General features: G+C 41.1%; 101 protein-coding genes, 1 other RNA gene and 2 pseudogenes (2 of these 104 running past the window's edge). 60 read left to right on the top strand and 44 right to left on the bottom strand.

Annotation, left to right across the window (positions count from 1 at the left end; all coding sequences use genetic code 11):
- Nucleotides 1–9: the 3' portion of a tetratricopeptide repeat protein gene (locus tag RMY00_RS06385; protein ID WP_322646805.1), read on the top strand. It extends 1,035 nt beyond the left edge of the window; only the last 9 of its 1,044 coding nucleotides appear in the window; its start codon lies beyond the left edge, outside the window; it ends in the stop codon at nt 7–9.
- Between the two features lie 16 nt (nt 10–25).
- A pseudogene (locus RMY00_RS06380) lies at nt 26–289 on the top strand (IS701 family transposase); the annotation flags it as partial.
- Between the two features lie 122 nt (nt 290–411).
- On the opposite strand, the gene grpE reads toward RMY00_RS06380, so the two are convergent.
- The 3 genes from grpE to RMY00_RS06365 form a co-directional block, all read right to left on the bottom strand.
- Nucleotides 412–1,086: a nucleotide exchange factor GrpE gene (gene grpE, locus RMY00_RS06375; protein WP_322646737.1), complete on the bottom strand. Its 675-nt coding sequence runs from the start codon at nt 1,084–1,086 to the stop codon at nt 412–414.
- Between the two features lie 92 nt (nt 1,087–1,178).
- Nucleotides 1,179–1,670 (bottom strand): Dps family protein, encoded by a 492-nt coding sequence (locus tag RMY00_RS06370; RefSeq protein WP_322646736.1) that lies wholly within the window; start codon nt 1,668–1,670, stop codon nt 1,179–1,181.
- 256 nt (nt 1,671–1,926) lie between these two features.
- Entirely contained in the window at nt 1,927–2,190 is a 264-nt protein-coding gene (locus tag RMY00_RS06365; RefSeq protein WP_012410090.1) for a ParB N-terminal domain-containing protein, read from the bottom strand.
- 112 nt (nt 2,191–2,302) lie between these two features.
- Between RMY00_RS06365 and RMY00_RS06360 the strand changes: the two genes are divergently transcribed.
- Nucleotides 2,303–4,042, top strand: a complete 1,740-nt coding sequence (locus RMY00_RS06360) for a SpoIID/LytB domain-containing protein (protein WP_416212039.1) — start codon at nt 2,303–2,305, stop codon at nt 4,040–4,042.
- Between the two features lie 199 nt (nt 4,043–4,241).
- On the opposite strand, the gene RMY00_RS06355 is transcribed toward RMY00_RS06360, so the two are convergent.
- The gene (locus RMY00_RS06355; RefSeq protein ID WP_322646735.1) at nt 4,242–4,541 is read right to left on the bottom strand and encodes a ferredoxin; all 300 of its coding nucleotides are present in this window, start codon (nt 4,539–4,541) and stop codon (nt 4,242–4,244) included.
- A gap of 585 nt (nt 4,542–5,126) precedes the next feature.
- On the opposite strand from RMY00_RS06355, the gene RMY00_RS06350 reads away from it, so the two are divergent.
- The 3 genes from RMY00_RS06350 (at nt 5,127) to RMY00_RS06335 (ending at nt 7,727) form a co-directional block, all read left to right on the top strand.
- Nucleotides 5,127–6,137, top strand: a complete 1,011-nt coding sequence (locus RMY00_RS06350; protein ID WP_322646734.1) for a Gfo/Idh/MocA family oxidoreductase — start codon at nt 5,127–5,129, stop codon at nt 6,135–6,137.
- Between the two features lie 10 nt (nt 6,138–6,147).
- The gene (gene map, locus RMY00_RS06345; protein ID WP_322646733.1) at nt 6,148–6,924 is read left to right on the top strand and encodes a type I methionyl aminopeptidase; all 777 of its coding nucleotides are present in this window, start codon (nt 6,148–6,150) and stop codon (nt 6,922–6,924) included.
- Nucleotides 6,925–7,112: 188 nt separating this feature from the next.
- Complete coding sequence (locus tag RMY00_RS06335; protein WP_322646732.1) at nt 7,113–7,727, top strand: Uma2 family endonuclease; 615 nt, start codon at nt 7,113–7,115, stop codon at nt 7,725–7,727.
- 291 nt (nt 7,728–8,018) lie between these two features.
- Here the strand turns inward: RMY00_RS06335 and RMY00_RS06330 are convergent, their stop codons facing one another.
- The 4 genes from RMY00_RS06330 to RMY00_RS06315 all read right to left on the bottom strand — a co-directional run bounded on the left by RMY00_RS06330 (nt 8,019) and on the right by RMY00_RS06315 (nt 17,855).
- On the bottom strand, nt 8,019–12,701 hold the full coding sequence (locus RMY00_RS06330) for an eIF2A-related protein (RefSeq protein ID WP_322646731.1): 4,683 nt from the start codon (nt 12,699–12,701) through the stop codon (nt 8,019–8,021).
- 817 nt (nt 12,702–13,518) lie between these two features.
- The gene (locus tag RMY00_RS06325; protein WP_322646730.1) at nt 13,519–14,835 is read right to left on the bottom strand and encodes a P-loop NTPase fold protein; all 1,317 of its coding nucleotides are present in this window, start codon (nt 14,833–14,835) and stop codon (nt 13,519–13,521) included.
- 293 nt (nt 14,836–15,128) lie between these two features.
- Entirely contained in the window at nt 15,129–16,484 is a 1,356-nt protein-coding gene (locus RMY00_RS06320; RefSeq protein WP_322646729.1) for a (Fe-S)-binding protein, read from the bottom strand.
- Nucleotides 16,485–16,541: 57 nt separating this feature from the next.
- Nucleotides 16,542–17,855, bottom strand: coding sequence for an FAD-binding oxidoreductase (locus RMY00_RS06315; RefSeq protein ID WP_322646728.1), 1,314 nt, complete (start codon nt 17,853–17,855; stop codon nt 16,542–16,544).
- Between the two features lie 222 nt (nt 17,856–18,077).
- Between RMY00_RS06315 and msrB the strand changes: the two genes are divergently transcribed.
- Nucleotides 18,078–18,572, top strand: coding sequence for a peptide-methionine (R)-S-oxide reductase MsrB (gene msrB, locus RMY00_RS06310; RefSeq protein WP_322646727.1), 495 nt, complete (start codon nt 18,078–18,080; stop codon nt 18,570–18,572).
- Between the two features lie 484 nt (nt 18,573–19,056).
- On the opposite strand, the gene mreD is transcribed toward msrB, so the two are convergent.
- From mreD to RMY00_RS06295, 3 genes are all read right to left on the bottom strand, one after another.
- Entirely contained in the window at nt 19,057–19,674 is a 618-nt protein-coding gene (mreD, locus tag RMY00_RS06305) for a rod shape-determining protein MreD (protein WP_322646726.1), read from the bottom strand.
- Between the two features lie 25 nt (nt 19,675–19,699).
- Complete coding sequence (mreC, locus tag RMY00_RS06300; RefSeq protein ID WP_322646725.1) at nt 19,700–20,506, bottom strand: rod shape-determining protein MreC; 807 nt, start codon at nt 20,504–20,506, stop codon at nt 19,700–19,702.
- A 100-nt stretch (nt 20,507–20,606) separates the two neighbouring features.
- On the bottom strand, nt 20,607–21,614 hold the full coding sequence (locus tag RMY00_RS06295) for a rod shape-determining protein (RefSeq protein ID WP_322646724.1): 1,008 nt from the start codon (nt 21,612–21,614) through the stop codon (nt 20,607–20,609).
- Nucleotides 21,615–21,975: 361 nt separating this feature from the next.
- Between RMY00_RS06295 and RMY00_RS06290 the strand changes: the two genes are divergently transcribed.
- Nucleotides 21,976–22,335 (top strand): single-stranded DNA-binding protein, encoded by a 360-nt coding sequence (locus tag RMY00_RS06290; protein ID WP_322646723.1) that lies wholly within the window; start codon nt 21,976–21,978, stop codon nt 22,333–22,335.
- A gap of 80 nt (nt 22,336–22,415) precedes the next feature.
- Here the strand turns inward: RMY00_RS06290 and RMY00_RS06285 are convergent, their stop codons facing one another.
- Nucleotides 22,416–23,159 carry an SIMPL domain-containing protein gene (locus RMY00_RS06285; RefSeq protein ID WP_322646722.1) on the bottom strand — a complete coding sequence of 248 codons (744 nt, stop codon included), beginning with the start codon at nt 23,157–23,159 and terminating at the stop codon, nt 22,416–22,418.
- Between the two features lie 503 nt (nt 23,160–23,662).
- Between RMY00_RS06285 and RMY00_RS06280 the strand changes: the two genes are divergently transcribed.
- The 5 genes from RMY00_RS06280 to murI all read left to right on the top strand — a co-directional run bounded on the left by RMY00_RS06280 (nt 23,663) and on the right by murI (nt 31,390).
- A complete protein-coding gene (locus RMY00_RS06280) occupies nt 23,663–25,141 on the top strand; it encodes a cation:proton antiporter (protein WP_322646721.1) in 1,479 nt (492 codons plus the stop codon).
- 481 nt (nt 25,142–25,622) lie between these two features.
- The gene (locus RMY00_RS06275) at nt 25,623–25,745 is read left to right on the top strand and encodes a hypothetical protein (protein ID WP_322646720.1); all 123 of its coding nucleotides are present in this window, start codon (nt 25,623–25,625) and stop codon (nt 25,743–25,745) included.
- Between the two features lie 335 nt (nt 25,746–26,080).
- Nucleotides 26,081–27,976, top strand: a complete 1,896-nt coding sequence (locus RMY00_RS06270) for an N-acetylmuramoyl-L-alanine amidase (RefSeq protein WP_322646719.1) — start codon at nt 26,081–26,083, stop codon at nt 27,974–27,976.
- Nucleotides 27,977–28,503: 527 nt separating this feature from the next.
- Nucleotides 28,504–30,399, top strand: a complete 1,896-nt coding sequence (locus tag RMY00_RS06265; RefSeq protein ID WP_322646718.1) for an N-acetylmuramoyl-L-alanine amidase — start codon at nt 28,504–28,506, stop codon at nt 30,397–30,399.
- A gap of 127 nt (nt 30,400–30,526) precedes the next feature.
- Nucleotides 30,527–31,390, top strand: a complete 864-nt coding sequence (gene murI, locus RMY00_RS06260) for a glutamate racemase (protein ID WP_322646717.1) — start codon at nt 30,527–30,529, stop codon at nt 31,388–31,390.
- A gap of 55 nt (nt 31,391–31,445) precedes the next feature.
- Here murI and RMY00_RS06255 read toward each other — a convergent pair whose 3' ends face one another.
- Nucleotides 31,446–31,643, bottom strand: coding sequence for a hypothetical protein (locus RMY00_RS06255; protein ID WP_322646716.1), 198 nt, complete (start codon nt 31,641–31,643; stop codon nt 31,446–31,448).
- Between the two features lie 948 nt (nt 31,644–32,591).
- Here RMY00_RS06255 and sds point away from each other — a divergent pair.
- Nucleotides 32,592–33,563 (top strand): solanesyl diphosphate synthase, encoded by a 972-nt coding sequence (sds, locus tag RMY00_RS06250; RefSeq protein WP_322646715.1) that lies wholly within the window; start codon nt 32,592–32,594, stop codon nt 33,561–33,563.
- A 303-nt stretch (nt 33,564–33,866) separates the two neighbouring features.
- On the opposite strand, the gene RMY00_RS06245 is transcribed toward sds, so the two are convergent.
- Complete coding sequence (locus tag RMY00_RS06245; protein WP_322646803.1) at nt 33,867–34,340, bottom strand: hypothetical protein; 474 nt, start codon at nt 34,338–34,340, stop codon at nt 33,867–33,869.
- Nucleotides 34,341–34,544: 204 nt separating this feature from the next.
- Here RMY00_RS06245 and hetZ point away from each other — a divergent pair, with 204 nt between their 5' ends.
- From hetZ to RMY00_RS06225, 4 genes are all read left to right on the top strand, one after another.
- Nucleotides 34,545–35,750: a heterocyst differentiation protein HetZ gene (gene hetZ / locus RMY00_RS06240; RefSeq protein WP_322646714.1), complete on the top strand. Its 1,206-nt coding sequence runs from the start codon at nt 34,545–34,547 to the stop codon at nt 35,748–35,750.
- Nucleotides 35,743–36,714 (top strand): PatU, encoded by a 972-nt coding sequence (locus RMY00_RS06235; RefSeq protein ID WP_322646713.1) that lies wholly within the window; start codon nt 35,743–35,745, stop codon nt 36,712–36,714. Before hetZ ends, RMY00_RS06235 begins: the two co-directional genes overlap by 8 nt.
- Before the next feature lie 817 nt (nt 36,715–37,531).
- Entirely contained in the window at nt 37,532–39,844 is a 2,313-nt protein-coding gene (locus RMY00_RS06230) for a transglutaminase TgpA family protein (protein ID WP_416212038.1), read from the top strand.
- Between the two features lie 92 nt (nt 39,845–39,936).
- On the top strand, nt 39,937–40,356 hold the full coding sequence (locus RMY00_RS06225) for a hypothetical protein (RefSeq protein ID WP_322646712.1): 420 nt from the start codon (nt 39,937–39,939) through the stop codon (nt 40,354–40,356).
- On the opposite strand, the gene RMY00_RS06220 is transcribed toward RMY00_RS06225, so the two are convergent.
- Nucleotides 40,349–43,495 carry an N-6 DNA methylase gene (locus RMY00_RS06220; protein WP_322646711.1) on the bottom strand — a complete coding sequence of 1,049 codons (3,147 nt, stop codon included), beginning with the start codon at nt 43,493–43,495 and terminating at the stop codon, nt 40,349–40,351. The genes RMY00_RS06225 and RMY00_RS06220 overlap by 8 nt on opposite strands.
- Before the next feature lie 231 nt (nt 43,496–43,726).
- Here RMY00_RS06220 and RMY00_RS06215 point away from each other — a divergent pair, with 231 nt between their 5' ends.
- Nucleotides 43,727–43,975, top strand: coding sequence for a helix-turn-helix transcriptional regulator (locus tag RMY00_RS06215; protein ID WP_322646710.1), 249 nt, complete (start codon nt 43,727–43,729; stop codon nt 43,973–43,975).
- A gap of 159 nt (nt 43,976–44,134) precedes the next feature.
- On the opposite strand, the gene RMY00_RS06210 is transcribed toward RMY00_RS06215, so the two are convergent.
- The gene (locus RMY00_RS06210; protein ID WP_322646709.1) at nt 44,135–44,815 is read right to left on the bottom strand and encodes a uracil-DNA glycosylase; all 681 of its coding nucleotides are present in this window, start codon (nt 44,813–44,815) and stop codon (nt 44,135–44,137) included.
- A 192-nt stretch (nt 44,816–45,007) separates the two neighbouring features.
- Here RMY00_RS06210 and RMY00_RS06205 point away from each other — a divergent pair, with 192 nt between their 5' ends.
- Complete coding sequence (locus RMY00_RS06205; RefSeq protein WP_322646708.1) at nt 45,008–45,706, top strand: phosphoribosyltransferase; 699 nt, start codon at nt 45,008–45,010, stop codon at nt 45,704–45,706.
- Nucleotides 45,707–46,442: 736 nt separating this feature from the next.
- A complete protein-coding gene (locus tag RMY00_RS06200) occupies nt 46,443–46,769 on the top strand; it encodes an STAS domain-containing protein (protein ID WP_322646707.1) in 327 nt (108 codons plus the stop codon).
- Here RMY00_RS06200 and RMY00_RS06195 read toward each other — a convergent pair whose 3' ends face one another.
- The 4 genes from RMY00_RS06195 to RMY00_RS06180 form a co-directional block, all read right to left on the bottom strand.
- Nucleotides 46,770–47,906, bottom strand: a complete 1,137-nt coding sequence (locus RMY00_RS06195) for a PP2C family protein-serine/threonine phosphatase (RefSeq protein WP_322646706.1) — start codon at nt 47,904–47,906, stop codon at nt 46,770–46,772.
- A 165-nt stretch (nt 47,907–48,071) separates the two neighbouring features.
- Nucleotides 48,072–48,839, bottom strand: a complete 768-nt coding sequence (locus RMY00_RS06190) for a DUF1350 family protein (RefSeq protein WP_322646705.1) — start codon at nt 48,837–48,839, stop codon at nt 48,072–48,074.
- A gap of 396 nt (nt 48,840–49,235) precedes the next feature.
- Entirely contained in the window at nt 49,236–49,955 is a 720-nt protein-coding gene (locus tag RMY00_RS06185) for a hypothetical protein (protein ID WP_322646704.1), read from the bottom strand.
- 586 nt (nt 49,956–50,541) lie between these two features.
- The gene (locus RMY00_RS06180; RefSeq protein ID WP_322646703.1) at nt 50,542–51,564 is read right to left on the bottom strand and encodes a hypothetical protein; all 1,023 of its coding nucleotides are present in this window, start codon (nt 51,562–51,564) and stop codon (nt 50,542–50,544) included.
- A gap of 124 nt (nt 51,565–51,688) precedes the next feature.
- On the opposite strand from RMY00_RS06180, the gene RMY00_RS06175 reads away from it, so the two are divergent.
- The 3 genes from RMY00_RS06175 to RMY00_RS06165 all read left to right on the top strand — a co-directional run bounded on the left by RMY00_RS06175 (nt 51,689) and on the right by RMY00_RS06165 (nt 54,994).
- Nucleotides 51,689–52,264 (top strand): Yip1 family protein, encoded by a 576-nt coding sequence (locus tag RMY00_RS06175; RefSeq protein WP_322646702.1) that lies wholly within the window; start codon nt 51,689–51,691, stop codon nt 52,262–52,264.
- Between the two features lie 810 nt (nt 52,265–53,074).
- Nucleotides 53,075–53,638 (top strand): pentapeptide repeat-containing protein, encoded by a 564-nt coding sequence (locus RMY00_RS06170; RefSeq protein WP_322646701.1) that lies wholly within the window; start codon nt 53,075–53,077, stop codon nt 53,636–53,638.
- A 171-nt stretch (nt 53,639–53,809) separates the two neighbouring features.
- Nucleotides 53,810–54,994, top strand: a complete 1,185-nt coding sequence (locus tag RMY00_RS06165) for a M20 family metallopeptidase (protein ID WP_322646700.1) — start codon at nt 53,810–53,812, stop codon at nt 54,992–54,994.
- Nucleotides 54,995–55,075: 81 nt separating this feature from the next.
- Here the strand turns inward: RMY00_RS06165 and RMY00_RS06160 are convergent, their stop codons facing one another.
- Nucleotides 55,076–56,128 carry a hemerythrin domain-containing protein gene (locus RMY00_RS06160; protein ID WP_322646699.1) on the bottom strand — a complete coding sequence of 351 codons (1,053 nt, stop codon included), beginning with the start codon at nt 56,126–56,128 and terminating at the stop codon, nt 55,076–55,078.
- Between the two features lie 460 nt (nt 56,129–56,588).
- Complete coding sequence (locus tag RMY00_RS06155) at nt 56,589–57,896, bottom strand: serine/threonine-protein kinase (RefSeq protein WP_322646698.1); 1,308 nt, start codon at nt 57,894–57,896, stop codon at nt 56,589–56,591.
- A gap of 346 nt (nt 57,897–58,242) precedes the next feature.
- Here RMY00_RS06155 and typA point away from each other — a divergent pair, with 346 nt between their 5' ends.
- The 8 genes from typA to RMY00_RS06115 all read left to right on the top strand — a co-directional run bounded on the left by typA (nt 58,243) and on the right by RMY00_RS06115 (nt 65,713).
- Complete coding sequence (gene typA / locus RMY00_RS06150) at nt 58,243–60,033, top strand: translational GTPase TypA (protein ID WP_322646697.1); 1,791 nt, start codon at nt 58,243–58,245, stop codon at nt 60,031–60,033.
- A gap of 186 nt (nt 60,034–60,219) precedes the next feature.
- Nucleotides 60,220–62,037, top strand: a complete 1,818-nt coding sequence (locus tag RMY00_RS06145; RefSeq protein ID WP_322646696.1) for an ATP-binding protein — start codon at nt 60,220–60,222, stop codon at nt 62,035–62,037.
- An 11-nt stretch (nt 62,038–62,048) separates the two neighbouring features.
- A complete protein-coding gene (locus RMY00_RS06140) occupies nt 62,049–62,858 on the top strand; it encodes a response regulator (RefSeq protein WP_322646695.1) in 810 nt (269 codons plus the stop codon).
- A 112-nt stretch (nt 62,859–62,970) separates the two neighbouring features.
- Complete coding sequence (locus tag RMY00_RS06135; RefSeq protein WP_322646694.1) at nt 62,971–63,279, top strand: retroviral-like aspartic protease family protein; 309 nt, start codon at nt 62,971–62,973, stop codon at nt 63,277–63,279.
- Nucleotides 63,257–63,592, top strand: coding sequence for a hypothetical protein (locus tag RMY00_RS06130; protein ID WP_322646693.1), 336 nt, complete (start codon nt 63,257–63,259; stop codon nt 63,590–63,592). Before RMY00_RS06135 ends, RMY00_RS06130 begins: the two co-directional genes overlap by 23 nt.
- 269 nt (nt 63,593–63,861) lie before the next feature.
- Nucleotides 63,862–64,158, top strand: coding sequence for a BrnT family toxin (locus tag RMY00_RS06125; protein ID WP_322646692.1), 297 nt, complete (start codon nt 63,862–63,864; stop codon nt 64,156–64,158).
- Nucleotides 64,148–64,432: a hypothetical protein gene (locus RMY00_RS06120; RefSeq protein WP_322646691.1), complete on the top strand. Its 285-nt coding sequence runs from the start codon at nt 64,148–64,150 to the stop codon at nt 64,430–64,432. Before RMY00_RS06125 ends, RMY00_RS06120 begins: the two co-directional genes overlap by 11 nt.
- Nucleotides 64,433–64,549: 117 nt before the next feature.
- Nucleotides 64,550–65,713 (top strand): DUF58 domain-containing protein, encoded by a 1,164-nt coding sequence (locus tag RMY00_RS06115; RefSeq protein WP_322646690.1) that lies wholly within the window; start codon nt 64,550–64,552, stop codon nt 65,711–65,713.
- Nucleotides 65,714–65,858: 145 nt separating this feature from the next.
- Here the strand turns inward: RMY00_RS06115 and RMY00_RS06110 are convergent, their stop codons facing one another.
- On the bottom strand, nt 65,859–66,509 hold the full coding sequence (locus tag RMY00_RS06110) for a PEP-CTERM sorting domain-containing protein (protein ID WP_322646689.1): 651 nt from the start codon (nt 66,507–66,509) through the stop codon (nt 65,859–65,861).
- 469 nt (nt 66,510–66,978) lie between these two features.
- Here RMY00_RS06110 and RMY00_RS06105 point away from each other — a divergent pair, with 469 nt between their 5' ends.
- The 5 genes from RMY00_RS06105 (at nt 66,979) to RMY00_RS06085 (ending at nt 70,686) form a co-directional block, all read left to right on the top strand.
- Nucleotides 66,979–67,344 carry a ferredoxin thioredoxin reductase catalytic beta subunit gene (locus tag RMY00_RS06105; RefSeq protein WP_109012622.1) on the top strand — a complete coding sequence of 122 codons (366 nt, stop codon included), beginning with the start codon at nt 66,979–66,981 and terminating at the stop codon, nt 67,342–67,344.
- Nucleotides 67,341–67,733 (top strand): DUF309 domain-containing protein, encoded by a 393-nt coding sequence (locus RMY00_RS06100; protein WP_322646688.1) that lies wholly within the window; start codon nt 67,341–67,343, stop codon nt 67,731–67,733. Before RMY00_RS06105 ends, RMY00_RS06100 begins: the two co-directional genes overlap by 4 nt.
- 363 nt (nt 67,734–68,096) lie before the next feature.
- Nucleotides 68,097–68,594 (top strand): LptA/OstA family protein, encoded by a 498-nt coding sequence (locus tag RMY00_RS06095; RefSeq protein ID WP_322646687.1) that lies wholly within the window; start codon nt 68,097–68,099, stop codon nt 68,592–68,594.
- A gap of 30 nt (nt 68,595–68,624) precedes the next feature.
- Nucleotides 68,625–69,353, top strand: coding sequence for an LPS export ABC transporter ATP-binding protein (lptB, locus tag RMY00_RS06090; protein WP_109009670.1), 729 nt, complete (start codon nt 68,625–68,627; stop codon nt 69,351–69,353).
- Between the two features lie 217 nt (nt 69,354–69,570).
- A complete protein-coding gene (locus RMY00_RS06085; protein ID WP_322646686.1) occupies nt 69,571–70,686 on the top strand; it encodes an LptF/LptG family permease in 1,116 nt (371 codons plus the stop codon).
- A gap of 90 nt (nt 70,687–70,776) precedes the next feature.
- Here the strand turns inward: RMY00_RS06085 and RMY00_RS06080 are convergent, their stop codons facing one another.
- Entirely contained in the window at nt 70,777–71,397 is a 621-nt protein-coding gene (locus RMY00_RS06080) for a CP12 domain-containing protein (RefSeq protein WP_322646685.1), read from the bottom strand.
- Between the two features lie 428 nt (nt 71,398–71,825).
- On the opposite strand from RMY00_RS06080, the gene RMY00_RS06075 reads away from it, so the two are divergent.
- On the top strand, nt 71,826–73,133 hold the full coding sequence (locus tag RMY00_RS06075; protein ID WP_322646684.1) for a hypothetical protein: 1,308 nt from the start codon (nt 71,826–71,828) through the stop codon (nt 73,131–73,133).
- A 30-nt stretch (nt 73,134–73,163) separates the two neighbouring features.
- Here the strand turns inward: RMY00_RS06075 and RMY00_RS06070 are convergent, their stop codons facing one another.
- Nucleotides 73,164–73,844 carry an S-layer homology domain-containing protein gene (locus RMY00_RS06070; protein WP_322646683.1) on the bottom strand — a complete coding sequence of 227 codons (681 nt, stop codon included), beginning with the start codon at nt 73,842–73,844 and terminating at the stop codon, nt 73,164–73,166.
- A 152-nt stretch (nt 73,845–73,996) separates the two neighbouring features.
- On the bottom strand, nt 73,997–74,476 hold the full coding sequence (locus RMY00_RS06065; protein ID WP_322646682.1) for a hypothetical protein: 480 nt from the start codon (nt 74,474–74,476) through the stop codon (nt 73,997–73,999).
- Between the two features lie 191 nt (nt 74,477–74,667).
- Here RMY00_RS06065 and rpiA point away from each other — a divergent pair, with 191 nt between their 5' ends.
- A complete protein-coding gene (gene rpiA / locus RMY00_RS06060; RefSeq protein WP_322646681.1) occupies nt 74,668–75,378 on the top strand; it encodes a ribose-5-phosphate isomerase RpiA in 711 nt (236 codons plus the stop codon).
- A 191-nt stretch (nt 75,379–75,569) separates the two neighbouring features.
- On the opposite strand, the gene RMY00_RS06055 is transcribed toward rpiA, so the two are convergent.
- The 9 genes and pseudogenes from RMY00_RS06055 to RMY00_RS06015 all read right to left on the bottom strand — a co-directional run bounded on the left by RMY00_RS06055 (nt 75,570) and on the right by RMY00_RS06015 (nt 90,729).
- A complete protein-coding gene (locus tag RMY00_RS06055) occupies nt 75,570–79,865 on the bottom strand; it encodes a DUF4347 domain-containing protein (RefSeq protein WP_322646680.1) in 4,296 nt (1,431 codons plus the stop codon).
- 451 nt (nt 79,866–80,316) lie between these two features.
- Nucleotides 80,317–81,162: pseudogene (locus RMY00_RS06050) on the bottom strand (class I SAM-dependent methyltransferase).
- Between the two features lie 36 nt (nt 81,163–81,198).
- A complete protein-coding gene (locus tag RMY00_RS06045; RefSeq protein WP_322646679.1) occupies nt 81,199–82,401 on the bottom strand; it encodes an FtsW/RodA/SpoVE family cell cycle protein in 1,203 nt (400 codons plus the stop codon).
- 522 nt (nt 82,402–82,923) lie between these two features.
- Nucleotides 82,924–84,369, bottom strand: coding sequence for a sensor histidine kinase (locus RMY00_RS06040; protein WP_322646678.1), 1,446 nt, complete (start codon nt 84,367–84,369; stop codon nt 82,924–82,926).
- Nucleotides 84,370–84,379: 10 nt separating this feature from the next.
- Nucleotides 84,380–84,931: a heme NO-binding domain-containing protein gene (locus tag RMY00_RS06035; protein ID WP_322646677.1), complete on the bottom strand. Its 552-nt coding sequence runs from the start codon at nt 84,929–84,931 to the stop codon at nt 84,380–84,382.
- A gap of 675 nt (nt 84,932–85,606) precedes the next feature.
- The gene (locus tag RMY00_RS06030; RefSeq protein WP_109007263.1) at nt 85,607–85,813 is read right to left on the bottom strand and encodes a phycobilisome linker polypeptide; all 207 of its coding nucleotides are present in this window, start codon (nt 85,811–85,813) and stop codon (nt 85,607–85,609) included.
- 222 nt (nt 85,814–86,035) lie between these two features.
- Nucleotides 86,036–86,524 carry an allophycocyanin subunit beta gene (gene apcB / locus RMY00_RS06025; RefSeq protein ID WP_229487373.1) on the bottom strand — a complete coding sequence of 163 codons (489 nt, stop codon included), beginning with the start codon at nt 86,522–86,524 and terminating at the stop codon, nt 86,036–86,038.
- Nucleotides 86,525–86,589: 65 nt separating this feature from the next.
- On the bottom strand, nt 86,590–87,075 hold the full coding sequence (gene apcA / locus RMY00_RS06020; protein ID WP_322646676.1) for an allophycocyanin subunit alpha: 486 nt from the start codon (nt 87,073–87,075) through the stop codon (nt 86,590–86,592).
- Between the two features lie 378 nt (nt 87,076–87,453).
- Complete coding sequence (locus tag RMY00_RS06015; RefSeq protein ID WP_322646675.1) at nt 87,454–90,729, bottom strand: phycobilisome rod-core linker polypeptide; 3,276 nt, start codon at nt 90,727–90,729, stop codon at nt 87,454–87,456.
- Between the two features lie 532 nt (nt 90,730–91,261).
- Between RMY00_RS06015 and RMY00_RS06010 the strand changes: the two genes are divergently transcribed.
- Nucleotides 91,262–91,792, top strand: a complete 531-nt coding sequence (locus RMY00_RS06010; protein WP_322646674.1) for a hypothetical protein — start codon at nt 91,262–91,264, stop codon at nt 91,790–91,792.
- 52 nt (nt 91,793–91,844) lie between these two features.
- Here the strand turns inward: RMY00_RS06010 and RMY00_RS06005 are convergent, their stop codons facing one another.
- Entirely contained in the window at nt 91,845–92,615 is a 771-nt protein-coding gene (locus RMY00_RS06005) for a 2-phosphosulfolactate phosphatase (protein ID WP_322646673.1), read from the bottom strand.
- A gap of 196 nt (nt 92,616–92,811) precedes the next feature.
- On the opposite strand from RMY00_RS06005, the gene RMY00_RS06000 reads away from it, so the two are divergent.
- From RMY00_RS06000 to RMY00_RS05990, 3 genes are read left to right on the top strand one after another with little or no spacing between them, the layout of a single operon-like run.
- Entirely contained in the window at nt 92,812–93,021 is a 210-nt protein-coding gene (locus RMY00_RS06000) for a hypothetical protein (protein ID WP_322646672.1), read from the top strand.
- Nucleotides 93,018–93,269, top strand: coding sequence for a hypothetical protein (locus RMY00_RS05995; RefSeq protein WP_322646671.1), 252 nt, complete (start codon nt 93,018–93,020; stop codon nt 93,267–93,269). The genes RMY00_RS06000 and RMY00_RS05995 overlap by 4 nt, the downstream gene beginning before the upstream one ends.
- A 45-nt stretch (nt 93,270–93,314) precedes the next feature.
- Nucleotides 93,315–93,452, top strand: a complete 138-nt coding sequence (locus RMY00_RS05990; protein WP_322646670.1) for a hypothetical protein — start codon at nt 93,315–93,317, stop codon at nt 93,450–93,452.
- A gap of 115 nt (nt 93,453–93,567) precedes the next feature.
- On the opposite strand, the gene RMY00_RS05985 is transcribed toward RMY00_RS05990, so the two are convergent.
- From RMY00_RS05985 to RMY00_RS05975, 3 genes are all read right to left on the bottom strand, one after another.
- On the bottom strand, nt 93,568–93,987 hold the full coding sequence (locus RMY00_RS05985; protein ID WP_322646669.1) for an Imm30 family immunity protein: 420 nt from the start codon (nt 93,985–93,987) through the stop codon (nt 93,568–93,570).
- A gap of 98 nt (nt 93,988–94,085) precedes the next feature.
- Nucleotides 94,086–94,274 (bottom strand): hypothetical protein, encoded by a 189-nt coding sequence (locus tag RMY00_RS05980; RefSeq protein WP_322646668.1) that lies wholly within the window; start codon nt 94,272–94,274, stop codon nt 94,086–94,088.
- 229 nt (nt 94,275–94,503) lie between these two features.
- The gene (locus RMY00_RS05975; RefSeq protein WP_322646801.1) at nt 94,504–94,833 is read right to left on the bottom strand and encodes a hypothetical protein; all 330 of its coding nucleotides are present in this window, start codon (nt 94,831–94,833) and stop codon (nt 94,504–94,506) included.
- A gap of 139 nt (nt 94,834–94,972) precedes the next feature.
- Here RMY00_RS05975 and RMY00_RS05970 point away from each other — a divergent pair, with 139 nt between their 5' ends.
- From RMY00_RS05970 to RMY00_RS05900, 15 genes are all read left to right on the top strand, one after another.
- Nucleotides 94,973–96,154: a class I SAM-dependent methyltransferase gene (locus RMY00_RS05970; protein WP_322646667.1), complete on the top strand. Its 1,182-nt coding sequence runs from the start codon at nt 94,973–94,975 to the stop codon at nt 96,152–96,154.
- Between the two features lie 527 nt (nt 96,155–96,681).
- Entirely contained in the window at nt 96,682–97,122 is a 441-nt protein-coding gene (locus tag RMY00_RS05965) for an ATP synthase subunit I (protein ID WP_190729970.1), read from the top strand.
- A gap of 60 nt (nt 97,123–97,182) precedes the next feature.
- A complete protein-coding gene (gene atpB, locus RMY00_RS05960; protein ID WP_181984851.1) occupies nt 97,183–97,944 on the top strand; it encodes a F0F1 ATP synthase subunit A in 762 nt (253 codons plus the stop codon).
- 148 nt (nt 97,945–98,092) lie between these two features.
- On the top strand, nt 98,093–98,338 hold the full coding sequence (gene atpE / locus RMY00_RS05955; protein WP_012411162.1) for an ATP synthase F0 subunit C: 246 nt from the start codon (nt 98,093–98,095) through the stop codon (nt 98,336–98,338).
- 448 nt (nt 98,339–98,786) lie between these two features.
- The gene (locus RMY00_RS05950; RefSeq protein WP_322646666.1) at nt 98,787–99,218 is read left to right on the top strand and encodes a F0F1 ATP synthase subunit B'; all 432 of its coding nucleotides are present in this window, start codon (nt 98,787–98,789) and stop codon (nt 99,216–99,218) included.
- A 186-nt stretch (nt 99,219–99,404) separates the two neighbouring features.
- Nucleotides 99,405–99,977: a F0F1 ATP synthase subunit B gene (locus tag RMY00_RS05945; protein ID WP_109008920.1), complete on the top strand. Its 573-nt coding sequence runs from the start codon at nt 99,405–99,407 to the stop codon at nt 99,975–99,977.
- Nucleotides 99,974–100,528, top strand: a complete 555-nt coding sequence (gene atpH, locus RMY00_RS05940; protein ID WP_322646665.1) for an ATP synthase F1 subunit delta — start codon at nt 99,974–99,976, stop codon at nt 100,526–100,528. Before RMY00_RS05945 ends, atpH begins: the two co-directional genes overlap by 4 nt.
- Before the next feature lie 147 nt (nt 100,529–100,675).
- On the top strand, nt 100,676–102,190 hold the full coding sequence (gene atpA / locus RMY00_RS05935) for a F0F1 ATP synthase subunit alpha (protein WP_322646664.1): 1,515 nt from the start codon (nt 100,676–100,678) through the stop codon (nt 102,188–102,190).
- A 141-nt stretch (nt 102,191–102,331) separates the two neighbouring features.
- On the top strand, nt 102,332–103,279 hold the full coding sequence (locus tag RMY00_RS05930; RefSeq protein ID WP_322646663.1) for a F0F1 ATP synthase subunit gamma: 948 nt from the start codon (nt 102,332–102,334) through the stop codon (nt 103,277–103,279).
- A 103-nt stretch (nt 103,280–103,382) separates the two neighbouring features.
- Nucleotides 103,383–104,147, top strand: a complete 765-nt coding sequence (locus RMY00_RS05925) for a class I SAM-dependent methyltransferase (protein WP_322646662.1) — start codon at nt 103,383–103,385, stop codon at nt 104,145–104,147.
- A gap of 66 nt (nt 104,148–104,213) precedes the next feature.
- Nucleotides 104,214–104,603, top strand: a transfer-messenger RNA (tmRNA) gene (ssrA, locus tag RMY00_RS05920).
- Nucleotides 104,604–105,609: 1,006 nt separating this feature from the next.
- Entirely contained in the window at nt 105,610–106,791 is a 1,182-nt protein-coding gene (locus tag RMY00_RS05915; RefSeq protein WP_322646661.1) for an RtcB family protein, read from the top strand.
- Between the two features lie 220 nt (nt 106,792–107,011).
- Nucleotides 107,012–107,437, top strand: coding sequence for a hypothetical protein (locus RMY00_RS05910; protein WP_322646660.1), 426 nt, complete (start codon nt 107,012–107,014; stop codon nt 107,435–107,437).
- A gap of 7 nt (nt 107,438–107,444) precedes the next feature.
- Entirely contained in the window at nt 107,445–107,633 is a 189-nt protein-coding gene (locus RMY00_RS05905; protein ID WP_322646659.1) for a helix-turn-helix transcriptional regulator, read from the top strand.
- A 106-nt stretch (nt 107,634–107,739) separates the two neighbouring features.
- Nucleotides 107,740–108,552 carry a class I SAM-dependent methyltransferase gene (locus RMY00_RS05900; RefSeq protein ID WP_322646658.1) on the top strand — a complete coding sequence of 271 codons (813 nt, stop codon included), beginning with the start codon at nt 107,740–107,742 and terminating at the stop codon, nt 108,550–108,552.
- 8 nt (nt 108,553–108,560) lie between these two features.
- Here RMY00_RS05900 and RMY00_RS05895 read toward each other — a convergent pair whose 3' ends face one another.
- Both RMY00_RS05895 and RMY00_RS05890 read right to left on the bottom strand, forming a co-directional pair.
- Nucleotides 108,561–109,451 carry an Rpn family recombination-promoting nuclease/putative transposase gene (locus RMY00_RS05895; RefSeq protein ID WP_322646657.1) on the bottom strand — a complete coding sequence of 297 codons (891 nt, stop codon included), beginning with the start codon at nt 109,449–109,451 and terminating at the stop codon, nt 108,561–108,563.
- Between the two features lie 157 nt (nt 109,452–109,608).
- Nucleotides 109,609–110,910: a dihydrolipoamide acetyltransferase family protein gene (locus tag RMY00_RS05890; protein WP_322646656.1), complete on the bottom strand. Its 1,302-nt coding sequence runs from the start codon at nt 110,908–110,910 to the stop codon at nt 109,609–109,611.
- Between the two features lie 432 nt (nt 110,911–111,342).
- Between RMY00_RS05890 and RMY00_RS05885 the strand changes: the two genes are divergently transcribed.
- Nucleotides 111,343–111,861 carry a hypothetical protein gene (locus tag RMY00_RS05885; RefSeq protein ID WP_322646655.1) on the top strand — a complete coding sequence of 173 codons (519 nt, stop codon included), beginning with the start codon at nt 111,343–111,345 and terminating at the stop codon, nt 111,859–111,861.
- A gap of 205 nt (nt 111,862–112,066) precedes the next feature.
- On the opposite strand, the gene RMY00_RS05880 is transcribed toward RMY00_RS05885, so the two are convergent.
- Both RMY00_RS05880 and RMY00_RS05875 read right to left on the bottom strand, forming a co-directional pair.
- Nucleotides 112,067–112,516, bottom strand: a complete 450-nt coding sequence (locus tag RMY00_RS05880) for a YlqD family protein (RefSeq protein ID WP_012412623.1) — start codon at nt 112,514–112,516, stop codon at nt 112,067–112,069.
- Nucleotides 112,517–112,558: 42 nt separating this feature from the next.
- Nucleotides 112,559–114,535, bottom strand: a complete 1,977-nt coding sequence (locus RMY00_RS05875; RefSeq protein ID WP_322646654.1) for a long-chain fatty acid--CoA ligase — start codon at nt 114,533–114,535, stop codon at nt 112,559–112,561.
- A gap of 244 nt (nt 114,536–114,779) precedes the next feature.
- On the opposite strand from RMY00_RS05875, the gene RMY00_RS05870 reads away from it, so the two are divergent.
- Entirely contained in the window at nt 114,780–115,025 is a 246-nt protein-coding gene (locus RMY00_RS05870; protein WP_322646653.1) for a hypothetical protein, read from the top strand.
- Between the two features lie 104 nt (nt 115,026–115,129).
- Here the strand turns inward: RMY00_RS05870 and RMY00_RS05865 are convergent, their stop codons facing one another.
- On the bottom strand, nt 115,130–115,343 hold the 3' portion of the coding sequence (locus RMY00_RS05865; RefSeq protein WP_322646652.1) for a CVNH domain-containing protein. It continues 209 nt past the right edge of the window; 214 of the gene's 423 nt are visible here — the last part of the coding sequence; its start codon lies off the right edge, out of view; it ends in the stop codon at nt 115,130–115,132.

Below are 115,343 nucleotides of genomic sequence, written 5' to 3'. Positions count from 1 at the left end.
AATTTGTAATACTTGCCTCCGGTAAGCAACCATAGATGAATATTGTACAGACTATAAAGACCTGTTTAAAGAAGTAAGAAATTATGAGTGCTTCAAATATTTACATCCAAGAATAATGTCCAAAATTTAAATAAAACCATTACTAGAGATAGCGAAAGTTGTAAATAAAAACTCCGCTCAGTCATTAGATCGTTTTCTAGCCAATTCAGATTAGTCAGTAAATAAGTTGAAACAACGAAGATTAAATAAATTGAAGAAAGAATTAGATGGTCAGAGTAGCAATACGGTTCAAATAAGCGGTTTTGTAGTTGAGGCAGGGAGGCCGCTAGCTGATTTTAAGCAGGGGGGAATTACGCCAATAAATATAAGCCTTTAAAGCTTTAAGGGGATTAGAGGAAGGCGAAAAGCCTTCTAACTTTCTCTAAAAGGACTTACTTTAGCTCGATAAAGCAACTTCTCACCTTGAAGGTAGCCAGTGTAGCGCACCTTGACTAATTCTCCAGGTTGTGCAGTTCCCTCCATCAATTGGTGCAGTTGGGGATCATAAGGTAATTCTGCCCCTACGGGTGCGATCGCTTCTACCCCCCACGCTTCTAAAAGCTTTTCTAGAGGTTTTTGCACCAACGGGACTATCTTGACTGCTGCTAACTGGGGATTCTCCTGCGCTTTCTGTGCTGCGGTTGGCCATTGCAATAATAAAGACTCCAGCAGTTGCAAACTCGACTGCTGGAGTTCTTGTAGTAATATTTCTCGCTGTTGTTCTAATTGAAGTTGCGATCGCTGGTACTCTTTTCTTAAATCTGCAATTTCTTCTAATAATTCCTGAGTAGGCGCTGCTTTTTCTTGTAACAACTCTACGGTTGAAAAATTTGCGATTAATTCATTCAATGAAATTTGTAGCACTGCCGAAAGCTTAAGCAATACATCTACCCGCATCTGCTCTAGCTTTCCTTGGCGTAATCGCAAAAGTTGACGCTCTGAGACACCAGCAGCGCGACTCAGCGCTTTAAAACTAGGAATCCCTGCCTGTTGCATTAAATTTTGCAACTTTTGGGAATTGGGCATTGGTAATTGGGAATTAGGCATCGGGAATTGGGTATTGGGAATTGGGTATTGGGGACTGGGTATTAGGGATTGGCAAAAAAATTAAGTCTTTATTAGTCCCCAGTCCCTAGTCCCTATTCTTCCAGTAAACTTCTCAACATCCAAGCTGTCTTTTCGTGTACTTGCATCCGTTGAGTTAATAAATCAGCTGTAGGTTCGTCATTAACTTCCTCTACCACAGGGAAGATAGACCGTGCAGTTCGGACTACGGCTTCTTGTCCTTCCACTAATAAACGGATCATTTCCACAGCTTTTGGAACGCCAGGAGTTTCTGGAATCGAACTCAGTTTGGCATATTCGCTGTAGGTTCCTGGCGCAGGATAGCCAAGCGCTCTAATCCTCTCGGCAATTAAATCAACTGCTAAAGCTAATTCTGTATACTGGGTCTCAAACATCAAATGCAATGTCTGGAACATCGGCCCCGTTACATTCCAATGGAAGTTATGAGTTTTCAGATAAAGTGTATAAGTGTCAGCCAACAGGCGAGATAAACCTTCGGCGATTTTAGCCCTACTCGCCTCGTCAATGCCTATATTTACATTTTTGACTGTTACTTTCGATGACATAATTTTCTCCTAATTAGGTTATATGTAATAGAGTTGTCGGGAAATAGTGACTAAAATCGCTGAAAAGCTTAGGGAGTCTGGGTTTCAATCATTTTAGTCATAAATCAATAAAAAGCTTGCCACAAGCAGGTTTCAAGGATTTTTGAGCTTATTACCCAACAAGTCTAATTGGGGATTGGGAATTGAAAAGAGGCAGAGGGGCAGGGGGCAAAGAGAAAATTCTTCCCCTCTGCTTCCCACTCTCTACTCCCATTCTCTATGCCAAGTGCATCTTTAATACGCTGCGGGGTGCTTTACGAACTCTGGCTAAAACGGTTTCTTTGCCTAAACGCTGGCAAGCCTCATACCGATGGCAACCAGAAAAGCCATAATATTGTCCATCTACTTCTAGGACATCTATAGGTTCTTGCTGCCCAATCTCCGCAATCGATTCCATTAAAGCTTGCACTTTGTTTGGATCGTTTGCACGAGGCAATGGCCGTTTTATCTGATTTAATGGAATTTCTTGGACTCTAACCATAAGGAGTTTATCCAACTAGTTCTGTTTTGTGCCTCTAAATAAATCATAGTCATTATGACTACGTTTTGCAACTATTTTGGGCAAAACTGCTAATGGTATCATTGGAGCACTCATGCGACAAAAAAACCGCACTACAAAGCAATCGGAAAATCAGCTCCAACACCGCATTAAGGGGCAGAAAACGATCGATTATTTGCGATCGCAACTCTTGGAGACTCTGCGCGTAGCTTGCTTCCCCGTAGGTGTACCCTATCAGGTAGCCATGAAATTTTCGCTTTGGCGTTTTTCCCAGGCTGTGCTGACCACATTTTGTCTATTGGGACTAACTGCTGCATCAGCGCCTGAGAGTAACATTCAGGGTATGGAACTGAAAATTGGGATTGTGCAGCGATTTGGCTCACAACCTACAGCCAAGCTGCAACTAGAACCGACAAAAGGCGATCGCTTAAAGCTAAAATTTCTTGCGGGCAACAAGCAGCAAACCCTAGTTACCAAGAATCCTGTAAAGCTGGAAACAGTTATGCAAGCTTTACCCCAGCCAATAGTTGAGGAAGTGGTAGTTTTAGGCACATACCGTACCTTTGAAACTGCGGAAGACAGTGCTAATAAATGGCGTTCTCAAGGAATAGAAGTGGAAATAGCCCAGCCAGAACGCTGGCAGGTTTGGGCGAAACGCGATGTTTATAGCACTCCTTTACTACGACGGTTGCTATTGCAGAACATCCAAGCTTCTACCCAAGAAAAAGTATATCTTGATACTAAAGTTTTAAAACAAGTACCCCGAGTTAGTTGGGTAGTGGATGGTAAGCGCTATAGCCCAAATAATTTGGAAATCAGTACTGATAAAAACTTGATTCGGGTGAATAAAAGCGAAAAACCCGAAAATGCTCGTCTTTATGCCGGGCGAATGAATTTGCAGCCAAATGCTTATGGCACATACACTTTAGTTAACCAAGTTGCTTTAGAAACTTATTTGCGTGGGGTTGTACCTTACGAAATAGGCATAGATGCACCAACAGCTGCGCTAGAAGCCCAAGCAATTCTGGCTCGAACTTATGTTTTAAGAAATTTGCGTAGGTTCGCAGCAGATAACTATCAGTTGTGTGCTGATACTCACTGCCAAGTTTATTATGGGCTAAATGGAGCGGCCGCCAAAACAGACAAAGCGATCGCCTCAACCAGGGGTAAGGTAGTAACCTATAAAAACGAACTAGTAGATGCCCTTTATTCTTCCACTACTGGTGGCGTTACCGCCTCCTTCAGCGATGTCTGGAATGGTGACGATCGTCCTTATCTGCGCCCCGTACTGGATGCTGCAACTAATTTTTGGGACTTGTCTAAGCAGAGTTTAGCAGATGAAAACAACTTCCAAAAATTTATTAATATCCAACAAGGATTTAATGAAAGCAAATGGGATATGTTTCGTTGGCATAAGGAAACCCCTTTAAAGGATATTACCAAAGACTTGCAGAAATTTTTGCAGGTGAAAAACAGTCCTTATGCCAAATTTAAGACAATTCAGGCTATGGCAGTAGTGAAGCGAAGCCAGAGTGGACGTATCCTTGAACTTGCCGTAAAAACTGATAACAGCACCTTTGTTCTCCACAAAGACGAAGTTCGTAGTGCCTTTGCTGCTCCTAGAAGTACACTATTTTACATAGAACCCCTGAATAAAGGAAAAGCCGAACTGTGGGGATACGCCTTTATTGGGGGTGGATTAGGACATGGAGTCGGCTTGAGTCAAACTGGCGCTCAAAATTTAGCTAAATTAGGTTGGTCAAGTCCAAAAATTCTCCAATTTTACTATCCTGGTACTCAGATTCAGATTTTCAGCAAAGAGACTAAACTTTAAGCTAATCGAAAAACTCCATACTGAAAAATTAAGCAGGAACACAATAAATTTTGTGTTCCTGCTCAAGACGAAATTAGACTTTTTGTGAAAGTCGCTTTATAGACACGGCATTGAAAAGGCTTTAACACTAGATGTGATGCTTTTATTTTTTCAACATCACTAACTCTTGCAAGAGGTTTATTGTTGAGGGGCCTAACTCTTAGTAGAGTTCTTCTTCTTTGTGAGTTTCGATTGTCACGTCAGAGGTTGGGTAAGCGACACAGGTCAGTACATATCCAGCTTGTATTTGATCGTCATCTAAGAATGACTGGTCACCTTGATCGACGGTACCTGATACGAGTTTACCTGCACAGGTTGAGCAAGCACCAGCGCGGCAAGAGTAGGGCAGGTCAAGACCGGCTTCTTCAGCAGCGTCTAAAATATAAGTATCATCATCAACATCAAGTGTTTGGTTAAGTCCTTCAGCTTCATTGACTAGTGTCACTTTATAGCTTGGCATTGAGTAATCCTCTCTTTTGCAAACGGTAGTATAAGTTATCTTTAGGCAAAGGTCACGGCTTTTCTGTGGGATTAGCCGCTGGTTCAAATTTGCTTCAATTCTGATACTACGAGAAAAATTAAACGATGTGACTAGAAATTGAACGCGATTAGTAATGAAATTTAGTTGCTTAATCCTTATAAGTTTTATTTATATTATTTTCGTCCCTATTCAGGCTGTAATTAGAAAAAGTTATATTAAAAGATAAAAATATGAATAGGATTAATGTTAACTATATTTTATAGGACTTACGCAAACGAGATCCCTAACTTTCTTCAAAAAGTAGGGCTGTTTTATTTGATCGGGTAGAGATTTTCTCAATATCAGCCTTGCCGTATCCCTATTCAAAAGCTAGCTAGGCATTACGGATGTAACAGAAGACATTAACTGCGCCATCGTCTTGATTATTTTGTGGTTATAGTTTTGAAAACATGCCCTAGTACGAATGTTGTAAAGTCTAAACTGGTGAAGTCATTTGATTCGAGATGTTGAGAGAATCTCAACACTAGAAGGGTGAAAGAATCAAAAACATAACTAGTGAGGATCATGTATAATTCAGAAGCAGCTTTGGAAAAAGCAAAAGTGCGTGTAGGTTTGGTGGGTACTGGGTATGCGGCAAAGTTTCGATCTGAGGCATTGCTCCATAATGAGGGAATGCGATCGCAGTTAATCGCAGCTGTTGGTCATACCGCAGAAACAACAGAAACCTTTGCTAAAGAGTACCAAATTGAAGCGTTGAGTTCTTGGCAAGAGCTAGTAAAGCGTGAAGATATAGACCTAGTGGTGATCTCTACTATTAATCGAGATCATGGGGCGATCGCTCGTGCAGCCCTGACTAACGGCAAACATGTGGTTGTAGAATATCCTCTATCGTTGGATGTAGTCGAAGCAGAAGAACTAATTGCCTTAGCCAAAGCACAAAAAAAACTCCTGCACGTTGAACACCTAGAACTTTTGGGTGGTTTGCATCAAGCCTTGAAGCAAAACTTAGCCAAAATTGGTGAAGTTTTTTATGTTCGCTACAGCACTATCAATCCCCAGAATCCTGCACCCCGTAAATGGACTTATAACCACGAGTTGTTCGGTTTTCCCTTAATGGGCGCTTTGTCTCGTCTAAATCGTCTTACAGATTTATTTGGTAAAGTATTTACAGTTAACTGTCACCAACGATATTGGGAAATAGAACCGGAATATTACCAAACCTGTTTCTGCACTAGTGAACTATCCTTTAACAGTGGACTTTTAGCTCAAGTAGTCTATGGCAAAGGCGAAAGTATTTGGCAATCAGAACGCAAGTTTGAAGTTCACGGTGAAAAAGGTGGTTTAATTTTTGATGGCGATACCGGAATATTTATCCAGTCAGGGGAAACAACACCTATAGAGGTTGGCCCTCGGCGGGGTTTATTTGCCAAAGACACAAGTATGGTTTTAGACCATCTTTTTGATGGCACTCCTTTGTACGTTACCCCAGAGGAGAGCTTGTATACCTTAAAAGTTGCTGATGCAGCCCAAAGAGCTGCACAGACAGGATTAACTATGTTTATGAAAGATATCTAGATAAAAGTTAATGAAAACCGAACTAATTGTTATTTTATCCCAACGAGAAATAGAGAAAATGCGTCAAGCGGGGCGTCTAGCAGCTAAACTTCTCCAGCATCTCGAACCGTTTGTGAAGCCAGGGGTTAGCACTCTTGAACTAAATGATGAAGCCGAACGGTGGACGCAAGCGCATGGAGCAAAAAGCGCACCTCTTGGCTATAAGGGCTATCCTAAATCAATTTGCACCAGTGTAAATGAGGTAATTTGTCACGGCATTCCCAATGCCAAGCAAATCCTTAAGGATGGTGACATTATTAATATTGATGTAACGCCAATTGTTGAAGGTTATCACGGCGATACATCTAAGACATTCTTTGTCGGCACTCCTTCTCCAAAAACGAGAAAGCTGGTAGAGGTGACAGAAGAGTGTTTGCGCTTGGGTATTGCTGAGGTTAAACCTGGGGCCCGCATTGGTGATATTGGTGCAGCTATTCAAGAGTATGCTGAAGGACAAGGCTTTTCTGTAGTGCGAGATTTCGTTGGACACGGCATCAGTAACATTTTCCACACTGCACCGGATGTTCCCCACTATGGCACACGCGGTAAGGGTAAGCGCCTCAGACCAGGGATGGTTTTTACTATTGAGCCAATGATTAACGAAGGTACTTACGAAGTCGAGGTTCTGGGCGATAAATGGACTGCGGTAACGCGCGATCGCAAGCTTTCTGCTCAATGTGAGCATACCTTAGCTGTAACTGAAGATGGCGTTGAAATCCTCACCCTACCTGAAGGCGAGAATTACTAAACGTCGTTGATTAAATTCGGGCAGTCATTGATTGAATTCGAGCCGCGATCGCAAATTTTCTGCTCAATGTGAGCATACACTAGCTGTAACTGAAGATGGCGTTGAAATCCTCACCTTACCTGAAGGCGAGAATTACTAAACGTCGTTGATTGAATTCGGGCAGCCGTTGATTGAATTTAGGTAAGATTATGACCCAAGCGTTGCCAAAATTACTAACCTTCAATGAATTTATCGAATGGTATCCCAACGATGAAAAACGCTATGAGTTGCACAAAGGAGTAATTGTTGAAATACCGCCTCCAACAGGTTCGCACGAAAAAGTTGTAGGATTTATAGCCCGTAAGCTAACTGTCGAGTTTGATCGCCTGAATCTTCCCTACACTATACCTAAAACTGCATTGATCCAAACTCCTTCTGCCGAATCAGCTTATTCCCCTGATGTGTTGCTGCTAAATCTTGATAATCTCAACAATGAACCGCTTTTTCAAAAACAGTCAACAGTAAGCCAAGTAGCATCGGTTCCAATAGTCATCGAAGTTGTTTCAACCAACTGGCGAGATGATTACTACAATAAATTTGGAGATTATGAAGAAATGGGAATTCCTGAATATTGGATTGTTGATTATGCTGCATTGGGTGCAAGAAAGTTTATCGGCAATCCCAAACAACCTACTATTTTTGTGTGCGAATTAGTTGATGGTGAATATCAAATGACAACGTTTCAAGGTAACACCGCGATTTCATCACCTACCTTTCCCCAATTAAATTTAACTGCACAGCAGATTTTTAATGCAGCTAACTAATTTTTTATCTAGTCTTATAATTATCTTCCCAACTTATTAGAAATACCTTTACAACCACCAGGAATAGTACCTCTAGTTTGTTTACCACCCCAAGCGCAACAATAGTTGCGTGCAGACAGTGATAGCGATCGCTATTAAAGTAATTAGCAATGCCCTCGGCTTAACTAGAAATTGCTTGGTAGTAGGTTGGTTTATTAAGTAATATTTGAGACAGTGTGTATAGTTGTGTTGAAGATAATTCTACAAAGTTCAAACATGCGAAGCGGCTTGTCGCAAGACATCACTTGGCTTTTATTTAATATCCTCACAGAGATGGCGATCGCTATCCGTAACATTGGGGTTGGTTTGTAGATAATCATGCAGCCAAGCACAACCTCGCGCCAGCAGTTTATCTAGGTTAAAATCTAAATTTCTTAAAATTACTGTGTTGTCGACACTAGCTGAGGCGATCGTTTTGCCGTCTGGGCTAAAACTTACATCCAAGATACCATTTTTATGTCCAGTGAAAATATATAGTAAACTGCCATCAATTCCCCAGAGCCTTACGGTTTTATCCCAACTCCCCGAAACTAGCATTTTACTGTCGGGACTGAAACTAACGCTATTGACAGTATCATTATGTCCTATAAGGGTTTTGAGCAATATGCCATCATGAGTCCAAAGCTGCACCGTGTTCTCTAAATTTGCACTAGCAAAAACTTGACCATTAGGGCTAAAACTTACAGATATCACTTTACTATGTGCTTGCAGGGTTTTTAGTAAAGTGCCGTCATTCTTCCAGAGTTTAATTGTCTTGTCGTCACTAGCAGAAGCAATTATTTTCCCATCAGGGCTAAAACTAACGCTATTGACGATATCACTATGTCCTGCCAGGGTTTTAAGTATTGTACCGTTACGACGCCAAAGCTTAATTGTCTTGTCGTTACTGGCAGAAGCAATAGTCTGGCCGTCAGCACTAAACCTAACCATGTTAACCCAACTACTGTGACCGTTGAGGGTTTTCAGCAGTGTACCTTCATGATTCCACAGTTTAACTGTTTTGTCTTTACTAGCAGTGGCAATAGTATAACCATCAGGACTGAAAATGACCGAACTAACACTACCACTGTGACCGTTGAGGGTTTTCAGCAGTGTGCCGTTACGATTCCACAGCTTAACTGTCTGATCATTACTAGCTGTTGCAAGGGTTTTGCTATCAGGATTGAAACTCACGCTATTTATGCGCTTACTATGCCCTCTAAGGGTTTTGAGGCTATTATCAACACTCCAAACTTTCACAGTTTTGTCAAAACTAGCAGAAGCTAGCATCTGACCGTCAGGACTAAACCTTACTGTTGTGACATCATCGTTATGTTTTAAACTGATAAGCTCATTGCCGTCTCGGCTCCAGAGTTTAACTAATCCGTCCCCTCCAGAGGAAGCAATAATCTGACTGTTGGGACTGAAATTTACATCCCAAACTATGTTAGTATGCCCTTGAAGGGTTTGCAAGAATTTACCGTAACGGTTCCAAAGTTTTACAGTTTTGTCCCTACTAGCAGAAGCAATTGTTTTCCCATCAGGGCTAAAACTAACATCCATAACTGCTTCGCTATGGCCCCTTAAGGTTTTAAGCAAAGTGCCATCAGTGCTCCAAAGTTTAACTGTCTTGTCGTCGCTAGCAGAAGCAATTGTTTTCCCATCAGGACTGAAACTCACGCTATTGACGATACTACTATGCCCTCTCAAAGTTTTAAGTACTGAACCATTACGACTCCAAATTTTTAAAGTCTTGTCTCTACTAGCAGAAACAAGAGTCTTGCCATCAGGGCTAAAGCCCACATCATATACCGAATTGCTATGTCCTCGTAGGGTTTGAAGCAAAACGCCGTTACTGCTCCAGAGTTTCACTATCCCGTCTAAACTAGCAGTAGCAATCATCTGACCATCAGGGCTGAAATTTAGGTTAGTAATAGCGCTATGGACTTTTATATTTTTAAGCAGCCTGCCGTTACTACTCCAGAGTTTCAAAATGCTGTCCCGACCGCCTGAAGCAATTACCTGACCATTAGGACTGAAACTCAAACCCCAAACAATATCAGTATGACCAACTAAACGATTTCGCTCTCTTATTTGATCAACTGCTTGCTGTAAAGCAGTAAGAACTAAAATTTTGGCATTATCATCTACCCAAGTTGACTGTTTTAGTCGTCTGCCTACCCTTAAACCTTCTGTTAGTGCTTCAATTTCTTGGTTCGAGGTGAAAAGAGCTTTTGAGGATGCACTAAGCGCGAGAATTTGACTTATTTCTAGCTGTCTTTTTTGATCTTCTGCTCTTATCCCAAATGCCATAGCCAAAACTGCGAATAATGCCACTGCAACTCCTGCTATATAAGAATCTCTCAGTCGGCGTTTTAGAGAACGATTTAGCTCCTCTTCAGTCAGCTTTTGTTGTTGACGTATCTGTGCAAGTTCTGCTAACAAGTCACTTCCCTGCTGTTGGCGACGAATAAACGACACAAGATAATCATGCACCAATTGATAACGGTCAGCCGGAGATTCTGGTAACAGTAATACTAACCTCGATGCTACAAAAATCTCTAACACCAAATCTAGTTTATCGGCTTCTGCTGCTAAATCTGTTGCTAACTCAGCACGAGTCTTCAAGGGACGAGTACCACTTTCATCTGTCAGTAAATATAAGATCAGCCGTGCAACCTGTTTATTCTCCGCGCCACAATCATGGATAACTTCTTCTAAAAATCGCTCAACCAGTTTTTCTTTCGTACCAAACTGACGATACTTATCTAAAGTTGTAATTTTCTCAGTTTGCAATTGCGTCCCCACAATTTGTAACTCAATTGGGCGAACCTCTGCCAATTCGCCTGCTAAATCTTGCACTAATTCATCAATTAATGCAGGCTCTAAGTAAAATTGAGAGCGTTTTGTTAAGCTCTGCACAACTGCTTTAGCATCGTTTGGCGAAAAATTACCTAAGTAATAACGAATACTTTTATCAAGAATATTATTATTAATTGCAGTCAAATTAAACAGACGCTCTAACTCTAATAAATAATGTAAATAATCTTCCCGTAAAGACAAAATTACTTTAACAAAAGGAATATCTAAACAAACTCGCAAAAACTCATAAAATGCTCGTCGTTGACTTTGGTTTGGATAAACAAAGAAAAACTCCTCAAACTGGTCAAACATTAAAATCGTCAACAAATTCCGGTCAGCATTTTTTCGTAATTGTTCTAAAATAGCGGCTGAAGAATCAAGGTTAACAAATAATTGATTTCCTCTGACTTCTTCAAAAGCCTTAACCAAACTCTGCCCCAACATCCCTACCCAATCAGTATAAACTCGCAACAAAATAGGTAAAGCATCTCGCTCACCAATTGCTTCTTGTTGCAACGCCGGGATTAATCCACCCTGCAAAATCGAGCTTTTACCCACTCCTGACTGGCCATGAATTACAGTCAATTTATGCTCAGTCCCGCCAATTCTTTCTCGCAAACGTTTAACATCTTGTCCTCGACCAGAAGCAGCAATTTCTTGAGCAATTGTTTCAGGATTTTCTACCTGCAACTGTGCAGAATTAATTGCCTGTCGCTGTGGGTTAAGATAAGATGCACCAACAAAGGCGCGAAAACCATACTGTTGTTCAATTTGTAATCGTTCTTGCTTAATATTAAAAGCTTTAAGATATTCACATTGTTCAAAATAAACTAAGCGTAACCTTTCTAATATAGATATATATAATTGTGGGTTATAGTGATGATTACTTTCATTTTTTGCAGCTTCTAAATTAGTAATTGCTGCTTGAACTTGACCTAAACCCTGTTGTGATTTTGCTAAAATAAACCGATATAAAGCAAATTGATCTGGTTGTAAATTAGGTATCGCAGCTAATATTTGCAATGCTTGTTGTGCGTGTTTATGAGCTTCATCCCACTGTGACTGCTCTAAGGCTACCTCTGCTAAAAATCCATAATCTTGAGCCAACTGCAACGATGTGCCATAATTTTGATGTAGCGGCAGAGATTTTTCCACAAGACTTTGCAACTCTGGCCATGCTTGTAAACGTCGCAGTACTTCACCCAGTTTAGTAATATGTTTTGCAACTAAATCTGAACGTTGTGCTTGTTCAAAAATTTCAATAGCGTGCTGAAAGTAATTTTTAGACTCTTGCCAATAGCGTTGATTTTCGGTCTGGTTTTTTTCAGATTGGCGATTATAAGCTGAAGCAATATTAACGAGTAATATACCTTGTCGTTCTAAATCATTACTTTGTCGCCAGAACTCCAAGCTTTGTTGATAATGTGCTAAAGCAGAATCTATGTGGTCATGTAAATAATCATTTAAACCAAGCAAATACTCTAAACTTGCTTGAAGTGCTGCTTCTAATACTTCTCCTCGATTTTGCAAATCTTGACGGGCGGTTTCTAGTTCCCGACACATTTGGGGATTGAGTGTAATATCATCTGCAAAGATTTCATCACTTTTTTGCTGAAGGAAATTGACTAACTCATCAGTAGGTTTTTCAAACTCAATGATAGTTGCCCAATTCTCTAAATCAGTTGCTAATCGAATAAATTTTTGCAGAACTGAATCATTAACCCACAACAATATCGGAAATGGGAAGTTCTTTCTAAACTCCTCCCGTACTTGGTTAGCTGAAGTCAGAACTGTATCAATATCTTTAACCGACTCCAAACCAAAAATCATTAATGCAGGTGGCTGTTCATCTCCTAGTTGTTCGCGTATATTTGTGTAAAGCGTTTTGACTGATGCAGGTAAAGTAATTTCGCCAATGTGTACAGTAGATAATTGATGCAGACGTTCTACTATACGCTGACGTAAATCAGCATAGTTACAGCGCAGCAAAATCAGCGAGAATGTTCCCTGAGAAAGGGTAATTGTTCGTACCAGAGTTTGCAATGAACGTTCATTGTCAAAGGCTAAATTTTCTGGCTCTTGCTGATTACTCATAACATAGATAATTTACCTTATATTAGCTGTTTGTATAATTACATCATGCAAGTAGGGGGCAGTGGGCAGAAGGATGATTTCTGCTAGTTGTAACCTGTAGTTGTGAAAATTACAACTGATACCGCTCCCATGAACCTAGATACCGTTCTCAGGTACACAAACACCGTTCCCAGGTACACAAATACCGCTCCCATGAACCCAGATACTGTTTCCATGAACCCAGATACCGCTCCCATGAACCCAGATACCGTTCCCATGAACCCAGATACCGCTCCCAGGTACACAAACACCGTTCCCATGAACCCAAATACCGCTCCCATGAACCTAGATACCGTTCCCAGGTACACAAACACCGCTCCCAGGTACACGGATACTGCTCCCGTTATACCATTTCAAAAAATACCTGATAAGTAACGCCATGTGTGACTTTCTCTCAAACCTAACCAGAATCAAAGCCTCTCCCCGAAACGGCTACAGTGTACACACAAGTCGAATTACCCCCCTTAATCCCCCGTTTATTGGGGGGAAAAAAATCTATCTAGTTCCCTCCCCTTTATAAGGGGAGGGTTAGGGTGGGGTAATTCGAGGACTGGTAGTGATGTCGCACATTGTGTTAAGTAAGTCGGCGCTAATAGTCAAGAATTCAAGATGCGTTAATCTACGACATAACACAGCCTACTATTTATATTTCTTCATATACGCCGATTCATAAGGGACTTCCAAGAAATAAATCATCCAAATAAACAAACCACAGAGACACAGAGAACACAGAGAAATAAGGAGGAGAGAGTTTTTCGCTAGTTTTTTGAGTATTTTTTTATTTGGAAGTCCCTAACCTAAATTCCTTCGCTTCTGCCAAAATTGGATTGATATCAAACCAAGAACCATCCTCATCCCGGTATTCAAATACAAACATACTACGGAGCAAAAGTTCATATCTTTCATGACCTCTCAAGTTTTTCTCTTGCGCTACCTCACGCAGTAATTCCCATTCATCGGGTGTAATTGCCAAAGTTAGCTCATTACGGCGTTGTTTAATCACTCTATTCACGCACTCTTGCGACAAAGGTGGGTCTTCTTGCTGAAGACAGCGAAACAATAACATCAACAAGTTACGCAAATGACCGCCGCTAACTAAGCACAGCCTCTCCAAACTATCAGCACTATCAAAAACTTCAGTAATCAAATGCTGGCTTTGTTCCCAACTGACACCAGGAAAAGCCCTCGCCATAACCATCTGTTGCAGCAGCGTGATTCCTTGTGAAAATTGCGAACCATCTTGTAATTGCACAGGAACCATTGGTAAAACCTTGGGGTCTGCGCCAAAGCGATTTGTTAACCTGCCTAAAGCGTTAGAAAAAATCAACACTAACGGAATAGTATAAACAACATGACAATTTAGCTGGTTTAACTGTTCACCACGTTCAACAAAGAGATATTCTGGCTGGTAATGACCGGAAGGCTTTAAAGAATTATCCACTCGGTCGAGATTATCTATAATTACCACCAGTCCTTTTTTACCTTGCTGCTTGAGTTTGTCTCTAGCAGGCTTGAGCAATTCTTTGTTGATTGATTCTAAAATGCCATTGGTACGCGGTTCTAAATATTGCCGTAACTGTCCGCGAAGTTTGGGACTATCTTTAGTTTTGGCGGTAATCTTGGCAATACCTACAGATAACTCAGCCTCAACTCCAATATCTAACGGCGTTTGCAAGAACTCAGAGATTTCCGTAAATAGATTTTTAAAGTATCCAGGTTTGAGATTAATTTTTATTGCTTCCAGACTTTGACTCACTTCACGAGCGATCGCCAGTAAAATATCTGTAACATCAATATCAGCCATATCTAGGCTTTGGCTAGACTCAAAATAAACCACATGAAATCCCTGCTGTTCTAACTCTGTTTTGAGTCGCAGTAATTCAGTAGACTTGCCACAGCCGATATGTCCTGTAAACAATTGACAGGTAGGTTCTTCAGGTGAAAGGCGGGTGATAGTTCGCCCAAGTTCCTCAATAATTTTGGCACCACGCACTTTAGAGAAATCAATATAATATTGTCTATCCTCCGGTTTGCTCACAACCAGAGTCTTACTGGGGTTGCAAGCTTGAAAAAACCTGACCAAATCTAGTTTCATCACAAATCACCTGAAAGTAACCTGACACTCTTGCCCATTTCAGTGATTATACAGACGATAAAGTGGCTATTTCGGAAATAACTTCTTCAGATTGAGTGATTTTTTGTCTGTTTAATTAAACAGAATTCAGATGAACCGCACCCCTAACTCCTCCTACCCTTCTAGCTACGATGTATACACAAGTCAAATTACCCCCCTTAATCCCCCCTTATAAAGGGGGGAAATAAGAAATCTTGTTCCCTCCCCTTTATAAGGGGAGGGTTAGGGTGGGGTAAAATCCTGGTTAATCTTATCTACAATTTCAACTTCTCACCCCGAATCGAATAATCTAACAACTCCATCGGGTGAATAACTGAAATCTTCTTACCTTGCAATTGCAAATGCTTCGTAATCTGCAAAGTACACCCCGGATTAGCAGAAGCAATTAACTCAGCACCAGTATTCAACAAATTCTGCACTTTTTGCCGACCCAATTCTTCAGAAACTTCTGGTTGCAGCATATTATAAACCCCAGCACTGCCACAACATAAAGCCGCATCTATTGGTTCTCTCAACTTCACCCCTGGAATTTGCCGCAATATCTGACGCGGTTGCACACTAATCTTTTGTCCATGCAATAAATGGCAAGCATCTTGATAAACTAAATTCAATGGTTTATCACTCAACGCTGAAAGTTTTGCTGTTAACCCAACAGTTGCCAAAAACTCTTGAGCATCTTTCACCTTAGCTGCAAAATCCTTTGCCTTTTCCCGATATTCTGGGTCACTTTCTAAAATGTGACCGTATTCTTTCAAAGTATGACCGCAACCAGCAGCATTAATAATCACAAAATCGACATCAGTCTTAGCAAAACTATCAATCATCTGCCTTGCTAAAGCCTTCGCCTGTTCTGTTTGTCCTTGGTGTTCAGGAAGCGCCGCACAACAACCTTGAGATTTCGGAATTACAACTTCACAACCATTCGCCGTTAAAACCCGCACCGTTGCTTCATTCACGGGAGAGAAAAACAGCCGTTGCACGCAACCCAAAATTACCCCAACGCGATACCGCTTCTCACCTTTAGCGGGAATCACAGTAGGTAAATTATCTTGAAAAGATTTGAGAGTAATTTCTGGCAGAATAGATTCCATTGCTGCCAAACGGGGCGATATTTTATTGAGTAAACCCGTAGCACGAACTAATTTAGCAAACCCCAACTTTTGATAAACCAACAACGGAACTAATAAAACCCGTAAAAGGTTGGGATAAGGAAACAAAGAAAATATCAGTTGACGAAAAAGTTTATCTGGTAAACTGCGAGGATAATTTCGTTCAACTTGGTGACGAGTTGCAGAAATTAACTTGTCATACTGCACACCAGAAGGACAAGTACTCACACAAGCAAGACACCCCAAACAAGAATCAAAATGTTCTACAGTTGCCGTATTTAAAGCAATTTCGCCCTCATTAATTGCATCCATTAAATAGACGCGTCCTCTAGGAGAATCCATCTCCTTACCCAGCACCCGATAACTCGGACAAGTTGAGAGACAAAATCCACAATGTACGCAACTATCAATCAACTTTGGATCAGGCGGATGACTCTCATCAAACCCCTTCAAATTCTTTAAACTAGCCGTATTATTAACAGAATTTTTGGAAACTTGCATAATTAATTCTTTTCCCCTCTTCCTTTGCGTCCTTGGCGTCTTGGCGGTTCGCTAAAACTAAATTCCACCCACAAACCGACCAGGACTTAAAATATTCTTACTATCAAACTGTTCCTTAATACGGCGCATCAACGGCAAAGCATTCCCCGTATAACCCCAAACATCTATTTGTTCTTTAACCGCCACTGGTGCTTCCAGAATTGTTAAAAAACCTCTATTAGCTTGGGTATAATGGCGCACTTTCAAAACTTGATTTTTATCCTCTAATTGTAACAAACCCAAACCACTACTTATATGAATTAAACCCCACTCCACCTGAGCCAAAATCTCCACAGCAGCAGTAGGTAACACTCCTATTTTGCAAGTAATTACAGATTCTGTAGCAGTAGTATGGATTCGTTCTTGCAATCTCTGCCATAGATTAGCCTCATCACCATCAGCAAAAATTGCCCCATCTAAACCTAACTTTTGCCCTACTTCCAAAACTCGGTTTGATTGTTCTTTAACACTCTCCTTAATACTTTGAAAGCGTGCAATTAATCCCAGTCCTTGACCCAAACCTAAGCTAGACACCAATTTCGTTGATAGCAAATCAGCCTGAACTGGTGTTAACGCCGAACCTCGAAGGATATCAGCCGCTTGGAATATAGCCTCTGCACTACCCGTTAGTACCACCGTTGCTGATGTCTCCGCTAGCGGATATACGCGAAAAGTTAGTTGACTAATAAAGCCTAATGTGCCGTAAGACCCAGTAAGCAACTTCATCAAGTCATATCCGGCAACATTCTTAACTACTCTTCCCCCAGCTTTAGCGATTTGGCCATCAGCACGCACAAAGGTAACACCTAGTAACTGGTCACGCACACTACCATAACGTTGTCGCAGAGAACCTGTATCACCTGTGGCAACAATACCACCAATAGTTGCTGACTCTGGTGCTGTGGGGTCAAGAGCAAGAAATTGCCGCGATTTTGCCAAAAGTGCTTGCAAATCAGAGAACTTCATCCCAGGTTCTACTGTGACAGTCAAATCTCCAACAGCGTGTTCAATGAGTTGGTTAATGCGTTCTGTACTAACTACAATATCAACGCCTTTAACTAAACCACCCCAGCTAAGTTTACTGCCACTACCACAGGGGAGGACACGCCAGTTGTTAGTGTAAGCTGTAGCGATGACTGCGGCTAGCTGTTGTTGGGTGCGGGGATAGAGGATACAACTGGGAGAATTTCCAGAAGCTATAGCCTGTTGGATACGTTTTTGCTGACTTAATTCGATATTTTCCCAAAGACAAACAGCATTTTCTTCGCCGACGATAGATGCAAAATCAGAAGCGCAGACGGCTTGCGGCTTGTCGTTAGACATCGCTTTCATTTAGTTTATTTTTTTACGCCCTATATTTAATTTACTGGCTAACATGACCAAAAAAGCACGTTGCCATTAATATACGGTGGCTTTATTTTGTTATTTCTTAGCTAATTTTAATCAGTTTATCAGCGTGAATTCAGAGCGATCGCTGATTATAGTCATTAATGTAGGGAATTCCGTACTGGAGTTGATTGCCCAGTTAACCTCAAAATAGAAAATAATAGATATATGGACAAACGGTATTTTTTACAGGCTAGTGCAGTAATAGTCGGCACAGCATTGTTATCAAGGTATATCAATTGGGAGTCAGAAGCGATGACAACTTCTAATAGTGGATTTGAAATTACCAAACCTGAAGAGGAATGGCGTACTATTTTAACGCCAGAACAGTTTAAAGTATTGCGTAAACATGGGACTGAACGCCCCTACACCAGCCCATTGGATAAGGAATACGACAGTGGTACTTATTATTGTGCTGCGTGTGAACAGCCACTGTTTACCTCTGATACCAAATTTAACAGTGGTACTGGCTGGCCTAGCTTCTTTAAACCGATTGAAGGTGCGATCGCTACTACTGTAGATCAGTCGTTGTTTATGACCAGAACTGAAGTGCATTGTAGTCGCTGTGGTGGCCATCTGGGTCATGTTTTCGATGACGGCCCTGCACCCACAGGCAAGCGTTATTGCATGAATGGGGTTTCGTTGAAGTTTACTCCTGCTTAATTTAGTTGGAATCGCACACCCTAATCTAAATTATGAAGTTTTGAGGCTTGACCAAGGGTGAATAGATTGTTGACGATAACTTCTCCTACCCAATCCTACTGGAGGAAGTATTGTCAATTCAAAAAATACAACTCTTGGTCTTCGCTAAAGCTATTTACCTAAATATTTCTATTTATTTGAGTCGTTTTTCTCCTTTTTGTCTTTGGGATCTTTTTTAGGTTTTTTAACCTCTTTATTACTTTTTCTTTCTTTCGACATTAGCGTTCTCCAATTAAATTACTTAGTAAAAGCTTCCACATTTTGCCGTCAGTAAATCAGGAGATAACTTACCTGATATTCTTTTAAAGCAAAAAAGAAAGTATCAAATATAAGTGCGACTCACTACCATGATACGGTGTTATTTGATTATCGGGGTTAATCCAAAATTTAAAAGACGCTCGAGGACTTGCTAACGCTTCGCTATCCAAAATCTAAAATTCTTTGACTATTGTTCCAACAACTTTATCCGTTGCCACCAAAGATTTAGCGGATAATAAACCACAGGTGCCCACAAACTACTAAGAATGGCAGAGGCTAGGGCGACACGCTGGTAATATGTCCAAATATCTGTTACCTTGCGCTCATTCCCCATCAAAGTTAATTGCAAGCCAAAAATAGTTTCTGCCAAAACTGCCATAACAAAGACAATTACAGCAATCGAAATAAAATCTTCCTCGATAAAACGCTGCTTCTGGAGCAGAGCAGTTAATATTCCCACTATACCTAAACTGAGGGCATGAGTAGGGTTAAGTGATGTCATTGAATCTTGAAGTAGTCCTAGAACTATACCTGCCAATGCTCCGGCAAACACTGTGCGCTTCACACTCCAAGCAACCACCCAAATTAACAGCCAGTTTGGGGCAATTCCCAATAATTCCATACCCGGTAAGCGGGTTGGCAATAATAGTAAACATAACAGTACAGAACTAGCCGTCACTATCCAACCCAACAATTGACGTACACCGGGATGCCAACGAGAAAGTGGCTGGATTTGGAATTTCGATTTTCGCTGTGATGATTTTGGCCTTTTCTGCCTGCTACCACCAAATGCAGGAATCTTCATTTTTCTATGGATTTTTTTGAAGAATTTACTTAGACTTTCGCGGCACTTGATTTACCGATTGGGTTTCCAACTCTTGGTTTTCTGGCTTTGGATAAACAGCTACCCAATCAAGAGAGCGAATTGGCGGAAAAAGCTCGATTTTCGCTACTGATGCTGGAAGTTTCTTTAAATCCAGCGACTTGATTCGTCCTACAGCTAAACCAGATGGGAATTTCTGACTATAAGTAGATGTGGAAACTAAATCTCCTACTTTGACATTTGGGACTTTTTCATAAAACTCCAGCACCGCTTCTGCTGAAGAATCCCCTCGCAAAACGCCTTTAGCTGCTGTGCGGCTAACTGATACACCCACTTGACTTTTAAGATCGCTGATTAACAACACGCGGCTAGTATTAGGAGTTACACTTTCCACTAAACCCACTAATCCGCCTTCAGCCTTGACTATAAAGCCTTCTTGAATCCCTGCATTCGCACCACGATTTAAGGTGACTTGTTGCCACCACTGGTCAGCACTACGTCCTACCACCCGTGCTGGAATTGGCCGTGATGCCAATGGCTCTTTTTCCACATAGCCTAATAAATCTTGTAGCTTAGTCTTTTGACTTTCCAAATCTACTATACGGGTTTGCAATTCTAATATCCGCGCATCTCTAAGACGTTCTTCTGGAGTTGGCCCTGACTGCAACATCTCTAACGGACGGGTAATTGCCTGATATGTCTCAAGCACCAGTTCACCTTGAGTTTGTCGTAATATCCAAGCACTACCAACTACTAACGCTAAAAACCCGATTTGTAACCCTTTATGATCCCACCAACGCCGTATTGTAACCATATATACCTTTATATACTTAAATAATTGAGTTCTATTTGAGTTCTATTTATATAAAACCCAAATAGAACTCAAATAGAACTCTAGTCTGATATTTTTCTTGCTACATATTGCGAGAGCTTTCAATGACAACTCTTTCCAACTGTTTAAAGTTTTCTAACACACGACCTGTTCCCAGCACAACACAGCAGAGAGGATCGGCGGCAATGTGAGTCACAATCCCCGTTTCATGGCTAATTAAGGTATCTATGCCTTTGAGCAAAGCACCACCACCAGCTAACATAATACCTCTGTCAATAATGTCTGCTGCCAGTTCTGGAGGTGTACGTTCTAGTGTCCGCTTCACAGCTTCTATAATTACTGATAGCGGTTCCAACATACTTTCACGGATTTCTGGGGCTTTGATTGTTACAGTACGCGGAAGACCAGAAAGCAGATGTAAACCTCGGATTTCCATCATCGCGTCATTATCATCATTAGTAGGATAGGCAGAACCCATCCGAATCTTGATGTCTTCGGCAGTCCGTTCACCAATGACTAAGTTATGAACTTTCTTAATATACTGAAGAATTGCATCAGTCAGTTCATCTCCAGCAATGCGTACTGATTCACTAATTACCGTACCTTGAAGACTCAGCACTGCAACTTCTGTTGTGCCACCACCAATATCGATGATCATGTTGCCAGTGGCTTCAGCAACAGGTAGTCCTGCACCAATGGCAGCAGCTACAGGTTCATCGATTAAATAAACTTTTCTTGCTCCTGCTTGGTGAGCCGCATCCATCACAGCTCGCCTTTCTACTCCTGTAACGCCACTGGGAATACCAATGACAATTCGAGGTAAAATCAAAGATTTGCCCTCATTTACACGCTGAATAAAGCTTTTGAGCATTAGCTCGGCTATATCGAAATCAGCAATTACACCATCCCGTAAGGGGCGGAGGGCAATCACATTTCCAGGTGTACGACCGAGCATTTTTTTCGCTTCTTCTCCTACTGCCAGTGCTACCTTTTCGTTGACATCGATAGCAACTACAGAAGGCTCTTGCAGTACAATACCTTTACCAGATACATAAACGAGGGTGTTTGCGGTACCGAGGTCGATACCCATATCCCATGATGTACGAAAGTTCCTAAAAATACCCACGCGTCTATAAGCCCCCTATGTGCGATACTTCTTGACTACAACGGTAGAGTTGATTTGATTATGTTTATATCCTGAGTTCAGTAAACTAGACTATATTTTTATATGATTCCCAGGAATATTTACGATGTCTTAGCTATGTATGTTTTGATATTCTCTGGTTAACTTAGTATATCCGTATGATTTTATGTGTTTCTCCCAGTAGTATGTATAATTTTTCAAGTCAACTATATTGTTAACTGTTTAATGCATTATTTTCAAGTGTTTCACAATTCGCTATGATGAAAGTCTAAATTACTAAGTACGCATGTACTAAAAGGTAACGCCCATGAGTATCAATATTGTCACTCTTGTTGGTCGTGTAGGTAGCGACCCTGATATAAAATATTTTGAATCTGGTAGTGTTAAGTGTAGATTGACGCTAGCTGTAAAAAGGCGATCGCGCAACAGTGATGAACCTGATTGGTTCACTCTGGAATTATGGGACAAGACGGCTGAGGTAGCAGGTAATTATGTGCGTAAGGGAAGCTTAATTGGGATAAAGGGTTCCTTGAAGTTTGACACATGGAGCGATCGCCAAACAGGAGCAAACCGTTCAACACCAATTATTAGAGTAGACCAACTAGATTTATTAGGCTCTAAGCGCGATTCAGAAGGAGGCGGAGATTTTTCGCCAGAGAATTTCTAATTGGGCATTGGGCATTGGGCATTGATTATTAGTCCTTTGCCCTCACAAATGACAAAGGACTAATGACAAATGACAAATGACTAGTAACTAATTTGCAGCGTCACCGATGCTTCTACTTGCTGTTCACCACCAACGACAGGAGTAGAAGCATCAGCTACTTTGGCAGCTTCTGCCCTTAACAACATCGGTGGTGGTGGAGGCGCACTGGCATTATTAACTTGAATGCTCACCACTTCTTTGGATTTGAAACCCAAGGCACTGAAAACAGCATCAGCTTGCTGCTGGGCATCTTGAGTAGCTTTTTTTAATGCTTGTTTTTGAGCAGATGCGATCGCTTCATCATTAGCAACAAAACTAATACCGTTAATTTGTGTCGCACCCGCTTTCACTGCATTATCTAATAATGTCCCAGCTTTCTCAGTAGGAATTCTAAAACTTACAGTGTTATTGGCAGCATAGCCTGTAATCCTTTGCACATTATTGGTGTAACTGTAAACAGGATTAAGCTGGATACCAGTAGTTTGTAATTTTTCAACATTTTGGCTCTTGAGGAACGCAACTACAGCTGATGACCTCTGGGCAGCTTCTTGTTGTACCTCTTGGGCTGTTTTCCCCTGAATTTCTACTCCTAAATTGACCTGCGCCAAGGTTGTAGGAATTGTTTCTACTCCACGACCACTAACACTAAGAGTTCGCCATAATTTCTCTTTTTCTTGTGCTAACGTAGGCAATGTAAAATTTACACATAAAAGCATTGCTAAAGGCAGTATTTTCCACAATTTTCTATTAGAAAACTGTGAACCGGATAAAGCGGCTCTAGTCATAAGATTTGCACTCCTCAAAGTATCCACAGATGTTTTTAATCAACGTATCTAGGAATTTTCTGGTGGCTGTTGAAAATCAACAGTCACCACAAGTTTTTCACAACTCAAGTGCGATCGCTAGATACGATTTGTATGTTCTTACTTTGACACTGCCATAATCAAAAGCTGAAATGGTTACATTTTTGGAAACTAAAAAAATTACACCAGTACTTTCTTAAGCTAGTTTTGAGGATTTGTAATGAGTTAGCGCGCTCTTCTCCCAAGGGTAGACGCCAAGGGCGATAGCGCAGCGTTAGCGAGTCATCGAGCGTCGGTACGAGCGTCACCCGTTCGCGCAGCGTCTCCGTTAGGAGAAGGGTAAGCACTTTAGTGCTTAGAAATAAAGACTGAAGTCCTTACTACGAACTAGGGACAAATTAATTTATTTAATCTGTCCATCGTATTTCCATAGGATGTTTTTCAGAAACGCGTCAAAATCAAAGAGAAGGATTTTCAGAGAACCCATGCATTTGTTAGATCCAATCAACTTCTCTTTTCCTCTGCTGGCTACCGCAACACAAGCCGCAGACAGTTCAATGGTAGTAGCAGCAGTGTTACTAAGCTTAGTAATCGTTTATCTCGCCAGCAAAGTTGGTGGAGAGTTATCAAACCAAGTGGGTTTACCGCCTGTCTTAGGCGAACTGGTAGGTGGTGTGGTAGTTGGTATCTCTGTTTTCCACCTTTTAGTGTTTCCAGAAGGCGGCACAGACAGTTCTAACTCTTTGATCATGTCCTTCCTTCAAATCACTGCTGGTTTAACGCCAGAAGCTACTCCAGCCGTGTTTGCAGCGCAGTCTGAGGTCATTTCGGTTTTGGCAGAATTGGGTGTAATCATCCTACTGTTTGAAATCGGCTTGGAATCGAACTTAAAAGATTTAATGGCAGTTGGTATCCAAGCCACAGTCGTTGCAGTAGTGGGGGTAGCAGTACCCTTTGCTGCTGGTACTGTGGGGCTGATGACTTTGTTTGGTATTAGTGCTGTACCCGCAATTTTTGCCGGGGCGGCTTTGACTGCCACTAGTATTGGTATTACTTCTAAAGTGCTGTCAGAGTTGGGGCGACTCAATTCTAAAGAAGGGCAGATTATTTTGGGTGCTGCCGTAATTGACGACGTTTTGGGAATCATCGTTTTAGCGGTAGTTGCCAGCCTAGCTAAAGATGGCGTGGTGGATGTCAGCAAAGTCATTTATTTGATTATCAGCGCCACTGGTTTTATTTTGGGAGCAATCCTACTAGGGAATGTTTTCAATAAGTCCTTTGTAGCGATCGCTGATAAACTCAAAACACGCGGTGGATTGGTAATACCAGCATTCATCTTTGCTTTTGCTATGGCATACCTTGCCGCCGTCATCCACTTAGAAGCAATTTTAGGAGCTTTTGCGGCGGGTTTAGTTCTAGAAGAGACAGATAAGCGCAAAGAACTACAAACGCAAGTCTGTCCCATTGCCGATATGTTAGTGCCAATTTTCTTTGTAACTGTTGGCGCAAAAACCGATTTGGGAGTTTTAAACCCAGCAATTCCCGATAATCGGGAAGGTTTAATTATGGCAACTTTCCTGATCATAGTAGCCATTCTCGGTAAAGTAATCACAGGCTTAAGCGTATTTGGTCAACCGGAAATCAACCGTTTAGCGATCGGTGTAGGGATGATTCCTAGAGGGGAAGTCGGATTAGTATTTGCTGGTGTCGGTGCAGCCAGTGGCGCTCTCTCGAAACCATTAGGGGCAGCAATTATCATGATGGTAATCTTGACAACTTTTTTAGCTCCTCCTTTGTTACGATTTGTATTTCCAGATCCCAAAACTGTGGATTCAGTCTCAGACCAACTGATTTTAGATGGTACCTCTGGAACCTCGTTGGTAATTGAACCACCTCAGCCAAGAGTACCAGCATCAAATGACACTAGCAATTTGGAAGTAACCCCAGAATCTAGCGATCGCTAATCTTTGGGAATGGGGAATGGGAGGAAACTTGTTCAACAAGAGGCAGAGGCAGTTCTTGCTGGAGGGAAAGGAGCAGGGGAACATGACCCCTGACTCCTGCCGTGGGAATGAAGGGGGAACATGGGTCTGATTCCCGCAACAAGAGCTAAGTGGTTTTCGTATTGAAGGGGTCAAATCCCCTTTCTGTTCTATCCCCCTTGCTCCCTGCTCCCTGCCCCTTTTCCTCTTCTTCAATAACTCTCCCTCATCTCCCTCATCCCCCAATTATGCAGTGGAAACTTCTCTTCCTAAATTTCCGTCCCGTCTGATTGTAAAATAATCGTCTGTTTATAATTTCTACCACCATTTGGAATGTTATTTATTTCCAGTTTCCTTTGGCTTGTGAGCCTTTATTTGAAAATCTTCCAGGTAATTGGGGAGTAACACCCATAAATTTTGCTAGATCCCTCAAAGGAATGGGAATTATCTATTTAGTACATTGATGGCGAAAAACAAAAAACAGTTATCAGTTATCAGTGAACAGTTATCAATTATTAGTTTTCTAGCTTCCTTGGGAGTCAGAATTCCTACCTCTAAAGGTGGAAATTTTCACATGGGAATTTAGACCCAATATAAAACCTGGTAACTGATTTAAGCGCGTCTTTATACCATCTGAAAAAATCAGAAAAGGCATCAGAGGTCAAGTTTAGATGGTGACGGTGTGATGATTTACCAATGAGTTGAGATATTGAACAAGAGGTAAGGGAGCAGAGAGCAGGGAGCAAGGGGGATGGAAAAGAAGAATTGGGGCAGAGTGGAGCTTGGCTGGAGAAGAGGAATTAGGGACAAGGGGGAAGACTTGTTGCAAGTTCTTACCTCTTGTCACGTTGTCACCTTGTCTCTCCTGCTCCCTGCCTCTTCATTGACGCCTCCCATGAACGTGAATTAGGAGAAAGAACTGTGAAATTACATTGGTTACTACCCAGCACTATTGGAACTATCTTCATGCTATCGTCGCCGGTAATGGCTGCGAGACTTGAATCTTGGCGCTTTGATGCCAATCAAAACAGGCTGGAAATTAATACTGTAGGAGCAGTTCAACCCCAGGCACAACTAATTTTCAATCCAACTCGGCTGGTAATTGATTTGCCAGGAACCACATTTGGGCGTCCGCAGCTAACCCAACAGGTGGGCGGTGGAATTCGCTCGATCCGGGTTGGGCAGTTTGATGCAGAAACAACCCGGATAGTTGTAGAACTGACTCCTGGTTATACTTTAGACCCTAAAAGAGTGCAATTTGTAGGTACAACTGGCGATCGCTGGAGGGTGCAATTACCTAGACCAGAAGTGGATAGAGTAGCGTCATCTCCCACTTTATCTCCCAGAAGTGCCTACACTGTTATTACCCCAGACTCTGAACCTCAACCTAGTATTGCAAGGGTTGCCACTACTACTCAAGGGGCAACTAAAATTGAGAACTTACAAGTAACAGGCGATGGGTTGTTCATTCGCACCAGTGGTGGTGGTAATTCTCCAATTCGGGTAATTCGGAGCCGCGATCGCGCTAGTATCTTCATGGATATCTCTGACGCATCTTTATCACCACGTCTGGCGCAACAGAATAATATCCCTGTGAACAGACATGGTGTTAGCCGCGTCGAATTCACCCAACTACAAAACCAACCTCCTAGCGTTCGCCTGACTTTGCGGGTAGATAAAAATAGCCCCGACTGGCAAGCCACTAATACTAACAGTGGTGGATTAGTAGTTCTACCTAGTCGCGTTGTCAGATTGCCTGGAAATAATAATTCTGACAATCAGACACAATCACCCTTCTTTCCCACCAGTAGACCATCTGCCGATAACTCGCCAGCTACAATTGAGTCTGTAAAACTGGCTGATAATGGCAGACAACTGCTAATTAGAGGCGACCAAACTTTATCTGCCACGGGAACCTGGGATAGATCCTTAGGTGTGTTCCGCGTCACAATTGCTAATGCCAAGTTAGCTAAAAGAGTTACAGGCCCGACTTTTGCTCCCAATAGCCCCATTGTTCGAGTCCGTCTGCAACCCCAACAATCCAATACAGTTGTTGTTTTGGTTCAACCAGCAGCCGGAGTGCAACTTGGGCAACCCCAGCAAATTGGCGACCAGCTTTTGGTTCCAATACAAGGTTCTCGGCGAGTTGTCGCCCTCCCCGGAAGACCCCCCTATGCTTTACCTGGGCTACCACCACCAAACCGGGGGCCATTCCCAGACCCAAACAATCCCAATCCCCAACCGCCAATACAACCACTGCGCCGAGTTACCAATGGGCGAGTAGTAGTGATTATTGACCCCGGACATGGTGGCAAAGACTCTGGAGCGCTTGGCATTGGGGGGGCACGCGAAAAGGATGTTATCTTGCCTATTGGTAAGAGACTTGCTGAGATTTTACAGCAACATGGCGTACAAGTTATTATGACCAGGGATTCTGACTATTTTGTTACCCTTCCAGGACGGGTGCAATTAGCAGAACGAGCTAATGCTGATGTGTTTGTTAGCATCCACGCTAATTCGGCAGGTGCGAGTCGTCCCGATGTTAATGGCTTGGAAGTATATTATTACGATAGCGGTCTGGATCTAGCTCGCATTGTCCGTAGTAGCATTCTTCAAAACATTAGTACTATCAAAGACAGGGGAGTGCGGCGAGCCAGATTTTATGTGCTCCGAAAAAGTTCTATGCCCTCCATTCTCGTGGAAACAGGTTATATGACTGGTCGACAGGATATGGCTAGGCTCAGAACCTCAGCTTACCAAAATCAAATGGCAGAAGCGATCGCTCGTGGCGTGCTTCAGTATCTAAAGAGAAGATAAGTAATTTAATCGAAATTATTGAGTAAATACATCTAATCTTTACCAACTTTATCCAATTTAGTACTAAACAATTTAAGTATTTTTGCGGCGGGTTCAAAGTAGCTTCTTTGTTATTGTCATCTGATGATTTGCAAGCCGAGCAATTTTGGATAGCGAAGCGTTAGCGAGTCCTCGAGCGTCTTTTGGATTTTGGATTAACCCCAGTAATAAAGGGATGGGGATTGAGAATTTTAAATTTTCGATAATGAAATTATTTCACACCACAAGGAGTGTTAGTGTATCAAAGTGTTAGTCCGCCATGAACCAAAAATAAAAAAATCTAAAATTAGGAATCTAAAATCTAAAATTGACAGTCAAATTTATATAGGTCATGGCATGGCAAAATCAAAGGAGCGTGCTATATTTTACGCCATTAGCTGTGTCTTAATAACAGCGCAAAACTCAAGTGTGCGCGGTGACGGTGTGAGGATTTGCCAATATGTTGAGATGTTGACGGCTCCCATGAATGTGAATTAGGAGAAAGGACTGTGAAATTACACTGGTTACTATCCAGTATTATTGGAACTATCTTCATGCTGTCGTCGCCGGCAATGGCCGCGAGACTCCAATCTTGGCGTTTTGATACCAACCAAAATCGTCTGGAAATTAATACTTCGGGGGATGTTCAACCCCAAGCACAATTAATTTTTAACCCCACTCGTTTGGTAATTGATTTGCCAGGAACCACATTTGGGCGTCCGCAGTTAACACAACAGGTGGGCGGTGCAATCCGCGCTATCCGTGTTGGGCAGTTTGACGAACAAACAACGCGCATAGTTGTGGAATTGACTCCTGGTTATACACTTGACCCCAAAGGAGTACAATTTGTTGGCACAACTGGCAATCGCTGGATGGTACAATTACCTAGTCCAGTAGCTGAAAATGTTCCCTCAAATACTGGGGGACAACAAGAACAAGCTATAGCAACAGAGACTTCACCGAGAACATTTCCACCAGTGTTCTCTCAAAGAAATATTTACAACGTAGTGACACCAAACCCTGTCAATCCACCTAAAAACGGAATGCTTGCCGCCAGGGTTACTCAAATTGAGAACTTACAAGTCACAGGCGATGGTTTTTTCATCCGCACCAATGGCGGTAATCCTCAGATTCAGGTAAATCGTAGCAACGATCAAAGGGCAGTTAACATCGATATTACTGGCGCTACTTTATCACCAAATTTAGGGCAGCGTGATTTGCCGATTAATCGCTATGGTGTCAGCCGCATTCAGTTCAGCCAACTACAAACAAGTCCGTCTGTTGTTCGCATAACTTTACAGGTGGACGAAAATAGTCAAAATTGGCGGGCAACAACTAGCAGTATTGGTGGTTTTGTAGTTCTGCCCAATCGTGGCATTGCCCAGTTGCCTGGAGGCAATAGTCCCCGCCCAATACTATCTGATAACAACTCACCTGCTACCATTCAGTCTGTGCAATTGGCTGGTAATGGTACACAACTACTGATTAGAGGCGACCAAGCTTTATCTGCTACAGGAGGCTGGGATAGAACTTCTGGTCTGTTCCGTATTACCATCAACAATGCTCGGTTAGCTCCCAGAGTTACAGGCCCGAATTTTAATGCTAATAGCCCTATCCTGCGGGTTCGTCTGCAACCACAGGAATCCAATACTGTCGTCGTCTTGGTTCAACCAGCAGCCGGAGTCCAAATTGGGGAACTCAATCAGGTTGGCGACCAGCTTTTGGCTTTAGAATTACAACGCTCTAGTAGCGTCACACCTTCAATTGGTTTACCTCCTCTGCCATCGCCAAACCTAAGTCAATTCCCAAACCCCACAGACAACCCCCGTCCTATCTCCCAGCCACAGCCGCGCCCCTCCGTTCCTAGAGGGAAATTACTAGTTGTGATTGACCCAGGACATGGTGGAAAAGACTCAGGTGCCCCAGGTCTAGGCGGACTTTTAGAAAAGGATGTAATTCTGCCTATTGGTAAAAGGGTAGCAGCCATTTTAGAGAAAAATGGTGTACAGGCAGTACTCACACGCGATGCTGACTTTTTCGTAGAACTTCAAGGACGCGTAGAAATTGCCGAGCGAGTTAATGCGACTGCCTTTGTCAGCATTCACGCTAATTCGGTTGATAATCGCCCTGATGTTAATGGGTTAGAAGTATATTATTATGATAGCGGTTATGCTTTGGCTGAAGTAGTTCGCAATACCATCCTCCAGAATATCAGTACAATCAAAAACCGGGGAACCCGCAAAGCCAGATTCTATGTCCTTAGAAAAAGCTCTATGCCCTCGATTTTAGTAGAAACAGGTTATATGACTGGTCGAGAAGACAATCCCAGATTGGGAACACCAGAGTATCAAAATCAGATGGCAGAAGCGATCGCTCGTGGCATCTTAAAATACTTACAGCGATAATATAGTACAAATTACTATTAAAAGGTGGTATTTAGACTTTTTTGGCATCCAGAATTTAGTAGTCAATTTGGAGATTGTCTGCTAAATTCTGTATTTTAAATCCCAAAACCTAAATTTATATTTGCCCGTGTATTCATCTTCGATTTTTGAAGCGAATCTTGACAATTTTTCTGATCAAGAACCGCAACGTGCCCCAATTGGCATCTTTGACAGTGGTGTGGGTGGTCTGACAGTACTGCGACAACTATATCGGCAACTCCCCAATGAATCAATTATCTACTTTGGGGATACAGCCCGACTCCCTTACGGAATTCGTTCCCAAGCAGAAATTTTACAATTCACGCATGAAATTATTACCTGGCTACAACAGCAGCAGGTAAAAATGGTAATTATGGCTTGTAACACCAGTTCTGCCCTAGCCCTGGAAACCGTGCGTCAGGAATTCAACATACCGATTTTGGGAGTAATCCTACCAGGTGCAAAAGCTGCGGTGCAACAAGGAAAGCGGATTGGTGTAATTGCCACTCCCGCTACAGCTAAAAGTAATGCTTATAAGCATGCAATAATCGAAATTGCTCCTGAAGTTCAAGTCTGGCAAGTTGGATGTCCAGAGTTTGTGCCACTCATCGAGCAAAACCGGATTCACGACCCCTACACTGCTGAAGTAGCACGAGCTTACCTGGAACCTTTACTAGAGCAGGAAATTGACACCTTAGTTCACGGTTGTACCCATTATCCCCACCTTACACCAGTATTGCGATCGCTCCTCCCTTCCCATGTCCAACTGATTGACCCAGCTGTTCATGTCGTAGCAGCTTGTGCTCAAGAGTTAGACTTACTAGGCTTAAAAAATACCCACCTCCCACTGCCAACTCGCTTCGCTGTTAGTGGTTGTCCAAAACAGTTTTCCCAGTCAGGAGTACAGTGGCTAGGCTATACCCCAATGGTTGAAGAGGTTTGCTTCACTGATACCGCTATTTCCCAACTCTAATAAAACTAATTTGTCCTTAGTCATTGGTCATTGGTCATTTGCCAATGCCCAATGTCTACTGACTATTAACTGCTTCAGTCACCTTTGCCCTTACTGATATTTCCTGCTTGTGTTTTCCTTCGGTAGATGAAGAAAAACTTCTAGCAACAGTCTTTGTACCCGTTCGCTTTGCCAGTGCTAATAATAGGTAGACTGTGAACAAATATCCAGACGCTAAAATAAAAATCATCATAGGTATACTTCCGTAAATCATTGTTCTACTAGCACCTTTCTAAAGAAATATAAAATTCTATAAAATTAGCAGAACCTCAGCCAAGCAAGTGCATCTTGATGGCTGTAGCTTCATAATGGCAAAATTACCTATAGAGATAAAATTCTCTATAGACAGATAATTTATTTTCTAATACGACTTCTTGCAGACCATAGATCCCACAGCAGTTAGATTGCTAAAAAACAATCTAAAACCATGATTCTTTGCGGTCTACTTGATCTGCTTTATTTTTGATCACATTGCTGTGAAAGGAGCAATGCTTGCGCTCAACGTGCGCTGAAGACGTGTAGCGGCTTCCCATAGGGATATCGCATAGCTCCAAACCAGGAGTTTCGCGGCTCGTAGGAAAAATTAAAGGAATTATTTCCTGAATTTTAAACTACGACTAATTATTTTAGACTTACATCACCAAGTCAGTAAAATCAACTACTAGGTGACTTACTTTTGGGGTGTGAATATCTGAAAAATTTAAAATTCCTATATTTTAGCGTAACACAACGACCTTAAATTTTGAGCCTATTCGACTGCTAAATTTCAAATTTTTTGAGTAGCTACACTTCAGTCCTGAATAAACTTAGTCTGATTCGTTGGTGACTAATACAAGTAAAATCCGTTTTGTCAATAAGCAATATTGCTTAATTTATGTTTTGAATTGTAGCGAGAAAGGTGTACCGAGAAACTACTGAATATAATTTAAGCCAATATTTATTCCCATGTACTTATAACTCGTGTATGAAGTTATTGTTAAACCTGAGTTATCAAAAATTAAGCATAATTGCTTATTGACAAACACGTTATTAACCTTAAGTATCACCTATAGACTCATGAAAATGGGATTACCTTATGAAAACTTTGCGCTGGCACAGGGTTATCTTAAAATGAGTGTAGGATATGTAAACTTTCGTAACTTAAGTCAGAGTCCGCCCATCCATGACCCCAGCCACCTCCCTGTTTACCCCTGTGGAAGCAGACCTGCGACTACTAGCAGATAACCTAAAAGAGCTAGTTGGAAATCGCCACCCCATTCTGTTTGCAGCAGCCGAACATTTATTCGGTGCTGGGGGAAAGCGTATCAGACCAGCAATTGTCCTGCTAATATCGCGGGCAACAATGTTAGAACAAGACATTACGCCGCGTCATCGACGCCTAGCTGAGATTACAGAAATGATTCACACAGCTAGCTTGGTACATGACGATGTGGTAGATGAATCAGATGTGAGGCGAGGCGTTCCTACCGTTCATAGTTTGTTCGGTAATCGCATTGCCATATTAGCAGGAGATTTTCTTTTTGCCCAATCGTCCTGGTATTTAGCAAACTTGGACAATTTGGAGGTAGTAAAACTTCTCTCAGAAGTCATTATGGATTTGGCTACTGGTGAGATCCAGCAGGGATTGAATCGTTTTGATGCTAGTATCTCTATTGAAACTTACCTTCAGAAGAGTTATTACAAAACAGCTTCATTAATCGCCAACAGTTCTAAAGCTGCTGGGTTACTCAGTGAAGTTTCGCGAGAAACTGTTGAGCATCTATATAGCTACGGTCGTCATTTTGGTATAGCATTTCAAATCGTTGACGACATTCTAGATTTCACCAGTACAACAGATACCTTGGGTAAACCAGTAGGGTCGGATCTGAAAAGTGGTAATCTGACTGCACCTGTTTTATTTGCTTTAGCCCAAAAACCATCCTTGGAAGTGCTAATTGAGCGAGAGTTTGCTCAAGAGGGAGATTTAGAGCAAGCCCTAGCACTAATTCAAGATAGTCAAGGCATACAGCAGGCGCGAGAGTTAGCTGCTCACCATGCGAAGCTAGCAATTGAACATCTTGCAGTTCTCCCACCTTCAGAATCCCATCAGGCATTGATTAATATAGCTGAGTTCACACTGAGCCGCCTTTATTAAATCATTTACCAGTTAACAGGTACTTTAGGGGACTTTAGACCCCAAGTAAAATCTTCCACCTGTTCTTAGGTGGAGAAATTTTGCTCAATGGTTAGCTAAATTTTGAAAAATGTTCACTGATAACTGTTTGTTAAGCAATTTTAGATTAGGCGAAAAATTAAGCCGATCGCTTGGTTCTTTAAAGAACTAAAAGGTTAGTAACTGGCATTAATTTATTTTCATCAAAAACTTTTTCAAACAAATTTGAGATTTAAAATTTTGGATGTGGGATTGTATCTAAAAAATCCCACATCCAAGTTTTTTCTATGCAATATCAGGGGGTATCTGTTTAGGCGATCGCTGTTGTCGTAAGTGTTTCTGCATGAGTTTTTCTAGTTCAGTTCGTCGAATTTCAACGGTATGAGTGGTCTTACCCGGCGTCTCCAAAAAAACGATACTATCTACGGGTTCCAATGCCACCAATTGGAACAAAATATGGGTGACAGGGATAATTTTAGCTAGCATTTGAGGGTCAAGCCCAGCAGGGGAAATTAGAGAGACATCCTGTATGGTAGGGAAAGCGTAAACAACGCGCTTTTCCAGTCCTGGATTAGTAAGATTGCTCAATGTAGTTAAAACCCAGCTTGATTCTGAATTTTGGAGAATATAGTACTGGGAGTGACGTAATTTTTGAGCGATCGCTCTAAGGGCAGGAGCAATTGCTGCAATCAAATTTGGTGTCATACCATCGCGGGGTGCATTGTCAATCAGCAATTGAATTTGTGCTTCTAAATCCATAATGACTTGTATACGGCTTTTGGGTAATGGCAATAACATCTATCAAAATGTGAACAATCCCATCCAAGTTGGGAATAATAAAATCAGCCACATTCTCAATATAGGATTGGTCTGCGTTTAGCTTATACGTAAAACCGAAAAAGCCAACACCCACAGTCGTACAGGTTGTATTTAAATACTTAGGGTCTTTTGAAAACCGAGACTATGAATTCAGCCGCAACCGCAACTATTCCATCTGCAAATATTCTGGGAGAAAATTCTAAAGGCGTGGAGGTGATCTTTCAACTCCTGTCCAGGGAGTTTCAACAATCAACCAAAGCTTCGGAACAGAATTGCCACGATGTAGCAAGACGTATTACCACCGAAGTCTATCGGATTTGCCAGGAAAGCAAACGTATCCAAGCTTCTGGATCTGTAGAAAGCTCGGCGATGACCCTAGCTCGGCATCGGCTACAACAGTGTCTCAGGTACTATCAGTTGGGTTCAAACCGGGGTAGGGTAGAATTACACAGTACTTTGAGTGCCATTATTTATCGATACATTAATCCGCCTCAGAAGCAATTGAGTTATCAAGGGCGACTGACTATAATTGAAGATTTTTTACAGAGTTTTTATCTGGAGGCATTGAACGCTTTCCGGCGAGAAAATCAACTTGGTGCTACTTATCGCCCTCAGACGCTTCTAGAATTGTCCGAATACATGGCATTTACCGAGCGCTACGGCAAACGACGCATTCCCTTACCAGGCCGTCAGCAGCAGCTAATTATCTTGCGGGCGCAAACTTTTTCTCAACAACAGCCCCCAGAAACCAGCGTAGATATAGAACAAGCCGCAGAAGGCAGCAATAATGAAGGCGATGGTTGTTGGGAAGAACCAGCAGTGCATCAATTACGCTCCACAATGGCAACGCAAGCCGAACCCGAACCTGAAGAAGATACCTTGCGTTCCGTTGTAGTTACAGAATTAATGAATTATCTCGAAGAACGGCAACAATCTGACTGTGCTGATTACTTTTCTCTCCGCCTCCAGGATTTATCAGCACAGGAAATTGAGTCAATTTTAGGTTTAACCCCTCGTCAGAGAGATTACTTACAACAGCGCTTCAAGTACCATTTGATTCGGTTTGCCTTGTTACATCGTTGGGAATTAGTTCACGAGTGGCTGGAAGCTTCTTTACATACCAATTTGGGCTTAACTCCCCAGCAATGGCAAGTATACACAGCACAACTGGACAGTAAGCAACGATCTTTACTAGAGTTGAAGCAGCAAGGACAAGCCGATGAAAAAATCGCAAAAACTTTAGGGCTGTCAATGGCACAACTTCAAAAACGATGGTTTAAGATTCTTGAGCAAGCTTGGGAAATTCGTAACTCATTAGTGTCCGGATCAGGTGCATCTACTCATGAATAGTGACTCAGAATCCTTACAATCTCAGTGTCTCGGTTGGTTATTGACAGATGATGTCAAAAATAACAACCAATCTGTAGAATGTCAGGAAAATGACGGGGTAAAAAACCTCCACAATGAAGCAACTGTTTCAAAAAGCAGTGAGCCAAAATTGGGAGGAACGCCCCAGACCTTTCAATTAGGAGAAATTCCTACTGTGCTAGATCGTTTCCAAGCTGTCCTTAAGCATCGCTTACAAATCCAAGCCCAAGAACACCCACCTTTATTTCCTTGGGAAACACAATTAATCGACTATCCCGATTGTGTAGATGAGCCTTCAATGACGCTCGTTCCTAGCTGGGGGTGGATGGTACAACAGTCGAAGCTGAATCTGCCACGTCCTTTGCCTGAGAGAGTTTTTCAGCAATTGCTAGAAAAATGTCAATCAATGGTGACATCTTCGGTGCCTCTGGGAGCAAAATTAGTTCAAGTGGTGGAGAACTTTTTTCCCAACGAGTCTCAAGCACTAAATGATATTGCGGGATTGGTGCTAAGAAGCACCTATCGGTCTGTAAATACTTTGGATATGCCCAATATTCAGAGCGATTATTCAGATTTACAACCGCGTCAACAAATGGCTTTGTCGTTGCTGGCAGCTAAACAACTGCTGGAAAATCTGACTCTACCACTTTCAGCAGCTAGTCCAGTGGTGGAAAGACAATGGCTAACCACTGTCGGTAATTTGAATATCAAAGTAGAGTATCAGTCTGTAGGTATTACGAAGTTACTTGTTGAGGCTGAGTTACCTGTTAAAGGAACTTTGACACTTCGCACAAATGGAACTTTAGCAATGGCAACATCTTCAACTCCCGGATACTTAAGTGTAGAGTTAGGCTGTGAGCAACTTAACCCAACTTATACTCTGGAAGTTGAGTTTCCAGAAGTAGACGAACAGTCGCTTTTGTTTGTGATCAATCTCACTGTGTAACCTTAATTACCACCGCTAGCACGTAATGTCGAATATCTTAAGGTAACTATTGCCTAGCTGTTGCCTTGGGGCTTTTTTTGTCTTTAGATACTACTAGCAACAGGGTGCTTACTTATACTTAAAGCGTGGTTACAGGTAAGCAGTGGGTGTAAACTTACCCTCCATTCCATAATTGATTTTTGTGGGTAATGGTCAATCTACTAGGTTACTAGCAAAGCCTGGGAAACGAGTCAGTTTTGTTGTGCTGATTTCGCCTTTATTTTACCAAGCCACCAATTTTTCATAACGAATTTATTCGATTGGATTGTTTTTTTATACAAAGTTATGTTCCAATACGGTTCAGTTAAGGCTAAAACTCTTTGTCAAACTCAATTTTTTTAACGTAGACGCTTCTCTACGAGACGCTACGCGAACGGCTTGCCGCAGGCTACCGCCAAGGACGCCAAGGACGCAGAGAGAAGAAAGAAATGCTTAACTGAACTGTATTGAGTTATGTTCGCGCTTGGCGTTACAGTTCGTGGTAACGTCATATCATGTTCGCTTGATTACTTTAAAATCGAAGAACCCCACCCCCAACCCCCTCCCCACTCTTCGAGAGGGGGCTATGATGGGATCTTATGTAGTTAGGAAATGTTATAAAGTCAAACTTTTAACATTTAAAACTCCTGTGAGGAATTTAATTTGTAAAATAGGCACTAAACCTTAACAGATACATCAAAACAGGATAATAAAGCTTCTTCTAACGGGAATACTTTAAATTAGGGGGAACAGTTTCGTCCTCAGCATTGTTTCCGTGGAATTTTCACTTAGACTCGAAATGCTTAACTTATCCAGGATGAATCGATTTTGGCGTGTCTCTGTAGGTAATTTATGGCAGCAAAATCCGCAGCGATCGCCTTTAATAGAAGTAGAAGATTCAATTTCCTTGCGGGTGCTGGTGCTAGCATTGGTTGTTTTGGGAATTGTGGCGACGGATATCGCTGCCGAAACTTCATTTAGCTTTTGGGCGTTACCTCTGAGCGTATTGGGTGCGATTTGGAGTTACTATCGTCGCCGCGATCGCAATGTTGCAGTTAAGTTTTGTATCGCCATCGGAATGTTAGTGGCATTGGGTGCTTTCTTTGGGCGATTAGTGGGAGAGTTGAATGATACACGGTTGGGTTTGGCAGAGTTATTAATTCAACTCCAGGTGTTACATAGCTTTGATACACCCCGCCGGAAAAATTTGGGCTATTCGATTGTTATAGGACTGATTTTATTGGGTGTGGCGGCAACGTTAAGTCAGACTTTAGCATTTGCACCTGTGTTGCTGTTATTTTTAGCGATCGCTCTCCCAACTTTAGTATTAGATTATCGCTCACGCTTGGGTTTACAGCCATTAAAAACTCAAAATGAAAAATTCAATCAGAAGAATTCTTCAACTCTTAATTTTAAATTTTTAATTCTGAATTTCTTCCTAATTGTCGGTCTGGGACTGGCAATTTTTGCTGTTTTACCCAGATTTCCTGGCTATCAGTTACGGAACTTTCCTGTAAGTTCTGCGATTCCAATAAAAGGTAATTTCACGGGACGCAGTATTATTAATCCCGGTTATGTCCGCGAAGGTAAAGGTGATAATCAAGGCAGTGGTACGGGACAAAATCAAAATGGTCAACCAGGTAAAGTAGATAATAACTTTTATTACGGTTTTAATAGCCAAATTAACCAAAACCTGCGGGGCGAGATGAAACCGAAAATTGTGATGCGGGTGCGATCGCAAGCTGAGGGTTTTTGGCGAGTTCTAGGATTTGACCGTTATACGGGTAAGGGCTGGGAAGTTTCCCGTAATGAAGATGTTACAACTATCAAGCGATCGCCTTGGTCTTACCAAATCTTCCTGAATCGACCTTTGATTACTGGTAAAACCCAAGAGATAGTACAAACTTATACAGTGGTTGCGGATTTGCCTAACCTAATTCCGGCGATGGCTTATCCCAAAGAGATTTACTTTCCCACACCAATGATCGCTGTTGATAAGGAAGACGGATTGCGATCGCCTGTAGAATTATCAGAAGGACTCACTTACACAGTAGTTTCTGAAGTACCATACCGCGATCGTACTCAATTAGGTGAAGCTTCTACTAAATATCCACAAGATATTCAACAGCATTATCTGCAAATTCCTCCCGAAATTACCGAAAAAGTCCGGCAACGTACCGAAGAAATTCTTGCTAACTACAATCAAGAACGAGTTGCAAAGTCTATTAAAAGTCTAGATTCAGCCTATGAAAAAGCTCTTTACTTAGCTCAATATTTAAAACAACGTTACTCTCTTCCCCAAAATCCCTTAGATTTACCTTATTTGGGAGAAAAAGATGACTTAGTAGAAGCTTTTTTATTCAAATATAAAGGCGGTTATCCAGACCACTTCTCAACAGTTCTGACGGTAATGTTGCGTTCCATTGGTATCCCAGCCCGGTTGGTAGCAGGGTTTAGTGCAGGAGAATTTAATCCATTTACAGGACTATATGTTGTCCGTAATACTGATGCTTATGCGATGACGGAAGTATATTTTCCTAAATATGGGTGGTTTGCCTTTGACCCGATTCCCAATCATCCCCTTATACCTCCATCAGTGGAAGATACTCAGACTTTTAGTGTCTTGCGTCAATTGTGGCATTGGGTTGCTGGATGGCTGCCTTCTCCAGTAACAGGTTTGTTGAATAATGTATTTGAGACAATATTTAAGTGGGTGATTAGAGCGATCGCTTGGTTTTTAGCTTTATTCTCTCAAGGTTGGTTTGGTGTATTAACTGGCTTAATCTTGGCAACTACAGCAGCTTTCTTTGGTTGGCTGGGTTGGGGTCAGTGGCGAGAGTGGCGTAATCGTCGATGGTTAAAGAAATTGCCAGCAATGGAGAGCCTTTATCAACAAATGTTGCAATGGACAACCCAAAAAGGTTTAGGTAAGCATCCAGCACAAACACCTTTAGAGTATGCCAAAGGATCATACCAGCATCATGCTCCAGCAACTGCTGAGGTAATAAATGAGATTAGCCAAGCCTATGTTAGTTGGCGTTATGGTGGTCATAGTCATAATTTGAAGCGATTGCGAGAAAGATGGCAAGGTATTAAAAAGGCTGGTAAGTAATTTAAATCCTAGCAGAGCGCAAAATTTTCAGGTTATCTCTTTTAAGAGAATATCCACTTATTTAGACAGACCTAATTAGACAAATAATTTAGATGCCAAAGAAAAAGTTTGAAGATATTCCCTTTCCTCCTTTAGTCAGCATGGATACGGATACTCCAGTTTCTGTAGACCAAGTTTCAAACATTTTGAGGGAGCGGCAGAGGGGAGCTAGTATCTGCCTTCGTAGTACACAGGGACACACTAATCGAGGCGGGTACTTCTTTCATGTCCTACCAACAGACAGCGATTTAAACAAATGCGAGTTATACAACTTTGAGAAAACGTTAGTTGCTACATTACGTGTAGAACAGATAACCCTCTTCATAAATCATTGTTCAGGCTTGGAGTTCAACGAGTGGGTATTTCAATTCTGTCAATCAGTTGTTAATTTCCGGCTTGACCCAGCTGAACCTGAATCATCTGAACTTGACTCTACTGAGTCAGATCCTACGGAGTTTGATTCGGTTAAATAAGCCGCTTTGGTTTTTTTCCTGTTCGCTTCAATGTCAATTTTCCTTTTTTATACTCAAATTCTCTCCAAGCATATTTATCTGTAAGTAAGTAAACTTTGCTGACTGTTAGCTGGCTGAGAACTAAATCTTGTTTTTTCTGTGTTGAAACAGCAGAGCTTAATAAGAAGCAAACCTCACCTGACTGCCAACCAACTCGCTGATTCTCGTAAAGGACGGCAACAACCTCAGTAGATCCAGAAAGCCCAGGTAAAAATAAATGAGCCAAAGTATCTAAACCTGCTTTAATCACTCCATTTTTAAAGGCAAGATAGTCTGCAATAGTGCGGTGAACTAGATCCGACTCAGGTGGTTCATATTTAAAGCCCTCTTGCCATATCCGTAGAAGCTTACCATAATTGCCCTCCTCCTCGTTGTATGTGCTGTTTTTGCAATTGACAGCATATCTAAGGTCAAAGCCTTGCAATCCATTACCCAAATCATTAGGGGGACAATTGAGCCAGTACCAGTCGCGCAGTAAAGCAAGTGAAGATGCATGGAAAGCATACGCATGATGAATGAAGGGCGCTCGATCCCAGGTGACATCTTCAGGGTCATACCTCCAGTCCCAAGCAAAAACAATCACAAAGTCGGTTAGAGGATGAATGTCTTTTCTTAAAGTATCAAAGTTAGCAGACTTTTCTTCAGCAATGGTTTGAAGGCATTTAACCTCAACCCGAAGACCGCGAGAGCCTGAAGATGTACGAACTTCTAAATCAGGGAAACGGTTAGCAACAACGTAACTCCAAAAAATATCTTCAATCTGGTGATCTTCAAGAATGCGAGTTGCCAAACGCGCTAATTCATATTCGATGATTAGACTCACGCGATTGCGTACATCAGTAAGGTTTCTCTCATTTTCTGGAATTTTCTCGCCAGCATATATCCCAAGCCTACGCCTAACATCAGTTTCATTCAGCCTTTTAAGAACTTCTGGCAGGAAGAAGTCAGTTAACCAAGACAATGTATCTAAAGAGTTGGACTCCCCCCTTAGAAAGGTTCTCAGGCTTTCAGCAGTAAGTGCCATTTCTTTATTTTCAATGGACATAAAAGATGTTGTCTTTGGGCTTCCAATAAAAGAACAAACCAGTTCTTGTACTGACGATGTGAGGATTAATTGAGAGCGGTCTAAAAAGCTTCCAATATCCGATTTGAGGTTCTCTACTTTTTGGTGCTGACTCAAATACTGACGGCGAATTTCCTCTTGAACATCTTTAGGTGGAAGCGGAATCATTACTTGCAACAATTCTTTTGAGTTAATTCTTGGACGGCCAATACCTGCTACCAAATGCATAATTTGCCCATAAACAAAGTCTGACCTAAGTAAAACGCTTAGTATAATAGGGTCAATTAGATATGTGCCATTAGATGCTTTCTTGACAGCAAAAACTGAGCATTCCGACGAGACAAAACCTGGTTCTACAAAGTTCATTAATGCAACCTTTCGCAGGTTAGGACGCATTTTTGCAAAAACAATATCACCAGGTTGATACATCTTGACTGAGCTTTTCAATGAGTCAGATGGAGTTGGAACTTGTTCAAATTGTCCAGTATTTGATTCAATATTTGCCAACCCTGTATATCGAATAATTGCGCCAGAGAGTTCTTTGCATGGAGAGATAGAGACATTCCTTTCTGTACAAATATCGGCTAAACGTTTTAATGGATAAATACAAGTAGCAATTAATTGTTGGCTTTTTTTTCTAGATGGGTGATGATACTGAAAATCTATTCGATATCCATTTGTCCCTTTGTCAAAATTAGAATAAACATCAGCAGCATAGATGTTTTCTGATTCATTAACTCGACCTTCTTTAAGGTATTTATGCCAAGCATTTAATATAGAGGGAAGATCGCTATTAAGATAATTTTTTCCATCCTCGTCGTAACGAATGTCTTCATCCCCACTTGTTTTACGTCCAACTTTATCTGCTCTAGCAAAAAATACTGAAAGATCCCTATTCTCAGCAGATATTTTTTTAGACATTATCAAAATGGAGGCATTCACGGTGGCATACGGCATGAATGCAGTTTCAGGCAGACTGATAACAGCTTTTAGATCAAAGTTTTTGATAATAAACTGTCTTACATCAGTTGCGTGAGACAAATTTAAAACACCTTCGTCAAGAATTATAGCAAGTATACCGTTTTTACGTAAAAGAGCATGGCAACGTTCAATAAAGAGAATTCCACGCCGACGAGATGATTTGCCTAATCCTAATTCAAATGTTTCTAAAACATCAGACTCAGTAAAATCACTACCAAATGGTGGGTTAGTGATTATCGCATCGAAACATGAAAAGAATTGATTGGCTTGATTACCAAGAGTCCCCCCAGCAGGAAGAAACACTGTACGAATGTTTTGTGCTCCATGAAGAAGCATATTAATTCCCGAAACCCAAGAGAGTCGCTCGTCAATCTCAATACTTGTAAGGGATGAATAATTTATTTGATGCCTTGCAATGCTAGAGAGAAATCCACCCGTCCCAGATGCTGGATCACATATATCACCTTTAAGATAAGGCTGACAAGCGGAAATAATAAAATCAACAATATGAGGCGGTGTGAAAAATTGTTGATGATCGCCTTTGTCAAAAGTATTACGAACAATTTCTTCGTAAGCTAATCCTTTCACATCAAATTGTGTAGATGTGAAATTGAACGATTGAAGGGCTAAGACACATTTCATGATTGCACTATCAGAGCAATCAAGCTCACTAAACCGTTTTGGAATAAGGTTGCTGTGCTGGTGTGAAAGATGCTGATAGTATTTTCGGACGACGTAGGGATTTATAGGAAGATCAGAGGAGGAAAAGGGTGTAGATGCTCCACTGTTGTAAGTTTTATCAGATACAATCTTAGCGAAGACCAGTTTCGTGATTTCGTCAAAGCGGCTGATGATGTTGCTCTGGCTATCATTGTCACGGAAAATGTCATGAAGCCGAGATACCAGTAGGCGAATACTTCTTAAGTCGAACACATCTGACGACATGAAACCTGTCTTCTCTGAAAATAGCTTCAGCTGTTGTTGAAGTTCCTTGAGCGAGGCAGTTTCAACAGAGTTAACATCGTGCAGAGCTTTGTTCGACAAGAATTTAGACATGGCAAAACATTATAAAACCTTATTATGGGTTGAAATTCTCGAAACTATTAACAAGCTATTTAGAGTAATTGCTGGGATAGAAGTAGATCAAAACTCTGAAGATTACCTTACAGGTTTTTATCATATTTTGTCGCAATCCTAAATTTACAACTATTATTGTCCACAGTCTGTAGACAATTGTCAATTATCTGGAGACAACTTACACTAAAATCATGATTTGAAGTTAAGTCCATGACAGTAGTGCAAGTTAAGCGAGTAGTGGAAGTGGTGCAGGACTTCCCAGATATTGGAAAGCGGATAAAACAGGCAAGAGAGAGAGATGAACGATCTCTCTCACAAATTTGCCGAGAGGCTGGCATTAGTCGCGCCTATTGGTATCAATTAGAGGCTGAAAACTTGAGAGCGCCTGCAACAGAAGGAATCATCCATAAGATTGAAGCAGTTCTAAATGTTGACTTAGGAGTGAAATTTCAAGAATAGTTGAAGATGCAAATCCTTCCGTTGTTGGCTGTTAAAAGCAATCGAAAGAGAATATTGCTTAATTGGAGCGAAACTCTAGAAATGCGCTCACTGCCACTTCAATTAAAACAGGCGATCGCAATTAGTGAAATACAATATAATTTTTAAGAATTTACGAATTTAGCTATTATTTTGAATTTCATCTAACTTGGCACGCACTGCCTGGATATCCTGCCACATCAACCATTTAGGCCCACCTCTTTCTTTAGAAGGGTTACGCAGCAAGTAGGAAGGATGAAAAATTGGCATACATAAACGTCCTTCCCACTCCAGCCACTGTCCGCGAATTTTTGTAATTCCCCGCTTATCGCCTGTGATGCCTTTGACAGCAGTTGCACCTGTTAACAGGATTATTTTGGGGTCAACTAAACGAATTTGTTCTAGTAAATAGGGTAAACAAGCTGCCACTTCTGTTGGTGTAGGAACTCTATTATCTGGTGGGCGACATTTGTTGATATTAGCTATATATACATCTTGTTCAGTAGTCAGATGCACAGATGCGAGAATTTTCTCTAGCAACTGTCCCGATCTACCTACAAATGGTAAACCGGTTTCATCTTCATTTTGACCAGGTGCTTCCCCTATAACCATAATTGGTGCTTTGAGATTACCGCGTCCGACGACAGCATGAGTCCGAGTGTCTCCCAATGGACAACGGTGGCAGCTATTGCAATGCTGTGCCAACTCCGTCATGTCAGGATAAGTTCCGGGAGCGATCGCAATTTTAGCGTCTGTAGGAATCAGTTCTCGTTGGTTAAGGGTTGAGTCGTCGAAGAGGCTGAGTTGGGTTTCGCTGCTCATGAAAATTAGGATTTTGACATCAGCACCATCTGTCTTATCTGAGTTAAATACTGCTCTAGTTGGAGATTTATCAGAATCAATAGACTTTGGCTGAATACTTAGTTATTTATACAAATCTTATTGTATCAGTTAATTTGAGACAAAATTCAGTCATCATAAAAGCAGTACCGTCCTGATATGCTGGGGGAAACCATGTTACATACCCCGCTTTTTGCCGATCGCACCCATGCGGGTGAGGAATTGGCGCGAGTTATTCATGATGTTTTGACTCAGCAAACTATTGATTCTGGGGTAAAGCCTATACCAATTGTTTATGCTTTGCCAAGAGGGGGTATACCAGTAGCAGCACCAATAGCACGTCTTTTGGATTGTCCGTTGACAATTGTTGTGGCGAAAAAGATTAGCCATCCAGAAAACCCAGAGTTAGCAATTGGTGCAGTGACTACTTTTGGAAATGTTCTTTGGGCTGATCAAAAGCTATCTCGCTTTAAGAATGATGCGCGGTGGCGAGAAGTAGCTTTAAATAAAGCGATAAACCTTGCTAAGTCTCTTGAGGCTTTATTAATTCCTGCTTGTCCGCAGGTGAATGTAGAGAATGCGACGCTGATCTTAGTTGATGATGGCATTGCTACAGGTATGACAATAGCAGTAGCGGCAACTGCTCTCAAAACGCTTTCTCCAGCAGCAGTTTGGCTATGTACTCCAGTAGCACCACAAACATTGCTACCCTGGTTAGAACAGTGGGGCGATCGCACCATTGTCTTGCAAACACCAGAACCCTTTTGGAGTGTAAGTAATTTTTACACCGAATTTCCCCAAGTAGATACATTAGAAGCTCTTGCGTATCTCCAACAACAAAAGACAATGGAAGAAATTGACCTATGCGAGTAATTTTATATTATTAATTCTAATTATCTGAAAAAGCAGAGGGCGGGAGGCAGGAGGCTTTTATTTTTTCTTTTATTCAGAATACTCGGAAAGTGACAAAAGCTGTTTACGGACGCGCTCGCTTCCGTTATGAATGGAGGAAACAAGTAAAACCCTTTTCCCTTCTGCCTTCTGCCTCCTACCTTGTTTTTTAGGAAAGGGATAAAACCAACTTTTTTTGCTAAAGTTTCTTAATCTAGACAGGAATTATTGCAATTATGTAAGTAATCGGACATAAATAAATGTAAATGCTAATTACTATTATACAAAGTTGTACATTAATTCCCTCAGACTAGAAGTCTGGGTTATATAAACAAAGCCTACCTTTGCAGGCTATTTTGATAATGTTTCTTGAACAAATTTCAGTTTTGCAAAAATTTTTAGCAAATTATCCGAAAATCTGGAATTTTTACTTGTAGTTGAATATTAAGCTCTCAATAGAATATGTATATCCATTATTCTTAGTTAGTGATTTGTTAGTAAGTAGTCATGTAGTACTTAGTTAAATAAAAATTATTTCTGGATTAATAATAAGATAAAAATATTTATGGTTTATCCTTACTTATTCTTCTGGTATCACTTATCAATAAATATTCAGCAGCAAATTATGATTTTTACTTGTAAGCATTTTTAATTTTCTATGATGGGTATATAATAACAAAATCAAAGCATCATATACACAAATCAGCATGACATAATTATGATAGAACAAGTGAAAATCATTAAACTCGCTGGAAACTTAAACGCCACAACTTCACAAGATTTTCGACAAAATATTACTGAAAGTTTAAAATTAGGTACAAAAATTGTGTTAGTTGATTTTCAAGATGTAACATTTATGGATAGTTCTGGTTTAGGAGCTTTAGTATTAGCTTTTAAAAGCTTGCGGGCAGCAGATAGTAAGCTTGTTCTATGCTCAGTTAATGAGCAAGTTAGGATTTTATTTGAATTGACTAATATGGATAAAGTATTTGAAATATTTCCTAGTCAAGACGCATTTAATCAGGTTTTAGTTCCAAAAACTTAATTAATCAAACTTAATTTGCAAAATAGATAAATCATCATCAAAAGCATCTTTGGAGTTCAGAGCGATTAAATAACTCAGTACGTGGTCGAGTTGGCAATCAACCGGATTTTGTAAGCTAACTAGTAGCTGAATAAAAGCATCCAAACTCCAAAGTGTGCCATCTGGTTTAGTGATTTCATAAGCACCATCACTAAAAATGTAAAGAGTACTGAATTTTTCAATATTACAAAATCCATCAATATATTTTGCTTCTGGAAACATTCCAACGGGCATACCAGGGGTTTTCAAGAGTTGAACTTCAGACTTTCTTGGAGATGTGCCACTTACTAAAATAGCTGGTGGATGACCTGCACTAGCATAAATTAACTGACCGTTGGTTCGGTTGTAAACTCCATACCAAATTGTAAAGTATTTGTCATTTTGATAATTCATCTGAAAGGTATCGTTCAAAGCCTTCAACACATCACTAGGCTGATAATAATTTAGGCTTTTGAGCGCACGGGAACGCAGCAGATTCAGCACTGAAACAGAGGGAAGAGTAGCTTTGAGTCCATGTCCGGCAGTATCAAGTAAGTAAATTGCCAAATAATCATCATCGAGCCAATAGTAATCGAAACAGTCACCGCCAAGTTGGCGCGAAGGAATGAATCGAAAATTTATATTGAAGGGTTCAGTCATGGGAAAAGGCAGTAGCGATCGCACATATTCTGCGGCTTCTGACATTTCTGATTCTAAAAGCAACTTTTGAGCCTGCAAATCTCTACTCAACTGATGCAGACGTAATCCCGCTCTTACCCGTGCTTGTAATTCATTATGCTCGATAGGTTTAGAAATAAAATCATCAGCGCCAGCATCTAGACCTTTGACGCAATCGGCAACCGAATCTAAAGATGTTAATAAAATAAAAAATGTAGTGAAAAATTTAGGATCTTTCTTAATGTGCTGGCAGACTTCCAGACCAGTTAACCCCGGCATAATCCAATCACAAATGATTAGTGCTGGATGATAAACCAAGGCCTTTTCTATTCCTTCTTCACCGCTACTAGCAGTAACTATCTGATAACCCTGCTTTTCCAGCATCCTTTTCAGAAGTATTCTTATTGAATAATCATCATCAATTATTAATATTTGAAACATAAAAGATTTTATTAGACATCTAATTAATAAATTATTACTATTGCTCTAAAAATAGAAAATAAAAATAGTTTATCGGTTAAAGAGTTAGTAGTATATGTATGTTAATACTACTAACTTTTTTCTATTTTTCTGTCGGATTCATGATTTTTCAATAGTCATAAAACATTATGGGGGTGCAAGAGGGTTCACCCACAAGAGGATAGTATTTTTTAGCTGGTTTAAGTCGCGGTATGCTTCTTGTTTGAACCATTGCCCTAAGGCATCAAAGGGGGTAAAAGATGTTCCAGTTTGCCATTTAATGTCTTGACCTAGAGGTGTTGTATGAGTTCCTGGTAACGTTTGTATTGTCACCATTTGATCAAAGCGTTCTTGTAAGATTTTGGTTAAAGCCGCGGATTGATCAATTGTGTCATTGCTAAATTTTATTAATAAATTGCGCCTAATGTCATAACGCTCTTGGACAAGCTGGTTAGTTTCCAATGGTGAGGGTGTAAACTCAATCGCAAAAGTAGAATTGAACTGTTCTACTAAGGGGATAGCTTCTTTAGCGGCGTAGTTGTTGAAGGATATTAAAATATTGCCTGCGCGTTCTACTTTAAAGAGACTACCAATCAGCAAGTGAAGTTTACAGCCCATACTGTGCCCCATGCCATAGATGGGGTAGTAAAGCTTGCGTAATGCCCCAGAATCGTGTAAGCGTTCGAGGGTGCGGTCAAAGTTTAGCAGCACAGATTTTGCGATCGCAGTATGATCCAAAGTATTGACGAAAGGTGTAGCAATTACAACATAACCTTTACTTGCCAATTGTTCGAGTAACCAGCGATAAGTGATGTGGGGTGCAGTGGCGACAAATGCACCTCCTAAAAAATGGATGATACCTATAGGATTTCGGGGAATGATTACCCAGTTGCCTCTGACTTCTTTCCAGTCCATGCGGATAAGCGATCGCTTACTTGATATTCTTTATGTTAGACCGGCGATCGCAACTGTGGGAAAGATTATCCAAAAAGCCACTGAGTGTAGTGAGTAGGCTTGAAGTCAAGACTTTCGCAAATGTTAAGAAAGATCCGAGGCTTACCAGGGAAGGGGGAGAATTCAAAGCCTCTCTCTTTGCAGAATAAAGGAATAGAAGTGAAGTTTTCCAGATCCTGTGAAAAGTCAGATTATTTCTTGTATTACACATCTCGAAATCAATATTTTTGCTTTTAGGCATAAATAAATTTATTTGCTCTGAAGCCTTTATAGCAGGTTGATTTAAATATCTTTCCCCCAACAAGAACTTCACCGTGTTCCTCTGTCTATAAAGGCCATTACGAATTACAAATTATCTTAGCGTTGAGTCTGTAATCTTTTCATTTCGTGTTGTACATCTAATGCAATCTGTAAGGCTTCATTGAGTAATCTTCCATGTTCAGTAGCCTGTTCGTTTACTTGCATGGCTGTTAAAGTTGCTAAATTGTTGACGAATAGCTCTGTATTACTAAGGATAAAACTTTTATTTTCTCTCAAAATTTTTTCTGTCTTCAAAGCACGAACTAAATCTGATTTAGTGAGTTTTAGCGCTTCAATAACGCTCTCTCTTTCCTTTATAAGCACTTCTGGATTACCAGCTTCTTCTATTTGATCATTGATATCTATTGCTCTAATAACAGTGTTATATCTTTCAACATCATTTAACAAAATTTGCAAAGAATTTGTCATGTTAAATTTGACAATTTTATTTTTACTTTTCCAAATTAAATATAATATGCTTTGGGTAAAACCGCCAATCCAAAGACCTAAGATAATTAATAATATCCAAGATGGAATTGTTATCCATGCTACAAATACTTTTATAAAAATATCAAATAAAAGATAAGCAAAAACAAATGTAGCAAACCCAATAAAAATTACAGTTGCTCCTTCCGAGCTTTGAATTTTTTGAATGTATGTTTTTACTAATTGTTTCAGAGGTTTTGTAATGATTAAAAGTTGATCGTTAACAGGTAAATTAGTCAGCTTTTGTAGTTCATGCTGACTAATTTCCAAACCCTGCAAATCATCCCTCACAGCTTTTTAATCCTTGCCATAATAGTTATTTAATCTAATATAGCAATCAAATTTCTGGAATGTTGGCATTTTGTCTAAACTTTTTCAAGTAAGTTAATAATTTTTTGTACAATCTGATACTTTTTTACCAAGATGGCTATTTTTACTATAGAAATCATATTTGATTTCTAAAAATTATCGTAAACGCATAGCGGCTTACCGCAGGCAGGCTATCGCCTTCTGGTGCGTCGGCTTCCATTAACGCACAGCATCTCACAGAGAAATCGCAAAGAGCGTCAAGAAGGGAAACATAAAAGTTCATAAATAATTTAGGACTGCTATAGCAATCCTAAACCGTTTGTAATAATAAATTAATCGCAGAGGTGCAAAGAACGCAGAGAGAGGAATCGGTAAATTTCATGACTTATTTATGATTGCTATAGGACTAATGTTTGATTTCTGAAAAAGCTCGGTACAAATTAAAAGTCTAATTCCCTATTCCCTACTCCCTACTCCCCACTCCTCGCCCACGGAGATAATTTCAAAAATCAAATACGATTCCTAAATATATAAGAGTAACAGGCTGTATCTTGTACCATCAAGACTGTTACCGTTGCTTTTGATTAGACCAAATTGGTAGTTGATTAACTTTTTTGAGTGTTAATTCTACATAAGTTGTTTGGCTTTGTCCGATTGTTGTTGTACCAAAATAGCCTTGAGAACCGCTATGAGCATGAGGGCCTGTTTTCACAACTGTATAACGTTCTTGACGACGAGCTTTATTGAAAGGTGAACCTACTGTGATTGGCCAGCGTGAAGCAAATACAATCTGGCTAATATCTTCAATCCAATCTCGGCGACCTACAAGTTGGTATACATGCTCAACTGCATCAAAGCCGTTTTCACCATCAAAATCACCACCTATTGAGACAACAATTAATTCAGCATTTAGCCACTGATCGAGATAATTAACCGCACCAAGAGCAACTTGCACTCCACCACTGGTTCCAATTAAAATCAGTTTGAGTCTTTGTTTTGGATATTTGGGTAAAGGATATACAGCATTCATACGATTAACGATCGCATTCGCAATTCCCAAGTTATAAATATGTCCATAACGGTCATCGGCAGAAATAGCAAACCGCCAGAGATTACGAATTTTAATTAAAATATCTGTATTAGAGAACCAACCATCTGCTTTTTCGGCTGCACTCCACAGAGGTGCTAACAACCGTCGCCCTCCTAAACTTTCGTTGGCCGCGGAGTAAGGAAAAACATCCCGCACTGTTACACAATTAGGATGAATTCGCTCTAATTCATTTAGAAAAAATTCTTCACCTTGAGTTAATTGATTGGCAGAGAAATCTCCCACTCCTGGTAAAAAAACTATATAGCAATCAATATTTTGATTTTGCGATTTTTCAAGTTTAGATGAAAGGTTATCTCTGGGCGACTTTCTTATTAAACTTTTCTTAATACCCAAGTTTTCAGAACTTTGACTCAACCACCATACCAAAGTCCCAACAGGGGCAATAGTTCCCCAAGCAAGAAGTATTAATCCTGCTAAAACTAACAGTTTTAATGTTCCACTTTGCAAGCATAGTAGTAATTGTCCGCCAATCTTACGCATTTGATATTATTGTTTTATAGAGGTTGTAGGTTAAGTAATGTTAATATTTAGATTTCGATTTTTGATTGCTTGTTTTATAAAATTTTGTTTTGTATAATTTTTCATCTTTCATTATTTAGAACAAATGAACACTAATAATATCAAATCAAAATCAAATTTGTGTCAAACACTTTGGTATGCTCTAGCTTTGAATGGCAACTTCTATGAAAATGCCCGCAATACACAGAAAAATCGTAAATTAGCCCTAAGTATTGTAATTTTGGGTGCTGTTTCTCATACCATAGGGAGTGGTGTAATATTATTAATAAATCGAGCTACGGTTTTTGTATTTTTGATAAGTCTTTTAATTAATGCGATCGCTATTATCATAGGATACTATTTTTGGACATACACAATTTGGAAAATTGGGCAATGGCTCAAACCCATAGATCCTACTTACAATGACTTACTTATTCCAATAGGCTTTGCCTATGCACCACAAGTACTAAATTTTTTAACTCTCATTCCCTTATTAGGACGACCAATTGAGTTAATTTTAGCGGTGTGGAGTTTGTTGGCGGTAATTGTCGCAGTACGCCAAGGATTAGATATTACGACTCGACGAGCAGCATTTATCTGTTTAATAGGCTGGCCTTTAATTCAAATTGCGATCGGTTTTGTACAAGTTTTGGAGCAAGACGTAGTAAAATGGACAAACTAAATGTGTGAGGCTAAATTAGAAAAGCTTGCTTGAGCATTCTAGACAATTAATAGATGGAACCCATAAATCAAGTCTGCTTGTTCAATACTTTGCATGAACTGTGGTATTGAGCAGGATAGAGACATAAAAATGCGGCTAAGGATATAAAAATGGTCGAGATAAGGCATTACCACGACCTTAAACGGGCGTAGAGAGACAGTAATACCAATTCTCCAAAATGAAGCAACAGATGTAAATCAGGAAAGTCTTGTTGCATCTAGGTTTCTTAATTGCGAATTGCGAATTGCGAATTGCGAATTGGTATAACGCCCTTCCCGATGCTCTAAGGGAGAAAATTCAAAGTCTCTCTCCTTAAAGGAAGACAGAAATAGAAGTGAGGTTTTCCAGACACCGTGAAAAGTCAGGTTTCGCTGCGGATTCATTCCGGTGACTATATCAAAAATTCTTTCTGTCCTCTGCCTTTGCTGTTAATCCAATGCTCAAAAACAAGATCCCCCTAGTCGTGTTTTTCATCGAGCTAGGGGGATCACATATGTGGTAGTCTATAAGAGATTCGGTATAGTTCCTTACGACTTGATTCTATAGCCTATATTTTAGTTTGAGTAGTCTTACCATTAGAATTTATAGTATTTTTACACCTTCTTAATCAATGCTTCATCCCTGTTGTTCTTTGGGGAGGCAGTATATGTAAGTATGACAGTACGCAATATGCGTCACTTGCCGTTTTTGTGGATATCTGTAAAAAGATATGTAACTATGGCAATACGTAATATGTGTCACTTGTCATTTTTGTGGATATCTGTAAAAAATATGAAACTCAAAATTGTTGCTATCGTTGCTCTGTTAGCTTGTTTTGGATTTGCAGAGCAAGCCCTTGCATCAAATCAGCTAGATTTAGATCAGCTGAAGGCAACAAGTACCTGTCCTAGATGTAATTTGAGTGGTGCTGACCTTACTAAACTGAATCTAAGTGGAGCAAATTTGCGAGGGGCTGACTTGAGTGGTGCTACATTATCTCAAGCTGATCTCACGAATGCCGATCTTACTGGCGCAAATTTAGAAGCTGCGGTTTTGAATTCGGTCAATCTCAATGGTGCTTCCTTAACAGGTGCAAATTTAAAATCAGCATCTCTGGAAAATGCCGATTTGTCTAATGCCGGTTTCATCAGCGCTAATTTGGAAGCAGCAAACTTAAAAAATGCCAAATTGGAGTTTACCAATTTTCGGGGGGCTAACTTCCGACTAACAACTTTGGCTAATGGTGTCGTTACCTCCGACAAACCTTATGGCTGGTCGTTAGAACGTCAGAATATTAGAGCATGTAACGAGTTCAAACCCGAAAATACCTTAGGCACAACCTGTTATTCAAAATAAACTGGGGAGTAGGGAATGGGGAGTAGGGAAGGGAGCATTGATTATTTCTCCCTCATCTCCCTCATTCCTCTCTGCTCGTCTTCTTGCTTGACTTATCCTTGTATAGCAAAAGCATTTTGTTTGTTAACAGTTCTTTATCATGGGAAAAAAGCCTATAGATTAATTGAATCCATGCTTACCCATATTAAAGACTTAGCAACAAAACTAGCGCCCCGCCTAATTGAAATTCGCCGCCACATTCACTCTCACCCAGAACTGAGCGGCCAAGAGTACCAAACAGCAGCTTTTGTGGCTGGTGTTTTGTCTTCCAGTGGTCTGCACGTACAAGAAGGAGTTGGCAAAACGGGCGTTATTGGAGAACTGCAAGGCATTAGCGAAAATGACCATTTATTGGCAATTCGCACCGATATGGATGCCTTGCCAATTCAAGAGGGCACTAATTTAGAATATGCTTCTCGTGCAGATGGTATTATGCACGCCTGCGGTCACGATGTCCATACCACCGTGGGCTTAGGAACGGCAATGGTACTGTCCCAAATCGCTGAAGAGTTAGGTGGGAAAGTACGATTTTTATTTCAGCCAGCCGAGGAAATTGCTCAAGGGGCAAGCTGGATGGTGAAAGATGGGGCAATGGAAAATGTCTCAGCTGTATTAGGGGTTCATGTTTTCCCTTCTATACCCGCAGGATCTATTGGCGTGCGTTACGGGGCATTAACAGCCGCAGCTGATGATTTAGAGATTCTGATTATGGGAGAATCTGGGCACGGGGCGCGTCCCCATGAGGCGATTGATGCGATTTGGATTGCTTGTCAAGTAATTACTGCATTGCAACAAGCCATCAGCCGGACGCAGAATCCCTTGCGTCCTGTAGTATTGAGCATTGGTAAGATTAATGGTGGCAGAGCGCCGAATATAATTGCTGATAAAGTGCAGTTATTGGGAACCGTGCGATCGCTCCATCCTGAAACCCGGGCCCATCTCCCAAACTGGATTGAAAACATTGTATCTAATGTTTGTCATACCTACGGGGCAAAATATCAAGTCAATTATCGCCAGGGTGTACCCAGTGTCCAAAATGATTATACCCTAACGCAATTGTTACAATCAGCCGCAGAAGAAGCTTGGAGTAGCGATCGCGTTCAAGTCTTACCCGAACCTTCCCTTGGTGCTGAAGATTTTTCTATGTATTTGGAACACGTTCCCGGTTCCATGTTTCGTTTGGGTGTCGGCTATAAAGAAAGAATGATTAACCACCCGTTGCACCATCCCCAATTTGAAGTCGATGAATCTGCCATTATCACCGGGGTTGTAACAATGGCATATACCGCTTATAAATACTGTCAGCAAAATTCGTAAACAAAAACTCCCAGCGCTAATGTGCTGGGAGTTTTTGTTTAACTAACTTTTTTTAGCGGATATAGAAAGCCCGAAAGCCTGCTACACCTTAGATTCGCTAACAACACCGAGCTTTTGTTGAATTCGGGTTTTAGCGGCTTTGAATTCAGTAGCAAGTTGTTCACTTTGCTCAGTACTCAAATTGTTGCGAATGGCAGCAAACAGTGTGCTTTCTTCTTGACGAATATGATCGCCAAGAGCATCCAATAGCTGTTTGACTTTTTCTTTGAATTGAGGTGAAGATGGGCTAATAGCCTTAATTTCCTCTAATGCCTGCTTCGCATGAGCTTGTTCGTCAAACAATTCTTGGGTATTATCTTGACCGTAGAAAGGACGTACTCTTGGATATACTACTTCCTCTTCAGCTTCAGCGTGGGCACTTAAATCCTTGTAAATTTGACCGAAATACTCTTGGATCTTCTGTGGATTGTCGCTTTGCAGGAGTTCGGTAAATAGGGTATTTACCTTGTTGTGATCGAGGCGGATGACATCCTGGATATTCAGATCGCTTTTGTCACTGGTTTGGGTAACAGCACTACCTACTACACCACTTACCGCAGCCATAGCGTCTTGAACACGCGCCCAAATGCCTTGATCTGCATCTTGTCCAGTTAATTCACGAACACCCAGAATTTCCAGAATACCTTTGAGTTGTTCTTGGTGAGCGCGGTTCTCAAAGTTAATGGTATTCAAAGGTGCGATCGCTAACAAAACATCAGCACCAACTTTTTGAGCAGCTTTGTGAACTATCAAGCCACTCATTACAAGTTGATGTTTTAGCAATTCATGCTGAGATACTTTTTCATACAGGCTTAACTCAGAACCTTTGAACAATTCACGAGCTTTTTCAATGAATTCTGTAACATTTTTTTTGGGTTCAGCCTGAATGCCATACTGACCAATTACAGTTTCCAAAATGCCAAGATTTTTTTCGTCATCGTTGAGAAAATTGCGGATGCGATCGCCAATTTCGGCATCAAGTCCTTGGGTCAAAAGCGATCGCTCATTTTCGATAACCAATTGTTGAAGTGCTTTGATACTTGCCAATTTTACAGCAATAGCATTGCGTTTCGTATCATCTAAAGTAGCTACCATCCGTGTTCTCCTCGGCAAAGTGTTCATCATTATTACTTGATATAACCTTGACACAGAGGTTAGGAAGATTCCATCTTTCTTTTGAGCGATCGCACTCACAACTCAGGGTAGAGAAATAAAAATTTTCGTTACATTTTCTGCTTTTATACTTTTAGATAGATAATATTTAATTTTAAAACTATATCCTGAGATAGATAGTTTTTAAGTTTTGTTTGATAATGTTCAATTTCTTAATATCAAAAAAGAGTAAATATTAATCAGCAAATACATTGTATTTTCCAAAAACGTTGGAAATTATTAGTGTAATTAATTCTTTATGTATGAATTAGCGTGATTAAAAATTAAAAAAGTATCTCTTCTATTAATTTAAAATATTATCTTAATTTTTTCGTAAGCTATTAAAGCTTCCATAGTAGTATCTACCAAAATATTTTTAACTATAATACCTGACTGGGCGCTGTTAAAAATAGTATTTTTTCTGAAAACTATCCATCATTTCCTTTGCTAAAGGATGATAACCATTGTTATTCAAAAATCCCAAAGGTGACTCTTTAACCTGATAGCTAATGGCTTCACCAGTTGTTACCAACCTAGCGAAGTGTTCGCAATTCCATCCTAAAATCCCATAGTGCCAGTCCTTGAAGAGTTGATAAGCAATGAGACATCTATCGAGAACTTCCTTCCTATCCAATAGTTTCACTGATTTGACTACATGAGCCTTTTTTGGAATAGGGAATACAGCAAACCCACTTCCACCAAAGTTAAAAACGTGAGTATCAGAGATAGTTACGTGATAGTGTAATGCTAGATCGTTATGATGCTCTCTATGATGAATAAGTAATCCTGCATTGGAACTACTATAGTCCGCATAAGCATGGAATTCACTGATAATATCGTCCATCACTGAAGAAGTAACTATATTTTCAGTAGGAAGATCAATCTTAGTAGGTTGAATTTTTTGAATACTTATAAGTGATAACCATTCTTTTATTGAATGAGGTCGTTCCTCTGGCTTAACCTCCATACCCTTGAGGATTGCCTGATTTACTCTATCACTAATACTATAATTAATTTTTTTTGGTTCCTCCAATGGCGTACCAATTGCTCTTAGTGGTGCAAGGGTTGGCACTTCTCCAGTTAGCATAGAATATAGTGTTGCTGCTAAAGCATAAACGTCAGTATAAGCACCTCTTTTTGCTCTTTTGTCATATTGCTCAATTGGTGCAAAACCATCAGATAAAATTTGTGTATGAGTTTGAGTGAGATTCGGGGTAAATTCCCTTGCAATACCAAAATCAATTAACACAGCCTCAGAATTATTAGAACGCAACATGATATTTTGCGGTTTCAGATCCCGATGCAATAAACCGTTATTGTGAACTACGATTAATGCTTCACCAATCTGCTGAATGTAGCGTAATGCTTCTGCTTCTGGCAAAACGCCTTGATTCTCAATTCGACTAGCTAAATCTTCCCCAGGAATATATTCCATTACCATACACCACAGGGAATTTTCATTGATTACTTCATCAATTTTCACAATATGAGGATGACTACATTTAGCTAGTTTTATTGCCTCATTCAAAAAATCTTGCTGAAACTTAGCAAAATCAGGACGGCGTTGCACTTTATCATTTAACGTTTTAATGGCAAAGTAACGCCCGTAATTATCTCTGGCGAGATAGGTAATACCAAAGCCACCTTCACTTAATTCTTCTTGAATTGTGTATTTCCCACTCTGCAATTGCTGTCCTAACACCCAAGCCATTGTTTAAAAGTCCAAAATGCTGGTGTCAATTGTGGCACAAGTTAAACTAATTTACAGAAAAAAATATATATTAGAAGTTTTAACCAGGCATTTACCCACTCTTCAACTACCTGAGTTAAATTTTTTAAGTTGAGCGGGTAAATAATTCAACATTAAGCACATGATTTAGGCTGCCTAACTTTCTGCGTTATGCGGCGTTTACAAACCTCACCGCAATTGTGACGATTACGCTAGAATTGTTAAAGGTTCTTTACAGAATTTGCCGATCATCCCCAATTCTGTTAAAACAGCCTAGCATTCAAATGTAAATCTTATAAACCCCCTCTAGAGTTCACCAAAAGCTTCTATGACGCTCCCAATTCGCAACGTCGCCATCATCGCCCACGTTGACCACGGCAAAACCACGCTGGTTGACGCACTCCTCAAACAATCCGGCATTTTCCGCGAAGGCGAAGACGTTCCGGATTGCGTTATGGACTCCAACGCCCTAGAACGGGAACGGGGTATTACTATCCTTTCCAAAAATACGGCGGTTCGCTACAAAGAAACACTAATTAATATTGTTGATACTCCTGGACACGCCGACTTTGGTGGCGAAGTTGAACGCGTACTTGGCATGGTTGACGGATGTCTTTTGATTGTCGATGCTAACGAAGGCCCAATGCCCCAAACGCGCTTTGTTCTGAAAAAAGCTTTAGAAAAAGGGCTGCGCCCCATCGTTGTAATCAACAAAATTGATCGCGGACAAGCTGACCCCCACGTTGCTGTTGATAAAGTATTGGATCTGTTCTTGGAATTAGGAGCAGATGAAGACCAGTGTGATTTTCCTTATCTATTCGCTTCCGGGATGGGAGGTTTTGCTAAGGAAACCTTGGAAGCAGAATCAGTAGACATGCAACCCTTGTTTAACGCGATTCTGAAACATGTTCCATCACCAGTAGGCGATCGCAACAAACCTCTGCAATTACAAGTCACAACCCTAGATTATTCTGAATACCTGGGACGGATTGTCATTGGTAGAATTCACAATGGTACTATCCGTTCAGGACAACAAGCGGCTTTAGTTACAGAAAATGGCACCATCGTCAAGGGTAAAATTACCAAGTTGATGGGCTTTGAAGGACTCAAGCGCGTAGACCTAGAAGAAGCAACCGCAGGTTATATTGTCGCGGTAGCTGGTTTCGCCGATGCTTATATTGGAGAAACGATTACTGACCCCAATGAACCCCAAGCTTTACCACTAATTAAAGTGGATGAACCAACCTTGCAAATGACCTTCTGGGTGAATGATTCGCCCTTTGCAGGTCAAGAAGGGAAGTTGGTGACATCAAGACAAGTACGCGATCGCCTATTCCGCGAACTTGAAACCAACGTTGCTTTGCGCGTTGAAGAAACCGATTCTCCCGATAAATTCCTCGTTTCCGGTCGTGGAGAACTCCACTTGGGTATCTTAATTGAAACCATGCGCCGGGAAGGATTCGAGTTTCAGGTATCTCAGCCACAGGTTATTTACCGCGAAGTAAACGGTCAACCTTGCGAACCTTACGAACTCTTGGTATTAGACATTCCTGTTGATGCTGTGGGTAGCTGTATCGAACGCCTGGGACAACGCAAAGGCGAAATGCAAGATATGCAACCTGGTAGTGGCGATCGCACCCAGTTAGAGTTTGTCATCCCCGCCCGTGGATTGATTGGTTTCCGGGGTGAATTCATGCGAATGACTCGTGGTGAAGGCATCATGAACCACAGCTTCTTAGATTACCGTCCACTCAGTGGTGATATTGAAGCGCGTAACAAAGGCGTTTTAATCTCCTTTGAAGAGGGTGTTTCTACCTTTTACGCCATGAGAAACGCAGAGGATCGAGGAGCATTCTTTATTACTCCTGGCACAAAGGTTTACAGAGGCATGATTGTAGGCGAACACAATCGTCCGCAAGATTTGGAACTAAATATCTGTAAAACCAAGCAGTTGACCAACCACCGTGCTGCTGGTGGCGATGAATTGGTTCAGTTGCAAGCACCAATAGACATGAGCCTAGAGCGTGCCTTGGAATACATTGGCCCCGATGAATTAGTGGAAGTTACACCCCAATCGATTCGTCTACGGAAGATGTCAAAGAAGTTGGCGAAACGGTAAGTAAGAATTCTTAATCGATTTAAAAAGCCCGCAAATGCGGGCTTTTTAGTTTGTTAATTCCAGGGTTTTAAACTGAATTTAATTTATGCTTAACTAACTAACTGCGATTGCCTCTATTGGGCTAAAATTAGAATATTTTCTTAGAGTTAAACCCTCTATTATAATCAACCTCTCAAATAATGCAATATGGAACCTAACTTAGGACTCCAGCAGCTTAATGATTTGCTTGAGGTCAGGAATACCCTGATGAAGTGTCGTAACGTTGAGGAGGTAATTCGGGATGCCCTTACCAAAGTGCGTCAAAGACTGCATTCTCAAGTGGCATCTATTTTTTTGTTCTCTAAAGATGGTTTTGTAGAGCGTAGGGGTATCAATGGTGTTGATAAAGATGGACTACCGATTGATAACACTTGGTTTCAGAATGAGAAATATAAGCCAGGTGAAAGTTTTTCTGGAAAAGCTGTACCTTTTAAATTAAATTCTGTTTATGGAGAACCTCAATGGTCTAACAGTCTTGATATTTACGAGATGAACGCTGAAAGCAAAACTGCTTATCTAGAAAAACTAGGGTATTTAAAGTATGGTATTTCAGTTCCTTTGAATGGTTCAAACAGAACATTTGGAACGATTGAAGTCATCAATAAAGTTGACTCGAACAATAAGGTTATTACTAACAACGGTTTTTGCAAGGAAGATGTTTATTGGTTAATAATTATAGGAATGAATGTTGCAACTGTAATATCAAGTTTGCGAAAAAAAGAAAAGTTGGAAATATTTGCCCAGATGACGCAAGAGCTTATAAAACCTCTAAGTGATTTGGAAGAAAAATATGTTTATGATTATATAGCGAAACAATTAACTAGTTCACTAAGACCATATAAAGCATGTATCCTCCGAATTGCAAATGATGCTGAAGTATTGGAGGTAGTTGCTAAGAATGGTACGAATGATGTTTCTTGGCAAGAAAGAGTAGATGAACCAAGAGATAAGACATTAGGCATCGTAGGGAAAGTTTATAGAACTGGCAAGACTGAAATAGTTGAAAATATAGAAAAAAGAAAAGATGAATATAAAAATCTAAGTTGGATACAAAACAATGGCTTTAAATCACATGCTTGCTTTCCGCTCAAATTAGAGGGTAAAACTATCGGTACATTATCTATTTTCACAAGTTATCCTTATAGATTCTATAATGACAATCTTGCTTTTATAGATAAAATCTCTTCTCTAGTTGCTGCGTTTACTGAGAGGGTACATATGACCTATGAACTCCGTAGACTCAGAAACGAATGCGATAGAGAGCGTGATACGATCCTTAGCGCAGCAAGATTAGCAGGATATAACAATGCAATGCAGGGAGTTTTACATCAGTACAAAAATGAAATCCTCGACTTCTGCCATATTTTGCAGGAAATTGAATCTGCTGGAGTAGTCCGTAGGGCAGAGCAAATAATCAACAAACAGATAACTTTTTATAAAGAGCGAGTTGTAGAAATACAGAAAGAATTTGAAGCAGATGAACTTACCTCTATTAATATTAACGATGTGATTCGAGATGTAATTGAGTATTTTTCTCTTGAAATTAGAGAAAAAAATACTAAGATTGTTGAGAAGTATCAATATGGAATACCGAATGTTTTGCTTGTAAAAGCAGAAATAAAAGATGTTATTTATAATCTGATATCTAATGCTATAAGGGCAATACAGAAAATAGGTAGAAAGAATGGTGAAATAACAATTTCGACAGATATAGATAAGTCAGAACGAATAACCTATGTTCAAATTTCAGTGGAAGATAATGGTATTGGTATTAGGAAAGAATTGAGTGAACAGATTTTTGAAAAAGGATTCACTAGTCATAGAGATGAAGGAGGAACAGGAAGAGGTTTGTTTATCACACGTAGGATTTTGAGTAATTATGGTGGAAAGATTTTATTTGAATCTACTGTTGGAAAAGGTACGAAGTTCTTCGTAAAAATTCCATTAAAACGTCATCAAGCTTAAGGAAAATAACTATGAATTCTTGCTTAGAAGCTGATCCCTACATAAAAAAAGAAGTGGTGATTATGGAAGACAATCCTACCACACGAGAAACCATTAAGCAGGTCATGGAAGAAGAATTTGATTGGCGAGTTCATGTAGTAAATAACAAAGATGAAGTTGTTGAACTTGCACAAAAGAAATATGCAGGATTTTATATCCTTGATATCCATATGGGAAAAGATAAGCCCGAAGAAGGATTAGATGCTTTAGAGGAAATTAAGGAAATAGATAAAAATGTATTTGTTTCTATTTTTTCTGGTTATCCATCAAAAAGAGTGCAAGAGAAAGCATCAAAGCTAGATGCTGACGAATTCCGACCAAAATCACCTGATTTGAAAAAAGATATTCGTTTCATAGCTAGTAAAATGCTGTGCCATATGTTTCAAAGAACTAAAGAAATACAGGAGGAAATAGCTGATAAGCTAGAGAAGCTGAAGCAAGAGGTAATTGAAAGCCTACCGATAGACTTTCTGGATTCTGAATTCAATGTTGAAGTTTTTTCTGATGTCGTTAATCTTGTTCCTAATGAAAAACCTTTAGATGTAGATATAAATATACTTGCTTTTGAAAAGCTGAGAGCAAACGAAGATTGGGTTAGAGAGAATACAGGATTTTATGTTGCGTTTGTGGATGGTAAGTTAGCAAGTAAGGATAAAGACAAAACGAATCTGATTCATTGGTTACGTTCTTCAGAGTTTCGAGATATGTCTACATTCTTAATAAAAGTTGAGGATGAAACGATTCTTGAATTGCCTAGTTCTATCTGGTTGGGTGATATCTAATCTTAAGGTGATGGAGTAAATTCTAGTGTATAATTACGGCAATCTACAATCCAATGGTCAACCTGGTCCAGAAACTGAGATCGAACTCTTGTCATCTTCAAGAGTATATGTAGTGGATGCTATTGTCGATAGCGGAGCATGTATGACTTGCGTTCCAAGTGGATATATAGATAGGATGAATGCACCAATTTATGGACGAAGACTATTTCGAGGAGCTGTTGGTTCACCAGAGTATAAAATGACTTTTTTCGTTGATATTAGAATTGGAGAACATCAATTTGAAGGATTAGAAGTTGTTGCAATTGATAATAAAAAATATGCTCTCATTGGCAGAGACATTCTTAATCAACGTAAAATAACTCTTGATGGAAATAATAGAATGTGGAGCATCGACTTTAATGAAACTAACGAAAATTATTGATTTCTTTAAGTATACATTTTTGGGTGAAGTCAGAGAATCTGAATCTTCAATTGAAATTGCCGAACTTAGCGAGGATAATTCTAGTTTATCAGAGGTAGGACTCAGTTTTAGAGACTATACAAGAAGCAAGATTATTATCCTAATTAATTGGGTTTTAATGATAGTTTGTTTATCATGTTTTGTTGTTATCATTATTTATTCATTATTTTTGCGAAGTGAAAAAATTCCTGACATAATTCAAAACACTTTCTCTCTATCTCTCGGCTGGTTTGGAAGTTCTCTAGTAACTTTCTTAGAAAGCAAGCCTAAATGAGGCTACTTTCATGATGAGCGAAAAAGCTATGAACAATTCTTCAAGGACGATCTCAGACAAATTGGTTTTTGTAACATCAATTCGATAACGACACAAGCCAAGGGCGATCGCTAACCAGCAGATATTCTTATAGAAAGCGATCTCCAAACCATAGCATAGATTTACAGTGCGACGCCGAATAGCCCGTCGTAGACATCGCCCTTACGGAAATATCTCTGTTTCATAAAACGTATTGACAACGTAAATACACAATGTCTACTATGTAAGGTATGGATGTGTATTTTGTGCTTAATGGTGTCACTTTCGTTTGGAACGAAGAAAAAGCTTGGATAAATCCCAGCAATCATGATGGCGTGACATTTCAGCAAGCCACAGAGGCATTTTTCGATCCGTTTTTAGTGGTTGTTGATGCAAGTCGCAATGATGAAGAAAGAGATGCTGTTATTGGCTTAGACAGACGGTGGAATCTTCTGTATATCGTCTACATTGAACGTGAAAACGAAATAATTCGGATCATTTCAGCTCGTAAAGCAACACGCAAGGAGCGAGAATATTATGAAAGCTGAAGCACTGAAAAAGCGACTCGATAAAAATCGTCCAATGACTACAATCACAATTCGCATTCCCGAAGATGTCATTGAAGATTTGAAAAGAATAGCACCATTACTGGGATTTTCTGGCTATCAGCCGTTAGTGCGTGCCTATGTTGGGCAAGGGCTAAGATCCGATCTGGAGCGACTGGAGGGTAATAATATCTCAGCACTGATTGCTAGCTTGAAGCGTCACGGTGTTAGCGATGAGGTTATCCATGAAGCCCTCACTGAAGTTACTCAAAAATAGTGTAATTGCGATCGCCCCTTCAATCCAGCACGCTTCATAAATTACTACTATTATGGTTTTTTTGGTGAATCCCTGAAACACTGTGAATTTCAGGTGGTGTTGGGTTAAAAAAGAAACATGAAAATCATCAAACCCATCACCAATTGGTTAGAAACCCGCGCCAGTGCCCCTGCTTATGGCGGTTGGGTACTAGCAGCAACGGCTATTTGTTTTTTTGGCGCAGGTATCAATACGATGGCTGGTTGGCTCTACGCCATTAGCGGCATCAGTTTTGCCCTTTTGGGTGTAGCAGCTATCTTACCGCCGCGATCGCTCACAAATCTATCCATCACTCGCCGTCCCATTCAACCTGTGTCAGCAGGTGACGATCTCACTGTAGAATTAGAAATCCGCAATCAGGCACAGCAGCCTGTAAGCTTATTGCAAGTTGAGGATATATTACCTTTCGTTTTAGGAAAACCAGTACAAAAGGCAATCGAAACAATTCCTCGCCAAGGTAGTTACCGTTGGATATATTACCACCCTACCCAGCGCCGGGGTGTTTATCGCTGGCATACAGTCGAACTAGGTTCTGGTGCGCCTTTAGGGTTGTTTTGGTGTCGCCGTCAGCGTGATTGTGCTGCCACAGCGATCGTCTATCCCACAGTGTTACCCTTGGCTACCTGCCCTTTAGTAGACGAAATGGGGCAAGAAGAGAGCAAAAGGGGCGATCCTCGTGGTAAACCCTTGCAGACAGCGACAATAGGATTGGTGCGATCGCTCCGTCCTTACCGCATCGGAGATCCCACCCGTCTGATTCACTGGCGAACTAGCGCCCGCTATGGAGAATTAAGGGTGCGAGAGTTAGAAATGGTTACAGGTGGACAAGAAATAGTTATTGCTCTTGACAGTGCTAGTAATTGGGAAGAAGAAAACTTTGAACAAGCAGTAATTGCCGCAGCATCACTGTATTTTTATGCACAGCAACAGCAATTACAGGTGCAATTATGGACAGCATCTACAGATTTAATTAAAGGCGATCGCTTTGTATTAGAAACCTTAGCAGCAACTAGAGCATTAGAAGATGCCAGTTCAGCAGTTCCTAAAAGATATGCTTTGATTTGGCTAACTCAAAACCCCCTAAGCCTTGCTACTCTTCCTCAAGGTAGTCGCTGGGTTTTGTGGCCAAATATTTCCTCACCAGCAGAACAAGAGGTAATCAATTGGGAACACCCTGGTATAGTTTTGCAAAGCGATCGCGCTCTGCAACCTCAACTACAAAAAACATTAAATTCGTATTAATCAATACCTTCGGCAAAAACACATCTTAGAAGGGCTATACAAACAAAGCCTACTTTTACAGAATATAAAACTTTTAGCCCACGCAGGTAAACTTTGTTTGTGTAGCCGCAACTTTTAGTGGTTCGGGCAAAGTGCAAGGTTTGAGTTAACTTTGGTTTAGCTGTTTACGTCTTAATACTGAACCAATACTTAAAGTACCTACTGCAAATAGCGCTGGTAGCAATGTAGGTTCGGGAATAGATGTAGCTTTTTCATTAAAGGTAAAGTTATCAAGCGCAAACTGTGTCCCAGTACCACCAAGATAATTTGGCTCAACTCCACCAAAGGACGTAAACTTTAATTCATCAACACCAAAATAATCAAAATTAACTAAAGTTGGCTGTGTCGTATCTACAATCACAGTTTTTGAATACAGGGTTGCACCATTCTTTAAACCTTCTACAGTAACCGAAAGACCATTATTCCAAGTAGCTGATAGGTAAGCACTGTTGAAGTCAAAAACACTATCACTTACTAGGGCTGGGTTTCCAAATCCGTTGAAAGCCACATAGTCTCCTGAGACTCTTCCATTGTCTTCACCTGTACGTCTAACTTTAGGACTTGAGCCATTTATGTAGTTAAAATTATTCCAATTAAATCCACCGTAACCGTTAGGAATCTCATTAAAATATGAAATAGGCGCTATATCATCAAATGTTAAAACAGTTGCTTGGGCTACTGCTCCTATTCCCAAAACGATGACTGTTGCTGCGATCGCAGTAGTCGGTAACTTTTTTGCAACAGTTGAAATACTCATAATGGTAGTAGTTGTAACTATTGAAAAGTTTGTGTTTTTTATCACACGCTTTAGACCATACACTAAGTTTCAATAAGTAACAAGTGTTACTACTTAGTAATTTCATAAAATCTGATAAAGTTATCATGAAGAGAATTCAGCACAATGTATAAATAAACAAAGGCTGACATAAGGTTAATAAATGGATCGCACTCGGTGTCTTCCGTTATACGTGTCACAGTGTCGTTTTTTGATTGAAATAAATCAACCTCTTGACTTTTAAATTCTGCCTCAAGATGCAACTTGAATTTTGATTAGCCTAGAAGTTAAGCTTGTGTGGTTTTTAGATTTTCTCTGATCCCACACACCAGACATATCAACCTTTAAGCAAAGGTAAAACAACTTGAACGCGTAAGGTTAGGGAAATCCACTCGTAATCCCTTAGTGAGGCTGAGGTACAATGCAAAGAAATATTTAAATTATGAGCGACATGATCACATCAGAAAATAACACAAAATCCAGCGATAAAAGCCTAGAGGCAATGCGGCATTTTTCTGAACAATATGCCAAGCGTACTGGAACATACTTCTGTTCTGAACCTTCTGTTACCGCAGTTGTCATTGAAGGACTAGCGAAACATAAAGATGATCTAGGTGCGCCTTTATGTCCCTGTCGCCATTACGAAGATAAAGAGGCTGAGGTTCACGCCACATATTGGAACTGCCCCTGTGTGCCAATGAGAGAACGCAAAGAGTGCCATTGCATGTTGTTCCTCACCCCTGACAACGAGTTTGCTGGCGAAAAACAAGAAATTTCTCTCGCAACAATCAAAGAAGTACGAGATAGCATGGGATGAGCGAAACCATCCCCCAAGAGTTTTGGCAAGGCGTAGAACAGTTCAATTCTGGTCAGTTTTACGCTTGTCATGACACTTTAGAGGCTTTGTGGATTGAAGCCAGTGAACCGGAAAAAAGCTTTTATCAAGGCATTCTCCAAATTTCTGTGGCGCTGTATCATTTGGAGAATCGCAACTGGCGAGGTGCAGTAATTCTGTTGGGAGAAGGCAGCAATCGCCTTCGCCGTTACCCATCCAGCTACAGTGGCGTTGATGTAGATGAGCTATTGAATCAGAGCGCAGTGTTATTAACGACATTACAACAAATAGGGCAAGACTTGATTACATCTGGTAATTTGGGTGAAAATCAAGTCTTATCTTTGCCTAGAATTGTGCTGTCTAGTGATTAGACATCTGGTAATTAATTGTGCGTTGCCCAAAATCCTTAGTAGGCACAATTCATGTAGACGCAAAACATCTTAAGGCAGGGTATTGTGCCTACGGCGTTGCTGATTCCATGTATGAAAAAGATTTTGCATAATACCAGAATCTTTGTAGAGACTTACCAGTGCTACATCTCTACAAAGATACATCAACGCCGTGCTTACGTTATTTTCACTCAGATGTCAATTTCCTGAAACCTTGAGGTTGGGGGTAGCGTCACTATTTCAGCCAGTAGTTATCGGAAATCACTCCAGATTGTATATTTCATATCTGGATAAAGTACTTGAGATAATTAGAATGCAAGCTGAAATCCTGAATCCCCAATTGCTATGATGCCCTCCTATCAATTGCCCATATCCCAGATACGTCGCTTTGGATTAGCTTTAATGCTGCCAGTTGCACTCTTGGGCACTTTTGTCTTTCCTACTCAAGTGCAAACCGTTACTGCACAAACATCTCAGGCAAATCGACCCCTCACTATCCGCGCTGATGTGCAAGAATATGACGCGAAAAATCAAGTAATCACTGCTCGCGGTAATGTGCAAATGTTATATCCGGCTCGCCAGATTCAGGCAACATCTGCCCAAGCACAGTACTTTAGTAAAGAACGCCGAATTGATTTCAGTGGTAACGTCTATATTTTGCAACAAGGCGGTAATAGTATCCGAGCGGAGAAAGTAACCTATTTAATCGATGAAGGGCGATTTGTTGCTTTACCCCAATCCAACCGTCAAGTAGAGTCGATCTACATGATCCAGGAATCAGATAATGATGGACAAACTGCGACACCTGCCCCAAAAACACCACCTTTGAAGCCTTCTAATTAGCATTTATCACCAACAAAGGGCGGCTCCAGCGTGAAAATTGTTTTAGAGAATATCCATAAATCTTACGGCAAGCGAGTAATTGTCAATCGTGTCAATCTTTCTGTTGCTCAGGGCGAAATCGTTGGTTTACTAGGCCCCAATGGGGCTGGTAAAACGACGACATTTTACATTGCCACAGGTTTAGAAAAACCCAATCAAGGAAAAGTCTGGTTGGGTAATCTAGACGTTACAGAAATGCCAATGCACAAAAGGGCCCGACTGGGTATTGGCTATTTAGCACAAGAACCAAGTGTTTTTCGCCAGCTTTCGGTAGAGGATAATATTCTGTTGGTACTAGAGCAAACGAATGTGCCACGATGGGAATGGTCAAGACGACTCACAACTTTACTGCGGGAGTTTCGCTTGGAAAAATTAGCCAATAGCAAAGGAATTCAACTTTCTGGTGGTGAGCGACGGCGGACGGAATTAGCAAGGTCTTTAGCTGCGGGAAAAGAAGGGCCAAAATTTTTACTTTTGGATGAACCATTTGCAGGAGTTGATCCGATCGCAGTCTCAGAAATTCAGCAAATTGTCGCACAACTGCGCGATCGCGGCATGGGAATCTTAATTACAGATCATAATGTCCGTGAAACCTTGGCCATCACCGATCGCGCCTATATAATGCGCGAGGGACAAATTCTCGCTTTTGGCGCTGCTGACGAACTCTACGGCAACCCCCTGGTGCGACAATACTATTTAGGTAATAATTTTCAAGTCTAAATTAATCATTATTTAGTTAATAATTTAAAAGCTATTTTAAAAAATTAAATATAGATTTGTTAGTTAATTTTCAGTTATTAAAAATTAAATTTAAATCCTAAATGTAGATATCATTTATTTCGCCAGGGTTGCTAACATTGAACTTTTCAAGCTAGTCATGATATCAAAGAAATTTACGTCTTTCTACAACCTATTTTCGCTGCTACCTTTTACGATCATGGATCGTTACCTTGCTAGCGAATTGTTAGCGCCGTTTTTCTTTGGTGTCGGAGCTTTTTCATCAATTGGCGTTACTATCGATGCTGTATTTGATTTAGTCAGAAAAATTGTAGAATCTGGGCTACCCATAGACATTGCCATTCAGGTTTTTTTGTTAAAGTTTCCTTACTTTATCGTTTTAGCCTTCCCTATGTCTACGCTGCTGGCTACTTTAATGACTTACAGTCGTCTTTCTAGCGAGAGCGAACTAATTGCTCTGCGTGGTTGTGGGGTGAGTGTCTATCGGATAGTGCTAACTGCGGTGCTGTTGAGTCTTGTGGTTACAGGAATGACATTTGTGTTTAACGAACAAATTGCACCAGCAGCAAATTACCAAGCGGCGATGACTCTGGATCAAGCCCTCAAATCAGATAAGCCAACTTTAAAACAGCAAAATATTTTCTATCCTGAATACCAGGATGTTATACAGCCGGATGGTTCTAAGAATAGGATTTTGCTCCGCTTGTTTTACGCCGACCAATTTGACGGTAAACGGATGTCAGGTTTGACGATTATAGACCGTTCAACAAAAGGTCTGAATCAAATTGTGGTATCAGAAACCGCCCAGTGGAATCCTTCTCAAAATGTCTGGGATTTTTACAACGGTACTATCTATTTTGTTGCTGCCGATCGCTCTTATCGCAACATTGTCAGATTTGAACACCAACAACTGCAACTACCGCGCACGCCATTAAGTCTGGCAGAAAAAAGTCGGGACTATGGTGAGATGAATATTGCTGAAGCACTAGATCAACTACAAGTAGAACTTCTCGGTGGCGATCGCCAAAAAATTCGTAAACTCGAAGTGCGGATTCAACAAAAAATCTCCTTGCCTTTTGTATGCGTAGTTTTTGGCTTAGTAGGTGCAGCGATGGGAAGCATACCCCAGCGAACTGGAAGAGGTACCAGCTTTGGGATTAGTGTCGTAGTAATTTTTTCGTACTATTTAATTTTCTTTATTACTGGTGCGATCGCCCAAGCAGGTGCTCTCTCTCCCTTTATAGGGGCTTGGTTGCCCAACTTTCTTTTTCTAGGAATAGGTCTATTTTTATTGATGCGAGTTGCCAAACGTTAAATAGAGATAGCAAAGAGTAGAAGCAAGAGGAATAAAAAATTACTTTTCCCCCTCTGCTCCCCTGCCTCTTTCTTCATCCCTACACTTCAGTTACGGATGATAATTTCGACATTCTGGTGCATTTGGGTTTTCCTTACAGTATTCTTCAAAAGAGACTTTGGCTGATACCATACCCTCAGCTTTCTGATGAGCGGCTTCTGCTTGAAGTTCTTCTACCTCATCCCAAGCGGCTGCACAGGCTTTAGAATAAGCACCTTGTTCGGTGCAAATAGCGCGAGAATGCTCAATGGCTTTTTGAATTCTCTCTTCCAGCAATAGGGCTTTTGGCGCTTCCACAAAATCGCTTTTGGTCAAAATGTCGGTAATTGAAATGATGCCCAACAACTTACCTTGAATCACAGGCGCTCGATGAATACCAGTGTTAGCAAATAACCGCGCTACATATTCCACACCTAAATCAGGATTGACCACAATGCAAGGCTTGCTCATAATTTCGTAAACCCGCACTTGCTTTGGGTCTTTACCGTAGGCTGTTACTTTATAAACAATATCCGTTTCTGTGACAATGCCATAAGCATCATTGTCATAGCGACGATCTACAACTAGCGCCCGCAATTTTTTGTCCTTCATCAGCCCCACTGCTTCAGCAACAGTCGCCGAACCGCGAATGGTAACTACATTTTTAGTCATGATATCTTCAGCTTTCATCATTGCTGTAGTCTCCTGGTTAATAATACGGTGCAGCACAGTGCCTTCAGAGGCATATCGGAGCATTGCAGCACACAGTTTAATTTCCTAACTAGAAAATAAAAAAGTTGAACTTTTGTCCAGCTACAACAATAAATTAGACCAGTTGTCAACTCGTGATGTTATCCACTGTTACCGATACCCAAAAATAAGCATAAATTGCCATAACTTTCTAAAAAATCTCGCCAAAGGACTACAGCCCCCAAAAAGTAAATTTTTGACTACTACATGTCTATTGGTACTGACTAATAACTGATGGAGAAGTTAGGATAAAATTACTATCCAACTTCAGTTGAGATATTCCTGTTTAGAAAAACAAAATAATTAAACACCGACGCTTTTACCTTCCGTCAAGTTTTACCGATTTCGAGAAAATTTCAATTATCAATCCCATGCCAAATCGTCATTATCCTCCCGCCTACTTACGCTATCTCAAAGCCAGGTTATGGAATCTAGGGCGACCTGGTTTTTGGGGCACTGCAATTTTTTTATCTGTAGTTGGGCTAGTAACTTGGGAATACTGGTCAAACCCAGATATTTTTGTTTATAAGCAAAAAAGTCAAGTTGCCTCACAAGAGCCTACTGATTCCTCGCTGTCACAAGAAAACAAAGCCATTGCAGCAGATATTGATAATCTGCCAGTTTTATTTAATGACTTTAATCAAGCAACTCCTTTAGTAACGCCAAATAATCCCAAGGAAAATACTGAAGCGAAAAATAGTCAAAACTCCTTAGAGGATGTAATTAAAAAACAAAATTCTGCTAATGATACCAAATTAAATCCTGGTCTAAGCGTTAATGCTGATACCTCTTCAAGTTTTAAAAATCCCTTTGTTGTACAAACAGAAAATTTATTGCGGACTGGGACGGTTGATAATAATAGCCAGTTTTTAGGTATTAAGCCTTTAAATACGCCATCTGAACCAACAGAGGCAGAAACATCTTCTAGCTTGGGTATTGGATTCACGAATCAAACCAACAAGAATCAAAATTCTGTTTCCACCAGCCCTTTGCAACCAGCACCCAACCAATCGACAAACCAGCAATATTCTAGCTTCAATGGGACTGCAACTCAGACAAATACTTTAGGCCAAGCCTCTGAGCCAGGAACAACATTGATACCACCCATTAATAGCTTACCCAATCAGAATTCTTTACCAAATGCTGGGTTAACTACTGGGACAGGCTACACCTCAACGGGTACGAACTTACAGCAAAATCCCTACAGTAATGTAAATAATTTAAATAACGGTCAGGTATTACCTAATAATAGGTTAAATACTGGTACAGGTTATACATCAACGGGTACAAACTTACCGCAGAGTCCCTACAATAATTTAAATAACGGTCAAATATTGCCTAATGTAGCACCAGTAACGCCCCCAGGCACGTATGCAGTACCAAGTAATATTGCACCTTACTCTAGCCAAATTCCAAATCAAAGCGTTGTCACCCCCACAAACCCTGTAGGATATGGGAATTATGGGTTGCAACAACCGACGCAACCATTACAATCTACTTATGGAAATTATGGGTTGCAGCAACCGACGCAACCACCACAATCTAATTATGGAAATTATGGGTTGCAGCAACCGACGCAACCACCACAATCTAATTATGTGTTGCAGCAACCAACACAGTCTAATTCCTTATATCTTCGCCAGATTCGAGACAGGTATAGAGGTTCAGATCAAAGATGATTTTAAGCACCTTGGCTGGATAAAGTCTAGCTAAGGTGTTTGTGGGCTATTTGGAATAATTGGAACTTCTGGTGTTTCGGGTTGTTGCTGTTGTCGTTGTAAATATTTACTCAATACATAAGCCATATCTCCACGGGTTACAGGTTTTAATGGAGAAATGTTACCTTGAGCATCTGTATTAAGAAATCCTTCAGTAGCGACTGTAGCGATCGCTTTTCTAGCCCAAGTTGGGATAGACTTTTCATCTGGATATGAGGCCAGAATATCATTCACAGCCTCATCGGGAAACTGAAATACACCATAAGCCTGGGCGAAAATAGCAAGAGCTTCAGCCTTTGTCACCTTTTGGTTAGGAAAAAATTCATTACCCCGATAGCCTTTCATGATATCAGTTTTTAAGACTGTCTGTATATCATTAAATGCCCAATGAGAACGAGGAACATCGGGAATAGCTAAATTTTCTTTGCTAACAGCTTGTCTTTTATTTAGCCCAAATGCTTTTACCATGATAGAGGCTAATTCGGCCCGACTGAGTAACTTTTCTGGATAAAACTTGCCATCAGAATAGTTTGTCATCCATTTGATTGCAGTTACCTGTTGAATGGCATCAGATGTGACTCCAGAAGTATTTTCTGGCACTGAGACCTGAGCAATTGCTGGTAAATTTTGTAGTAGTGCTACTAAAGATAAAGTAATTGAAAGCTGACGCATTATGATAACCACTTTTAGCTGCTAAGTGAATTTAAAAAACTACGTTACTGAGGCTAACGCAAAATTTGGTATTTTTAATAACCTGTAATTCAGCTAGTGACGAATTTAGACTGGACAATGTTGCTCTATGTATGTAGGTGTACCTATAAATTTTAAAAATTAGGACTTTGTTCAAAATCCCAGCACTTCCCATGATTCCAGATTCTACCAGTGTGTTCACATTCTGATTTATCGTCAATCCAAGGAATTGAAGTAGGGTGATAAGAGTTAGATGTGGGAGTAAGTGAAGACAATGCAGAAGAAAATATAGTGTAGCTACAAATCGATAGAATGATTAGAAATCCTAAAAGGAACAAGATATTGGCAGGAGTCCAAAAAGGATATAAACCTCTTTCAGAGCGTAAACGTACTTTCGAGCGACGTTCTGAACCTGCTAGCAACACCAGATAAAACCTTAATCCGGGAATTGGTACTGAAACTCTTATGTCTAAAGAATGACGTGTCCTAGCACGAGAGGCCAAACCCCATTTTATGGCTTCTAATTGCTCCACCGTAAAGGTATTTATTACTTCCGGGTCAATCTCAGCGAAAAGTTGCTTAAAATTAGGATCAGTATACTGATGGTTTTTCATGTAATTTGTATAGCAATATACACATTATTACATTAGTCATCTCCTTTGTTCCGGACACTAAAATATTTTATTTTTTAGAATTCCCTAATCAAGGAAGTAGAGATAAGCAAAAACTTGTTTTTTACCTTTCATCTTTTGAGGTTATCTGCCCACTACTATGGACTATAGTCAGTTTTTCAGGAGTTTTGGCAATGACCGCAGCAGCAGATCCCGTAAAGTTGATGAAGCAAGAAGTTGGCAAAGCCGCCGCCGCTTTAGTAAAGTCGGGTTCTATTGTAGGCTTAGGTACGGGATCAACAACAGCATATACAATTCAGTTTTTGGGCGATCGCCTCAAGTCTGGCGAACTTAAAGATATCATTGGTATACCGACATCATTTCAGTCAGAAGTACTGGCGAAGCAATACGGTGTACCTCTTGCCACCTTGGATGCTATTGACCACATCGATATTGCCATTGATGGCGCAGATGAAGTTGATCCGCAAAAGAATTTAATTAAAGGCGGTGGTGCAGCACATACCCGCGAAAAAGTCGTAGACTACCTGGCAGAACAGTTCATCGTTGTGGTAGATAGTGGTAAGTTAGTAGATCGCTTAGGTTCTACTTTCGCTGTGCCTGTGGAAGTTATTCCAATGGCAATTACTCCTGTGACTAATGCCATCAAAAAACTCGGTGGCAAACCAGAACTCCGCATGGGTGTAAAAAAAGCTGGGCCAGTGATTACAGATCAAGGCAATTTTGTTTTAGACGTCAGATTTGACTCTATTGAAGATCCAGTCAACCTAGAAAAGACATTAAACAACATTCCTGGTGTTCTGGAAAATGGTATTTTTGTTAACTGTGTCGATTTAGTTTTGATTGGTGAAGTCAAAGATGGTCAGCCATTAGTGCGGCAACTGTAAGAGTTATAGATTTTGGATTTTAGATTTCACAGACATCTAAAATCCAAAATTAAACAATGATATCTGCACAAATTAATTATGCGTTATCCAGAACAATTGTAGAGACGTAGCAGTGCTACGTCTCTACGTTCTTTTTCACCAAATGTCTAATATTTATTTTTAAGACAGTGGCTACAGACTAGAATTGAGCGCTAAACGATGACATTAGTACCGACTACCAAATTTGTAGAGGTGAAATTATTCAAAGTTGCAAAGGTATAAAAATTGTTACTCAAGTAGGCAAACTGAACTTGTGTAGAAGTATCCGATTGCACAAACCGCAGATAACCATCTGAGATGGGATTACTGCTACTGTAGCCTTCACTCTTAAACAAGTCAGTAAGGATTAACTTATCCTCGCTTTTATTAAAGTCAGTGATTGTATCACCATTGCTAAGGGTTCGATAGATGAACTGGTCATTACCGCTACCGCCAGTCAGCGTATCACTAAAATCACCGCCAATGAGCATGTCATTACCAGCACCTCCAATGAGGCTATTATTACCATCACCACCAAGCAGGGTATCATTACCATCACCACCAAGCAAGGTATCCTTACCAGCGCCACCGCGTAGCAGGTCGTTGCCACTCTTGCCGTCGATGCGGTCATCGCCTCCCTGACCATTAATAACATCTGCTGAGTTATCAAAGCCATTGATATTGTTGTTCAGGTCATTGAGAAAGGTAACTGTGTTCTTGTTAGAAATAGCGTTTTGGGTAGAGTTGGCATCGAAGACATCAAAGCTTTCACTAATACTGGTTTGCCCATTAAACAGAATATTGCCCACTGCGGATACGTTCTCTAGGTTTTCCAAAGGAAAGTTCTGTAAGATAACTTTGTCATCAGCCACCCCTTCAAAGGTGACTTCCAGATTGTTACTATTCTGGTTTAGTAGCAGATTTCGGGCTGTCAATCCAGCACCTTGAAATTTCAGGGTATCCACTTCGGCAATGATTGCTGCTGATGGGTTTGAACCTTTACCTAACCCACCGAAATCGGTAATGGTATCAACACCGTCACCTAAGTTGTAAACAAATTTATCTTTGCCGCCGCCACCAGTTAAGATGTCGTTGCCTTCATTACCTGTGATGGTATCGTTCCCAGCTTGAGCGTTAATTATGTCACCGTAGTTCTTGCCTACTAAATTATCAGCGCCATTGGTTCCATTCAGCCCGTTAAACTCTAATGCGCCAATATCAACTGTACCCTTAGATATTCTGTTAAATCCAGCGCCGCGTTGATCAGTGGTGATACCTGCCCGAATCAGAGCATTATTACCAGAATTAATGGCGGGACTATCGCCAAGTAAGGCATTAGTAAAGGTTGTACCACCATTATTTTGCAGGGGGCTGAGTCTTGGATCAATGGGGTTGGTTCTGGTGCCGACGAGGGTGCTGGTAGTAAAGCTAGTGCTACCTGTGTTGTCGCCAATTAGGTTATTACCAGCGTCGGTGAAGTTGCCGGAAACGTCGCGGGAAAAACCAGTATCGCGGGGATCATCCGGATAGACAGTGTAGGAGTTGCCTGCAATGATGGTATCGCCAACGATAACATTGCCGCCATTATTGACAACGCCCCCACCGTTGCCAAGAACACCGTTATAGCTAAAGCCCTCTGCTATGTTATTAGTAATAGTGTCATTGGTGAGGGTAAGAGTGCCACTGTTCAAGATGCCGCCGCCGGTATAATATACACTATTATCAGAGACAGTGCTGTTAATCAGGCTAAAAGTACCTGAGTTAGAGATGCCACCGCCGTCTGCCGCACCATTACCAGAGACAGTGCTGCTAATAATATCGATAGTGCCTGAGTTATAAATTCCGCCACCGTAAGATGGGTAAGGGTCAGGGCCTCCCCGATTCAGACCACTGGCAAACGCATTATTATTAGAGACAGTGCTGTTATTTATACTGACTTTGCCTATGTTAAATATGCCGCCACCATAGGCTGTGTTGTAACGGACGTTTGCATTATTGCTTGAGACAGTGCTGTTAGTTAGGCTCAAGTTGCCTTTATTAAAGATGCCGCCGCCTAAGGACGACCCCCTATTGCTAGAAACAGTGGTTCCCGTCAGGCTGAGAGTGCCTCTATTAAAGATGCCCCCTACTTCCCCTTTATTGTCAGAGACAGTGCTGTTAGTCAGGCTGAGGCTGGTATTGCTATTGAGCAAAATACTGCCTAAGGGATCATTAGCATTAGCAATTTTCAAGCCATCAATGCTGGCATCTGTCCCAGAACCGGATATCTCGAACACGCCTGATGAATTATTTCCACTCACAATCAGGTTAGATGCCCCAGTCCCCAAAATGGTAATATCATTGGTTATGCTTAATTTGCCAGAGGTCAGGGTGATGATATCTGGGGTGGCATCGGTGAACACGCCCGCAAAGGTAATCGTATCTGCCCCAACGGTTGCATTGGCATTGAGGATAGCCTGCCGTAATGACCCCGATCCAGAATCGTTGGTATTAGTCACGACAAATGTGCCAGTATTAACGGGTGGCAAAGTGATAGGGGACTGAACTTCGTAAGCACCAATATCAACTGCACCGTTAAATATCCGGTTAAATCGAGTGCCGCGTTGATCAGTAATTACACTAATAGGAACTAGGGAATTATTGCCAGCATCAATAGCCGGGCTATTCGCAAGTAACGCCTGGGTAAGGGTTGCACCACCGTTATTTTGCAGCAGTCCGAGTTTGGGGTCAATTGGGTTAGCACTTGTGCCGACGAGGGTACTGGTGGTAAAGGCAGTGCTACCAGTATTATTGCCAATCAGGTTATAGCCGGAGTCAATCAGCCCACCACTTACGTCGGGGTGTATATCACCGGTGGTGGACTTGTCAAAGTTGCCTGCAATGATGGTGTTACTAACCTTGATGTCAACAGAGGAATCAGAAGAATTAAAAACACCCCCGCCATTACCAGTACCATTACCATCTGAGTCAGCTGTGTTGTTATTAATTGTAGTGCTGATTAGGGTGAGGCTGTTGTCACCGACGTAAGCGTAGCCATTGTATATGCCACCGCCATCCTCTAATGCTATATTGCCAAAGATGGTGCTATTGGTTAGAGTAGCTGATCCGGAACCATAACCATCATCATTTCCGTTAAACATGCCACCGCCGGAGGTTGCAGTATTGCCAGAGACAGTGCTATTGGTCAGGCTGAGAGTACCGCCTTGATTATAGATGCCACCACCGAAGTTTGCCGTATTGCCAGAAACGCTGCTGTTAATGAGGCTGAGAATACCAATACCACCTTTATTAGGAGAACCGTCATTAAAAATGCCGCCTCCGGCAGTATTTTTATTAAAAATCTTGCTTGCCCCGGTATTGCCAGAAACACTGCTGTTAGTTAGGCTGAGACTACCACTGTTATAGATACCACCTTGCGTATTACCAAAGACGCTAGTGTTAGCAAGACTGAGGATGCCGCTATTAGAGATGCCACTTCCTTCTGTATTACCAGACACACTGCTTTTTACTAGGTTGAGGATGGAAGTTCTATTAACCTTAATACTGCCGCTAGCGATCGCCAGTCCATTAATATTGACACCTGTCCCTAATCCCGATATCTCGAATACTGTAGAGGCATTCTTTCCACTCACAGTCAGCTTAGATGTCCCAGTCCCCAAAATGGTAAGATCATCGGTAATTGTCAATGGGCCGGAAGTAAGAGTAATAGTGTCTGGGGTGGTATCTTTGAATATTCCCCCAAAAGCGATCGTATCATCCCCAGCAGTAGCGTTGGCTAAGTTGATTGCCTCCCGGAGTGTCGTGATGTCGTTATTGCGATCGCCATCATCTATGTCCCCAGTATTATTCACCGTGAATGTCGCCAATACCCCTGCGTAAGCCTGGCGCGTCGTTTCTGCAAATGCTAAACTCACTTCCATATCAGTGGTGCGGACTTCTAACTCCCAGTTACCACCTAATGCTGCATTGCCAATTCGCCCACGAGAAGCGGCAATATTTGCTTTGGTGAGTTGGTGTAGTTTGTCTACAAATTCTGTCCCTCCATCACCCAAAGATACATTGCAACCATAGATGAGTAAGTTCCAAAGGTTATTATTTTTGGCAGAGGTTGCAAATATCTTTTGCCATAGTTGCAATTGCTCGCTGTATTTGTCGAGGGTATCCAGTCCCAAATGGGTGTTGCCCAATTGCAAGCAACCTGGGGCACCGTGGCACACAATATGAATATTAGTCAAATTCGGGCGATGTCTAGCGACAAGGCGCTGCGCGTCTACGCAACTCGCTAGAATTTCTGTAATTTGTTCAACACCGTCCTGTGTCGAGTCAAGCACGAAGACTTGGGCATTATCAAGCACACCATTAACCAAATCGCTATAGTCTTCAACTGCCATGTCAATGAAGACTAAACTATGAATATAAGAAGTAGAAGTTGTAGGATTTACTTGGAAGTGTGAGGTTAGTGTTGCCATTTTTTTACTTCGAGCTAAGGTAATGAGAAAAACTCAAACAAGTATCTCATTTTGGTAGGTATATACTTAAGCTTCAAACTGAAGTTGTTGCTTTTTGGATTTTTTAATATATCTGCTTTTTCAGTATTTTTTATGCGAAATTACAGCAAATTTATAGTTGGTGAGGTAAACAACGATTCGTCTGTTACCCCAGGTATAAAGCGTCTTTTACGCTTGTACTCTGAATTATGCTATTTTAGTTAAACATTAAAAATTAGCTTCAAAATAAAGTTTAAAAACTCAAATCATTGCCAAAACCATAAAATTTTAGTAGAAAATATTTGTATTTATATAGCAAGGCTTTCAGAACTTTATAAAGTAATACCACTATAATATATAATAACTAACCGACAAATCTATTACACAACATTTAACCTAATTGCACTTTCTCTGCCGACTATTAATAGCTTCTTTAAGACCCCTTCACTTCTGAGTTAACTTTTTGAGCGATGTGAAAAGCAGAGATATATGAAAGTTGCAGAGTACCTCCAAAATCATTTTCTATACGATGTCTCAATCCCAAAAATAAAGAGTCTTTCTTTTCTGGATCTAATTTTATGTATGGCGAATAAGTGTTCAAAAGTGTTAAATATTCATCAGCAGTGTAGCTTACTTCTGATATCACTTGTCCAGATATCAAGTCTTTGAATTGGCCCGAATCAATGGCCATATTTCCCAATTGTCTCAAGATGTATTCTTGTGTTTTTTGGTCTTCATATCGGTCAAGAGATGGAGTGTGTAGTTGATAGATTTGTGATAAACTTTGATACACTTCATAACTGGGTTGAAGTTCTTTGTTCCACAATAAAATCAGGTAGCCATTTTCTTTTAGGGCATTTGCTGCTTTTGGATATCCAACTTCTGGTGATATTCAATGAAAAGAACTCGCTGCTAAAATGGCATCAAATTCAAATGGCTTGAGTTCCCACTCTTCAAAAGATATGTTTTGAATCTCTACATTAGAATACAGTTGACAATTGTGTTGAGCTAGCCGGAAAAAATCTGGATTGGGTTCTAAGCAGATTATAGAGCAACCCAATTGAGCGATGTCTACCGTTGCAGTTCCAGGCCCACATCCCACTTCCAGAATTTTTGAGTCAGTAGAAAGTTGAGCAAGTTCTACAACTTGGTGAATCAACTCTTGAGGATAGCAGGGTCTTGCCTTATTGTAAGCTTCTGCTGCCGGAGAATACCAATTTTTACGCTGTTCGAGGTCTCTACTAGAGTAGCTGATTATTGTTTGTTTGAGGTCTTTCATAATCTCTTTAATTCCTGTAATACTGCTTTTGCTAGCTTAATTTCTATTTTTATGAAAACTCCGGCGTCTGCGGCCATTTTCCAACAAAGGTTTTTGCAACGGTACTACCTCAGCTTCGCTACTTTCGCGTGCTACTCGAATCAGTAACCCAGCAGCTATTAAGCTAGCAATCATAGAATTACCACCATAACTAAACATGGGTAAAGGTAAGCCAGTAGTAGGTAGAGAACCTGTAGCAACACCAATATGAAGCAATGATTGTCCCACCATCAAAATTGTCACGCCGATCGCTACCAATCGATGTGTTGTATTTTTAGCCTTTAGAGCCACGATTAATCCAAGAGTGGCAAATGTAGCTAAAAGTGCTAACAACACCATACTGCCAACAAAGCCAAACTCTTCGGCAAACACCGCAAAAATAAAATCAGTATCCTGAATGGGTAAATAAAACAGCTTTTGTTGAGAAAGCCCAAAACCAGCTCCCCAAGTTTTACCAGAACCCACAGCTAGTAGACTTTGCACCAACTGGTAGCCATCTCCTGTCGCATCCGCCCACGGATTGAGGAATGACATTACCCGCTTACGCTGATATTCTTTAATACTAATACTAAGTACTGCTAACATCACTCCACCAATAGCTGTTCCTCCCAGGTACTTGTAAGGTAAGCCAGCTGCTAGAGCAATTAGCCAAATAGTCATACCGCAAAGTGCTGTTGTACTCAAGTTAGGTTGAGCAAGAATTCCTAAAAGTACTAGACCGAAAATACCCAACCAAGCCAAACGAATCCGCCAACTAATTCGTTCCCATTGACCAAAAAGCCGCGCACTTTGCAGCACCAAAAAGGGTTTAATTAATTCTGAGGGTTGAATCGGAATAGGCCCGATCGCAATCCAACGCGCTGCGTCAAAAGCCTTTTTTCCTAATCCTGGAATCAGTGTAATGAAAATTAACGTCAAAAACAGTAATAAAAACCAATGGGATACTCCCAAAATTTTCTGTAATGGCGAATTAACAATAATATTGAATCCGATTAAGGACACTAAGACCCAAAGCAGTTGACGCTTAAAGTAGTACAAGCCATCATGATGATTGCCATCAGCGACAGGATAGGATGCTGAAAATAGCATGATCAAACCGACGAACAGCCAAATCAACGTTAACCAGCGCAACAGCCGCGCTTCTAATGCCCAGTTGGAGACTGAACTATCAAAAATTGGAATCAAGCGGCGTAGATTCACGATCAGTACAGGTAAAAAGTTAGGAATTAGGAGTTAGAAATAAAACTCATAAATCATAACTTATAACTCATAAGCAGGCTTTACAACCATAAATCTTAGATTTTTCAACTTCAATACACCTCTAGTTCAAGATTTTTGACAAATTGCGATCGCTGCTATCTAATACTTAAGTAGTCTTTTATACTAAAAACGTATTATAAATGACTTAATTGAGTATGGCTATAGTTAAGAGCGATCGCTCAAAAATTGACTTAAAATATTCTTAGAGAACTCCAAAAAATAAATTATCCAATTTCTGGACTTCACTACGATTTTCCCTCACTTTGCCCCCTCCCCCCTGCCTTTACAGCGATGGTATATTTTTTTGGAAGTCCTTTATAAGGCAATACAGTTCAGTTAAGCATTTCTTTCTTCTCTCTGCGTCCTTGGCGTCCTTGGCGGTTCGTTAAAAAAATTGAGTTTGACAAAGAGTTTTAGCCTTAACTGAACCGTATTGTTTTATAAGGCGGATTATAAGGATAATTATTTAATTAAACTTAATGATTGCACAGAATTAGCTGCTTGTTTGTCCATAGATAGGGGAATTTCAATCCAGAACTCACTTCCTTGTCCAGGTTCTGATATACATCTTAGTGTTCCTCCATGTTTTTCAACTACAATCTGATAGCTAATTGATAAACCCAATCCTGTACCCTTACCTACAGGCTTAGTGGTGAAAAATGGATCAAACAATCGTTCTTTAACTGCTTGTGTCATTCCTGAACCATTATCAGCTATTCGGATTACACAGTTCGTTTCGATGACTTCTGTAGTAATTGTAATTGTATTAGAATGGGCATGAATTTCTGCGATCGCGCGTTTACTTTCATAGTCATCGAGCGCATCGATTGCATTACTGATAATATTCATGAATACTTGATTGAGTTGACCAGGGTAGCAATCTACTAAAGGTAAATTTCCATAGTTTTTCACTACTTTGATAGCAGGATGATCAATACTATTCTTGAAGCGACTCTGTAAAATCAGCAAAGTACTATCCAATCCCTGGTGAATATCAACTCTTTTCTTCTCTGCTTCATCAAGACGAGAGAAATTCCGCAGGGATAAGACAATTCCAGAAATCCGTTCGGCTCCTACTTCCATCGAACTTAGGATTTTGGGCAAATCATTTAGTAAAAAATCTAACTCAATTTCCTTAATGTATTCTTGAATTTCTGATACAGGATTGGCATAAAATTTTTGATAAAGATGCACAAGTTTCAGCAAACACTGCGTATAATCCTTGGCATATTTCAAATTACCGTAAATAAAATTAACAGGGTTGTTAATTTCGTGAGCAATTCCTGCAACTAACTGCCCCAGACTAGACATTTTCTCAACCTGGACTAAGTGGGCTTGAGTTTGTTGTAGGTCACGAAGGGATTTTTCCAATTTTTTGGATTGAGCCTCAGCTTCAGCTAAATCCTCCTTCATTTGTAGCGCACTCTGTAGTTGTTCTTTTTGCTGTTTCAGTTCACTTGTTAACTTTTTGGCATCAGCCAAAGCAGTATTCTGAGCTTGCAGTAGAAACAGAAAATCAACAATTGGGTCGTGGATTGCAAAGTCTTTGAGTTTGATACCCAGAGGAGCGAGGTTAGTTGTATCTGTAATCCAGGGAGAACCTAAAAAAAATATTACCTCCTGCTCTGGTTGATACATCATCTGACCCTTAAGCTGCATCCCATTGTGGATAAACTTTAATATAAACAAAGCGCGGGACTGTTTAGTAATAGTATCAAAATCGACCAAAATTTTTGGACGATTAATCTGGAAATGCTGCTCAATCAATTTACCAACTAGCGGTTCAGGACAAATGCGCCTTAAAACATCACCAGCTTGTACAATTTCCCGATTACGGTTAAAGGCAAAATGGAAGGGAAAAGCTTTCGTCAGCAACTCTGGCGAAAGTGTAAGGTGAGGAGGAGCCATGCTACTGCATTCAATTTGGTTTATAAATCACTAAAAATTCATCATGTTCAGCACCCTCATCTCGATTCTGGGTTTGGGTAATATCAACTTCTGTGTCAAACTTGCTTCCTAATCCCTTAACTAGTCCAAAAATCATTGGCGTTAGCCCTTCTCTATCAGAGCGATAATGTAAGCTCAGAGAATTTTCCTCCATATCAGTACACTCAAATGATGGGGGTTGGAGTTTGGGAAAGCTAACTCCCACACGAGCATGAAGATTATCAAGGTTTTCTAAAAACTCAGGTAGTGTATCTCCACTCATATCCATCATTTCGCCATAGCCTTCTTGAGCTGTGTACTCAACCCAAAATTCTCCAAAAGCTTGCATAATCTGTGAGGCAGGTAAACTCAGAACGACACTAGCAGCTTTTACCAGCTTGTGGGTGATGTCATCGGGATAGCCTTCCATACTGAGAAAAACATCTTCATCCACCTCTGCTTTGTGCTTAATTTTTTTCCAAGTCTCTTCGCCAAAGCGACTACACACCATATCTTGAATCGCCTTGTTCACTAATCCGTACATGGAAGCCTCTTCTTGCCGCCCTAATTTTGCTTTGTGAATTTGCCCAAGACTTGATAACTAATTCTTAAAAGGGTTATTTAAATAACAAAATTTTCCGTAATCAAATCTTGAAATGTTTTATTACAGTTTAAAAAATGGGGAAAATTATTCATATTTAATTCTACAAATGCTCGTTATTACAACCGTATTTTCACTTATTCCTTTTATCGAACAGAATTCAGGAGTTAGGAACCAGAATGGGCTAAAGGACTTCCAAGAAATAAATTATCCAAATAAACGAACCACAGAGACAAGGCAGCGCGGTCTTGGGGGTTTCCCCCATGAGCGACTGCCGCGCAGAGAACACAGAGCAATAAGGAGAAGAAAGTTTTTTCGCCAGTTTTTTGAGTATTTTTTTATTTGGAAGTCCCTAAACCTTAGCTATCCGCTAACAGAATGAATTTTGTCCGACACTTCGACTATGCTAAGTGCATTGCTGGCAGATAAATAACCGGGTTTAAGATTCAAATTGACTTGACAAATAGTTTCAGTCTTAAACCAAGCGTATTGCTTTATACTCGAAGTTATCGTCTTGTAGAAATGTGCAACTTTTAACTTTCAGAAATACTAGCCACAAAAAAGAGGTCTTTATTGACCTCTTAGCAATTCTCTAAAATAATGTTTTATCTACAGCAATTAAATCAAGCCAGTATTAGCGCCTTGCTTACCAGTTGCTAGTTCCACCTTGATGATTGTGCCACCTGCTTTTTGAATGCGTTGCTGTTCTCGGAACCAATTCTCATAAGGAACTAGCTTAGTGAAGTAAGTATTTTGGAGTTCGCGTTGGGTACGAATTCTGGTTTGGCTAGGAACTAGAGCAGTAATTTTAAAAAAACGGGCCATGTTTTGAAAATCTCCTGTAAAATTTGTGAAAACTTTTTTATCTCAAAATATTGAGTGCAAATCTTTTAATCATTCAAAGGCTGGAAATCAAACATCAATACTAGACCATCAACACTCATCAGTGATCATTTACCAAGATAAGCAATATAACGTTCTAGCACTCACGGCTGATTTCCAGACCTTAATAAAGCCGCACCTAAATTCTTAAGCGCAAACTAGTTCTTAGCTTAAGCCAGAAGAGATATAGTCTAAGTAAACACCCATTTCCTTACCAGCATCAGAACCAACCAAACTAGCGGTTACTTCCTTGATTGCTTGGATAGCTTGCACGGTAGCACCAACGGGAACTCCTAAAGAGTTGTAGGTTTCTTTCAAGCCATTTAATACACGCTCATCCAAAATGGAAGGATCACCAGCTAACATAGCATAGGTGGCATAGCGGAGGTAGTAGTCCAAATCACGGATGCAAGCAGCATAGCGGCGGGTGGTATACATGTTACCGCCGGGACGGGTGATGTCAGAGTATAGCAAAGATTTTGCTACAGCTTCTTTAACGATCGCAGCAGCGTTAGCGCTGATGGTGCTAGCAGCACGTACTCGCAGTTCGCCAGTAGAGAAGTAGCCTTTTAGCTTTTGTAAAGCAGAAGAGTCTAGGTATTTACCTTGAACGTCTGCGGAGTTAATTACAGCAGTGATTGCGTCTTGAGCCATGTTGTTAATTCCTTATTTCCAACCGTATTGCAATACTTGTGTTTCGGCAGAGAAACAGCATCACCCTATAGCAGGGCACCAACTAAATAGTCGAAGTAAGTACCAGCTTCAGCAGCATCATCACCAGACAGCAATGTACTAGCTACATTCTTCAGTCCACGGATACCTTCAGCAACACCATCAATAGGAGTTCCCAAGGACTTGTACAGTTCACGCGCACCGATAACACCAATTTCTTCGATGGGGGTAACATCACCAGCAACGATACCGTAGGTAACGAGGCGCAGGTAATAATCTAGGTCACGCAGACAAGTAGCAGTCAATTCTTGACCGTAAGCGTTACCACCAGGAGAAACAACATCAGGACGCTTTTGGAACAGTTGATCGCCAGCTTGCTTAACCAGGCGTTCACGGTTTTCTGTCAAAACTTGAGCAATCCGCACACGGCGCTCACCAGTAGCAACAAAGGATTTGATCCGATCCAATTCACCAGGGCTGAGGTAGCGAGCTTCTGCATCAGCATTCACGATAGCTTTCGTGACGATACTCATTAATGGATTCCTCCAAATACGAATGAAACCAGGATTTGATTAAACTAGTGCGACTTTAAATTTGGTTCACTGAGTTTGTTTCCTCGTTCTTTTAGATACAACAGTTTAATAACTGTTACGGCTAATAGATTACGAGTTTTCTTGAGTCAACACAAGTAAACAAGCTTTGAAACTCAGTTACCTTCCGCAAAACATTTTCCGGCATTCTGTTGAGCATTTATTGCTGCTCTTAACACTTTGTAATATTTTTTTTCAGAATTTCGGGTTTTAGCTGTAATCTGAGAGCAATATTACGAAAGGTTACAAAGGGGCAGGGGACTAGGGACTGGGGACAGTAAATAATCTGTACCCTATTCCCTATTCCCTATTCCCTATTCCCTATTCCCTATTCCCTACTGGAAAGCGGTTGTAAGGTACAACATCTTCACCGAAGTAACGGCTATATTCTGGACTCTCGACTATTGCTTCTACAGCAACCGACAAACCACCATCAGCTAGTAGATTGTGATACTGGCGAATTTCTTCCTGATCTGCGGGTGTACGCCCCAACAGATGGCGGAAAAGGAACTCAACCACCTTTGCATGAGGATAAGGTGATAAGAAGCGCTGGCGATAGATTTCGGAACTAGCTAGTTGACGCACAAACTCTCGGACGGAAATTTCACCATTTTGGAGTTTGCCCTCTAGGTCACTACGGCGGAAATTATCAGGCACTTCACCGCTGAATACATCCAATACTTGACGGTAAATGGCGTTGATTGCCTGTTGTCTTTCGGCTTGGTTTGTGATTTCAGCTATACGGTAAATACGTGCATGTTTACGTACAGCCACTTCCACTGATTGTCCGTTTCCATTGTTGTAGGAACGACCCAGTTCAGCAAATGATATCTGACCATTGGTTTGCGTTGCTATATCTGCGATCGCCTGTGCCAAAAGCGGCGTATCGCTAGCTCCGGTGCGAGCTTCTACTGGCTTAAAGCTCGGTACAACTACGTCATCATTTTGCTTGGTAAGCTGGTTGTACAGCTTTTCTGTATTCGGGAAGTTTGCCGCAGGTAGGGTTGGGAAGCGACGGTAAGGCACCGTATCTTCACCAAATACCTCGTTATATTCCACACTATTTACCAAAGCAGCAATAAAGGCACGAATACCTTGAGTAGCCAAAATCTGGTTATACTTACGGATTTCTGCTTGGTCTAGTGGCGCACGTCCCAAGAAGTGTTTGGTTCCCAACTCAATTACTTTGGTGTTGGGGTAAGGTGTGTAGAACTCCTTCAGGTAGAGGTTAGAATAACCCAAACCTTCAATAAACTCCTTCACACTAATTTCGCGATTACCCAGTTTGCTTTCCCACGCCGTAAATTCATTTTTGGCGATATAGGGTGCAATATCCCGTTCAAAAATCTGGCGATACGCAGCACTAATCAAAGTTTGCACTGCAACTTTGTCATTGGTATTCGCCACCAGTTTGAAGATTTTGCTTTGTTCGCGTTGCTTACTAACGCCTTGATTAATGCGGAACTGAATATCTGGTTCTGACCGATTTTCTGTAACTGTACCCAATGTCACAAAGCTCGGCGTTACTTCCTTCTGAACTTTCGCTGCAACATCTTCACGAATACTACCAACGCGCAATTGTCGCCCTGATACACCACTAGGAGTCAGATACCGTTCGTAAGGAATTGTATCTTCACCAAATGCTTCGGCATATTCTACGCTGTTAATAATGGCATCAACTACCGCGTAAAAGCCCTGTTTAGCAGCGATGTCAAAGTACTTGTTGATTTCTTGACGACCATAAGTAGGACGACCCAACAAGCGGCGGTGAATATATTCTATCGCTTTACAAACATAAAGCGATGACCAGTACAGATTACGGAATACATCCGACTTAGCCAAAGCACGGATAAACTCTCGTACAGAGATGTCGCCGTTTTCCAGCTTGATTTCCAATACCTTGGGGCGCTGACCTTCGTAAAGATCGCGACCGAAAACTTGCAGGTAAGCAGCTTTAATCACTGCTTGCGTCGAACTTTCAGAGAATCTGACGCTAGAACCTTTGTCAGCCTTTCTACCGATAGTACCAGGTAGTTGATCTAACTTGAACACCTTAGGCCCAAGGGTACCAGGAACTTCACCCCGGGCGTTGGGATTGCTATTTTGGTTATTAATCCCTGCCCCTTGGTGAATCAGGATGCGCTTAGTATCCTTGCCAAAAGGAGCCGGACTGGTGCTGGGGTTGCGAGTTTCTTTCGGGAAAATCGCCCCAAATTGAATTTCCAAGGGGTCATTCCCAGAACCATAGGGATGTTGGTCTGGTAGTGGTTGTTCGTAAGCAGCAAATGTGGTGATGAACTGAGGTATCTTGCGGAAAGGCGCACTGTAGTTAAACAGGTCTTGCTGCGGCCCCCAGTTGCGACATTCTTGTGCTTCTTGACCAAGACCCCGGAGGTAGGGTACTGTTTCTTCGCCAAAATAGTCACCGTATTCAGCAGAATCTACTAAGGCATCTACTAAGGCTGCTAGACCACCATTAGAAATAATCGAGAAGTATTTTTGTACTTCTTCGCGGCTACTTGGCCCCCGTCCCAAAATGTGACGGAAAGCTAATTCAATGACTCGGCTGTTAATAAAAGGCTGGTAAAACTGTTTTTGGTAAAGGGGAGATTTAGCTAAACGACGGACAAACTCCTTCATGGAGATGTCGCCATTTTTCACCTTGGATTCTAGATCAGATATTGACAAGCTATAAGCACGGGTAATATCGCGCTCAAAGATTTGCCGATAGGCGGCTTTGACAACCTCATTTTTTTCACTACTTGACAACCCAGGTTTCATCACAAACTTGGGACGCCGTTCTGACGCACTAAAGTAAATTTGCGGCAGTTCCAACCCTTGTTGGTCGCTAGAGGGGCGTTGGCGGAGTTTATTTGAAGGTGTAGCTGCTTTGAATTCTGTTAGCAAAACATCCATGTACTGAGACACAATTTCTGTAGCCTCAGGATCTTTGCGGAAAAAGGAAAGTGATCCGGCTTTGATTTCTTGCAAAGCTACCAGCGTTGCTTCACCAGAGCAGGCATTTTCAATTATTTCCCGTAAACCCCGTGTGTTCACCGCTATGATGTTAGGGTCGCCAGCAACGATCGCATAAGTAGCGTAGCGCAAGAACCAGGATAAATCCCGCAAGCTCTTGGCCATGTTGCTTGGGCCATAGCGAGCAATGTTAATTGGTCTGAAACCCGGAGGTGTCGGGCCACTGGGGGATGAGTTAAATATTGATCGTAAATTTTCTAGGAACCCACCACGACTTTCAACGTAGGTTACAGTTCCCAGTTGCATCCCTTGCTGAACATTAGCACCAGCACTAACAGGTACTATTTCTACTTCTCTGGGCTTTTCTAAAAAAGCCATTGGTGAACCACCGACAAAAATCCGGTTGGCAGCGCGAGATACAATAATCTCGGCATTATCCGTCAGCGTCTGGGAAATTTCTAGACGCTTTGCACCAGATGCAAAATAGCTTGCCAGTTCATCTAATTCACCACTTCCCAAAAAGCGGTCTTGCTGCTCGGCTTGGGTAATTGTCGCTACAGCTAGGGTTTGATATAGTTGCGGACGCGCAACTGAGCTTCCACCACTTGCCTTAACACTCATCGGATTTGTAAAACTCCCATCATAATCATTTATGTGTTAAGTCTGGATCGCTTTGAGGCTTGACACATCGGTGCGTCTGTGCTTTATAAGCTTGAGAGTAGTGCCTGCAAAACTGCCAGTAAATTAACCCGGTTAGCTTTTAGATTAGAACGTTTTGCGTTCTCAAAGCTGGTTTATTAAGAACTGTGTAGAACCGTAGCTTAGATACATCCAGTCTTAAGAGTACATACTCTTCTTTGGCTGAGACAAAATCTAAGTTTTGTAACATAGAGTAAGCATGGTCTACTGATGCCGAAAACCTTTATTTTGATGTTTGTGGCAGTGTCTACCCTACGATTATTACAACTTATACAAAATTTTAGTTGAAAGCAAGTTGCCTACAGCAATGTTGGTGGACAGTAGTCAATAGTCGATGTTAAGTTGTTTTTGCTACTGGCAAATGAATATTCATAACTAACGTCATCCTGTAAAAATTTCTGAAGATTTGGTGGTTTAAGCATTTGCTCTCAGCATTCTTTAACCGTAAAATACGATGTACAAAAGTTATAAATTTAACCGTTTACTTCATGGTACTCTGTCTGCGATCGCAGTTATTTTAGCTGTCACTCCCGTAAATGCGCTTCCAGAGCAAAATATCAGCAGCGTTGTTAAGTGGGCAAAGACCAAACCTCAACTGCCAACTCTGAGATACAACAGCGAAGCCCACGGCTACGAGGGTACAAAGGGAAATTTATACTTTTATGCTGATGTCACTTCTAAAAATGGGACGGTGACTAAAGAAGGCATAACCGTTAGTGGTGATAAACGCCTCAAATTCACCACAAAAAATGCCAATGCAGTGAAATTGTTACAAAATATTTATAATTCTAATATTGCCAATGACTTCCAGAAGTCCCGATATATTACTAAAGTTGGACGTGACCAATTTTATCGTGGACAAAAGTTTGCTTACATCGCTGCTGAGGTACAAGGTGGGTCATCATTGCAGATAATTCCCTCGAATAAATTGCAAGAGTTTATAGATAATGCGAAATTTTGTCAAACCAATCAGTGCGACGTTTAACTAATTCGTAATTCGTAATTCGTAATTCGTAATTCGTAATTTTTGAGTTTGATTAAGCCTGTGGCGTATAATTTACATAAGCATTATCAGTAAAGAAAGGTACGCAATCGCTAATATTGTAGGCGGCGGACAATTCAACATCTGACTCAAAACCTTTCTCAATCAACTCTTTACCCGAACTGCATTTTTTCAAGTACCCTAATAAATCCTGCTGGAAAGCTTTAAATGTTGTTACAGCTACTTCGGCTTCTGGTGATAGACTGCCTTGTAAATAACTCAGAATTGCCCCAGCACCAATTAAATCTTCAAATGCAGGGCGGAGGCTACTATCTTCTTTCCACCTTTCACCAGCAGGAATCACAGCGATTTTATCACCATACTTTTGAGCAACCTGTGCTACAGCTTGGCAATTTCGCAAGCAGCCAGCCAAAGTTGGGGTATTCCCTGTATGTAAAGTCAGAAAAGAACCATTAGGTGAAGGTAAAACTAGTCTAGTTCCAGCAGGAATTTCAGCTACCGATTTTGGTGAGAGAGAATATCCAGTTGTAGTCCAACGTTGTCTATGACTTGCTAACTCTGCTTGTACTGACTTGGCATAATCTATAGCTGATTTATCTTTATATGCGTAGGGAAAAATTATCGCGCCGTTGTTGGTGGCAATTTCCACGCAGGTAGAAAAAGAGAGAATGTCAACTATTACAATTACATCACTGATAGGAGCAAGTTGAGCAACTCCTTGTGGCCCCCATTCACAGCGTAAATTAAACTCTGATTGGTTGTAAATCATTGGTGCGATCGCAAAAGACAATATGATAAAAATCAAACCACAAATTAACCAAGCCAGTGATCTTAATTTGTCTCAAGGCTAAATTGACCTAAATGTTATAATTAATATAAAACTTGAAATATCAAAATATTATGAATTTAGCTGTAAAAAGTACCTCTATAACAACTGTACCTAAGTTAACTTATGATGTGCTGATTGAAAATCGGAAGCAATAGAAAAAGTCAGTCAAAGTTTGCAAACTCGATTAGAAACAGCCAAAATTGTGACTTTAGAAATTGAAGTACCCAAAGTAGAAAACCCTTGGATGAAATTTGCGGGAATGTTCAAAGATGATCCGCAATTTGACGAGATGCTAGGATATATAGAAGAATATCGCCGTGAACTTGATGCACAAATGGAGGAATATTATCAGCAACTCGATGTGGAGAATGAAACTAAGTGACTTTATGGATACTTGATACTGATCATATCTCACTTTTTCAACAGAGGCATCCAATTGTCACGCAGCGTATCAATGCAGTCAATTTTGAAGACATTGCGATAACGATAATTACGATTGAAGAACAACTACGTGGGAGATTTAATGTAATTAGAAAAACTTCCTCGCCTGATAAATTGTTATTAGCTTACGCAAAGCTACAGGCTACTTTAGAATTTTTTCAAAATGTGCGTTGGCAAAGCCCACCGTAGGTATCGCTAGGATTTGACCAGTATGCTATTAATTGTTACGAAGACTTGATTCGTCAAAGAATCCGCATTGTTACTCAAGATTTATTACGTATTGCGGCAATTACGCTGTCAGCGAATGGGATTTTGGTTACACGCAACCGCAAGGATTTTGAAAAAGTTTCTAATTTGCTTTTAGAAGATTAGACTATATCTTAAAACTTATAACCTAAAAAACTATGTTATCTAGTACTCCTTAGAATTTAATCTGAGTTTGATCACCAAAGTAGTTTAATATTTATTGAGTTATACTGGACAAACTTTATTTAATTTTTAGTTTATTTACAATGCTTTCTTCCAAGAGATGATAGAGAAAATGAGGTGTGTTCAAATTAGCTGAATGTAAAAGTTTTTGATAAACTTGGCAAGATAAATCATCATTTAAAATCCTGTCATGAATGATTCTTGTCCATTCAGATGCATCGATCATTAATTGGGGTACAACTTTAATAAAAGACGTAATTTGTTCTTCTGTCTCAAAAGATTCGAGAAAATGAATTAAGCTGAACATCACTTCTGGGTGTTGACATTGATTGTCTAAAACAAGATGATATGCAGATAAATTTTGCTCATCAGGATTATCAGCTATTTCAGCTAAAGTATTTTCAAAGTCGGTAACTTGCTGTTGAGTTTGCATGAAGCGATTTTCTCTTAAAATTGCCAATAGATTGTTTTGATTCATGGGTTTCAACCTACTTTATCAAAAATACCTTGCCAAGTTAGTCTATTCAGGTTAATTAAACTTTGCAAACTTTTCCTGATTTCTCTATTGTATAAACCTTAACGAAGATAAATAGAACGCACATCCCAAACTTCTTGGGCCAATGTTTCCCTCGCTGATAAGCTTAAATTAGGAGATTTACCGTAAGAAATTGTTTGCCGATGACGACCTTCTTTTCCTGGTGATAAATGTTCCATCATAATGGCAATTCCTTTACCTGTAGTATAACCAGGAACTTTAGCTTTCATAAAAGCATCCGCAGGTATTATGATGAGGTGTAAGGTTATCGCCTCTACGTCCTAGTTTGAGTAAGTCTCCATAAGTACCTATACTGCCCTCTCTGGGAATAAGTTGACCTTGATTATTAATAATGTTTTATCCCATATTCGCTATTTCTATTGATTAGTATTCTAATTACTAAGGTAAATTTACTCGGCAGTATAGTAAATTTCGTAATTTTGCCCAGTAAGCAGAAATTTATGAAACTTGCCAAAACCATCGATAAAAACGCCAACAACACGCAATCTCGATAACGGACACCAAAGACCCACCAACAAAACCAAAGACAAAACTAACAAAACCTAATGGAATACACAATAAAAGCAAATAACACCACAATACACGCTTAAGAGGCATAACAGGCATATCAAAAGATGATTGCGAAAATTGAGATTGAGTTGGCTGAACTGAAGATGAAGTAGTCGTTATATTGGATGTTACCGATGGTAGTGATGCAAGCTGCCAAATCTTGATAGTTTTGTCCCCACTTCCACTTATTAAAGTTTTACCATCTGGACTGAAGGCTATCGAAAGAGAATGTCCCTGAAGAGTGTAGATTTGCGCTCCCGTTGCAATATCCCATAGTTGTTGATGGCGATCGCAATTATTTGTCTACCTGAAGTGTCCAGCATTCGCTAAACTCAGAAATGCTGCGTTATTCCTCATCATGTCCGACTCCCAAACCGTTAGTGCTGCTGTTGCCAAACTCTACAATACTTACCCCTTTCCGCCAGAAGCTTTATTGGATGAACCACCCCCAGGCTATAACTGGCGCTGGAATTGGCTAGCTGCTCATAACTTCTGCATAGGTCAAAAACCCCAAAGGCAAGATATTCGGATTTTAGATGCAGGTTGCGGTACTGGTGTAAGTACAGAGTACTTGGTTCACCTCAATCCTCAAGCTTCGGTTGTGGGAATTGATCTCAGTACTGGCGCTTTAGCTGTAGCAAAAGAACGTTGTCAGCGTTCAGGGGCTACCCGCGTTGAATTTCATCACCTCAGCTTGTTTGATGTGGAACAGTTACCGGGTGAGTTTGATTTAATCAACTGTGTTGGTGTTTTGCACCATACCTCCGATCCCATTGGCGGTATTCAAGCTTTGGCGAAAAAGTTAGCCCCAGGCGGTTTAATGCACATTTTTGTGTATGGGGAATTGGGACGCTGGGAAATTCAACTCATGCAAAAAGCGATCGCACTTCTTCAAGGTGACAAAAAAGGCGACTACCGCGATGGTGTTCAAGTCGGACGACAAATATTTGCTTCATTACCAGAAAATAACCGAATTGTCAAATACGATAAGCAGCGTTGGTCATTAGAAAATCACAAAGATGAAAACTTTGCGGATATGTACGTACATCCCCAAGAAATTGACTACAACATTGAGACGCTGTTTGAATTAATAGATGCTTCGGGATTAGAGTTTATTGGTTTCTCAAATCCGAGTTTCTGGGATTTGGAGCGACTTTTAGGCAAAGCACCAGAGTTAGTTGAACGGGCAAAAGATTTGAGCGATCGCCAGGTTTACCGCCTGATAGAATTACTAGATCCAGAAGTAACTCATTACGAGTTTTTCCTCGGTCGTCCTCCCTTAATTAAGTCCGACTGGTCAGACGATAACGCCCTACTGGCAGCAATTCCCGAGCTTAATCCTTGTCTTGAAGGATTTCCCAGCCAATGTTTCTTTAATTACGATTACCAGATTGTTAATTTATCTGTACCAGAGTTTGAATTTATGCAAAAGTGTGATGCTAATTCAACAGTGGCGGAGATTTTAGCAGGTGTGCAACTGGGATTGGATGGGGTAAGAACGCTTCTTCAGCAGCAGCTAATTTTATTGACACCTGTTTAATTACACTGACGTTGATACTAAGTTAAGATTTGTCAATTTATACTCGTGGTGAAGAGCGATCGCCCATCACCACTTTTGACAAATTAATGTAAATTAGGAAAGTGCCTAAAAAACTAGGGTATTGTACATCCCAAAAGTTGGAGCTTTCTGGAATTCAGCAGTGGTGCGATCTTTAATGACTTGCCGCTACTCTACAATTTCTGATTTGCGGTACGTTCATCCGCTCCTCAAGCACCAGTTGATTTTATTGACACCAACTTAATTCAAACTTTGGAGGATCATTATTCACTCAAAAAACTGAAATTGGAAGAAATTTTGAATTTTCAGGCAGTATTTATTGATTATTCACCCAAATACTCTCTCACATGATTAGCCGCTCTCTCGCTTCTGTGAGCGCGATTTTACTGACTGCCTGATGTTGACAAGAAGTTAATTGTTTTTTCCTAAAGTATTGTTACCGGATCGTGATATGATTCAGCTGACTGAATGTGCAGTCATCATATTTAACTGTACTGGTTTCAAGTCCCGTGAGCTTGTCAGACGAATCAATTGCGCCCACTCCGACAACGCAACAAGATGCTAAAACTGGTTCTGGAGACACAGAATCAGGTAACTCCATGCAAGAGTTCCATCAACTCTTCCAGCGATTATTGGTAATCACGCTTGTCTTGACGGGGGTTATTTTTATCTCTGTGTGGATTTTTTATTCCTTAAACATTGCCTTAAATTATTTAATTGGGGCGTGTACAGGTGTGGTTTACTTAAAAATGTTGGCTAGAGACGTTGAGCAGCTTGGTAGTGAGAAAACCAGTCTGAGCAAAACTCGTTTTGCTCTGTTTATTGGAGTGATGATCGTGGCAAGTCGATGGCGTGAGCTACAGATTCTGCCCATTTTTTTGGGATTTCTAACTTACAAAGCCACGCTCTTCGTTTATATGGTGCAAATTGCGTTCATTCCTGATTCTTAAAAAGTCAGGCTCACAAAGATAGTAATCCCATCCTCGCTCGTTGGGGAAAATGCTTGAAGAATGCAAATGCTTAGTGTCTTAAACGCCTTTAATTCTTTTCCCCTCGCCGCATTAGAAGTAGGTCATCATTTCTACTGGCAGTTGGGCAATCTTAAAATTCATGGGCAAGTTTTTCTTACCTCATGGTTTGTGATTAGTATTCTAGTAGTGGCTTCAATAGCTGCTACTCGCAACGCACAAAGAATTCCCAAGGGCATCCAGAATTTGATGGAATATGCCTTAGAATTTATTCGTGATTTGGCAAAAAACCAACTTGGTGAGAAAGAGTACCGCCCTTGGGTGCCATTTATTGGCACATTGTTCTTGTTTATTTTCGTATCGAACTGGTCAGGCGCACTAATTCCCTGGAAGCTCATCAGGCTACCTTCGGGCGAATTGGCAGCTCCCACCAATGACATCAATACGACTGTTGCATTGGCATTGCTAACCTCCTTAGCGTACTTTTACGCAGGTTTTAGCAAACGGGGTTTAGGCTACTTTAAGAAATATATAGAGCCAACACCTGTTTTGTTGCCGATCGCAATTCTAGAAGATTTCACCAAGCCCCTCTCCCTAAGCTTCCGGCTATTTGGTAATATTTTGGCGGATGAATTGGTAGTAGCGGTGCTGGTGCTGCTAGTTCCTCTATTTGTACCTCTGCCTGTAATGGCCTTGGGTTTATTTACCAGTGCCATTCAAGCCCTGGTTTTTGCCACCCTAGCCGGAGCATACATTCATGAGGCAATGGAGGGGCATGGCGGAGATGAACATGAGGAGCATTAAACTTCTCAGTTGATAGCACAGTTCCAAGAGCATATTCGCTCAAAACATCGCAAAGCGCGATCAAAGAACTCATGTGCAGCGTGAAAACCACGTTTGTTAATTGTTAACGTACTTTTGTAGTTTTGTAATCAAAGCAAGGAAAATCAACATGGATCCATTAGTTCAGGCTGCTTCAGTTCTCGCTGCTGCTTTAGCGATTGGTTTAGCTGCAATTGGCCCTGGTATTGGTCAAGGAAACGCTGCTGGACAAGCAGTAGAAGGTATTGCTCGTCAACCTGAAGCAGAAGGAAAAATTCGCGGTACTCTGCTATTAACCTTGGCATTCATGGAATCCTTGACTATCTATGGTCTAGTAATTGCCCTGGTATTGCTGTTTGCTAACCCCTTCGGTTAATACCTGAAATTTTTGTGAGTGTGGAGACGTGAACCATCACGCCTCTACAATCTAAGAGGTTTTAGGCATTTTAGTCATTGTAATGTGATTTTAGATTTTGGATTTTGGATTATCAAGAGTTTTCGGTATATGTGCCGAAGCTGGTTGGTGGAAGAAATCTCAAAGACGCTCCTACGTCGCTAACGCTACGCTATCATCAATCTAAAATGCCCAGAAGAACATACCCTTGGGTTAGTGTTAATCCCTTCGGGTGACGCTCGAAGACTCGCTAACGCTGCGCTACCGCCCTTGGCGTCTCCCCTTGGGAGAAGACCGCGCTGCTTCACCAAAATTGCAAATCTAAAATCCAAAATTACTTGACCCTTGTTGGCTATGGGTCTCTAAAATATGAAAGGTTGGATGATGTTGCTAGCCATGAAAACTGCTACTCCAGCCAAAGAGGAGACAAATGTTTGATTTCGATGCTACCTTGCCCTTCATGGCATTGCAATTCCTGCTATTAGCAGCTTTGTTGAATGCAATTTTCTATAAGCCACTGACCAAGGTACTAGACGATCGCGATAGTTATATCCGAACGAATACCCTTGAGGCGAAAGAAAGCTTGGCAAAAGCCGAGCGTTTAGCCGCCGAATATGAGCAGCAACTCGCAGATGCTCGCAGACAATCGCAAGCTACCCTAGAAGCAGCTCAACAGGAAGCTAAAAAAATTACTGCCGAGAAAATCGCTGAAGCCCAAAAGGAAGCTCAGTCTCAACGAGAACAAGCTTCTGTTGAAATAGAACAACAAAAGCAAGAAGCCTTTCGTACCTTAGAGCAACAAGTTGATGCTCTAAGCAGGCAGATTCTAGAAAAACTATTGGGGCCAACTCCAGTTAGATAAGCTAACTAGACTGGTTCTTTGAAAGCATACGCGCAACTGGGCCCTAGTCCAGAGCGCTTAATTAAGTGTCGAAAAAGACACTTTTTCCCTTCTCAAGAGAGATATTTAATTTCCTTTCGAGGAAAAGATACTTAATTTCCCATTGGGAAAATACAACGTATTAGCAGGCGAGCAGCGCACTTGTAAATGGGTATCATGGGGACATTCTTATTACTTGCCGCAGAAGCAAACGCTGTTCACTCTGAATTAGCAGAAGGCGCAGCAGAAGGTGGTTTCGGTCTAAACCTAGACATTTTTGAAACCAATCTGATCAATCTAACGATTCTAGTTGGCATATTATTCTACTTCGGACGTAAAGTTTTAAGCAATATCCTGAACGAGCGACAATCTAATATTGCCACCGCAATTCAGGAAGCAGAAGGGCGCTTAAAAGAGGCAAAGACTGCCCTTTCCCAAGCGCAAGAGCAGTTGAAGCAATCTCAGGCAGAAGCAGAACGTATCCGCCAATCGGCCACAGAAAACGCCCAAAAGACGAAAGAAGCCTTGTTGGCGAAGGCAGCGCAAGACGTAGAACGCTTGAAACAAACAGCAGCAGCAGATTTAAATACCGAAACAGAGCGAGCGATCGCTCAACTGCGGCAAAGAGTTGCTGCGCTAGCATTGCAAAAAGTCGAATCGCAACTCAAAGGCGGGATTGCCGACGATGCTCAACAAAGTTTAATTGACCGTAGCATCGCACAACTGGGAGGCAATGTATGACAAGTCAGGTAGCAACAGCCGAAGTAGCCCAACCTTACGCACAGGCACTTTTGTCAATAGCGCAATCGAAAAATTTGACAGAAGAGTTCGGGGAAGATGCGCGTACTTTACTCGGACTGCTCAGAGCAGACAAACAGCTACATAACTTTTTTAGCAACCCGTTTATTCAGGCTGAGAACAAAAAAGCTCTCATCAAACAAATACTCGGTGAAGGCTCTAACCCCTACTTACGCAATTTTTTGTTGGTGCTAGTAGACAAACGCCGCATTGCATTCTTGGAATCTATTTTTCAACAATATCTGGCGCTGTTGCGGCAGCTGAATCAAACCGTATTAGCGGAAGTAATTTCAGCCGTTCCCCTCACAGAACCTCAACAGCAGGCAATCATCCAAAAGGTAATTGCCATCACGAATGCTCGCCAGGTAGAGCTAGAAACCAAGGTAGACAGTGAGTTAATTGGTGGTGTAATCATAAAAGTAGGTTCGCAGGTAATTGATGCCAGTATTCGGGGTCAGTTGCGTCGCCTTTCATTGCGCTTAACTAATAGCTAAAAAATTGGGACTGGGGACTGGGGGCTGGGTACTGGGGACTAGGAAAAAGATTATAGTCATAAATTCTTTCCATCCCTAATCCCTAGTCCCCAGTCCCTAATCCCTAGTCCCTTTTACTTCAGTCTCGAAAGCAAACAAGATAGACACATGAGCATATCAATTAGACCTGACGAAATTAGCAGCATTATCCAACAACAAATCGAGCAATACGATCAAGAGGTCAAAGTTGCTAACGTTGGTACTGTCCTACAAGTAGGTGACGGTATTGCCCGGATCTATGGTCTGGAAAAGGCTATGGCTGGGGAACTCTTAGAATTTGAAGATGGCACAGTTGGCATCGCCCAAAACTTAGAAGAAGACAACGTGGGCGCGGTGCTTATGGGTGAAGGGCTAGAAATTCAAGAAGGTAGCTCTGTAACCGCTACTGGTAGAATTGCTCAGATTCCGGTAGGAGAAGCTTTAATTGGACGAGTTGTAGACGCTTTGGGTCGCCCCATTGATGGCAAAGGAGACATCAAATCCTCAGACAGCCGTTTGATTGAATCTCCAGCGCCTGGTATCATTGCTCGTCGGTCAGTACACGAACCCATGCAAACGGGTATCACAGCTATTGACTCAATGATTCCCATCGGTCGCGGTCAACGGGAATTGATTATTGGCGACCGTCAAACTGGTAAAACTGCGATCGCGATCGACACAATCATCAACCAAAAAGAAGAAGATGTAATTTGTGTATACGTTGCGATCGGTCAAAAAGCTTCCACCGTCGCTAACGTGGTGCAGACATTGCAAGAAAAAGGCGCACTCGACTACACCATCGTCGTTGCAGCTAGTGCCAGTGAACCAGCAACACTACAATACCTAGCTCCTTACACAGGCGCAACTATTGCTGAGTACTTTATGTACAAAGGCAAAGCTACCCTGGTAATTTATGATGACCTCTCCAAGCAAGCGCAAGCTTATCGCCAAATGTCCCTGTTGCTACGTCGTCCACCCGGACGCGAAGCTTACCCTGGAGATGTATTCTACATTCACTCCCGCTTGTTAGAAAGAGCAGCAAAGCTAAGTGATGAATTAGGTAAAGGCAGTATGACCGCCCTACCAATCATCGAAACCCAAGCTGGTGACGTATCAGCATACATCCCTACCAACGTAATTTCCATTACCGATGGTCAGATATTCTTATCCTCTGACTTGTTCAACGCTGGTATCCGTCCGGCTGTGAACCCAGGTATTTCCGTATCCCGCGTGGGTTCTGCGGCGCAAACCAAGGCAATGAAAAAAGTTGCGGGTAAGATTAAATTGGAACTAGCCCAATTTGACGACTTACAAGCCTTCGCTCAATTTGCTTCTGACTTAGATAAAGCCACTCAAGACCAGTTGGCACGGGGTCAACGGTTACGCGAACTTCTCAAGCAGCCACAAAATTCGCCACTCTCAGTATACGAGCAAGTAGCAATTCTTTACGCTGGTATTAACGGTTACTTGGATGACGTGCCTGTAGATAAAGTCACAACCTTTACCCAAGGTCTGCGCGAGTACTTAAAGACTGGTAAGTATGCCGAAGGAGTAAGAGCCTCCAAAGCATTAGGTGATGCAGAAGAAGCTGCTTTAAAGGAAGCACTTACCGAATACAAGAAGACCTTCAAAGCAGCAGCGTAATTAAAGGCAGGAGTGAAGAGTTAAGAGTTAAAAGTTAATGAAATACTCCTAGCTCTTGTACAGACGCGATTAATCGCCTCTCTGCTCCTAACTCCTGTACAAACGCGATTAATCGCGTCTCCTAACTCCTAACTCAAGAATATGCCCAATCTAAAAGCAATACGCGATCGCATTCAGTCGGTCAAAAACACCAAAAAAATCACAGAAGCCATGCGTCTGGTAGCTGCGGCTAGAGTACGCCGGGCGCAAGAACAAGTGCTAGCGACTCGCCCCTTTGCCGATCGTTTGGCACAAGTATTGTATGGTTTGCAAAGCCGTCTGCGCTTTGAAGAAGCAAACTTGCCACTACTGAGAAAAAGAGAAGTTAAGTCAGTCGGGCTGTTGGTAATTTCAGGCGATCGCGGTCTATGCGGCGGCTACAATAGTAACGTTATTCGTCGTGCAGAAAATCGCGCCAAGGAAATCAAGGCAGAAGGTTTAAACTATCAATTTGTGTTAGTCGGACGCAAAGCTACACAGTACTTTCAACGCCGAGATCAGCCTATTGATGCTACCTATAGCGGCTTAGAGCAAATTCCTACCGCAGCAGAAGCTAATCAGATTGCCGACCAACTACTTTCCTTGTTCCTTTCCGAAGAAGTAGACCGCATTGAATTAATCTACACCAGATTCATTTCATTGGTTAGCTCCCGTCCTGTGATACAAACTCTATTGCCCCTAGATCCGCAAGGACTAGAAGCAGGCGATGACGAAATCTTCCGCTTGACAACCCGTGGCGGTAAATTTGAAGTAGAACGCGAGAAAGTAGCTAGCCAAGCCCGCCCGTTGGCTCCTGACATGATTTTCGAGCAAGATCCAGTGCAGATTCTCGATTCTTTGTTGCCCTTGTATCTGAGTAACCAGCTATTGCGAGCGCTGCAAGAATCAGCTGCTAGTGAATTAGCAGCCCGGATGACAGCCATGAGTAATGCTAGTGAAAATGCTGGTGAATTGATTAACACCCTTACGTTGTCTTACAACAAAGCTAGACAAGCTGCAATTACGCAAGAACTCCTAGAAGTTGTTGGTGGTGCTGAAGCACTAACTTAGGGTATAGCTAATCATTTATTTGTAGTGCATTGTAATATATAGCCAATTGCTAATTATTTTAAGATTAGCAATTGGCTATTTTTAGTATTTGAGACTTTTATAGATGACATTAACGGCATACGGGCCCTTATGTACTGAGGTTTACGAAATAACTAAACCCATTGGTCAAGATTACCCAGATATACCATACTACATCAAACATCTTGCATCAATTGGTGGCAGAATTTTGGAGGCGATGGTAGGAACGGGACGATTACTCATTCCATTGCTGGAAGCTGGTATCAATGTTGAGGGTATTGATACTTCACCAGATATGTTGGCAGCTTGTCAAAAACACTGTACTGACAGGAATTTAAATCCTGTTTTGTATCAAAGTTGTGTAGAAAATTTTGATATCCCTGGTAAATTTAGTGCAATTGTAGTTTCCTTTGGTTCATTCATGCTGCTAGAAAAGCGAGCTACTGCTGTGGCTGTATTGCAAGCTTTTGCTCGATACCTGGAACCACACGGGCGAATCTTTATTGATTTAGAGTTGCCTATTGAAGATTTTAAAACAGAGAACATTGTTAAACAGTCATTGCCAATCAACTGCCCAGATGGCTCAACAATCCTTTTACAATCTACATCTCGGCTAAACTGGCTCAATCAAGTTAACACAACTGTGATTCGCTACGAGAAGTGGAAAGAAGGCAAACTTGTTGCTACAGAGTTACAAAATCTTTCCCTACATTGGTTTGGACGCGACGAGTTTATTATGTGTTTACAGAAAAACGGTTACAAAGACATTACCGTGTGTGCCAACTATACTGATAGTCTAGAGCCAACTTCATATAAAGATACCCTGTGTTTCTCAGCAGTACTGGCATAAACCAAAAATTTTTTGTCAATAACACATTTCTAAAACCACGTATTATAATTGAATTATGAAGCGCATGGGTCCGTCACGGTTTCGACAGGTTGGCGAACGCTGCTCTGTGATTCAGGTCGAGAGTGAGTCTCCTCTCGGAAATCAAAGGCTCAAACAAAAAGTAAATGCGAATAACATCGTTAGCTTTGCTCGTAAGCCTGCTTTAGCAGTTGCCTAAAAACCTCTTATAGGTTCGAGCGTCTTTAGTTTGACTCCGTTAAGGACTGAAGACCAAACCCCAACGGATGCTCTAGTAAGCGTTCTCTGGTTGGCTTGCTAGCTAAGATTAAATCAGAGCATCCTACGTTCGGGATAATGAACGATTCCCGCCTTGAGGGTCAGAAAGGCTAAACCTGTGAATGAGCGGGGGGTTAATACCCAATTTGGACAGCAGTTCGACTCTGCTCGGATCCACTAAAAATAACTAACAAGTCCGCCAAACAGTTTAATGTTTAGGTGGATTTTGTTTTATAAAAAGAATTCAGAACTCAGAAGTCAGAATTCAGTATGTACTTTGTACGACTCCCTAGCGCAGCTTCTTCTATTTTTAACTAGGACTTACGTACACTCTACGAATTCTTCTCTACTCTACGAGACGCTGCGAAGTCACAAAAAATACCGAGACTAATAATATCTAACAAAAATCAGAGTCTCGGCTATGTCCACCATGATATCTCGCCTCGTCGACCAAAGCGCAAATTTTCTACGACGTAGATGATTTCTGTAACTAATGGGAAAGTCTTTGGCAGAAAGTATCACAATTGCCATCGGCGACAGGAGAAAGGCGCAGCACTTCCCGAATGCATCTACCAGAAGTGATGACAATAATCATCGCATTTCAAGGCAGTGAATATAGAACTTTCAAGGAATTTTACAACATCATCTGTTTCACCTGACGAAGCCATGAGTAAAGTGTGCGTCCGACGAATCATTCGCGCCGTTGCTTTTCCTTTTTTCACTATTTCAACTAATTATTGATGCTGTTCTTGTGTTAGTTTTACTATGTGCTTTTTTGGCATACTCTTCTGATCTGCGATCGCTCAACTCTCTGTTTCCATTCTAACCCTGCAAAATTAATACAATAGACCATTAGTAGTATGTCAAGTTTAAATTAATGGGAAAGCAAGTTCATAGTAAGCACTGAAGTCCTTAATAAAAACCCTGGAAAACTACTAGATAATGGGTTATAAATCATATAGATAATTATCAGCACAATCTACCTAATCCCTTCGGGTGACGCTCGTTCGCCCTTGGCGTGTCGTAGACAAGACTCGCTCTAAGCGAAGCTATGCCAAAGGCTTTACGCTGCGCTAACGGTAGTTGCTCATGGGGGAAACCCCCATCGCCCTTGGCGTCTCCCCTTGGGAGAAGACCGCACTACCTCACCAAAATCTAAAATTTAAAAACCAAAATAGAAAAAGTTATGCCCTACGAAAAGTTAGAAATTACCACACCAGCACCCGTCTTATCTTGGGCAAATCACTCTTTAGGCCCAGAAGAAACTAATATGGCAAAGAATGTAGCATCACTCCCGTTTGTGTTTAAGCATGTCGCATTAATGCCAGATGTTCACTTAGGAAAAGGTGCTTTAGTGGGTTCTGTAATTGCAACTAAAGAAGCGATTATCCCGGCTGCTGTCGGCGTGGATATTGGTTGTGGAATGAGCGCTATCAAAACATCATTTACCGCCGAACAACTAGAAGGTAAACTGAAGAAAATCCGCCTGGATATTGAAGCAGCAATTCCTACTGGATTTAACGAAAATAAAGACATTGAAAAATCTGTCAGTAATTGGCAACACTGGGAAGATTTTAAAGACTTGCATCGCGGCGTGCAAGACTTACAAAGTAAAGCAATGAAACAGATGGGTTCTCTGGGTGGAGGAAACCATTTTATTGAAGTGTGCCTTGATACAGAGAATCAAGTTTGGTTGATGCTGCATTCTGGTTCGCGTAACATCGGCAATAAACTCGCCCAATGTCATATTCATACAGCCAGAGAATTAGCAAAAATGGCTGGTAATAAATTGCCTGACGCTGATTTAGCTCACTTCGTCGCTGGTACGCCAGAATTTAAAGCATATTGGCACGATTTGCAATGGTCACAAAACTATGCGCGTGTCAACCGCGATGTGATGATGGCGCGTTTTAAGCATATTGTCGAGAAGCATTTAGCAGGTGGGAAGGCAACGAAACCTTTATTGCAGGTTAATTGTCATCACAATTACGCTGAAAAAGAAGTGCATTTTGATGAGGATGTATACGTGACTCGTAAGGGTGCAGTCCGCGCCCAGACTGAAGATTATGGGATTATTCCTGGTTCGATGGGGGCAAAGTCTTTCATCGTTAAAGGTAAAGGTAATGCTCATAGTTTTTGTTCTTGCTCTCACGGTGCAGGGCGTTTAATGTCTAGAAATAAGGCAAAAAATGTCTACACACTGGATGATTTGATAGAGCAAACAAATGGCGTAGAATGCCGCAAAGATGAGGGTGTGTTAGATGAGATTCCTGGTGCTTATAAGCCAATAGAGCAAGTTATGGAAAATCAAGCGGATTTGGTTGAAGTTGTAGCAACGCTCAAGCAAGTTCTTTGTGTGAAGGGATAAGTTTGTTGGGTGGGTAATGCCCACCTTTTTTATTTTTTTAAACGTAAAGGCACGCTGAGGTAAGCGCAGAGGTACGCTGAGGAATAAATGATTGTTTTAAGTGAATCGACTGAGCAAATAGAGTCATCTGTTAGCACTAACGAAAAGAAGTTAATAGTGTAACTTTGTCACGCATTAGCTTACTATCTTTTTTGTAGTAGCTCACAAGTTAGTAGGCAACATGAAATCTGAACAACTCTCAGCCATTGAGGTGGCAAGCGGAAATCTGGTGCCGATGAGCAGTAAACCTCCTATTTTATCCAGCACTAATCACTGGAAAGGGATTGTGCTTGAACAGCATCATTTACCTGCTTTTGAATGTCCAGAGCTTTGTTTACAGCAGCACAGCATTAATATTTGGCTTGGTAATTCATGTCAAATAGACTGGCGGCTAGCAGGTGGAAGGTTACACAGTACGCAGATGAGGAGAGGTTTGGTTAATGTCACTCCAAAGGGAATTCCGACTCAAGCGCGTTGGCACCAGGAAATAAAATTTCTTCTAGTTTCTTTTGATTCCAGTCTATTTAAGAGAGTAGCAGATGAGACAAACGTTGGGAGCTATCGCACTATTGAAATTATCCCACAGCGCGGAGTCTGCGAGGTTTAAACGTTTAATGGGTCTTTCTCCACATCAATACGTTATTCAATGTCGGATTGAACAAGCTAAATTTTTACTCACTTCTACTCAATTACCTATTATCGAAATTGCACTTCAAGTAGGCTGTTCTAGCCAAAGTAACTTTACCACCCTTTTTCGTAAGCATATAGGAATCACACCCAAAGCATATAGAGAGATGATATAAATTTTGGGATTTTGCAAGATTTAAAAATTTTGAAAGCAAGTTTTCAGAAGACAAAAGTTTCACTGACAATTTATTCTCATAATTGACCAGTGAAATCGAGAAGATCGTGCAAAATAGCCAATACGAACAACAGTATAAGAAAAAAGTAATTGATTTCTTCGATAGCAGAACTAGCTATGACAACGATTATACAATTCATCGCGCTCTGCCTCTACTAGATTTAGTTCAACTGCAAAAGGGACAAAAAGTATTGGATATGGCAACAGGCACTGGTATCATTGCTATTGCTGTTTCACAAATTATTGGTTTTGAAGGAAAAGTCACTGGAGTAGATTTTTCTTCAGGGATGCTAATTCAAGCACAACAGAAAATTGAAGAATTAGGCTTACAAAATATCGAACTTATTGAAGCCGACGCTGAGTATATCGACTTCAATGATGAGAGTTTCGATGTAATTCTTTGCTCTACAGCGATAGTGTATTTTAAAGATATTCCTGCTGTTCTGCGTAAATGGTATCGTTTTCTCAAACCAGGGGGAACTGTCGGTTTTTCTTGTTGCTCTGAGGAATCTTGTGGAGCGCCACTTATAATCGAAATCTGTAACAAACATGGCATTTCACTGACAAGTATCAATGAGCCAACAGGCACACCCGAAAAATGTCATAATCTGCTTGCAGAAGCTGGTTTTCAAAATATTGAATTGAAGACCCAACAACTAGGTTTATACCACAATCTAGAGCAAGCTCAAGAATGGAATGGAAGATGGTTTAATCCCAGAGAAAATCCCTTGTTACAGGTTTCATCAGAGAAAATGGCAGAATTAAAAGCAGAGTATCGTCAAAAAATTGAAGCAGAAGTAACAGAGCAAGGAGCTTGGTACGAAAATCTGACTTTTTTTGTAACTGGTCGAAAAATTTAAAGCAAACTCTAATTTTCTATTGTATTTAGCCAATTCATTAAATCAGCCTCACTGACAAAATCTAGTAATACTTCACCCAAATTTTCTAACTGAGCCAAGGATAACTCTTGCAACCGAGATTGTAACTGAGAATTAATTGAACCAAGCCGACGAGTTAATAGACGTATCACTAGCCTTAGTTCTGATTGTCTTCCTTGTTCAATGCCTTGTTCAATTCCTTGTTCAATGCCTTGTTCAATGCCTCGTTGTCTACCTTCTTGAAGTCCTTCTTGGAGAATTTCTTGATAAATGCTAGATTCTCTCATATCTTCTCTCCTCAAAAACTGACGAATTAGTTCTGGCTCGAATACCAACCCTGCTAGAAGTTGGGTACATACCGAGATACTCTGCTTGGTAGCTTCTTCTTCAATCATACTCACCTGAACTGCTACTTGTTGAAGTAAGCTTTGAGGAGAATCTGTTCGCGCCAAAGTTGCCAGAGGTAATAAACCAGGAGATAACAATAAAGGTTCTGGATCTTGTTCCCAAATTCTGATGACAGAGTAACGATGGGTGGTATTGCGGGCAATAAATTGATCTACAAAGACAGCTTCTGAAGTTGTCGGTTTAAGAAAAATTACTATCTGCTCGATATCGCAATTGTATTGTCGATATAGCCGCACCCAATAGTCCAACATCCGTAGTGGCAAGGGTGGAGTAGATGCTGGTAAGGTTTGAAACTCTAAATGCAGTATTTGATTGGCAGTTTGCAAAAAAGTTACTGAGTCGGCACGAATTGGTTCTTGATTTAATTCTGTTTTAAGAATCTGGATATCCGTTGCTTCAGATGCGAGTAAGTAGCGGATAAAATCTTCTGGATACTGCTCAACCAGATATTTCAGGGTGTTGTCGTATGTCACTTTGATATCAGTTTAGACATTAACTCATGTAGAGACGTAATATCGCCACATAGTTTGTCCAGAAAAAATTTAAGCGTAGGTATATTGTTAGCGCTACTCTACGACAAACTGCTGTTCGCTGATAGCGCTAACATTTAAATTTGGTGTCTTTTCAAAATTACATTGTCAAAGATTGAGGATTCGTCTCAATCAATTTCGCTAAATCTTGCAAGAACGCCGCAGCATGGGCACCGTAAATAATCCGGTGGTCAGAAGTAATATTCACCTGCATTTGTTGCCGCACGCCAAATAAACCGTCGGGTGTTGCTACCACTTGCGGACGGGATGCCCCGATCGCTAAAATTGACCCTTGTCCAGGCGGTAAAATCGCATCAAATTTATCTACGCCAAACATCCCCAAGTTAGACAGTGTAAAAGTACCACTGTTGTATTCTTGAGGCTGTAGTTGTTTTGTCCTGGCACGTTCTACCAAAGATTTCCAAGTACGCGATAGGGAATAAATATCCACTGCGTCTGCATTTTGCAGCACAGGTGTAATTAATCCGCCATCATCCATCGCTACTGCTACAGAAATGTTGATATCAGAATGATAAACAATCCCCTGGTCTGAGTAGCTAGCATTTAACAATGGGTGTTTTTGCAACGTTACCGCTACAGCTTTCGCCAGTAGCGCTGTCATTGTCACGCCTTTGGATTTAATTTGTTTATAAAGTTTGTCTAATCCATCAGTGGTAATTGTATAACCAACACGGAAGACGGGCACGGATATGGTGGCTACCATGTTCCGCACTACGGCATTTTGGAAAGTAGTTAGAGGCGTGATTTGACCAGGAACAGCCGCTACCACTGGCGCGGGTGCTGGTGTATGAGGTGCTGGGGGTGCAACTGGGGTGCTGGTTGGTACAGGTGCTGGTGGGGCAACTGGGGCAGGGGTGGGTTGTTTGCCCTTATTGGACAATGCTTCTACATCTTCGGCGACAATGCGACCGTGGGGGCCGCTGCCTTGGAGTGTAGTTAAATCAACTTTAAGTTCTTTGGCTAACTTGCGGGCACGGGGTGAAGCTACAAGCCTTCCTTCCTTGTGGTTAGACCCGTTTTGAGACGCTAAGGCAGGTGTTGCAACTGAGGCTGTGGCGGCGACTGGTTCCGGGGAAGCGGTAGTAGTAGCAGCCGCGCCAGAGGAATTGGCAAGAGACTTGGCCTGTTCAATTTCAGCTTCCGTTTCGGCGATGAAGGCGATCGCAGATCCTACTGGGGCAGTTTCACCAGCTTCAACTATGATATGGGCAAGAAATCCCTCATAAAAGGTTTCTACATCCATATCTGCCTTATCTGACTCTACAACCACCACTGTTTCGCCTTTTTCCACTTTGTCTCCTGGCGATTTCACCCAGGAAACAATTTTGCCTTCCGTCATGGTGGAACTCAGCGCCGGCATAAATACTTCGTGAATGCTCATAGGGTGGTTTGGGAATCAATGGTTTATGGACTTTAACAGTTTTTATCAGATCGAATTGTATCTTGGTAGGAGAGTTTTGGACTGGAGATTTTATATTTTAATTGGGCATTGGGCAGCAGCGGGGGTTCTTAACTCCTCACTCTTGTACAGACGCGATTAATCGCGTCTCCTAACTCTAGGAACCTAAATATAACTTAGAGGTCTATAATACAGAGCTATCGTCAATGGTTAGCCAATATCTCGATCTCGTTTTAGTCGTTGACTTGGAACAACCATCACGAGTTTCTCACAGATTAAATGGGATTGCTATTTATATTCCTCATAACTACTGCTTAAGATACAGGAGCTTCTCACAGGTAGAGGATATAGAATGCAGTTCAATCTAGAATTCAAAATTGGTCATAAACCTATTTGAAATTCCTGTTTATTTTTATGTCGGCAAAGTTGAAATTCTTTTTGATTGTGATACTAAGTATCTTTGCCACTGCTGGCGCTGGAGTATATATTACCCACCAGCAATCTACACCGATTGTTGAGACTAGTGATGTACAAACCCAGCAGGTGGGAGCAATACATCAATCTCAAGAGGTTGTGGCATACTCAGAGCGTTCAAATTTTAAAACTATACCTTTAGAAAAGCTCAACTCATCTCTCCAAGGTAGCGATCCTGCTACCCTTGCGCTGAATGCCTTTGATGACATAGGAGCAGTGGGAGGAACGCGAAAGGTAGAGGTAGCTTATCCACAACGAAATCAGGCCCTTGTGACGATTACGCAAATCAAGGGGGGTGATGATTCGGTTGGTATTAAATATCGAGTTGAGATGACTACTTTTGGGCGATCGCTTTTTATTAGCTCACCTCCAGTCTGGCAAATTGTTTGGGCTGGCTCCCAGGTGGAATGTTGGGCTGGGAGACGCTCCCAAACAAAGTTAAATCACATCTGTCAGTAGAGACGCGATTAATCGCGTCTCTACATTGGTCATTAGTCATAAAACAAATGACATAGACGCCTTAGCGGTGAAGCAGCGAGGTCTTGGGGGTTTTCCCCATGAGCGACTGCTGTTAGCGCAGCGTTAGCGAGTCTTGTCTACGACACGCCAAGGGCGAACGAGCGTCACCCGAAGGGCTTCCCGCAGGGGAGGACAAATGACAAATTTAAATGTCGCCGCGAATTTCTTCTACAACGCCATCGCGGAGAACGATTTCGACTTGCATTTTGCTAATCAGGTTATCACCAATCTCTACGCGGAAAAAGCCTTCCATTTGGAATTGGTTGACTTCTTGATCTTGCTGAAGAAACTGCACTTGTTGGAGATTTTGCAGCAATTGATTTTTCTGCTCTAGAAATTCACTTTTCTTTTGATTGACTTGGAGTTGGATATTGTCAATTTGTTGGAGGGTCTGGGGGCCTGGTGGTTGTAGACTCTGCTTTTGAATTGCAGCGATCGCTCTTTGTCCTTCTACGTCTAGCTGTTGCAGTTGCTGGTCAAGTTGATTGATTTGCGTTTGTAGTTGCTGTTGTACTTCCTCTTTCCAGAGGGGAGTCACAATGACTTTGACGTTAACAACACGTTTCAGGAGCAAGTTAGATTTGGAGACATCCATAAATATTTCACGTTCACTCTTACTAGTTGGGAGGTGGAATAATCAGGCAAACATGCCGTCAATAATATCGTGATAGCGTTCCGTAACGACGTGTCGGCGAACTTTTAGTGTTTGTGTCATCAAGCCATTTTCGATGGAAAACGGTTCCAGAATCAGTCTAAACGTTCCAATGCGGTCATCCGGTCGATAACCTGGACGATTTTGCACTTCCCGATTCAATTCTTGCCGAAATAAATCCTGGATCATTCTACTCTCGAAGTCAATTTTTTGAGTAGGTGAAGAAGTAACCGAATCGTTGTGCGTATCTAGTGTCAGATTTTGACTGGCTGCCCATTTTTCTAAGGCTTCGATATTGGGGACAATTAAGGCTCCCAGGCTGCGCTGATCTTGACCGACGAGCATAATTTGATCGATGTATGGCGATCGCAAACACACATCTTCGATCGGCTGTGGCTCGATGTTTTCCCCGTTGGTCAATACAATCGTATCCTTTGCTCTGCCAGTTAGCACCAAGTCGTCTTGTGGTGTCAGCCAACCCAAATCGCCGCTATCAAACCAACCATCAGCGTCAATTGCTTTCGCTGTCGCTTCCGGATTTTGGTAATAGCCTTGCATAATCTGCGGCCCCTTCAACAATACTAAGCCTCGCTTTTCTACTGGTAAAGGCGTTTTTGTTTCAGGATCTACGATTTTAGCTTCTGTAGCTGGAAGTGGTTGCCCTGATGCACCAATCAAATTTCGCCAAGGACGACGCACATGGGTAACAGGAGAAGTTTCTGTCAAGCCGTAACCTTGCAAAATCTGCACACCAATAATCTCAAAGAAATTATCTATGTGTCTGGGAAGCGCACCGCCGCCGCTAATCATCTGCTTAATTTGTCCCCCGGTGGCTTCTCGCACTTTGGCATAAACCAGTCGTTCTCCCAAAGTATGGAGGGGTAATAAAGCAGATGCTTGGATCTTAGCTGCTAATCGTTCGACGGCTGAAGCATGAAGATTATTTAAATCCAATCCTTGAGCAACCCGCCGCGCTTTGATATATTTCTCGCTATTGCTCAATAAAAACTTAATTAAGCGTTGTTTATTAGCTGGTTGTTCGCGGAACTGCTTTTGCACTCCTTCATAAATCGATTCCCATAGCCGAGGTACACCCACCATGTAGTTGGGTTTAAATTGTCTCAAATCTGCTTTTACCGAGCGCAAGTTGGTATAAACTTGTGTGCAACCTTGAGATAGTAAATAATATTCAACAGTTCGTTCGTAGCTATGCCAGGAAGGTAAAATACTGAGAACGATATCGCCTACATTTGGTTGTACTACTGTCCTGAAAGTGAGTACTTGGTGCATCAAGTTGTTATAAGACAGCATTACACCTTTGGGTTTACCTGTGGTTCCAGAGGTGTAAATTAGGGTTGCTAGAGCATCACGATTTTGCTTGACTGGCACAAAATTATGATTTTTCCCAATTTCGAGCAACTGGGTAAAGTTCAGCGCCTTTAGGGTTTCGTCTGTCGGTGGTGCTTCATCCGACAGTAATATTACCACCTGAATAGGTAAATCTTTGAGACGGTCTTGCAGTTTTTTAAGTGTTTTTAAATCTTCAACTACGATCGCTGTACTACCACTATTAGCGATGATAAATAGCAGTTCTTCTTTTTCTGCTTGGGAGCTACGCACTGCATCAACGGCTCCAGCAGTCATTATCCCTTGATCAGCAATAAACCAGCGAGGACTGTTGTCAGAAATTAAGGAAATGCGATCGCCTACCTTCACTCCTAACGCCTGCAACCCAGCAGCAAATAGTTGCATTTGCTCCGCCAACTGGGTATAAGTAATTACTACTTCTGGTTTAGCATGAGGGCTGCGGAGGGCGACAACATCACCAAATCGCCCAGCTGCCAAAGGCCAAATTTCTGGCAGCGATTCCACATTTGTGTAATCTACCAACCGCTTTAATGCCTGCCGTTCTTGTTCGCTAATATTAGATAAAAAAGAAGACGCGGTTTGGGTTTTTGACATAACACCTTACCTAAATATCGTAAACGGATCGTTTTCCAGCTTATTTTGTTATTACGCTACAATAACCGTCCTTATTATCCACATTCCCCTCTGTGTATGATAATTCCAGGAATTCCACGTTTATATTTACAAAAATTTATGTTAAAGTTAATTTACATAGACTGCAAGCAATGATTGTGTTTGCAGCTAAGAACAGCGATGTCTACGACGAGCTACGCCTACGTTTCACAGGAGATGATTACCTATGAATTTGATAGACGCTATACTGCTAACGCTGCTCAACATTGCTGCTTGCATGGCGTTTCCTAAGCTTTTAGCCCTTTTTCTGGCCCAGAAAACTAAACTTACTGAAGCGTTGCCGAATGCTTCCAAATTACAAGCAGCTAAAATTGAACTTACAAGTTTTCCTTATTGTACAGTTTACCAATTGACAGGCAGCCAATTCTGTAAATTTAGTCCTGATTTCTGTGCTAATTGTTCTCCGAATTGATGGACAAATTACCAGTAAATTATTTTAAAAATTAGGTGAGGTAGATAAACTACCTCACCTAATTTTTGGCAACCCAACCGACTTTAACGTTGCCTAATGTCTACCTATGAATAGCGCAAAACTCCATTAATATTGTCTATTCCCTTAATCAGAATTGATGTTGAGTTGTATGTGCCATTAATTCTCCGGCAACTTGCCGTTAAGGTAGCTCCAGCAACATTAATGTTGCGACAAGAATTTTGATAACTACTAGCGGATCTGGGGTTACTAGTATAAAGCAAAACTCCATTCCCATTGAATATTCCCCGAATCAGGATT

Origin of the sequence: Nostoc sp. ChiVER01 (assembly GCF_034531155.1) — a bacterium.
Classification (GTDB): Bacteria; Cyanobacteriota; Cyanobacteriia; order Cyanobacteriales; family Nostocaceae; genus Nostoc.
This window is presented reverse-complemented; position numbering and strand designations above follow the sequence as displayed.

Excerpts from the sequence above, each read along its gene's own strand:
- RMY00_RS06140 (WP_322646695.1), top strand. The coding sequence starts at position 62,049 with ATGAATTCTTGCTTAGAAGCTGATCCCTACATAAAAAAAGAAGTGGTG.
- RMY00_RS06180 (WP_322646703.1), bottom strand. The coding sequence starts at position 51,564 with ATGCGTAAGATTGGCGGACAATTACTACTATGCTTGCAAAGTGGAACA.
- RMY00_RS06190 (WP_322646705.1), bottom strand. The coding sequence starts at position 48,839 with ATGGACTGGAAAGAAGTCAGAGGCAACTGGGTAATCATTCCCCGAAAT.
- grpE (WP_322646737.1), bottom strand. The coding sequence starts at position 1,086 with ATGCCTAATTCCCAATTACCAATGCCCAATTCCCAAAAGTTGCAAAAT.
- rpiA (WP_322646681.1), top strand. The coding sequence starts at position 74,668 with ATGACCGCAGCAGCAGATCCCGTAAAGTTGATGAAGCAAGAAGTTGGC.
- RMY00_RS05880 (WP_012412623.1), bottom strand. The coding sequence starts at position 112,516 with ATGGATGTCTCCAAATCTAACTTGCTCCTGAAACGTGTTGTTAACGTC.
- RMY00_RS05915 (WP_322646661.1), top strand. The coding sequence starts at position 105,610 with ATGCCCTACGAAAAGTTAGAAATTACCACACCAGCACCCGTCTTATCT.
- RMY00_RS06280 (WP_322646721.1), top strand. The coding sequence starts at position 23,663 with ATGCATTTGTTAGATCCAATCAACTTCTCTTTTCCTCTGCTGGCTACC.
- RMY00_RS05970 (WP_322646667.1), top strand. The coding sequence starts at position 94,973 with ATGTCCGACTCCCAAACCGTTAGTGCTGCTGTTGCCAAACTCTACAAT.
- RMY00_RS06200 (WP_322646707.1), top strand. The coding sequence starts at position 46,443 with ATGATAGAACAAGTGAAAATCATTAAACTCGCTGGAAACTTAAACGCC.
- RMY00_RS06035 (WP_322646677.1), bottom strand. The coding sequence starts at position 84,931 with ATGTACGGATTAGTGAACAAGGCGATTCAAGATATGGTGTGTAGTCGC.
- RMY00_RS06055 (WP_322646680.1), bottom strand. The coding sequence starts at position 79,865 with ATGGCAACACTAACCTCACACTTCCAAGTAAATCCTACAACTTCTACT.
- RMY00_RS06295 (WP_322646724.1), bottom strand. The coding sequence starts at position 21,614 with ATGGGTATCGACCTCGGTACCGCAAACACCCTCGTTTATGTATCTGGT.
- RMY00_RS06350 (WP_322646734.1), top strand. The coding sequence starts at position 5,127 with ATGTATAATTCAGAAGCAGCTTTGGAAAAAGCAAAAGTGCGTGTAGGT.
- RMY00_RS06085 (WP_322646686.1), top strand. The coding sequence starts at position 69,571 with ATGGATCGTTACCTTGCTAGCGAATTGTTAGCGCCGTTTTTCTTTGGT.
- map (WP_322646733.1), top strand. The coding sequence starts at position 6,148 with ATGAAAACCGAACTAATTGTTATTTTATCCCAACGAGAAATAGAGAAA.
- RMY00_RS06130 (WP_322646693.1), top strand. The coding sequence starts at position 63,257 with ATGAAACTAACGAAAATTATTGATTTCTTTAAGTATACATTTTTGGGT.
- RMY00_RS06040 (WP_322646678.1), bottom strand. The coding sequence starts at position 84,369 with ATGGCTCCTCCTCACCTTACACTTTCGCCAGAGTTGCTGACGAAAGCT.
- RMY00_RS06230 (WP_416212038.1), top strand. The coding sequence starts at position 37,532 with ATGCTTAACTTATCCAGGATGAATCGATTTTGGCGTGTCTCTGTAGGT.
- RMY00_RS06225 (WP_322646712.1), top strand. The coding sequence starts at position 39,937 with ATGCCAAAGAAAAAGTTTGAAGATATTCCCTTTCCTCCTTTAGTCAGC.
- RMY00_RS06330 (WP_322646731.1), bottom strand. The coding sequence starts at position 12,701 with ATGAGTAATCAGCAAGAGCCAGAAAATTTAGCCTTTGACAATGAACGT.
- RMY00_RS06065 (WP_322646682.1), bottom strand. The coding sequence starts at position 74,476 with ATGAAAAACCATCAGTATACTGATCCTAATTTTAAGCAACTTTTCGCT.
- RMY00_RS06220 (WP_322646711.1), bottom strand. The coding sequence starts at position 43,495 with ATGTCTAAATTCTTGTCGAACAAAGCTCTGCACGATGTTAACTCTGTT.
- RMY00_RS06165 (WP_322646700.1), top strand. The coding sequence starts at position 53,810 with ATGCTTACCCATATTAAAGACTTAGCAACAAAACTAGCGCCCCGCCTA.
- RMY00_RS06245 (WP_322646803.1), bottom strand. The coding sequence starts at position 34,340 with ATGGATTTAGAAGCACAAATTCAATTGCTGATTGACAATGCACCCCGC.
- RMY00_RS06095 (WP_322646687.1), top strand. The coding sequence starts at position 68,097 with ATGATGCCCTCCTATCAATTGCCCATATCCCAGATACGTCGCTTTGGA.
- RMY00_RS06195 (WP_322646706.1), bottom strand. The coding sequence starts at position 47,906 with ATGTTTCAAATATTAATAATTGATGATGATTATTCAATAAGAATACTT.
- apcB (WP_229487373.1), bottom strand. The coding sequence starts at position 86,524 with ATGGCTCAAGACGCAATCACTGCTGTAATTAACTCCGCAGACGTTCAA.
- RMY00_RS06080 (WP_322646685.1), bottom strand. The coding sequence starts at position 71,397 with ATGATGAAAGCTGAAGATATCATGACTAAAAATGTAGTTACCATTCGC.
- mreC (WP_322646725.1), bottom strand. The coding sequence starts at position 20,506 with ATGGTTACAATACGGCGTTGGTGGGATCATAAAGGGTTACAAATCGGG.
- RMY00_RS06255 (WP_322646716.1), bottom strand. The coding sequence starts at position 31,643 with ATGATTTACGGAAGTATACCTATGATGATTTTTATTTTAGCGTCTGGA.
- mreD (WP_322646726.1), bottom strand. The coding sequence starts at position 19,674 with ATGAAGATTCCTGCATTTGGTGGTAGCAGGCAGAAAAGGCCAAAATCA.
- RMY00_RS06075 (WP_322646684.1), top strand. The coding sequence starts at position 71,826 with ATGCCAAATCGTCATTATCCTCCCGCCTACTTACGCTATCTCAAAGCC.
- RMY00_RS06360 (WP_416212039.1), top strand. The coding sequence starts at position 2,303 with ATGCGACAAAAAAACCGCACTACAAAGCAATCGGAAAATCAGCTCCAA.
- RMY00_RS06370 (WP_322646736.1), bottom strand. The coding sequence starts at position 1,670 with ATGTCATCGAAAGTAACAGTCAAAAATGTAAATATAGGCATTGACGAG.
- RMY00_RS05910 (WP_322646660.1), top strand. The coding sequence starts at position 107,012 with ATGAAATCTGAACAACTCTCAGCCATTGAGGTGGCAAGCGGAAATCTG.
- RMY00_RS06335 (WP_322646732.1), top strand. The coding sequence starts at position 7,113 with ATGACCCAAGCGTTGCCAAAATTACTAACCTTCAATGAATTTATCGAA.
- RMY00_RS05950 (WP_322646666.1), top strand. The coding sequence starts at position 98,787 with ATGTTTGATTTCGATGCTACCTTGCCCTTCATGGCATTGCAATTCCTG.
- RMY00_RS06210 (WP_322646709.1), bottom strand. The coding sequence starts at position 44,815 with ATGAGCAGCGAAACCCAACTCAGCCTCTTCGACGACTCAACCCTTAAC.
- RMY00_RS05905 (WP_322646659.1), top strand. The coding sequence starts at position 107,445 with ATGGGTCTTTCTCCACATCAATACGTTATTCAATGTCGGATTGAACAA.
- RMY00_RS06015 (WP_322646675.1), bottom strand. The coding sequence starts at position 90,729 with ATGAGTGTTAAGGCAAGTGGTGGAAGCTCAGTTGCGCGTCCGCAACTA.
- RMY00_RS06155 (WP_322646698.1), bottom strand. The coding sequence starts at position 57,896 with ATGGCTTGGGTGTTAGGACAGCAATTGCAGAGTGGGAAATACACAATT.
- RMY00_RS06175 (WP_322646702.1), top strand. The coding sequence starts at position 51,689 with ATGAACACTAATAATATCAAATCAAAATCAAATTTGTGTCAAACACTT.
- RMY00_RS06105 (WP_109012622.1), top strand. The coding sequence starts at position 66,979 with ATGATCACATCAGAAAATAACACAAAATCCAGCGATAAAAGCCTAGAG.
- atpB (WP_181984851.1), top strand. The coding sequence starts at position 97,183 with ATGCAAATGCTTAGTGTCTTAAACGCCTTTAATTCTTTTCCCCTCGCC.
- RMY00_RS06355 (WP_322646735.1), bottom strand. The coding sequence starts at position 4,541 with ATGCCAAGCTATAAAGTGACACTAGTCAATGAAGCTGAAGGACTTAAC.
- RMY00_RS06115 (WP_322646690.1), top strand. The coding sequence starts at position 64,550 with ATGAAAATCATCAAACCCATCACCAATTGGTTAGAAACCCGCGCCAGT.
- RMY00_RS06325 (WP_322646730.1), bottom strand. The coding sequence starts at position 14,835 with ATGAAACTAGATTTGGTCAGGTTTTTTCAAGCTTGCAACCCCAGTAAG.
- atpE (WP_012411162.1), top strand. The coding sequence starts at position 98,093 with ATGGATCCATTAGTTCAGGCTGCTTCAGTTCTCGCTGCTGCTTTAGCG.
- RMY00_RS06070 (WP_322646683.1), bottom strand. The coding sequence starts at position 73,844 with ATGCGTCAGCTTTCAATTACTTTATCTTTAGTAGCACTACTACAAAAT.
- RMY00_RS05925 (WP_322646662.1), top strand. The coding sequence starts at position 103,383 with ATGACATTAACGGCATACGGGCCCTTATGTACTGAGGTTTACGAAATA.
- RMY00_RS05985 (WP_322646669.1), bottom strand. The coding sequence starts at position 93,987 with ATGAATCAAAACAATCTATTGGCAATTTTAAGAGAAAATCGCTTCATG.
- RMY00_RS06030 (WP_109007263.1), bottom strand. The coding sequence starts at position 85,813 with ATGGCCCGTTTTTTTAAAATTACTGCTCTAGTTCCTAGCCAAACCAGA.
- atpA (WP_322646664.1), top strand. The coding sequence starts at position 100,676 with ATGAGCATATCAATTAGACCTGACGAAATTAGCAGCATTATCCAACAA.
- RMY00_RS05875 (WP_322646654.1), bottom strand. The coding sequence starts at position 114,535 with ATGTCAAAAACCCAAACCGCGTCTTCTTTTTTATCTAATATTAGCGAA.
- RMY00_RS06170 (WP_322646701.1), top strand. The coding sequence starts at position 53,075 with ATGAAACTCAAAATTGTTGCTATCGTTGCTCTGTTAGCTTGTTTTGGA.
- RMY00_RS06120 (WP_322646691.1), top strand. The coding sequence starts at position 64,148 with ATGAAAGCTGAAGCACTGAAAAAGCGACTCGATAAAAATCGTCCAATG.
- typA (WP_322646697.1), top strand. The coding sequence starts at position 58,243 with ATGACGCTCCCAATTCGCAACGTCGCCATCATCGCCCACGTTGACCAC.
- RMY00_RS06010 (WP_322646674.1), top strand. The coding sequence starts at position 91,262 with ATGTACAAAAGTTATAAATTTAACCGTTTACTTCATGGTACTCTGTCT.
- msrB (WP_322646727.1), top strand. The coding sequence starts at position 18,078 with ATGGACAAACGGTATTTTTTACAGGCTAGTGCAGTAATAGTCGGCACA.
- hetZ (WP_322646714.1), top strand. The coding sequence starts at position 34,545 with ATGAATTCAGCCGCAACCGCAACTATTCCATCTGCAAATATTCTGGGA.
- RMY00_RS06110 (WP_322646689.1), bottom strand. The coding sequence starts at position 66,509 with ATGAGTATTTCAACTGTTGCAAAAAAGTTACCGACTACTGCGATCGCA.
- RMY00_RS06275 (WP_322646720.1), top strand. The coding sequence starts at position 25,623 with ATGGCGAAAAACAAAAAACAGTTATCAGTTATCAGTGAACAGTTATCA.
- RMY00_RS06205 (WP_322646708.1), top strand. The coding sequence starts at position 45,008 with ATGTTACATACCCCGCTTTTTGCCGATCGCACCCATGCGGGTGAGGAA.
- RMY00_RS06365 (WP_012410090.1), bottom strand. The coding sequence starts at position 2,190 with ATGGTTAGAGTCCAAGAAATTCCATTAAATCAGATAAAACGGCCATTG.
- RMY00_RS06235 (WP_322646713.1), top strand. The coding sequence starts at position 35,743 with ATGAATAGTGACTCAGAATCCTTACAATCTCAGTGTCTCGGTTGGTTA.
- atpH (WP_322646665.1), top strand. The coding sequence starts at position 99,974 with ATGACAAGTCAGGTAGCAACAGCCGAAGTAGCCCAACCTTACGCACAG.
- apcA (WP_322646676.1), bottom strand. The coding sequence starts at position 87,075 with ATGAGTATCGTCACGAAAGCTATCGTGAATGCTGATGCAGAAGCTCGC.
- RMY00_RS06145 (WP_322646696.1), top strand. The coding sequence starts at position 60,220 with ATGGAACCTAACTTAGGACTCCAGCAGCTTAATGATTTGCTTGAGGTC.
- RMY00_RS06160 (WP_322646699.1), bottom strand. The coding sequence starts at position 56,128 with ATGGTAGCTACTTTAGATGATACGAAACGCAATGCTATTGCTGTAAAA.
- RMY00_RS06290 (WP_322646723.1), top strand. The coding sequence starts at position 21,976 with ATGAGTATCAATATTGTCACTCTTGTTGGTCGTGTAGGTAGCGACCCT.
- RMY00_RS05890 (WP_322646656.1), bottom strand. The coding sequence starts at position 110,910 with ATGAGCATTCACGAAGTATTTATGCCGGCGCTGAGTTCCACCATGACG.
- RMY00_RS06320 (WP_322646729.1), bottom strand. The coding sequence starts at position 16,484 with ATGCAAGTTTCCAAAAATTCTGTTAATAATACGGCTAGTTTAAAGAAT.
- RMY00_RS06315 (WP_322646728.1), bottom strand. The coding sequence starts at position 17,855 with ATGAAAGCGATGTCTAACGACAAGCCGCAAGCCGTCTGCGCTTCTGAT.
- RMY00_RS05980 (WP_322646668.1), bottom strand. The coding sequence starts at position 94,274 with ATGAAAGCTAAAGTTCCTGGTTATACTACAGGTAAAGGAATTGCCATT.
- sds (WP_322646715.1), top strand. The coding sequence starts at position 32,592 with ATGACCCCAGCCACCTCCCTGTTTACCCCTGTGGAAGCAGACCTGCGA.
- RMY00_RS05870 (WP_322646653.1), top strand. The coding sequence starts at position 114,780 with ATGAATTTGATAGACGCTATACTGCTAACGCTGCTCAACATTGCTGCT.
- RMY00_RS05930 (WP_322646663.1), top strand. The coding sequence starts at position 102,332 with ATGCCCAATCTAAAAGCAATACGCGATCGCATTCAGTCGGTCAAAAAC.
- RMY00_RS05945 (WP_109008920.1), top strand. The coding sequence starts at position 99,405 with ATGGGTATCATGGGGACATTCTTATTACTTGCCGCAGAAGCAAACGCT.
- RMY00_RS06215 (WP_322646710.1), top strand. The coding sequence starts at position 43,727 with ATGACAGTAGTGCAAGTTAAGCGAGTAGTGGAAGTGGTGCAGGACTTC.
- RMY00_RS06285 (WP_322646722.1), bottom strand. The coding sequence starts at position 23,159 with ATGACTAGAGCCGCTTTATCCGGTTCACAGTTTTCTAATAGAAAATTG.
- RMY00_RS05885 (WP_322646655.1), top strand. The coding sequence starts at position 111,343 with ATGTCGGCAAAGTTGAAATTCTTTTTGATTGTGATACTAAGTATCTTT.
- RMY00_RS06100 (WP_322646688.1), top strand. The coding sequence starts at position 67,341 with ATGAGCGAAACCATCCCCCAAGAGTTTTGGCAAGGCGTAGAACAGTTC.
- RMY00_RS06125 (WP_322646692.1), top strand. The coding sequence starts at position 63,862 with ATGGATGTGTATTTTGTGCTTAATGGTGTCACTTTCGTTTGGAACGAA.